The following is a 115,343-nucleotide window of genomic DNA, read 5'->3' as shown; positions in this document are numbered from 1 at the left end:
ACTCAGCCTGGCATAGGTAAAACGATTTCTATCGTGGATTTGATCAAGCGCATGAACCAAGCTATGCATGCAGACGTCTCGACCGAATTACGTATTCCAGAAGATCGCAATCTGGTATCACAGTTCCTATTACTGTATTCGATGTCGGGTGAGCCTGCCGATTTTGATCGCTATGTTGACTATAACTATCAGAATGCAAATATCACTGCATTCGTGAAACACGACAATAGTCGCGAAATTCAAAAAGTCATCACTAACACACGTGAATTTTTGAAGGCAAATAACGACCCGCGCATTACGATCCACTTTGGTGGTAGTGTGCCGCAATCGACTGCTTTGTCTGAATCGCTGGTAGAAGGAAAATTAAAAAATGTGATGCAGATCGGTGTTGTCATCTTCCTAGTTTCTGCCCTGCTATTCCGTTCGCTGATCGCTGCCTTCCTGATCGTAACGCCTCTAGCGATTACAGCATTGGTTAATTTCGGTGTGATGGGCTTGACGGGCATTCCTTTGAATACGCCAAATGCGATTACTGCACCGATGGCGATAGGGATCGGTGCTGACTATGCGATTTATCTGTTGTACAGGATTCGTGAAGACCTAAAAATTCATGCCAGTTATGACGTGGCGATTGATGCCGCGCTGGAATCCGCTGGGCGCGCCATCCTTTATGTAGGCACGGCGATTGCTGGTGGATACTCAGTTTTGATGTTGTCACGCGGATTCAATATTCACATTTGGTCTGGTATTTTGATCGTGTTGTCTATGTTGGTCAGCGTGTTTACGACTTTGTTATTGTTACCAGGAATGATTAAGTGGTTGAAACCTGGTTTTTTGCATGTACATACGAATCAAAATTCTTCTATCCGCGGGTCGGTCGCCTCTTGTGTTGGACTGATTGCAACGGGTGTGGTTGGTGCGATGTTGTTGCACACGGAGCCTGTACTTGCTGCGAGTAACGATGCTGAAAAAATTATGGAGCGTAATTTCATTGCAAATCGCTTCGACGACTCCAGTGCGAATGCCAGCTTTCAATTGATCAATAAAAATGGTGATCGTCGTATTCGTGAGACTTTCGGTACGACTAAATTGCAGGGCAAGGGTCTGGATACTAAACGCATGACACGTTTTATGTCTCCATCTGATATAAAAAATACCGTCACCTTATTGGTTGAGCACAGTGATGGTGATGACGACATGTGGATCTACTTACCCGCCTTAAAGAAGGTACGCAGGATTGCCTCTTCCAATAAAAGCGAAAGTTTTGTTGGTACCGATCTGTCGTATGGCGATGTGATAGGGCATAAGGTTCAAGACTGGCAGCATAAAATCATTACCACAGAAAATCAACAGGGTCGCCTGTGCACCGTGATTGAATCTACGCCGAATTCTAAGGTAATCGCCGATAGTTCAGGATATTCAAAGCGTATTTTGTGGGTAGACAATGAATCTGCACTGGCTTTAAAGACCGAATTTTTTAACACCAATCAACAATTATTGAAGACGTCGATTTTGAGTCAAATTGTGAATGTCGATAAAGAAAAAAGTCGTTGGCAACCTATGTTGATGGAAGTGCAGAATGTGCAGACTGGCCATAAAACCGTGATTGAATGGAAAAATTTCAAGGCGAATCAAGGCGTCAAGGATGACTATTTTACACAGCGCTATTTGGAACGTGAAGAGTAAGCTGGATCAAGCATGCAGAATTCAGAATTGTTGCGCAGGCTCGTGCTGCAGTCTTTACTCCCCATCGCTTGTGTGGTGGAACCACAGGCTTATGCGCAGGAAGTAGTTGGTGAGCCTAACTCACCAGTACAGGACAAGCAGGAATCTGTGGCTCCAGCGTGGTTGGATTGGCATGGCAATTTGAGTGTGGGGGCATGGTCTGGCGATAGATGGTTAAACGATCAATCGGGTTTTTCTGTTGCGCAATTGCAGATAGATATCGCGACTAAATTTGATCGCGCCTGGAGTTTTCATAGCAATGCTAATTTGAATTACCTTGGTCCAAAGTTAGATTCTGCTGATTTCGCTAAATCTGCAAGTGTTCCAACGCGTCACAGTTATGTACGTGACGCCTATTTGAAATGGGATATGGAACATGCAGAATGGCGGATCGGCACTCAGGTGTTTTCTTGGGGACGTGCCGATAGAATTAATCCCACTGACAATTTAAGTGCGCGTGATTTTGCTAGTCCGTTTGTCGCAGATGAGGAACAGAAATCAGGGAGTTTAGCCAGCAGTCTGAGTTTGGACGTAAATACCGATACACGCTTGCAGTTAGTTGTGCAACGAGTACCTGAAGGAAATAGGCAGGGACAGGTACCGAGTGCTCGAATCGAAGCGGGCCTGCCGATAGCCTTTACATCCCGAGCCTATGACTACGCATTTAGGCTGGATCATTCTGCGAGTTCTATTGATTGGTCGGTATCGTATTTTGACGGTGTAGAAAAAGTGCGTTCCATAGAGTTGTTACAGCAGCGCGAGCGTTTGTTGGGCGTACAACGGCGGTTTGCAGCTTTGCAAAGTGTCGGGGCTGATGCCGCGACGACTATTGGTAATTGGAGCTTGCGTGGCGAATTGGCCTATTTGCGCTTTAAGCCCGAGAACTCAGAAAACGCGGGGCGACTTTCGCATTGGTATGGCGTGTTTGGTGTAGAGAATAATCTAGCGGAGTTTTCTTCGGCCGTGTCGAACGCCACGTTTGGTGTGCAATATTTTTTTCGGCGTTTTGCGCAAGACCCGCGTTTTGCCAATCTACCAGTTGCCTGGCGCACACCGTTGGACAAATTGCAGATGGCGAATAATCAGCTACACCAATGGCAGGACGGTTTTACCCTGCGTTTCGCCCAACGTTTAATGAATGATCAGCTAGATTACGAAATCATTGGTATGAGTAATTTTCGTGATGGTGATTTTGTATTGCGGCCGCGATTAAATTATCGTTATTCCGATTCTACAAAATGGGTGTTTGGCTGTGATCTTTTCCGCGGAAAAGATCACAGTTTTTTTGGTAGTTTAAAAAAGAATTCGTTGGCATTTACTGAACTTGTTTTGATCTTCTGAGGAGCTAGTCATTATGCAAGTCCCACCTACAATTTTGTCTTTAAAAAAACGTGTTACTGCCGAAATTGACGCGAATTTTGCGGCGCATACACCAGCAGAAACATGCTTGCTACTGGATAGCACAGGACCTAGCTTTACCCGACAATACATCGTCTTAAATGCGATCGGATTGGAACGCCTGCAGGCGTTTAATGAGATTCATGCATTTTCAGGTTCGGTCTATGCATTGTTTGGTTTTATGGCGTTTTCGACTGGTAAAAACCGGGTCAGTATTGATTCGCTTTGTCATCCGCAAGCCGAGAAAGTATTCCGCGATCAACACCATACGGGCGCTTTTTCCGGCGTACGATCGATTGCTAAATTGTTGACTGGACAGTCCGCGTTTAGCTCGACTGAGCCTCTTATCGCGTCTTTAGAATATATGTTTGGTGACTTCGTCGATTTACCATTTTCGTATTTTGCGTCGAATATTCACATTTATTTGGCCAAGCATAAAGATCAGCAATTGTTAGTGTTGTCGAATAATGAAAATTGCTCCCCTGAGCTAGAGGGGCTGCGCTCGATGTCTATCAAATACATTATTGCGATGGCTGCGAATGTCCCTTTTGTGTATGGTGGTGTGAAACAGGGGACGCCGTATTTTGATCCAGTCTACACCAAGCACTATTTGGCGACCCTTAAACGTATTACCAGCACGGACAAGCAAACGCTCATCTCTACCCCATGGCGTTCAGGTAAAAAGGAAAATCGGCATTACCTGAATTGTTATCCCAGCGGTAATGCACGATGGCAGATGTTAAAAGACTTCAGTCGGCTTGTTAGTGGGCGTCGGAATATTGCCTGGAGTCGGGACATCTATACGGCGTTTAAGTTAGCGAACTAATTCGGCCAACTAAATTAACGAACTAATTGACCGAGCTAAGTAAGCTCAATAAGTATGTTCAATAAGCAAGTGCAGTTCGCTCATTGAAAACCTTAAGCAAATCATTCCAGTAAGTTGTGCAGTCAACTGGGGAAATAGAGAAGTGGATGTAGATAATCAAGCTATCTGCATCCGCTAAATTTTATCCAAAATTACTATTTGGCAGTATATAAGCGAGAGCCAAACACAGGACCAGCGGTACGCCCATTTTTTGGGTGAAATCCTATCCGTATTTTCTCCTTACCGTGGGTCAGGTTTTCTGGAATAGCATATTCTTGTTCAATAAACTCACCCACGCTATCGCCGTTTAAAACAACCTGTGCGATTTCTACACCGTCGACCGTAATACTGAAATCGCGATTCTTTTCTTCTGCCGAATACGTCGCTTGTAAAACCAGCGGTCCCGGTTTGACTTTCATAAAAAAGCTAAAAAAGCCGCCGGTACGCGCATCGCGTCCATTCTTGCCACGATACACTAACGGATAAGAAATTTCTGCTTCCAATTGATGATCGCGTTCGGCCTGCATTTCGCCCAGATGCATGATGTCAACGGAGCGCAGACTTAGTTCGAGTAAGCGCGCTTGTTCCTTCTTGAAATTGATTTCAGCAACCGCCCATTCTGCATCGTTGTAGATATTAAAGTAGACTGCCGAACGTCGCGTATATTGTGTGAAAAAGGGTTTGAATTGCAAATCTTTCGGACGACCTATGCCTATCGTTTGATAATGCGCGGCACTCTGTTGTATCGCCGAAAACGCAGGCAAAATTTGTGTTCCTACCAGCGCTGGAATGAATCCATCGAAAGCTTGTTCGTTGGGGCCGAGATCTGCTGCCAATACCATGGGGCCGCGCACGATAGCGGCGGTGGTGGGCGAGCCTTGAGCGTTTTCAACGCGCAATTTGAGAGGCAATTCCAGACGCACCACATCTCCTTTGCGCCAACTTCTATCCAACAACGCGTAACCGCGTTCGCGCTGAGCTTGAGTGACGCGACCGTTGATACTGATTTGATAGTGTTCAGCCCAAGCGGGAATCCGAAATGCGAGGCTTAGCTGTTTGTTGTGATCTATTTTCTTTATGTGAAATTGAATATCGCCTTGATAAGGATATGCCGTCAACATTTCGGCTTGCAGGCCTTGTTGTTTCCAATCCATACTCGAAGGAATATACAGATTGATGAACAGACAATCTTCATGCTGCCAATAAATTGAATCACCATGCTTGGCGTGACTTTCCATACCGGATAGCACACAGCACCAGAAGTCATTTTCCTCGCTGGAAAACTCACGTGCAACGCCTGACATCAGCGGCGTCATATAGGTGAACATGCCTGTCGCTGGATTTTGATGAGCAAGTATATGATTCAGGTGGGCGCGCTCGTAATAGTCAAAATAGCGGGCGTCTGGTGCCCAGCTATATAAGTGCCGCGTCAGCTTCAACATGTTGTAGCTACCACAGGCTTCACAGGTTTGTTCGGTCAAATGTTTGGCGATGCTGTCGGGTTCAAAAAAATATTCGCGGTCACCATGACCACCAATGACAAAACTGTGATGCTGGGTAACGCGTTGCCAGAAGAATTGTGCCGCTTTTGCGTGTTGCGATTTTCCATGAACCTCATATAAGCGTGCTAGACCGATCAGTTTGGGGATTTGGGTGTTCGCATGGGTATTCGCCAATTCATCGTGCTGTTGTTCTAGTGGCGACAATACTTTGTCATGATGTAAGCGTAGCGCCAGCGCAAGCCAGCGCGGGTCGCCGGTGCGTGCATATAATTCTGCGAAGCTTTCATTGATTCCGCCATGTTCGCAATTGAGAATTGTTTGTAACTGCGCTTGATTGATGCCTGCAAAAAATTTCTCTATATAGGCCCCGAGGTTTAGCGCAATATTCAAGGCCGTTGAATTGCCTGCAAGCTGGTGTGCGTCCAGTAAGCCTGCAAAAACTTTATGCCAGTTATAAAACGGCACCCAGCATCCATTCAAATCAAAGCCAGCAGAGCGTATTTCGCCCCTGAGCATTTCGGCGAATATCTCTTTGCCGTCGACGATCTTGCCGTCCGCGCGCTTGCGCATGAAGCCGCCGATATAGCCGTCACCATGGGCGTTTTGCACACGCAATAATTCCTCCACGATGTAAGCTATACGCTGCTTAAATTCCACTTCGCCAGTCTGTGCATACATTAGGGCGAGCGCCGATAAATAATGCCCTAGGCCTTCGCCAGCAATCGTATCGGATTCCCAGCCGCCATAGATCTCGGCTTTCACCGCCAATCCGGCGAATTGATGATAGTTGTGCAAAAAGCGATCAGGACTCAGGCGTAATAAATAAGCTTGATTCGCTTTTAGCGCGGTTAGATAAGGAGATGCTAATAGACGCACCTGTGCTAGCGGCAGCGCTTGCGCGCGCTTCGGCAATTTTTTGGAGCTGGCTTGTGCCGCAGGCAATAAGGGCGAGAGACTGAGTGCGCTCAATGCAGCCGCGCCTTGCAGCAGGCGTCGCCGTTGTTTTAGCGGGGAGTGTTGGTGCATGGCAAGTCCTCTTTCAATTCAGGCAGGAGTCAATATAGTGCAGTTTTGGGGCTAGGGTCTTGAGCTGAGATTGACTGCTACGTGACGAAATACGCATAGCTAAATATCTGGCTATTGATTCTGACTAGTTAATTAATTAATCTCGACATGCGAATTAGCGTGCTTTGCTGATTCAGGTTTTCAGTCATAATAGAGGACGGCTTTTCTCTACTAATCTTTTCTTTTGGGTTCTATTTCGGTTTTTTTCCGATTTCTCCGGTTATTCTTCATTAAGGGCGTTTGTATGTACACACTTTATATCGCTAACAAAGTCTATTCTTCCTGGTCGTTACGTCCGTGGATCATGATGCGCGAGATGGAATTGCTATTTGAAGAAAAGTTAGTGATCTTTGGCTCGGGCAGCAACTGGGAAAATTTCCGAAAGTTTTCTCCAGTGGGCAAAGTGCCGTGCCTGCATGACGGAGAATCTATCGTCTGGGATTCTTTAGCCATCATAGAATATTTGGCTGATCGTCATATTGGCGTGTGGCCACAAGATCCGAAGGCAAAAATCTGGGCGCGCTGTGCCGCTGCAGAAATGCATTCTGGTTTTAATCAGCTCCGCAGTACCTGCACGATGCATGTAGGCTTACGCATACGATTGAAAGAAATTACCGCAGAGCTGCAAGCCGAACTTGATCGTCTGAACGAGCTCTGGTGTGAAGGTTTGAATCGTTTCGGTGGCCCATTTTTGGCGGGTGAAAAATTCACCGCAGTGGATGCTTTCTATGCGCCAGTGATTTTCCGGATTCAGACCTATGGTTTGAAGATGAATGAGCAGGCTAGTGGCTATGTCAAACGTATGCTGGCGTTGCCGAGTATGCAGCAATGGCAGACTGAGGCTTTACGTGAAAAATGGCGCGAACCCGGGCATGAAAAAACTGCGTTAGCGGTCGGTGAAGTGTTAGAAGATAAACGCATGCAACCTTAAACATTGCAAATATTTGGCTGAAATCTCATAGAGATAATAAAAGGGTGTTCCGTCGCAAGGCGGAACACCCTTTTTCTTGAGGTTGAGTGTTAACAGTAAATAATTCCACGAACTGCAATACTCAAGAAGCTTTATCCGGTTTCGGATTCGCTGTTGATTTTTCATGAATAATTTTCATGGTTCCTTTTTCGCAGGTGCCTAGTACCCGACCCGCGAGTTTGGTGTCTTTACTCACCACGGTCATGGCATAGTTTTTGACACCTTTACCACTGACTTTTTTTTCTATTTTGGCCTTCAAATCCTCGCAAGACAAGACGCCAGCGGAAGCAGAAAAGGCTATTAACATCAGACTGCTTGCTAAGATATATTTTTTCATTCGGCACACTCCTGTTGTCAATACATTGGGTTCTTATAGGCTGATAGGGAGCCCGACCCATAAAACCTTATCACTAGGCAACAATTCCGAGAAGAAATATCCAAACATTCGCCGCTTTATTGAGATCGTTCTGTTGTAAATCGGTTTAAGCAATGTTGACGCGACCTAGAAACCGCTGGTCACGCCTAAAAATAGCTGACGAGGCGCTATCGGAAAGCTGTTATAAGTTCCATTCGCTGCACCTACGACCAGTGTTGAGACGCCGCTTCTTTGCGTGAGATTCAGAATTTGGAAATTCAGGCGGTTTTGCCCCTTATTCCAAGCCCAGGGCAAGCGATATTGCAGAGAAAAATTGATTAAAAAATGAGCCGGAATCGCTAAGTCATTTGTATAGGTCGCATAACGTCTGCCAACATAATCGGCCATTAATTGCCATTCCAGCGCGTTCCAATTGGCTTTGAGCATGGTTTTGTTTAACCAGTTCGGACTGGCGGGAACTTGTTTTCCGTTAGTATTGACTCGATTACTTCCACTCAAATAATCGTCTTGATAGGTAGAGTGGTTATACGATAAACCATTAAATAATGAATAATGCGTACCCCACAACAAGCTCAGGGCAAGATCAATCCCCTGTGTTTTTACACTACCGACGTTCGCTAGTATGGGATTGCCATTCACGATAGATGATATTACTGGTGTCGGGCTGATTTGTAGCAGGCGATCACGGAAATTCACGTTATACACACTGAACTGAGCTTCAACCCCCGTTAGTCCTGTGTTTCGCGTTAGTTCATTGGAAAATTGGCGACGACCACGTACGCCGCCTTCAACACTAATCGCTGTTTCAGGTTCGGCAGTGCGTTTAAACAGATCGAAGGCGGTTTGGTTACTTAAGCTCCACGGCGATGCACCGACCGCTCCATAGGTAATGAACTGGCGCAAATTCTTTTGTAGATTTACATAGAATTGGTCCTGCTCTGCAGTACGCCACAACAGGCTAAACTGCGGTAGCATCCATTTTTTTGTAATGATCTTTCCCTCTGGGAGCGCACCGGATCCGCCACCAATTGCACCGAGTTTAGGCTGCACCGGAAAGCGACCGTCGGCAAATTGCAAGCTAGACTTGAAGCCTCCTTGCAGGCTGAGATTCGGATAAATTTGCCATTCATCTTGCCAATGCAATTGGATAATATGATTCTCTATTTCGCTGCCATATTGCGTGATCAAAGGATACGCTGGACGTTGATATGGACTCAGTGGCTGAGTGGCATCGAGGGCGTACCAGCGTCGGTAGGCACTGGAGTGATTGCGTTCCAGCCAGAGCCCAGTTTGCCAATGATGGGCGCCGATACTCGCCTGCCATTGAGAAATGAAACCGCTACGATGAATCTGATATTCGGTCGTTCGGACTGCATAACCGGAGCCACCAAAAGTTTGTTTTAAATCCTGTTCGGGAAAATAAACCTTGAATAAATTGGGTAAACCTGCGACGCCAATTGGTCCGGCCACTGCACCTAATCCATCATCATAATGGACATAAATTTGGTTATTCCATGCTTTATTTGAATCAATCTGGTTTTCTAATTTTAGATAGGCTAAATGATCGCGTCGTTGTGCCACGCCAAAATAGTTACGATAGTTGGGGCCATCCTGACGCGGCGGTTCGCCATTCGCCGTGAGGTAGCGTTTGGCGTAGTCAAAGTCTGGGTAAGTCGTCGGTCTGGTATTCGGCGCAAAAGTGATAGCGGCACTATGAACGACACTGTCTTCATTGGGTTCCGCCTTATCTGAAAAATTGTAATAAGCGCTTAGTTTGGTATTGGCGAAATGCTTAATCCATTTTGCATTCAATTGCTCGCCACCCTGTTCACCTTCAAAATCCCAGGCATTTGCGCGATGCCGGACGAATGACAGGTAATAGGATTGCGTATCTGCTGGTGCTGCAGAATCAGTATATTCCGGCACAGAGTCTCCGCTATCGTAACGTATGAAACTACGGCTAGTCGCATTGCTACCGATAGTCTGGGCAAAAGATAGTCCGGATTGCGGGCGCGGGTCGGTAGAAAAACTTTCTATCGTGCCACCGAGATTGCTAGTTGATGCCGTCGCCAGATCACCTGCGCCAGAATTCAAAACGAGATTGCGCACATTTTCACTAATGATGGCGCGTTGGGGAGACAATCCGTTGTAGTTGCCATATTGCTGATCACCGAGCGGCACGCCGTCTAAGGTATACCCTAATTGTTGGGCGCTGAAACCATGGATAGTTAAGGAAAAATTTTGTTCATTATTACCCCAAGGATCGGCAGATTGAAAATTCACCCCACTTAACTGATGTAAGCCTTTGAGTGGATTCATGCCCGGCAATAATGTCTGCAAGCTGGTGCCTCGGACGGCAAGTACTGAGCGGCTTTTTTGCCCTTGTATGACGACCGCTGGTGAATTGTCTGGCGTTGTCGTTACTGTTGTCGGTGAAGTGGCGTTGTCGGGTTCCTGTAGAACCTTCACGGCGGCATTATTCTCGATGCCATTCTTCGTATCACTACTTTGTGCGAAGCCGTGGTTAGCATAGATCAATAGCAAACTCCCTGCAAAACATAGTGCAATTGGGATTTTTCGAAGTTTGGGTACTGACACAACATACTTCATGGTGAGTTCAATTCATTTTGGGTTTAAACCATAGACTCTCATCTTGCAGCGGGGTTTCTTTCGGTAGCAGGTGATTCTGTATTTGTATTAATCGACGTTTCTTAAAGTTGACTGACTCGATCGCTTTGCCATTATATTTCCAAAAAATCGCATCGAAAGAGCCATCTTTGATCATTTTTCGTAACCCAGTTTCGATTCTTTTTTGCAACTGAGGATCATTTTTCGATACGAAAAAGTAGTAAGGCCATGGATAGTAGATCAGCAGTTTTTCCTCGATCGCCAGGTCAGGATTAGTGGCATGATTTTTCTCAAATTCAGTGAATATTTCTCCTATCCCGCGCGGAAATAAATCGAATCGGTGATAGCTGAGCATGCGAAACAAACTACTATATTTTGCTTCTACAACCTCAATCCCGTTCGTTGAATATAGTTTAGAGTCATCCCAACCGACACCCTGACCAACCGTAAATTTTTTCAAATCTTCTAGGGTCTTCACATTATTTAAGGAGGCCTGCATCTCTTTGCGTATCAAAACAATCCTGTAGCCCAAAATTCCTTTGCGAAGAGGGATGCGAATGGGTAAATAATTGCGCTCTTTTTCTATCGTAGTCGAACTCCAGACCACATTCAAATCGCCGCCATTTGCCAGATTATTCAGATAACGTAAGCCGTTTGTGTGTTGCGTTGATGGGCGCATAGTAAATTGTCCAAATTCGGACACTGTTTTTTCCAGCGCCATTCTTAGGATTTCTTTAACATCATTGAAGCGCGTATCACCATTATCTTCGTCGGCAGGGTGTACTACTAGTGTCACACTTTTCGCCATGGCGTTGGACGACGCGACATACGCCAGTGAACACAGCAGCAAGAAAACGGTCGACAACAATCGGTATCGGATTAAGCGCATGTGAATGTGTATGTGAAAACCTGTGATAAAAATTCTTGATACTTTGGGCGCACCGACTTTTGGCGAGAGAACTGAACAGGATCAGAAATAGTTCTGAATAAGACCAATTCCTCAGAGGCAAAACTTAATGTAGCACATTCAGCCCAAAATCATAAAGATCAGCATTGATGTCCCGAGAGTATTTAACAATTTGACACAGATAATTTCAGGTAAAAAGTAGTTATTTTGAATAGCTTATTATTTTATATCTGAATTTCGCATATCAGTACTTTGCAGTGACCGCACAATTTTGGGCGACCTGCGAATTTGTATTTGATTGCTATCATTAAGTATCATAAATCAGTTGGGTGCTGATAGTCTGTGCTATATCAAGCCAAGGTTTGGCTTGCACGATTGAACAACGCTATACTTTCGTTTTTATGCTCAAAGTATGTCCAAAAAAGGAGACCAAATTGTTCAAAAGACTAGTCTTACCAGCTGCCATACTCGGACTCAGCACCGCGATCAGCACACAGGTGCAAGCTGACGAAGGTCAGTGGCAGCCATACCAGTTGCCACAACTGAAAGCCGAACTCAAAAAAGTCGGCATTACAATTCCCGCTGAAAAATTAGCTGATTTGTCTAAGCATCCTATGAGTGCAATCGTCTCAACGGGTGGCTGTTCGGCTTCTTTTGTGTCGCCAGAAGGCTTGATCGTTACCAATCATCATTGTGCCTACGATGCTATACAACGTAATTCCAGCGCTCAGAAAAATTATATTAACGATGGTTTCTTGGCTAAGACTCGTGCCGAAGAGTTGGCTGCTGGTGCAAGTGTGCGCGTGTATATCACCGACAAAGTTGAGAATGTTACCGCTGACGTAACGATGGGTTTGACCGAGAAAATGTCCGGTCGCGAACGTCGTGAATTGATACAAAGCCGGATCAAAAAAATCATCGCCGATTGCGAGCAAGACAAAGCATATCGTTGCTCAGTGCCTAGCTTTCATCGTGGCCTAGAATACTATCGCATTCGTCAAATGATGATACGCGATGTGCGCTTGGTGTATGCACCAGCCGATATGATCGGTAACTATGGTGGTGACATTGATAATTTCGAATGGCCACGTCACACCGGTGATTTTTCGTTCTTGCGCGCTTATGTGGGGAAAGATGGTCGCCCAGCCGATCCATCGCCAGACAATGTGCCCTACAAATCGAAAGACTTTTTGGTGGTTTCGGCGGAAGGTTTGAAAAACGGTGATCCGATTTTATTGGCTGGTTATCCAGGGCGTACCAGCCGCTACAAATTGCCATCCGAAATCCGCTTTGCACGCGATACCGATTATCCTTTGCGTGCCGCTGAAATGTTGGCTGACATCGCGACCATAGAAGCCGCGACCAAAGGCAATGCCGATAATGAAGTACGTTATGCAAGCGTCGTCAAAGGTATCAATAATCGTTTAAAGAAAACCCAAGGACTGATCGATGGCTTTGCGCGTAAAGACATCGCTGCGATTAAAGATGCGCAAGATGCGGAGTTTAGAAATTGGTTGATTAGCTCGACTAAAAATCCCGCTGAAGCGAAATCTTTATTGGCAAAACTGGATGCGGTCATTGCCGAAGATATGGCTTTATCACAAGACGAACTCGCCTATGCTGTTGCAACGAATAGCGATTTGTTCTCCAGCGCACGTAGCTTGTATCGTCTTGCCTTAGAAAAAGAGAAGCCAAATGCGCAGCGTGAAGTCGGTTATCAAGAGCGTGATTTAGCCTTCATCAAAGGTCGACTCACGCGTCTGGAGCAATCGTTTGTGACTAAGGTCGATCGTGCTCGTTTGACTGCAGGTTTGGCACGCTATGCCAAATTGGCCGTACACCCCATTGGTTTGGATGCCTTGTTACCATCAACCGAAGCTGCTGCTGCCCTGTACGACAAAACCCAATTAACCGATACTGCAAAACGTTTGGCTTGGTTGGATAAGGATAAGACGGTGTTTACGCAATCTGACGATGCCTTTATCCAGCTAGCGGTGAAATTGCATGATGTCGGCATGTCCTTAGAAAACCGTCGCAAAGAAGTCGACGGTAATCTTGACTTCATCATTCCGCAATACATGCAAGCGGTGATCAATTGGAAAAAGTCACAAGGTAAGCCAGTTTACCCTGATGCGAATTCAACTTTACGGGTCACCTTTGGTAGTGTCGGTGCCTATTCACCACGTGACGGTGTGACCAAAGGACCATTCACCACCGTCGAAGGTATCGTCGAGAAACATACAGGCAAAGATCCATTTATCGCGCCGGCAGCATTGCTACAAGCAATCAAAGAAAAACGCTACGGTGTTTTCAAAGATAAAGTCTTGGGCACGGTACCTGTCGATTTCTTATCTAGTGCGGACACCACAGGCGGCAATTCCGGCTCAGCAGTAATGAATAAGCGGGGTGAATTGGTCGGCTTGAATTTTGATTCGACGTATGAGTCGATCACCAAAGACTGGTATTTCGATACTGCGATTACTAAGGCAATTCACGTCGATATTCGTTACATGCTGTGGATCATGCAAGAAGTCGATCATGCGGAGAATGTGTTGAAAGAAATGACGATTAAGTATCCGAAGTAATCTACGTTAAAACCGTGTATTGCCCCAAAAAAGCATACACGGTTTTTTTTCGGACTATGTTTTAGTAAGTCAAAATTCAGATAGGTCCTAAGTCCGGTTGACTCAGAGGCGAGATTGCGATGGATCCATCCCTGAGTGCATTACCATGTGGAAAGTGGAATCGAGAAAAACATGCAAATAGTTTTTATTGACGGGGTGGGCGGTAAAACTTACATGCGAGGCGGCCTGGTTCGTTTTTTTACAAAATTGGGGTATGCCGTTGCGTGTTTTGATTACTCAGCATCGACGCAATCCTTGGCTGAAATAAAAGATCGCTTGCGACGATTCTTAGACGAAATAGCAGCACGTGGCGACTATCTGGCAATTGGCTATTCGTTTGGTGGTGTCTTGATACGGCAGATTTTGCAAGAATCAGACGAAGATTTTCGACAACCTGCACGACTTGTTTTACTCGCCTCACCAGTACGTGCAGTGCGCCTATCGCTACGTATGAGTTCATGGCAAATTTTCAAACGGCTCGCTGGGGAATGCGGTCAAGTAACCGCAGATCCACTGATGATGGATCGGATACCTATGCCGGCGATACCAACCGCTTGTATCTACGGGGTATGGCCATGGTTGGGACCACTAGGATTTTTTGCGGGATTTAAATTTTCGCATGATGGGATGTTAGCGGTTGAAGAAGTCTTAGCCCCGAGTGCTGAAATAAGCATTCCGATTCAAGCCAGTCATGCTTTGATTCCGGGCAATCTGGCAGCCTTGAAGGCAATGCAATCGTGGTTTAATTCACCCGCTATCACAAAAGCCACTTTGGCAAGATAGACGAGCGTAATCGCCTTCACTGACCTTCGTGTTTTGTCCGCTTACTATTGCGTACTTGTGGCCGATTACCTTGCATCGTCTTAATACTGCTGAGAGGCCTTGCTTGACTAATTGCTAACACTGCAGGATGCGTGATTTTGCGTTGCACTGAAATTGCATAGAACTGCTCTGTGATTGCATCGGTGGCGCCGACCAGCTCCAAATCGTATTGGCGCATCACCATATCAGTAATCGCACTCGGCATCGCAAAGAAACCAACACCCGCCTCACCAAACGCGCTCATCAGGGCGCTGTCATCAAACTCACCAGCGGTTCTGGGGCGTATGCTTAGCGTGTCAAACCAATGTGTTAAGCGAGAACGTAGCGCTGAATCTTCCCCTGGCAGCAATACGGGAGCGCCATGCAGACAAGTGGGAAATGGCTGAGGATATTGCGCACGCAAGGTTTTCGTTGCAAAAAAACTTAAGCCACATTCGCCTAAAACATGGCTAAAGCCACGTACTTTCATGGTTGGTGGCATTGGTGTATCGGTGATCACAATATCGAGTTTATGGCGCGCCAGTTCACTCAACAAGTCATCGAGTTTACCCTCGCGACAATTGATTTTGAGTGTTTGCGGTAAGCTAAGTGCGGGTTCTAATAATTTGTAGGCCACTGCTTTCGCCACCGCGTCGGAGACACCCACTCTGAGTTGCACCGTCCGTTCGGTAGGATGATGTTGCAAGACCTGTTCTAGTTCCTGCCCCAATAGAAAAATTTCTTCAGCATAGCCGAGAACCAAGCGCCCAGCTTCCGTCAGTTCAAGATTCCTTCCAGATTTCTTGAATAGGGCTTCTCCCTGTAATTCTTCAAACAAACTCAGTTGTCCGCTAATGGTTTGTGGTGTGACGTGTAATTGTTCGCTGGCACGGGCGATGCTGCCCGTTTTGGCAACCACCCAAAAATAATGCAAATGCTTGTAATTAATACTCGCCACGAATTTCTCCAATCTGCTTCAATCTAGCCATTCATCGGTTTTATCGATGAGTATGTCAATTATATTCGACTTTTCTTTATAACTTGCCCCGCCTACACTTGTCGTACCCACATTGGGAATCGTTTTACATCCGAATTTTCAGGAGAGCGCCATGAGCATCTTAGACCGTAGCACAGCACAGACCGTGGATTATGTCGACCATAGTGCCATCAGCGGACATAAAGTATTGCGCAACACCTATATGTTGTTGTCCATGACCTTATTATTTTCCGCGTTGACCGCGGGCGTCAGCGTTGCCTACTCTTTGCCGAGTATGGGCTTGCTGGTCACCTTGATCGGTTATTTTGGCTTGTTATTTTTGACGACTAAATTGCGCAATAGTGCTTGGGGTATCGCTTCCGTTTTTGCCTTAACTGGTTTCATGGGTTTGACCTTGGGTCCGATTATCAGTCGTTATCTGGGCATGCCAGGAGGCAGTAGCATCGTCATGAATGCGATGGGTTTGACCGCTGTGATCTTTATGGGTTTGTCCGCTTATGTCTTAGTAAGCAAGCGCGATTTTAGCTTTATGGGCGGCTTCTTGGCGATTGGTGTGCTGGTGGCTTTTGTCGCTGGCTTAGGTGCAATTTTCTTTGAAATTCCGGCCTTGTCGTTAGCGGTTTCAGCCGCTTTCGTATTGCTGATGTCTGGCATGATTTTGTTTGAAACAAGCAATATCTTGCGCGGCGGTGAAACGAATTACATCATGGCGACGGTCACTTTGTACGTCACGATTTTTAATTTATTTACGAGCTTATTGCAAATCCTTGGCTTTATCGAAAAAGAATAAAGCAGAGATTTTGGTGAGACGCTCCGGCGTCTCACTTTCTTAGACAGAATACACAGAAAGAAAGTCATGTTAGAAACAGTCGCACAACCTTGGATGTGGGCCGCGTTTATCGCCTTCGTCCTGAGCATGCTGGCGCTCGATATTTTTGCGCTAGGTGGTTCGAAGTCGCATAAAGTGGGCGTCAAAGAAGCTGCGATCTGGTCGCTGGTCTGGGTCTCGCTGGCCTTGCTGTTTAACTACGGCATGTATGTGTATCTTAAAGACATCATCGGCGAAGCTGCTGCGATGACTAAATCCATGGAGTTTCTCACAGGCTATGTGATAGAAAAATCGCTGTCTGTGGATAACGTTTTTGTGTTTCTTCTGATTTTTGGTCACTTTGCCGTACCAGAGCAATACCAACGCAAAGTCTTGCTCTACGGTGTGCTGGGTGCGATTGTGATGCGCATTATTATGATTCTGGCCGGTAGTTGGGTCGTGTCGCAGTTTGCCTGGGTTTTATATTTGTTCGGCATTTTCTTGGTGATTACTGGATTGCGTATGTTGGTCGCTGCAGAGAAAGAGCCTGATTTAGAAGCTAATCCGGTTTTGAAATTCGCAAAAAAATTACTACCGTTTACTAAGGATTTCCACGCTGAAAATTTTAGTATCGTGAAAAACGGCAAACGCGTTTTTACCCCATTGTTGTTAGTCCTGATCTTGATTGAAATTTCCGACGTGGTATTTGCGGTCGACTCTATTCCTGCGATTTTTGCGGTGACGACGGACCCTTTCATTGTTTTCACCTCGAATATTTTTGCGATCATGGGTTTGCGAGCGCTGTATTTCTTGCTGGCTGATATGGCAAATCGTTTCCATTTATTGAAATTTGGTCTGGCTTTTGTATTGATGTTTGTTGGTATCAAGATGTTGATTGTGAAGTGGGTGCATGTACCGACCAATATTTCTCTGATGGTGATCGGAACCATTTTGGTCAGTTCAGTTGCCGCTAGCTTGATCGCAACGCGGAAAAAAGAAGCTTAAAAAGCAATATTAAAAATTTAAGATTGCCGTTCTAAGTAACGGTTTATCTATCCAGTTCCCTCCTTCGGGCGCATTGCTGTTATGGCATGCGCCTTTTTTTTATATCTTTTTTCTATTAACAAATATGGAGCGTGTCGATTTGCTGACTCGATACAGGCCTGCAGAATCGGGTTTTCATAGTGCGATTTTAGAAGAACCGACAATTTTGCCTACGTGGAGTAAAAACTGCCCACTATTCCCGTGTTTAGGCAGTCGGACTGAAATCACGTATAATTTCAGCTTGTTTTCCTGCGCCGATTTGAGACTCAGATTGCGGGCGCGTAATAAGTGCAGCTAAAGGTAGTAATTTCTTACCAAATCGCACACTCATTACCCGATCCGCTATGTCAGCCTGATCGGGTTTTTGTTTTTAGCGATCAATAAATCCACCACTATGTCCACCGTTCTGAAATCTTCCGCCACCGAAGCGCGTTTGCGCGACTTACTCCAACAACGCATCCTGATCCTGGATGGCGCGATGGGAACGATGATACAGCGCTATAAACTGACAGAAGCAGATTATCGCGGTGAGCGTTTTAAGGATTTCACAGGTCCGGCAGGCGTGCGCGAACTCTTCGTCAAAGGTAATAACGAATTGCTGTCATTGACGCAGCCTCACGTGATTCAAGAGATTCACGAACAGTATTTAGCCGCAGGTGCGGATTTAATCGAAACCAATACTTTCGGTGCGACTACGGTAGCGCAAGATGATTATCACATGGCGCATCTGGCGTATGAGATGAACGTGGCTTCTGCCAAAATCGCCCGCGCCGCTTGCGATAAATATTCGACACCTGATAAGCCACGCTACGTGGCTGGCGCGCTTGGCCCGACACCTAAGACAGCCTCGATTTCACCGGATGTCAACGACCCCGCAGCACGTAACGTCACCTTCGATCAATTAGTCGCCGCTTATCTGGAACAAACCCGTGGCTTAGTCGAAGGCGGTGCAGATGTCTTATTAGTCGAAACCATTTTCGATACACTCAACTGCAAAGCCGCCTTGTTCGCGATTGATCAATATTTTGAAGAAACTGGCACGATTTTGCCCATCATGATTTCTGGCACCGTGACCGATGCCTCAGGTCGTATTTTGTCAGGCCAAACCGTGCCCGCGTTCTGGAATTCTGTGCGCCACGCCAAGCCCTTGACCATCGGTTTGAATTGCGCACTTGGTGCGGCTTTGATGCGTCCGTATGCTGAGGAACTGTCGAAAATCGCTGACACCTTCGTCTGCATCTACCCGAACGCCGGTTTGCCCAATCCTATGAGCGACACGGGTTTCGATGAATTGCCTGCCGATACTTCCGCACTGCTAAAAGAATTCGCCGAAGCTGGCTTTATCAACATCGCTGGCGGTTGCTGTGGCACCACGCCAGCCCACATCAAAGCAATTGCCGATATTCTCAATACCCAAGCGCCACGCGCAGTGCCAACGATAGAACCAGCGATGCGCTTGTCTGGCTTGGAGCCGTTCACCATCGATGCGCAATCGCTGTTCGTCAATGTTGGTGAGCGTACCAACGTCACCGGTTCAAAAGCGTTCGCCCGTCTGATTTTGAATGAGCAATACGACGAAGCCTTAGCCGTCGCGCGTCAGCAAGTCGAAAACGGCGCTCAAGTCATCGATATCAATATGGATGAAGCAATGCTCGATTCGCAGGCTGCGATGACGCGCTTCTTGAATCTGATCGCTTCAGAACCCGATATCGCGCGCGTGCCTATCATGATCGACTCTTCCAAATGGGAAGTGATTGAAGCGGGCTTAAAATGTGTGCAAGGCAAAGCCATCGTCAATTCAATTTCGATGAAAGAAGGCGAAGCACAATTCCTGCATCACGCCAAACTCTGTAAGCGCTACGGCGCAGCCGTCATCGTCATGGCCTTCGATGAAAAAGGTCAGGCTGATACCTACGAACGCAAAATAGAAATCTGCAAACGTGCTTATGATTTATTGATCAGCGCTTGTGATTTCGATCCTTACGATATTATTTTCGATCCGAATATTTTCGCGGTCGCAACCGGTATTGAAGAACACAATAGCTACGCGGTCGATTTCATCGAAGCGACACGTTGGATACATCAAAACCTACCAGGTGCCAAAATCAGCGGCGGTGTATCGAACGTCAGCTTTTCTTTCCGTGGCAATGACCCAGCACGCGAAGCGATCCATACCGTATTCCTGTATCACGCGATTCAGGCCGGCATGACCATGGGTATCGTCAATGCTGGTATGGTCGGCGTGTATAGCGAACTCGATGCTGAATTGCGCGAACGTGTGGAAGACGTTGTTCTCAATCGCAGAGAAGACGCGACCGAGCGCATGATCGAATTTGCAGCCACATTGAAAGCTGGTGGTAAGCGCGAAGAAGCGACGTTGGAATGGCGTAATGAGCCTGTAGAAAAACGCTTATCACACGCGATGGTGCATGGCATTACTAACTGGATCGTGGAAGACACCGAAGAAGCACGTCTGAATGTATTGAACAGCGGTGGTCGCCCTATCCACGTGATCGAAGGTCCTTTGATGGCAGGGATGAATATCGTCGGCGATTTGTTTGGACAAGGTAAAATGTTCTTACCGCAAGTCGTCAAATCGGCGCGCGTGATGAAGCAAGCGGTGGCGCATTTGGTACCTTTCATCGAGGAAGAAAAGAAACGCAGTGGCGACAATAAACCGAAAGGCAAAATCGTGATCGCTACTGTTAAAGGCGACGTTCACGATATCGGCAAAAACATCGTCACGGTCGTTTTGCAATGTAATAATTTTGAAGTCGTCAACATGGGCGTGATGGTGCCATGTTCAGAAATTTTGGCGAAAGCAAAAGCGGAAAACGCCGATATCATTGGACTCTCTGGACTGATCACACCTTCACTGGAAGAGATGGCTTACGTCGCCAAAGAAATGCAGCGTGATCCGCATTTCCGCATGATGAAGATTCCTTTGTTAATCGGTGGTGCGACCACTAGCCGTGCACATACTGCCGTCAAGATCGCGCCAAATTACGAGGGGCCAGTGGTGTATGTCGCCGATGCTTCCCGTTCCGTCTCGGTTGCGCAATCCTTATTGACGCTAGAAACACGCGACCAATACATCGCCGAACTCGGCACGGATTACGAACGCGTGCGCACCCAGCACGCCAACAAAAAAGCTTTACCAATGGTGACGTTGGCGCAAGCCCGCGCTAACAAGATGAAAGTGGATTTCACTGGCGACAAAGCACCGGTGCGTCCTAAATTCATAGGCCGTCGTGTGTTTAAAAACGTCGATTTAGCGACAATTGCGAATTACATCGATTGGGGTCCATTCTTCCAAACTTGGGATTTGGCAGGTCCATTCCCAGCGATTCTCAAAGATGAAGTCGTCGGCGAAGCCGCCAGCAAAGTCTTTGCCGAAGGCCAGGCGATGCTCAAGAAAATCATCGAAGGCCGCTGGCTCACCGCCAATGGCGTGATCTCTTTATTGCCGGCGAATACGGTGAATGATGACGACATCGAAATCTACACCGACGAATCGCGCAAAGAAGTCGCTTTCACCTACTACGGCACGCGCCAGCAAACCGAAAAAGCCATCATCGACGGCGTGCAGCGTCCTAACCAATGTTTAAGTGATTTCATCGCACCAAAAGACAGCGGCATCACCGACTACATAGGCATGTTCGCCGTCACTGCAGGCTTAGGCATAGAAAAGCACGAGAAGCGCTTCGAAGACGCGCATGATGATTACAGCAGTATTATGTTGAAATCACTCGCTGATCGTTTGGCAGAGGCGTTTGCTGAATACTTGCACGAACGTGTGCGTAAAGATTTGTGGGGTTATGCGTCTGACGAGACTTTGAGTAATGCTGATCTGATTCAAGAGAGTTATTCAGGCATACGTCCTGCACCTGGTTATCCGGCTTGCCCTGAGCATACGGTGAAAACGGCGATGTTTAAGCAAATGCAGTGTGAAGAAATTGAGATGTACATCACGGAATCATGGGCAATGATTCCTGGTGCTGCGGTGTCTGGTTTCTATTTTGCGCATCCTGAGTCTAAGTATTTTAGTGTTGGTAAGATTGCTGAGGATCAGGTTATTGATATGGCTGCTCGGCGTGGGGTTCCGAAAGAGGAAGTTGAGCGGTGGTTGGCGCCGAATTTGTGATGATTCTTAGTGAGCTTTAGAGATGAACTTTGTGATCGGTTTTTTAGTTGTATTGAGCCTGATATTGATAGGTCTCAATGCGTTCGCTATTCGATCTTTGTTTTCTAAAGACGCTTATATGAAAGAGCAAATCCCATTATTAATTGGAATAATTATTTTTGTGCCTTTTGTCGGAGCTAGTTTGGTTCTTTACTTGGCTAGGAATAAGCATGAAGGTTCCATTTCTAGGCATTCCAGTGTTGACGATGACGCTGAAAACGTGCATTTCGCCAATAACTATAATATCGATGGGGATTAAGCTCACTTAGACCGAAAGTCGTAAGTCCGTAAGTCGTAATATTTTCGTAGGGTGGGTTAGCGTTAGCGTAACCCACCGCTCACAGCATAGATCACGTATATCGCTTACTCGAGCTCTTGCGAACGAGTCGCTGAATTTTTGCTTTTGGCATTGGCTTCCACATAGACTCTACGTTCACAGGTCGGGGGTGGCCCGACAGCCAGTTACCTTTTTTGCTTCGCCAAAAAAGGTAACCCAAAAAAGGCGACCACGCTGCCACTGGCCTTCGGCTTCCCAATTGTGCAAGACAGAAAATGGGAAAGTGTCGAAACTCGCTACGCTCAGACAACGACACTTTCTTTATCCATTTTCTGTCTTACACAATTGGCAGTGTCAGAAGTGGTTTAAAGTCAAAAGCAAAAGCAAAAGCAAAAGCAAGGTCAAAGTCAAAGTCAAAGTCAAAGGCAACGACCTGCATCAGCTATTCGAGAAATGAATGGCAGTTGATATTGATTGTGTTGATGTTGCAGTTGTTTTTGACTTTGACCTACCCCCGTTTGAGACGATGTAATTTGTGCGTCACAGAAAATGGATAAGAAAGTGTTGCTGTTTGAGCCGCAGGCGAGTTTCAACACTTTCCCATTTTTTGTGACGCACAAATTATGCTGAAGCGTAGCGTAAGCACCCCGCAGGGGCGAGTCTACGTTCGCCTTTTTTGGATTACCTTTTTTGGCGAAGCAAAAAAGGTAATTGGCTGTCGGGCCACACCCGACCTGTACGCGATGAGCTTCCGTGAAAATTAATTCTGTAGCTTAAAAGTCTTGTTTAGTCGAAAAAATTTAAGCGATTTATGTGATTTGAACACTTGCTTCCGCAAACGCAAACGCAAACGCAAACCTCAAGCATACTCATCAAATTGCGTCCCCAAAATCGCACTCATCAAACCCCAACTCCGCTCCAATTCCAACTGCACCTGTCGTTGCTCTTCTGTCGTGAGCGTTGCGCCCGTTGTTGATGTAGTCGTGCCATTGTTCGCACTAGTGCCAGCATTGAGCTGTTCACGTTCGAGCAAGGCTAGTGCCTCGGATTTGTCCGGTGGCGGTTCGCCGTGTTGTTTGACTTGTTGGTAAGCCCGTAAGGCAGCAACGCTGCTCAAGGACGAAATGCTGGGAATGGACATCAATGCTCCACATAAGTTGAGCTTGATAGTCTAGGGGATGGGGCTTAGTCGGTAAGCGCAGAACAAGCGGGGAAAACACGGCAAGTTCTGGCTTTATAAATGTTATAAATGTTATAAGTGCTTGTTCGTCAGAATTCCATGATGATTAACTAGGCAAATAGTGATCATCATGCATGATTGGAATGTGTGGAATTATAGAATTTTTTCTAATTCTTCCATTTCGATATCTTTGACTAAACGGCATTCATCCGGAACTTCTGAAGGAAATGGCTTGATGCAGCCAGTGCGTTGATAGCCGCGGCGTTCGTAATAAGCGATCAATTCGTGGCGTGAGGTGATCACGGTCATCCACATTTTCTTGGCCTGCCAACGTTGTTTCACCAACTCTTCTGCGGCTAGCATAAATTGTTTGCCGATTCCGCCGCCTTGCAATTCTGGGTTGACGGCGAACATGCCTAAGTAAGCAGCATCCTCGGTTTTCAACAAATTGACAGAACCGATGATGATGCCATCGCGCTGGCATAGCAAGATGAGCGAATCTTCGGTTTCTATGAGTTCGCTCACGTCTTCAGGATTGACTCTAACGCCAGTTAGCAGATCGGCTTCAGTCGTCCAGCCAGCGCGGCTAGAGTCGCCGCGATAGGCGCTGTTGACTAAATCGGTGATGGCGGGCGCATCGTTTTTATCGGCAATGCGGAAAGTTAACTTACTGGCTGTCATAGTCATGCTATCGGGTGTGAAGGCGGTTGATTAGTAATTAAAACGTCCTCGCATCATATCAGAGGATGGCGCGACCATATCGACATCGCATCTTGGGACGAGCGTTAGTACGGACCAAGAAAAAAGTTAAAAAATAGTCAGCATCTTTTCTAAATCCCTACGATTCCGTTCATACAGCGAATTCAATTCAATCCGGCTTTTCTGCGTTTCATCCCCACTTTTTCGCAACTCACAACTTTGCACCTTGAAGCACAGAGGGTGGTCGGGAATACTCACTATCGCGAATCCTCCCATTACATTAGCAGGTACCCATTATGTTACGTAAAACTTTACTCTTTGTTGCGATCACTTCTGCCCTTGGCACAATGACAGCTTGCAATAATACGTCGCAAGACGCCAAAGCGGCCAGCGCGAGTGCCTCTGCTAGTGTAGCGAAAGCGGATGCAAAAAGCGGTCCAGAGAAATTAATCATTGCGAATGAAGATGTGTTGAATTTGCAAAGTAATGCCTTGGCTTCTGGTCCTGTGGTGACCGGCTCTATTCAGCCTGAGCGTAAAGCAGATTTGCGCGCCGAGGTATCAACCGTCGTGCTGCAAGTGCTGAAAGAAAATGGTGAAGCGGTCAAACGTGGCGACGTGATCGTACGTTTGGATGAAACCTCGATCCGTGACAATCTGAATTCAGCGAATGACGCTGCACGTAATGCTTCACTCGCCTTAGATCAAGCGGATCGTAATTTGCAGCGTTTAAAAACTTTACGTGCTTCTGGTATGACTTCAATGCAGGCTTTAGATGATGCGGAAGTGCGTCGCAATACAGCACAGAGTGAAGTTTCGGCTTCCAAAGCGCGTGCCGTTCAGGCACAACAACAATTGCAGCGCACGGTCGTACGTGCTCCCTTTGATGGTGTGGTCAGTGAACGCAAAGTGTCCGCTGGTGATACCGCTTTAGCCGGTAAAGAATTAGTGAAAGTGATCGACCCAAATAGCATGCGCTTTGTCGGTCGTGTTTCTGCTGACAAAATCGGTATGGTGAAGATTGGACAAAACGTTAGTTTCCGTATCAATGGTTACGCCAATCAAGAGTTCCGCGGCAAGGTGACGCGTCTTGATCCGGCGGCGAATGATGTAACACGTCAAGTGGAAGTGTTGGTGGCCTTTTCAGATAGCAAACAGCCACGCGTTTCTGGCCTATATGCAGAAGGAAATATCGAAGCCGAGACAGTTTCTGCATTGATGTTGCCTGAGGCAGCCATCGTCAAATCTGGAGATAAGTCTTTTGCCTGGAAAATTCAAGGCAAGAAGTTGAACAAAGTGGAATTGGCACTCGGCAGTCGTGATGTACGCACCGGCAATTATGAAGTGCGTCGTGGCGTGGTGGCGGGTGATGTGATTATGCGCAATCCTAGTTCCAGCTTTAAAGAAGGTCAGGTTGTAGAAATGGCAGCGACTGCCGCGAGCAAAACTGCACTGACTAAAACGACCTTGGCGATGGGGAACTGATCATGTTTTTATCTGATTTCAGTATTAAACGACCGATTGCGACCATCGTCTTAATTATCGCGATGATGGCGATGGGCTTACTCGCGATGAGTAAGTTGCGCGTCAATCAAAATCCCGATGTTGAGATTCCCGGACTCTTCGTTAGCATTCCCTATCCAGGCGCATCGCCTGATACGGTTGAGCGTGAAATTATTAATCGCTTAGAAAAGTCTTTGCAAAGCGTTTCTGGCGTGGATGAAGTGTATTCCTACGCAAACGAAGGTAGTGCGGGTTTTGAAATGCGCTTCTCATTTAAGAAGAACATGATCGAAGCGGCGGAAGAAGTGCGGAATGTGATTTCCACAGTACGCTATAAATTACCGACTGAAATGCGTGAACCTATCGTGCAGCGTTTTGATCCATCGACCCAACCAATTGTGAATCTGGCTTTGTCGTCTAGCAGTCAATCACACGCTGAAATTTCACGCTTGGCAGAAGACACTTTAGCGACACGCTTGCGTGGTATTCCGGGTGTCGCAACAGTCAACGTGAATGGTGCTTTGCGTCGTGAATTGTCAGTCTTATTGCGGGCTGAACGTTTGCGTGAATTCAATGTATCAGCCGGTGAAGTAGTTGCTGCTTTGCGCAGTCAAAACACCAATGCGCCAGTCGGTAAAGTACGTGGTGATTTAGAAGAAGAAAGCATACGCTTAGTTGGCCGTATTGAAAGCCCCGGCGAATTCCAAAATATCGTGGTGAAACGTCGCGGCGATCAAATCGTGCGCTTAGGACAAGTGGCAACGATAGAAGATGGCTTCGCCGATATTAATGGCATCAGTATCCGTAGTGGCAAACCGAACGTCGGTATTCAAGTAACCCGTTCACGCGAATCGAGTACCGTCAGTGTTGCGAAGAGTGTGGTGAAAGCGGTTGAAGAGATTAACAAGGATTTGGCGAAAGATCATCCTGGCACCAAGTTGGAAGTCACGCGTGACGGTGGTAAAGACGCCCAGAATAGTTTGAACAATGTGATCGAATCCTTGATTTTCGGTGCTGTGTTAACCATCTTCGTGGTGTATGCATTCTTGAATTCATGGCGTTCGACTTTGATCACCGCGTTGAGTTTGCCGACTTCAGTGATTGCAGCCTTCATCGCTGTGTGGTTATGTGGTTTCACGCTCAACTTCATGACTTTGCTCGGCTTGTCCTTAGCGATCGGTGTCTTGATTGATGATGCGATTGTGGTGCGGGAAAACATTGTTCGCCACATGCAAAATGGGTCGGATCGTCGTACCGCGGCTTTAGAAGGCACGGCAGAAATCGGTTTAGCAGTCGCTGCGACGACCTTCTCTATCATCGCAGTCTTTATTCCAGTGGCTTTCATGCCGGGCATTTCTGGCGAATGGTTCCGTCCGTTTGCGCTGACCGTGACTTGTTCTGTCTTAGTCAGTTTAGGAATTTCCTTCACGCTTGATCCTATGTTGTCGGCTTATTGGGGTGATCCGGCGGATCATCACACTGCACCGAAAAAAGGTTTGAGCAAAGTATTGGCACGTTTTAATGATTGGTTCGATAGTCAGGCGGATCGTTATGGTCGTGTAATTGCATGGGCCTTGCACCATCGTCGTTGGATGGGCGCGATTGCCTTGTCGACTTTTGTTGGCGCTCTCATCTTGCAGGTGACGTTGGGCGGCACAAGTTTCTTGCCGACCGCAGATTCTGGCAATTTGATGATAGAAGTACGTACCCCTGCGTCTTCCTCGGTTGAGTATGCACGTTTGAAAATGGAAAGAGCCGCAGCATTAGCGCGCACGATTGCTGAGGTCAAAGACACGAATAGCAATATCAATGCAGCGGGCGGTCGTATCTATGTTGACATCGGTAAGAAGAACACCCGCAAGCGTAGTGCTAAAGAAATTGCGGTGGAATTGCGTGAAAAAGTTAAACAGTTAGTCGGTGCTGAGTATGTGGTGCTGGATGATCTGAACAATGGTGCACGTAAGCCTATTCAGATCGAATTTACCGGCCCAGATTCACGCAAGCTCATAGAGATCACTTCTGCTTATATGGAGCAATTGCGCAAGATTCCTGGCGCGGTCGATGTTGGTTTGTCTGAGCAAGATCCTAAGAAAGAACTGAAGATAGAAATGAACCGTGGCTTAGCAAATTCCATGGGTATTTCTATCAATGATGCAGCACAGGCATTGCGGGTTGCTTTTGCAGGTATCGAAGTTGGTGACTGGGTAGATCCGACAGGCGAAACACGTGACGTCGCGGTGCGTTTGCACCCAGCAGATCGCGTCAGTAAAGAAAATATCGAACGCTTACCGATTGCTGTATCTGGAACAACAGAGATGGTACCGCTCGATCAAATAGCTACGGTGACGATGGGCAAAGGTCCTTCTGCGATCGAACATAGTAATGGTAAGCGTACGATTACGGTTTCGGCGAATGCGCAAGGACGTTCTAGCGGTGAAGTGACGAAAGAAGCGATGGAGTTAGCGAAATCATTTAATTACCCAGCGGGTTATGGTTTGTCGCTGGCAGGTGCAGGGCAGGATCAAAACGAATTGTTCACAGAAATGTTGATCGCTTTAGTGTCTGGTATCGGTTTGATGTATCTGATTTTGGTGATGCAGTTCGGCTCTTTCACTGCACCATTGGCAGTCATGTTGTCTTTACCTTTGTCTCTGATTGGTGTCGTGATTGCTTTGATGCTGACTGGCAGCACGATTAATTTGATGAGTTTTATCGGCATTATTATGCTGATGGGCTTGGTCGCAAAAAATGCGATTCTGTTGTTAGATGCAGCACGCAAGCAAGAGAAAGATGGCATGAATCGTGAAGACGCTTTGATGCACGCCGGCCGCGTTCGTTTGCGTCCGATTTTGATGACGACTTTTGCCTTAATCGCAGGCATGATCCCGGTTGCCTTGGGCTTGGGCGAAGGTGGTGAATTCTATCGCCCACTCGCCATTGCGATTATCGGTGGTACGATTACCTCGACGATCTTAACCTTGTTGGTGGTGCCAAGTTTCTACGACAGCATCGAAATCGCACGTGATCGTATGATGGCAAAAATGGGTCGTCGCGCGGATCGTTATAACCAGGTGTTGGCGGTGTTGGTAACTTTAGGTGAAGCGGTATTGACCCTGACCTTCCTACGCTTGCTTTATCGTTTGGCGGTGAAAGCTTTTTATGCCATTAGTGGCAAGAAAGCGAAGGTGGTCACGCCTTAAGTTTTGTTGGTAAAGCGTATCGACGTCAGCACCACTGTCTTTGATACACGCTTTTGTAGTAGTGAGTAGTACCGGTTTGAGCCTGCATGGTTTTCCATGCGGGCTCTTTTTTTTGCCATTAGTTTATGACGTGGCGATGACTTAGAGATTTTCGCCTAAAAGAAAAATTCAGAAAAGTTGGTCACAAACTGGTCATAGAGTATTGCTATAGTCCGCTTTTTTAGACCACGTAGGATGGATAACATGAAACCGAATCTTCTCTTGATCTCAGTTCTAGGCGCATTGAGCGTACTTGCTTCTGGTTGCAGTAGCAACACCAACAATACTAACAATTCCAGCACCGTACAACCCGTCGTCGAACCACCGAAGAATGTGATTTTCTTCTTAGGTGACGGCATGGGCATGACAACCATGACTGCAGCGCGTATTTATGCAGTGGGCGAAGATGGTGAATTGACGATCGACACGTTGCCAGAAACAGCCTTCGTTAAAACTTTCTCAAATGACGCACAAGTCACTGATAGCGCGCCATCCATGGCAGCGTATATGACAGGCGTTAAGATGAATAATGAAGTGCTCTCCATGTCTCCAGAAACGATCGCAAAATCTCCAGTTGCGGATGCGAACGGCAATAATTTGGCAAACAATTGCGGCACAGGTAACGGCACTCCAGTCACCACTTTGTTGGAAGCGGCAAAAGCGAAAGGTCTGTCTGCTGGTGTCGTGACAACCACACGCGTAACGCATGCAACTCCAGCAGCGACGTATTCCCATATCTGTCATCGTGATTTAGAAAACGATATCGCTGCAGCGGCTGTTCCAGGTGGTGTGGGTTTCAACACAGCATTGGGCACGACCGGATTAGATGTTTTGTTGGGTGGTGGTAAGCAATTTTTCGTACCTGCAAAAGATGGTGGTAAGCGCGCTGACGGCCGTGATTTGATCGCCGAAATGAAAGCGAAAAACTACGCGTTTGCTAGCAATAGCACAGAATTTGCAGCAATCGATGCAAGCAAAACAGATCGTCTGTTTGGTTTGTTCACGTCTAGCCACATGAGCTATGACTTAGATCGTGACCCAGCCAAAGAACCAAGCTTGGCAGAAATGACGACCAAAGCCATGGACGTTTTAGCGAAAAATAGCAAAGGCTATTTCTTGATGGTAGAAGGCGGTCGTATCGATCACGCTTTGCACGAAACAACAGCGAAGAAAGCTTTGCAAGATACAGTCGCGTTTGACAATGCGATCAAAGCTGCGATTGCTAAAGCGAAAGTAGCAGATCCAGAGTTGAAAAATACCTTGATCGTCGTGACAGCGGATCATGATCACACTTTAGTATTGAACGGTTACGCAAAACGCACAGGCAAAACATCGGCGACTAACCCAGGTGTCTTGGGCGTGGTGAAAAACTATGTTACTGGTGCAGCAGACAAAGATGCGGATGGCGTTCCTTACTCCATCATTGGTTTCGGTAACGGTGAAAATCGTACGCAAGGTGCACGTTCTATTTTGACGAACTTTGATGAAACGCTCACCAGCGGCAATACGTATCACCAAGAAGCGGTCATCCGCGTTGGTGCCGGTAGCGAAACTCACGGCGGTGCAGACGTGTTCTTAGGTGCCATCGGCAAAGGTGCAGATACTTTCTATGGCACGATCGATAACACGAAGGTCTTCAATTTGATCAAGGCAGCAGTTGGCCTGTAATTCATTTACACGCTTATCGACATCAAGAATCAAACAAAAATTGGAATTCATCATGAAAAACACTTCTATCGCTAACGCATTCGTAGCGCCGCTGGCTAAAACGCTGGCACTCACCTTAGCCATGGCATTCGCCAACACAGCAGCAGCCCAAAGCACAGCAAAAAACGTCATCTTCTTTTTGGGCGATGGCATGGGTCCAACCACAGTGACAGCTTCTCGTATTTACAAATACGGTGAAGACGGTAGCTTGACTATGGATAAGTTGGAACGCACAGCGCGTATCAAAACTTTCTCGGACGATGCACAAACAACCGATAGCGCGCCATCAATGGCGGCATATATGACAGGCGTGAAGATGAAAAACGAAGTCATCTCCATGACTGCGGACACAGTCGCCACGCCACCAGGTAAAGATGTCAACGGCAATCTCACGGTGAACAACTGTGCAGCAACTGGTAACGGCGCGTCGGTACAAACTATTTTGGAATTGGCTAAATCCAAAGGTAAAGCAGTTGGTTCTATCACGACAACTGAATTGACACATGCGACACCCGCAGCGACTTTTTCACACATCTGTAATCGCAACGCGCAATACCATATCGCAGCGCAAGTAGTACCTGGTGGTGCTGGTTACAATGCAGCCTTGGGTGATGGCGTTGACGTACTGATGGGTGGCGGTCGTAATCACTTCACACCATTCAACGCGACTAGCAACAAAACTGGTCGCGCTGACGGTCGCGATTTGTTAGCAGAAATGGCAGCAAAAGGCTATGTCGTCGCTGCCAATAAAGCGGAAATGGCTGCTGCACCAAACACCAAAAAATTCATCGGCTTGTATAGCAGCAAGAGCCATTTGGAATATGAATTAGACCGTACTGCAACGCCACCATTAGGCGAAGGCGCGAATCAACCTAGTTTGGCGGAAATGACGACAAAGGCGATGGATATTCTTTCGCAAAACACCAACGGTTATTTCTTAATGGTCGAAGGTGGTCGTATCGATCACGCCTTGCATGGCACGAATGCTAAACGCGCATTGACTGACACCATTGCATTTGACGATGCAATTAAAGCTGCTTTGGATAAAGCGAAATTGACTGACCCAACATTGGCAAATACCTTGATCATTGTGACGGCTGACCATGATCACACCATGGCATTCAATGGCTACGGCAAAAAAGGTAATCCGATTTTGGATATCAATCGTGACTACAAAACTGGCCAACCAAGCAAAGATGCAGACGGTAATACTTACACGACTTTGGTATTCGGTAACGGACCAAATCGTCCTGCAACACGTACGAACTTAGACAGCGTGACCGTATTGGGAGATAATTATTTGCAAGAGACAGGCGTACGTTTGAGCAGCGAAACACATGGTGGTGGCGATGTGAAATTGCTTGCCACTGGCAGCAACTCAAAACTGTTCAAAGGCACTATCGACAATACGAAAGTATTTAATTTGTTGAAAACGGCGTTTGGTTTCTAAGTCGCATTGAGTAGTCATCGCAATAAAAATGAGTGAGTCTTCGACTCACTCATTTTTTGTTATTGAAGTTTGTTATTGAAGTGTGTTTTTCCCATTTAGGTATTGTATGAAATTCGTTCCCAGCTCACTATTCGCCCTTGTACTTTTTGGTTCCAACCTTGCTCTAGCCAAAGATCTTCCCAAAGCACCTGAGCTTGATTTAACCATCAGCTATTACAGCAAAGTGTTGACGCCGGAAGGCGTTACCCGTGAAGCAAAATATCAGGACAATATGCAAAGACGAGATGGCCACATCTGGCTATATCGCGTTTTGCCTACGGCGAGCGGTGCTGCACATGACCATGAAGCGCCGGCAGTTAAGAAAAACAATACAAAGAAAAGTAGCGAAGATACCCATCAGCATTTTAATCACGTGCTCGTACCGCGCCACGTGACTTTCGAAAACAACAAAGTGCAGTTGGAGTACATCGACACCGTCAATAAAATACGCATCTCCATCCCACCTGCAGACTACGGTAATGTGAATTTCGATGGTTCGTGGGAAAACAGCTACTTCTTAGTCGATCCAAAATTAGTGAAGGCGATGCCGCTCTCGAAACAGGTCTCCACTGTGCCGAATGCTGTTTGGTACGAACGCGAAAAGAATGGTGCCTTTCAGCGTGTCTTGTGGGATGAGCAAAGACAGATTCCGCTGGTAATTGAAAATGGCGACAAAGCGAGTAACTCTTACCGCCGTATCGAGATACAAGTGAGTAACAAGTTGAGTAAAGAAACTCCTTGGAAGAATACCAAAGGTTATGCGCAGAAGGAGTATTCTGACTTTCTCGACTAATTTTCCGGTCTAGGCGCCTGAAAATGGTCGGTGCCTGCCGACCATTTTCTCTGACGCATAGCTGTTAAAATTAGCCACTAATTATCTCGACAAATCGTATTGCCAAACCAGCTGCAGCACTCAATGCGATTACCCACATCACATTCCATTTCAAACGAATCAAGGCAATCGCCGCCAATAACGCAATCCCCGCAGCCCAAACATCAACGCTTCCTGCAAACCCTTGCGGCCACAATACATGGTAGGCAAAAAATAGCGTGAGATTGACGATCACGCCCACCACCGCAGCGGTGATAGCGCTTAAGGGGGCGGTAAAACTGATTTGATTATGCGTGCTTTCTATTAAAGGCCCGCCCGCCAGAATAAAAATAAACGAAGGCAAAAAGGTGAACCACGTCACCAAAATCGCCGCCACGCTACCCGCTAAAAATAGCTGATCGGGTCCAAACAAGGCCTGTACATAAGCCGTCACAAAACCCACAAAAGCCAGCACCATAATCAAAGGCCCCGGCGTAGTTTCACCCAAGGCCAAACCGTCAATCATCTGCCCCGCAGTAAGCCAGCCATACTCTAGTACCGCCGCTTGCATCACATAAGGCAAGACCGCATAAGCACCGCCAAAAGTCATGAATGCCGCTTTGGTAAAGAACCACGCCATCTGCGTGAAGGTATGCTGCCATCCAAGTAGCCAGAGCAAGCTCAGCATAGGCAAACCCCACAGCACCACACCCACCAACAAAACCCGACTCAAACCAGCCCAACTGAATCGAGCATGGGTTGGCGTCGGTGTGTGATCATCGATTACCGCGACGCCATAGCTTAGCTTATTAGATTTCGTAGCGTGGCCGCCACCCGCACGAAAATGCTGCGGCACAAACCGTCCACCGAAATAGCCCAATGCAGCGGCACACAACACAATCAGAGGGAAGGGTAAATTCAAAGCAAAGATCGCGATAAAAGCCGCTAGCGCGATGCCCCATAGGCTCGCATTCTTTAAAGTACGTCCGCCGATTCGATGTGCTGCTTGTAAAACGATGGCGGTCACGGCGGGTTTAATGCCGTAAAACAGTCCTGCTACTAAACTAGTCTGACCATAGGCAATGTAGAGCCAGGACAAAGCAATCAACATAAATAGAGAAGGCAGTACAAATAGCACACCCGCCACCACGCCGCCTCGCACACCATGCAACAGCCAACCTATATAAGTCGCCAATTGCTGCGCCTCTGGCCCGGGCAACACCATGCAGTAATTGAGTGCATGCAAAAACCGTTGTTCTGAAATCCAACGACGTTTTTCCACTAATTCTTGATGCATAATCGCAATTTGCCCGGCCGGGCCACCGAAACTGATGAAGCCTAGCTTGAGCCAAAAACGCAGGGCGAGCCAGAAATCGGGGAATGAGGGGGCAACTTGTTCGGGATATTCAATAGTGGTCTGCGTCATAGCCTTAAATCGTGAATGGGCTTGCATCAAAAAACAAATCAGGTCAAATATTGTAATCACTAAACTGACACGACAAAGATCAAATCATCATAAGTAAATTCAGCATATCAATAAAAAGAAAGGGACGAATATGGGAAAAGGACGATTAGAAGCTTTCAGCGACGGTGTCATCGCCATCATTATCACTATCATGGTATTGGAATTAAAAGTGCCGCACGGCGAGAGTATGGAAGCTTTACTGCCATTGATACCGATGTTTTTTAGTTATGTATTGAGTTTTGTCTACATCGGGATCTACTGGAACAAGCTTCAATGTACAAATACACCTAAAGCTCAAACGGTCTAATCGCCACACGCGCAATAATGCGAGTTATTTTCAAAGTAGCCTAAATCCTCTCAAGACCCTCGCCAGCTCTACATTTACACTCAAAAAGACCCTCGTTTTTAGCACAATAGGGGGCTATTTTCATCAATTCCAATCATGAAATAGTCTTTTAAATCAATGACTTACGGTATTAAAACACCTGTTCACCATCGAGTTCATTTAGACTATAGCCTAAGATTACCAGTAAATAATGAACTATTTTGATTTAATGAACTAGTCTGTGTGGACTTTATTAAATGGACTATGTATAATGAACTCCTACACATTAGGAGGGTTCACCATGACTGCACCGACAACACACATTTACCTCAGGGCTTCGACGGATTCGCAAGATGCCCTCAGAGCTAAAGAGTCATTGGAAGTGTTTGCCGCTTCACTAGGGCTGCATGGCACGGTGATGTACGCTGAGAATGAGTCTGGTGCGAAGCTTTCCCGCCCTGAACTAACCCGCCTACTGGCAGAGTGCAAGCCTAATGACATTTTGTTAATTGAGTCTGTAGATCGTTTGACTCGCTTATCCGATGAAGACTGGCAGAAGTTGAAGGGTTTGATGGCTGAGAAGCAATTGCGCCTCGTTGTAATGGACTTACCTACTAGTCACCAGTTGGTTAGTGTTGATTCCTTAACCGATGGCATGATGCGTGCAGTTAATAATATGATGATCGAGATTATGAGTGTTATTGCCCGTAACGACTACTTGAAGCGTAGAGAACGTGCAGCGCAGGGCATTAAGGTCGCTAAAGAGAAGGGATTGTACAAAGGTCGCCCTGTTAATACTGTACAGAATGAGAAAGCGATCAAGCTATTCAAAGGTGGTGAGCACTCATGGTCTGAGATTATGGATTTAACAAAACTAAGCCGTGGACAGCTTGCAAAGCTAAAAAAGACAATGTGAAGTTTAAGAAGCTGTTCTCATAGCAGAATAGCCCTCTCCAATCATGGCATAGAAGCCTCTAAACGGGCTTCTACGAGGCTCTCAGCACAGCCTGACAATTCCCTACCATGCCTCATTTCAGAGGCTTATAGACGCTCTAGCAGCTTGAGATATTTTAATATTTGGCATTGTTATATTGATAGCACATACAGGGCGGGTTAGACCATGCCCTCGATTCTGTACCTCTGTGATATTCCAAAGCAGTGTCATTCTAATTTTTGTTCTTTCCAAGTCATCCCTAGAAATTTTTGGAAAAAAATGACAGCTCAAAGTTGATACTCAAAAATATTTGATTATTTTATAAAATAGTTACCCAAAGGGGTTGACAAAATACTATACATAGTGCTATACTCAAGGGGTCGGAACTATTTTTTAGTTTATAGTGTCCCCTCCCTAAAATATGAGATAAGGAATCATAGCAGATGAATTTCAAAACACCAAGTGAATTGTTGAAAATTCTAGAAGATAAAGTAGCCGCTGGTGCTACAGCCTCAGAGATTTTCATCTATTTGCATCAGAACGAAATAAATAGTTTCACCAATAAAAATTGGAGCATGCCGATGCTGAATCATTGTCTGCTTACATTGAAGAATCCCGATTACCGCGCCTCTAGCATCTTGGCACAGCTCATTAAGCAACGTGAAATAGCATGAAGCCATTAAGAAACGATCTACTTGAGCGCATCAAGCAGAAGTAGCAGAACAACCGTGGTTGTGTTTGTAGCAGTGGATTGTATTACCTCAAGGGCTTAACCCACTTTAAATATTAACCCTGTGCTAGCTCAGAAAGCTTTGTATGTAGCTCTTCCAGAGGAGCATCATAACTTTGATGCTCCTCCCTCCCTGCAACACACACCAAAACAATAAATATTATAAGGACAATATGACAATATATGTAAACACCTATACGGCAAGCGATGGTACAAAATTTGATTTGTACGAATTTGATATCTACAAAACCTATGACCCGCAAACGATACGGGAGGTCAAGGCAACACAGCAGGCGTATTATGCAGCCATCAAACGTGACAAAGATAATGCTATCAAGCTGGAGAAGGAATTACTTACTCCAAAGCAATTGTCAGACGATGACTATTTTCTTCTGAAGAAAAAAGAGAACGAATCAAGATTGCAAGCCATAGCAGATAGGGAAGCGGAACATGCAGCCCTTGCAAAGATACACTCAGATTACCTTGAATCATTCCCCGAAATTGCAGTCATTAGTTGTAGCGCCTTGCTCACATATTCAAATGAAATTGCTATCTGGCTTAAAAAAAATTATCAGATCATCCCTGAATCAATTGAGTGCATTCCACCATCACTCTATCGTGCTTCACTGAGTAAAACGAACTAGCAGCGCAAAGCAAGAAATAGAGAATTTCAGCAGCAATTCTCCTCACAATTCAGCAACACCACTAGAGCCTCACAGTGAATATCTGTGGGGCTCTTTGCGTTTAAGAAAGGTATTAAAAATGATCAATTTAAGGTTTAACAAGATGCTACAAACACAAGGCTTTCATTACAACGTATTCACAATGAATGGAGGCTCCACCCTGAAGATTATGTATGACGATTCAGACAATCCCATAAGTGCAGATCAACTACAGCAGCGGTATGAGTGCTTCAAACAAGCTCACGGCTGTACTTCAAACCCTGAGAAGTTCTCTCTCATACCAGCACAGACCAAATACCTTTGTTTAGCAACACCCTTAGCCATAACATGAAGTCTAGAGCCACAGGCACACTGAGCTACACCTTGGTATAAATTAAAAGGTGCATCTTCTCTAGATTGTTTGGTTGCTCTAGTATTCCGTCTAATTCTTAGTGCTTCCTGTGCAGCATAATAAGTGTGCTCAGTGATAACAGCGGGAAAATAATCAGCAATCTCTTTGGTTGTATTTTCAAACACTTCACCAGTTCGTTTAGCTTCTCTAATTTTCCATGCAGATGGAATGTATGTGCCATAGCAAGCCTTGTTCCTAAGAATAACAAATACACTAGCAGCACCCCAAAGAGGAGGCGGTGAAGCTTCCTTCCCTTCTTCTACCTCTAACTTCTTTCCCTCCCTCTTTGCCTTCTCTTCTTTCTTCTCAAACTTAAACGGTTTAACACCTCGCTTGTTAAGCTCTATCGCTATAGCAGCAGCACCAGTGCCACTAATGCACATTTCAAATATTAGCTTCACAATTTCAGCGCGATGGTTAAGCTTATACTTTCCATTGTCATAGTCTAACCAGCTTGCTAGAGGTATCTTAATCTTCTTACCCTCTGCTGCTTGGTCATTCCTAGTAACATAGCTAGCTGCCACCCTCTTACTCTTGCTAGCAGATTCAGCTCTACCTAAATCAGCAGCAAATACTATTCGTATAGCGTCTCCCGCATCTGTATCTTTTCCACCTTCAAATAGATGACCATCTACTGTGGTGACAATGTTTATTCCAGCTTTCCTGACGTTTCTAAATAGTTCTTGAGCCTTGTCAATTCCTGCCCTAGTAAGTCTATCAATTTGCTCTACATAGATTGTGCTGCCACTCTTAGCCACCTTTAGCAGCTCACACCATTGGCTACCTTCTTCAAGGTTAGCTCCTCTGAAGCTGCTAACACCTCGATCAATGAATATATTCTCTGTGGCAATATCAGGACAACGAAGCTTTATTAAATCCTCTTGCCGTGCCACACTGCTACCGCGCTCTTGTCTACCATCAGAATATCTAATATAGCCATAGTTCATGATACAAACCCCTGTAAATAAATCAGTAGGTTCAATTGTACACTGGTGGAATCATCATCACATGCTACATGCCACGCACCATATCAGTGCCGGTAATTTATGGGCGAATTTGCATCTGCTGTTCTGGTTGTCACTGGTGCCGTTCGCTACTGGCTGGATGGGTGAGAATCATTTTTCTGCGGGACCGACGGCTTTATATGGCGTCATCTTATTCATGTCAGCCTTGGCGTATTGGATGCTGCAATATTCCATCATCTGTGCTGCCAGCGATAATGCGGTCATCAAAAATGCCATAGGCCGTGATCTCAAAGGCAAACTCTCCATCGTCCTATATGCGTTCGGCATCGCGATAGCGTTTTACGTGCCTATCCTTGCACAAGTTATTTATGTTCTGGTTGCTTTAATGTGGCTGGTTCCGGATCGCAGGATAGAGCATGCGTTAGACCAGCATAACAATTCACACTGAGTACCAAGCCGTCATAAAAACTATTTTGCGAGATTAACCCTAGGAATAAGTATGAAAAAAGATATTCAGTACCTTAAGCATCGCTGGCGTTTTCGCTTTCACCCTAAGCGCATGTCAAAAAAGTGAAACTCCTGTAGCACCACAAACTGTCACTAAGGCTGTCAGCTATTTCGATCAAACCGGACGCGATGATGTCCTCTCTGGTGGTGTTAAGCAAATCAAGATCAACACGCCGAAGGGCGAATTTAAAGTCTGGACTAAGCGTACTGGTAACAATCCCAGCATCAAAGTTTTATTACTGCACGGCGGCCCCGGCATGACACACGAATATTTTGAAATTTTTGATAGCTATTTCCCCGGCGCAGGCGTTGAATATTATTACTATGATCAACTAGGCTCTCACTTCAGCGATCAGCCACAAGATCCGTCCCTGATCGATTTGCCTCGCTATGTAGAAGAAGTCGAACAAGTACGACAAGCATTAAAGCTCGATCAGAAAAATTTCTATCTCTTAGGTCATTCCTGGGGCGGTATTTTAGCGATGGAATATGCCTTGAAGTATCAGCAGAATTTAAAAGGTTTGATCATTTCAAATATGGTCGATAGCATTCCTGCCTATAACGAATACGCGAAAAAAGTTTTGATGCCAGCGATGGATCAAGCCGTGCTGAAAGAGGCGCAAGCGCTAGAAGCAGCGGGTAAATATGAAGATCCACGTTATATGGAACTATTGATTCCGCATCATTACGAAAAACATGTATTGCGGATGCCGCAGGCGAGTTGGCCAGATCCGGTGAATCGTTCATTTAAGCATGTTAATCCGGCGATTTATGTATCGATGCAGGGACCGAGTGAACTGGGCGCGAGCGGTAAATTAGTCAACTGGGATCGCAGTGCTGACTTAAGCAAAATTACCGTGCCGACACTGACCATAGGCGGTCAACACGACACCATGGATCCAGCCTATATGGCAGCGATGGCGACCAAGGTCAAACGTGGCCGTAGCTTGACTTGTCCGAATGGTAGTCACATGTCGATGTACGATGATAGCGAACATTATTTCACGGGTCTGCTACAGTTTATCCATGACGTTGACCAGGCTAAGTTCTGAGTTAAGAAAAAAAGACGGCAAAAGCCGTCTTTTTTTCTGCCTTAGCTAAGCCAGAATCGCCACTGGCTCTTGGGCTAGTTACTGCCCCTGGATACTCAACTTGGTCGCCACCGTGATTACATCTTGCGCTTCAATTTTCGCAGTCAACCCGCGATAGCTTGCATCTGCTATTTGCCAAGTGTAGTTACTGACCGTCGCGCCGTCGGTGTTGGTTTCAAACTTAAACTTGCAGGCTGAGAATGTGCCAGCAGGAACAGTGACCGATTCTATGCCTAGGAAGGTCAGCTTATCGGTGACGGTTTGATCTGGTAGTGTGAGTGGGAATGGGCTCCCTACAGCATTTTGTTGGATGGTGTAAGTTTGTGTGTAGCTTTCATTCGCTGACATTGTGAATGGCGTGCGTTTCGGCGGCGTCATCGTTGCAACCACCGTGTAATTGCCAGCACCTTGCACCGACATAGCCACACGAGAGCCATAGACCAGCGACTCGTCGTCGTAGACATTAAGATACGATTTGATTTGCGCGGTCGTGCCCGCACCCAGACCGGTCAAGATGACAGTGTCGGTCAAGAGCTCTTGCGCATTGATACCGTTGAAGCTGGCACTACCATTGGGCCTGTAAGTCACCGCATAATTTGTGGTTTGACCTAAGGTGGTGACGCTGGACGACATTTCTGTGTTGTAAGTCACGCCCAGCTTAATCAAATTCTTGTTGTAGCAATCTTTGGAGGAGCCTGTACCGCTGCCCGTTCCACTCGGTGTATAGCTGGCCCCTGAATTGAAAGTCAAGTCAAGAATGTTAATGGCCGTTTTTGCTGCAGCGATATTCGTCGCCGTAATTTTGCTCACAATTGCGACGGTTTTTTCTATGGAATCTTGTGGGGTGTTGTAATTCAATCCTTGTTCAATCGCGAAAAAAGTCCCAACGCTAACTTTATTGTCGAGTAATTGCGGCACCCAACCCCAAGTCGGATCGCCCGTAAATGTATGCGCTGAATTGAGCATGGTTGCGACCAGATTACCTTTGGTCGATGCGCCAGAGGTAAGTTGTGCTGCCCAGTAATTCACATCAGCATCGGGCGGTGCTGTGGTACCCGTACGGCCCAAGACATTTTTGTAGATAATCCGCACGAAGTCGGCATTTGACATACTGCTGGAGTAACCCGTGACGCTCGAATATTCAATCGCCGCAGCGTAAAAACTATTCGATAAAGCATCGACTGTCATACCGTTTTTGATTTGATCTATCCAATAAGCCATACCATCAGCATCAGGAACCCGATTGAAGAAGGCAATGTAGAGTTCAATCAGCGTTTTCAGGTTGGCGGCAGTGATCGTCTTTGCTTTTTCGCCTATAGCAAGGTTCACGGTGACATCACTAAATTTTAACAGCGCGGTTGCAGCAACATTCACTGTGCCACCTGCGCCGACATTGTCCTTTACCGAAAAGCCAGTTGCGGTGCGTGTAATGCTGTAATTATTTCTGGTACCAGTGAATGTGACAGTATCGGCGGGGGCACCAGGTGGGCCGCTAAATACCCCTAAGCCGATGGCTTTAGGTGGGGGTGTTTGTTGAGTTGGTTCGCCACCGCAGGCGGCTAATGCCGCAGCAATCAGACTGCAGATTATTGCGTTGCGGCGTAGTTGCAAGACTTTGTTCATGTTGAAACCTTTCTCAATATGTAAAAACATCACAAACGTCCATTTCGTACATTCCACTCTAACCGATTTACACCTGTTGGCCTGGAGCATTGATACGTTATTGCGTTAGCGCAAAACTGAGGCTTAAAATACTGAGGCTGAATAGATGGCTTAAATCAATACGCGAGATTGACGAAAAAAAGCGCAAGGATTCGACATTATTCTTAAGTGTCTCAATGCACAAGCCGGTATTGTCAACTTATGCAGGCAAGTCCAAGGCATGTCGTACCCGTCCGCAGAGCTCTTGCGGTGAGCGTGCAATGATGTCTCCAGGGATCAAAAACTTCTTACTGAGACGCTGAAAATCCTCAAATCCATACGACACGACAATAGGAATCATGCCGGCCGTCAAAGTCGCTGCGTAATCCTTATGCTCATCGCCACAAGCATAGGCGCGCGCCGGGTTAATTTCAAATTGTTTACGTGCTGATACGAAAAAATCGGCTTTGCTGGCGCGGATAGGTACGTGCGCGAAGTAGTCAAACGCGGCAAGATCAATATCGTGTCGTGCAAACAGTTTTTCCATGGTAATTTGCGGTTCTCGACTGACATTGCGGGTGACCAGACCAACGCGAATATTTTTCTGCGCCATCAATTGTTTGATTAAGTCAGCGAAACCTTCATAAAGCTGCGCTTCTTCGCGATAAATGTCGGTCAAGGTCGTGAGCACCTGTTGGCGACTTTTTTTGCCTAGTTGTTTTTTTATATTGATGGGAAACTCTTTGATCCCTCCAAGATACTTGAAGAATTTGTGGCGTTTTTGAAAATCTTCAAGGTCACCGATATCCATACCATGGCGAGCAAAGGTGTTTTCTATTGCACTAAAAGCGTCAATAATGGTGCCATCTGCATCGAAAATTATTAATTTTTCGTGATTCGGATACATCTGCCTTCCTCCGGCTAGGTTATTGAGTATTGCTAGCTTAGAGACGGAAATTGACAAGCCGATGACAAATTGCGATAGAGATAACGAAGTCCCTTGTGATTCGGCTAGACTAGTGATTTCTGACCTCGCTGATAGCGCGACTTAGCCGAGTAAATAACCTGCGATGACTACTGAGACTCCTTTCCCCCTGCGTCAGACCGAGCGTTTTTTGTTGCGACAAATTCAACAAGAAGACCGTGCTCAGATTTACGCAGCGCTGTCGAATCCAAGAGTGATCGCGCATTATGGAATTGCCTACGACAGCGAAGCGGCGACACAAGAGCAGTTAGACTGGTATCGAGACATGGAGCAAAGTCAGACAGGCTACTGGTGGGCAATTTGCTCAACCCAAGCACCGGCGGTGATCCTCGGTAGTTGTGGCATCTACGAGATCGATGCCTACAATCATAATGCGGATATTGGATATTGGTTGCTTCCCGACTACTGGGGTCTGGGCATCATGCATGAGTGCTTACTTAGCTTATTGCGCTTTGCCTTTGATGATTTGCAATTGCATCGCCTTGAGGCAGAGATAGAACCGGCAAATATCGCCAGCGCTAAGTTGGTGCAGAAACTGGGTTTTGAATGGGAAGGGCGCAGGCGGGAAGTTGCTCGCCGGGACGATGCTTACCTAGATCTTAATTACTACGCTCTATTAGCTCCTTAGCCCTGAAAACTGCCACAAGTTGGGCGATACGATGAAAGCCGGCACGATTTTTGTGTATGATAGCCGCTCGATTGTTGTCAAATTGGCTTAACTTATGTCGGTACTTTCTACCCCACACATCGATACAGCCCTCACTTGGTGGATGACCGGATTATCTGGAGCGGGCAAATCCACCTTGGCGCAAGCATGGGCGCAACACCTAAGACAATTACATTATCCCGTATGCATCCTCGACGGCGATGAACTACGCAATGGTTTGTCGAAAGACCTGGGCTTTTCTCCTGAAGACCGAGAAGAGCAAATGCGTCGTGTTGCTGAAATTGCAAAAATCCTCAATCAAAGCGGCATTTTTTGTATAGTTGCACTGATTTCTCCGACCTTACAGGGGCGCAATAATGCGCGGGCACTCATTGGCACTGACAACATGCGGGAAGTCTACTTGTCGACACCCTTAGAGGTTTGCCAGCAACGGGATGTCAAAGGACTCTATCAGCAAGCCAAACAACAACCCGGCCTGCAATTAACCGGTGTCCGCGCGCCTTATCAAGCCCCTCTTCATCCCGAGTTTACTATCGACACTAGCGTGCTAACACTAGAGCAGGCGCTGGCGCAGCTCATGACTTCGTTGCCATGATCATTTGATGTAGAACCCATCTTGGCTTGTAGTGCGCATAAAGTGGACTTAAAGTTGACCTGATCCCGCCCAATTTTTGCCGCATTGCGCAACAAATCTTCCTCGCTCGCCCGAGACAAATTGGTCTCATCACGAGCATTTCTAGTTTAGAATGCACCGTCGTTGAAAATCCCTGTATTTTTTGTAAATCATTGACACAGATACTTTCGTCTTGCAATGGGAACAGACTAAGGCCAAAAGAATCAGGGAATACAGCGGGACAATCAGTGCGTTTAATAAATCTAAAATACGTTGTATACAATATAAACAGGAGAAAATTGCATGAGCGGTGCTGCAATCACACCGGGTCAAGAGACCCCAATTCCAGAATTTAAGCAAATCATGGGGCATCCGGCTCCACTGTGGATGTTATTCATGTCCGAATTCTGGGAACGCTTTGCGTTCTATGGTATTCGTTGGGCGTTGGTTCTCTACGTCGTTGAACAGTTCTATAACGGCGCAGCAACCGGTCAGGCCGCTGCCAGTGCGACTTATGGTTCTTACCTGGCGTTAGTGTATGCCGGTGCTTTATTCGGTGGTTATGTTGCCGATCGTGTGATTGGTTATCAACGGTCAATCTTGCTTGGTGCGGTATTTATGTCCGCCGGGCTGTTTATGATTTCCGTCCCGAGTCTGGATGTCTTTAATCTAGGCTTAGCGACGATTATTGTCGGTAATGGGATGTTCAAACCGAACATCTCAACGATGGTAGGTAAATTGTATAGCGTAGCTGACCCACGTCGTGATTCCGGTTTCACCATTTTCTACATGGGTATCAATATCGGTGGATTCTTGGCACCAATTTTCACCCAATTATTAGCGCAGAAGGTTTTCAATACCAGTGACACGCCTGCTTACAAGGTCGTATTTATTGCTGCTGGTATCGGTATGATTATTAGTTTGATTTGGTTTGCTATTGGCCGCAAGACCTTGCAAGGTATCGGCGCTCCAGCACCTGAAGCACAATCACCGACGCGTGTGATCTATGTGGCAATCGGTGCTTTGGCTGCTATTCCTTTGGTGTATTTCTTATTGCGTTTAGGCGCCGATACGATCCAATGGATTTTAGGCGGTATGTTTCTTGCCCTCTCGGTCTTGTTACTGGTTGAAGGTTTTAAGAACGGTAAAGTGGCACGGGACAAAGTCATCGCGATGTTGATGATCTTTACTTTCAATATTTTATTCTGGTGTTTCTTCGAACAAGCCGGTAGCTCATTTACTTTCCTCGCCGATAAAATTGTTGACCGTCAATTGGGTAGTTTTGAATTCCCAAATGCTTGGTTTCAAAGCGTCAACTCTTTAGCAATTATTGCGTTCGCTCCAGTGGTTGCTGCGGTGTGGGTGATGCTCGGTCGTCGCAATATGAACCCCTCTATCCCACGCAAATTTGGTTTGGGCTTGATCGGCAATGGATTGGCTTTTGGTTTGTTGATGTACGCATTGACTTTCTTGGTCGATGACAAGAGCAAGATTCCATTCTGGACTTTGTTCATGGTGTACGTGATCCAATCGATCGGTGAATTATGCTTGTCGCCTATCGGTTTATCGATGGTGACCAAATTGGCACCAACCCGTTTAGTAGGATTTGGTATGGGCGGCTGGTTCTTGTCGACTGGTATTGGTAACAACTTGTCAGGCATTTTCGCTAGCCATGTTAGTGGCGATAGCGGGATGTCGGTTGCATCCGCTTTGAGTGGTTACACTTTCGGTTTCTACTCATTGTTAGGCGCCGGTATCGTGTTGTTCCTGATCGCACCTTTGATGCAAAAATTGATGCACGGCGTGAAGTAATTACGGCGAATATCAGAACAGTTAGCGTGCTAAAACGCAGCTGTTCTTGCAAAAAAAGCGAACTGTATTCAGTTCGCTTTTTTTATGGGCACTGTATTGAGAGAACTCAGGTTAGCGCATTTATTTCGTTGGCATAGTCGCTGGCGGTGGGACGCTAGTGGTTGCATCGCCTGTCGGTTTTGCGGGGAAGGCCTTGCCATTGACTAAGAACTGTCCGTTTTTCCAACTTAATTGAGATTGGTAAGATTTCCCTTCCCGCTGCAAAAATCCCTGTGTCTCCCAAGTTTCTATTTGCGAGTAAAACATACTGCGCATCATATTGCGTGCTTCGGGATCTGATTGACTTGCGTCGATAAAGTCGTCAACCAAACCATCACTTAAACTCACTTGTCCTGTGCTCTCAATTTTCGTCAACAGTTGCGTGGGGTTGTCGAAATCTTCTGCCTGCACGCCAACGAAACCAAGTTTGGCAGTGACTTTAAATTCCCCATTTTTCCCCGTCAGGCTTAAACGATCGAGTGCGATTTGTGGATCGTGCTTAAGAATTTCTATCGCGTATTGCTTCCATTTTTTCTGTATTTCTTCCAGTTGTACCGCGTCTTCTTTCGCCAGATCAGTACGAGAAAGTTCCAGGAACAACTGATTTGTACTCGGACCATGTAAATTACGTAGCGAGTAATCGTAATGGACGCTACCAACAGGATTGTCATTCATCGTGATACTGTTGATGCCAAATTTTAGTTCGGAATTAATTAAGTCGTGATCCGCGTGCGTGCTGCTCTCTATGACTACATCCTTTAATTGCATGCCCTTATTGCCCGCTTGTGTATTGACAAAACTGATCGCATTAATGCTGGCTTTGGATTCGCCGAGATAGATAAATCCATCTGGATAGGCGCGCTCGGCTTTGCCTTGTAACTTGATTTCACCCATTTTGAGGGTAGTGCTGCCATTGGCGGTGATGATTTCTACGCCTGGTGACGTAAAATCAAAACTCAAATTTTTGTAGCTGGCATCAAATCCTATGTCAAACCGCAGACCTTTCCAATCGAGCTTGTCTTGCGTTGGGCCGACCGTTGTTTTCACTGCAGGGCTGGAGATTCTGAAACTTCCGCCACCGGTATAATTCAAGACCGTACGGATCTCCAAGAATTTTTTATCACCAAAAACTTTCTTCAATTCGGCCAGACTGGCCGCATCAAGGACGATTTCGGTATCTATCTTTCCAGCGCCAATGCCGAAAATTCCTGGCACAGGGCCGTGTTGAATGTGATTAATAATCTGCACTTGTAGAGGCTTGGCGCTGCCAGGCATCGTGCCATCGGTTGGTAGCGCAGATTTAGCCGCCATTCCCATGGTATTGAGCTCTATCGTACTTTCTTGCGTCGATGTAAAAATACCGCGCGTATAGTGTTGTTTGACGACTTTGAAATTCGAAAATAAAAGATCTTGGCCATCTAGCTTACTCAATTTCGTTTCTAATCGTTTGCCGGTGATCCATGCAGCAGTGGGATAGCTAACGGCAAGGGCGGCAGCAACGGCGATCAGAATCGAACTTCTTTTCATATGAAAATCCTTGAAGGAAATAAAAGACAGTGTGAATAAACAATCACGTAACGATACTAGGTATGCGTATTGTATTCAAGATGTGAGCCCACGTGCACCGAGCAATTTGCACAAGCTAGTGAATTTGAACTGATTTGTGAGGAGCTTGAGCAAGCAAAGGAATCCTTCATAGCCGAATGGACGGAGGCGAAGATTGTGTCAGCTCAACTTATGTAATGCCGACTGTTCCAATGGTGTTTCTGCTTGTAAAAAGTTGGCTTCGAATTCATGTGGATTGAGTGCTTTAGCGATTAAATATCCTTGTATCTCATTGCAATTTAATTCGCACAGCAATTCTCTTTGCTCTTCTGTTTCCACTCCTTCAGCGATGACTTTGAGTTTTAAGGCATGCGCGAGGCTGATGATCGCAGTCACAATGGCGATATCGCTTTCATCCTTAGTCAGGTTCATGATGAAAGAACGGTCTATCTTCAATTTATTGATAGGAAAACGTTTCAAATAACTGAGGCTCGAATAGCCAGTACCAAAATCATCGATCGACATCCTGACACCGAGTTTCGCAATCGCGTGGAGTTTTTTAAGGGTTTCGTCAATGTCTCGGATCAAAATCGATTCCGTTAACTCAAGTTCTATGCATCCCGGATCGAGATGTGCATCGTCCAAGGCATTCGCCAGAGTGTCGACAAAATTGGCCTGCTGAAATTGCAGCGCTGACACATTGATAGAGATACGCAAGTGACGACCATCTTTGTTCCAACTTGCTGCCTGAGCGATGGCTGTGTGCATCACCCAGCTTCCTAAGGCGATAATCAAACCGGTTTCTTCAGCGATAGGAATAAATTTTGCTGGACTAACTTCCCCTAAATCTTTGTCATGCCAGCGTATAAGCGCCTCCGCGCCAAACACTTGATTGGTACGTAAGCAGACCAAAGGCTGATAATGCAAACGAAATTCTTGATGTTCTAGGGCTTGACGCATCGCATGGTCAATTTTCACGCGCGACAATAAACCAATATTCATCTGGCGCTGATAGAAGCGAAAATCCGAACGTCCGCGTTCTTTCACGTAATACATGGCGCTGTCGGCGTTTTTGATCAGATCTTCAATCCTATTGCCATCGGCTGGGTAAAGCGCAATACCAATACTGCAGGTCACACTAAATTGTATGCCATCAAGACAGAATGGCGCGCTCATATCAGCCAATACGCGACGGGCGCAAATTTCGGCGCCGCCCGCATTTGCTTGGTGCAGCAACAAAACAAACTCATCACCACCAAGGCGTGCTGCAGTATCGACTTGGCGCAGACAATTTTTCAGGCGTTCGGTGACTTCAATCAAAACGCGGTCACCAAACGGATGACCAAGTGAATCGTTGATTTGCTTAAAGTTATCCAGATCGAGGAACAATAAAGCGAATTCGCCATTGCCGCGATTGGCATGAGTGATCGATTGGTTGATGCGTTCTTCGAGCAATAAGCGATTCGGCAAACCGGTCAGCGCATCTGAAAACGCCAATTCTTCAATTTTTTGTTTGGCGTTATAACTTTCGGTTCTGTCTTTAAAAAAACCGATGGTATGCAAGGTCTGGCCGTGTTCATCCTGCACTCTCACTAGCGAAATCATACATAAATAGGCGTGCCCATCTTTGCGCCGATTCCAGATTTCACCTTCTCCAAAACCCTGGGTGTTGAGATCATGCAGTAAGTGCTGCAATGTCTCCTTATTATTTTGATCGATCAAAAAATCTTCAATGCTCAAGCCCAACATTTCTACTTCATTGTATTGCGTGAGCTTTTCAAAACTAGGATTGATGGTGATGATTTTTTGTTCTTTATCGGTGATAAAAATCGCATCCGTACTAGCTTCGAATACTTTGGAGGCAAGTTGTATACGAGCCTGATCCGCCAGTTTTTGTGAAATGTCCCTGAAAGAATATACCCGGCCTATGGGGCGTCCACGTGCATACTGTGGCAAGGTCACGCGCTCTAGAACTCTGCCCGAGTGCAGCACCAACACATCATTCGCTTCCATTAAAGGCGAACGGCGAATTGCCGCTAGTCGTTCATTGTAGTAACTCGCATCAACCATGCATTGATCCATCCAGGAATAGATCGCTATGTCTTCGCGCTGAGTCAATAATTCTTCCGGTAAATTCCAGAGTTTGGCGAATAGATGGTTGTAGCTGCGGATACCACCATCCAAATCAGTGACCAGAATCCCATCGGCGGTAGATTCTAAGGTCGCCCGTAATTCGGCAATGAGTTTTTCTAATTCGGTCTCGACGTGACGCTGATCAGTATGATCGCGGATTGCCACCACGTACAAAGTTGTTTCCAGATCCAGATGGACCAAACTGACCCGTCTAACCACATGAATAATCGAATCATCGGGGCGCTTCAACAGCGTTTCTGAATAAATATTATTCGATAGCCCAGCAGCGACGTCTTCCCAAAAAAACATATCTTCAGGCGAGGACGCCAAGTCCACCACCGGCGTCCCGAGTAGGCTATCTGGTGGCAAGCCCAAAAGTTTATGGGCAGAGCGATTTGCCGCGAGGATTTGTAATTGCAAAGGGTCAACGAGCAGAACGCCTTCTATCATCCCTTCAATTAAGGCTTCCCATTGGCGCTGTATCATGACAGCGGTCCTTGCAGATTGCTGGCGAGCGACAAAGGATCGCTCGCACGTTCAAAGAAATAGCAGAGACGTTTTCTGGGTGATAAATAGTCGTAGGCTGCTTTGGGTAACTGTATGGGTTTCAGACTGCGGCGTATGCCGATCTGGGTCTCATGTTCAAGGTTCACGACCAACGCATCTTCGCGGGGTATATGTGGATCATGAATAATCACTCTAGGTTTAATTGGGCGGCTGGAGTTGACCGACACGACTAAAGCATAGCGTTCATCACTGAGTTGTACCACTGAGCCAGGTGGATATATCCCCATCATTTTGATGAACGCGGTTAAGGTTGATGTATCTGATTGCGTCTTATTTTTAGTGAACAATTGCGACAGAGCTTCATGCGGAGTCACAGCATGCGCCACATTGATCGGGTTGCAGAGGTTATCGAAACGATTGACCAAAGAAATAATGCGGCTGAGTCCGGTCATTTTTTCGCCGTGAATATGTGCCGGATAACCACTGCCATCTGCGTATTCGTGATGTTGTGCAATGAGGACGGTAGCATTCGCTGACAATTGCAATTTACGGGCGATATTTACACCATGTGCCACATGGCTTTGGTAAAGCTGACGTTCTGCCGGACTGCTTTGTTCATCGAGCCAACGCAATCTGTCGGGCAATTCCATCTTGCCAACGTCATGCAATAGCGCACCAATGCCCAATTCCAGCATGTCGTCTTTTGGCAACTCTAGTGTTTTACCCAAGAGTAACGCAATAAGCGTCACATTGACGCTATGTAAGGCTGTTTTTTCGCCGGCTTTTTCGGAAAGCAGGCGAATTGCGGCTTCCTCTGTGTTCAGAATTCCTTCCAGCATCCCTTGTACTAGCCCGCTTGCTGTATCGCGCGCTAATAGTGGTTGCGCATGAATAATTTCGGTGAGATGTTTAAATTCTTGGGTCGCTTGTCCGAATTGCCGTTCACATTGCATTAAGCTCGCTTGCTGATGATGTAAAAGTGCCTTGCGTTGTTTAGCTGCAATTTCATCAGGAGTTTCTTTGGGTACCAAAATCTCAGGTATTGAGGGCGCGACGGGGGCAATTTCTAGATGACTTTTTTCTGGCGCATAACGAATTTTTTGTAGGCCTAATCCGCGTAATTTGTTGATTTGATCCTGGGTACGAACTTCGAAGCTATTCACCGGAAACGGATGATCCATCCAGCCGATATCGAGATAGATATACATTCCTATCTGTAGCTCTGCAGGGCTAATAAAATGCGAAGTTATTTCAGTCATTGAGCGCACAAGGTGGCAAGTGAGTTATGATGAAAGAAAAAAGTTTCCTTAAGTCAATTCTTTAAGTATAAGCCTAAAAGAATCAAAATACTCCAAATCGAAAATTTAGATGCAATTATTATGTGATATCGCATGATATTCTAGACTAGCGTTGTATTCGTAACCTGCCTTAAGATTTTTTAACTAAGACTTTGTTGGCAGTCACTAGCGCCTTCGCGACTGGCTCTAAAATGAACTCTGTTATCAAATATTTAGAAATAAGGTAGACCTTCATGTTACTTGCCGTATTGACGGATTTGCATGCTAATCGAGAAGCTTTGGAAGCTTGCCTTGCGCATGCGCACGAGCGTTCAGCAGAGCAATATGCATTTCTTGGCGACCTAGTGGGTTATGGTGCAGATCCAGCTTGGGTGATTGATACCGTGGCGGAATATACGCGGCGTGGCGCCTACGTTTTAATGGGGAATCATGATCTTGGCGTGTTGCAGGACGAGCGTAAAGATATGAATCCGAATGCCCGTTTCGTGGTCGAATGGACGCGCGAACATTTGAACCCGCAGCAAATTGAGTTTATTCGTGAATTGCCCATGCAATTCGAAATTGACCAATGCCTGTTCGTGCATGCAAATGCCTGGGCGCCAGAACGTTGGGAGTATGTTGACGGCAATATGGAAGCGGCGCGCAGTATGCGTGCGACCAATGCACAGATTACCTTTTGCGGCCATGTCCATACACCTAGTTTGTACAATATGAATCAGGCTGGAAAGGTTGGTACTTTCACCCCAGTGTCTGAACTCAGCGTCCCTTTGAGTAAATTGCGTCGTTGGTTGGTGCAGCCAGGCTCGGTCGGACAACCGCGCGATGGAAATCCTGCAGCCTGTTACGCTCTGTTTGATACACAACAACTGGAACTGACTTTTTTTCGCGTACCTTATGACAATGAAACTGCGTCGCAAAAAGTGCTGGCGGCGGGTTTGCCAGCCAGCCTGGCACGACGTTTAATTCAGGGAGGTTAAGGTGATGGCAGAACCAAATACCGGGGATAAGAAAGAGAAGTTGGATGCACCTACAGCAGCGATATCCGCTGCATCCGATTCTGATACATCCGCCAAAAAACTGAGTCGTCTGCAAGTCGGTATGGTCGTCGATGGCTACCAATTGGAAGAAAAATTGCACACCGGCGGCATGGCCGCCTTGTGGCGCGTCACCGATTTACAGCAACGCTTTGCACAGCCAGATGGCAGCTTACCCGCACTGATCATGAAAGTGCCTTTGATGTTCAGTATCGACGACCCCACAGCGATTGTGGCGTTTGAAGTCGAGCAAATGATCATGCCCAAGTTGAAGGGGCGGCATGTGCCCAAATACTATGGCGCGGGAGATTTTGATACGCAGCCGTTCATTGTGATGGAGCAGATCGGCGGAGTTTCCCTTCGCACTCGCTTTGACGCTGCACCTTTGCCGATTGAAGAAGTCGTCACCGTTGGCATTAAGGTCGCGACGGCATTGCAAGACTTGCATCGTCAGCATGTGATTCATCTGGATTTAAAACCATCGAATATTATGTTTCGGGCTGAAGGCGAAGCAGTGTTGATTGATTATGGTTTGTCACGGCACGACAAGTTGCCCGATTTACTCGGCGAAGAATTCCGTTTGCCGATGGGTACAGGACCTTATATCGCGCCAGAACAAGTATTAGGCATACGAAATGAACCACGCAGCGACCAGTTCTCACTCGGTGTTTTGTTATATCACCTAGCGACGGGCGAACGCCCTTATGGCCATCCGACTTCGGTTGCCGGTTTAAAAAAACGTCTGTATCGCGATCCTATTCCACCGCGCGTACACAACGTGGCAATTCCTGATTGGCTACAAGAAATCATCTTGCGCTGTCTGGAAGTTGATCCAGCAGCGCGTTTTGATACGGCTGCTCAGCTCGCATTGATGTTGCAAAATCCGGGGCAACTGCGTTTGACAGCACGCGCTGAAAAGCGCGGCCAAGATGGGCTGATGTCGGTTCTGAAACGGCGCTTTCAAGCGGCAGGTGCAGAACCGTTCGCACAGTACAGCGTATCAGAACATTTGTCGCAAGCACCGATCATTATGGTGGCCTTGCATCTGAGTGAAAGCAATACAGAACTCGCCGATGATATTCGCATGATTACGCGCCGTTTATTGCAAACCGAGCCGGGCGCGCGGCTCGCTTGCGTCACCATACGCAAAACCAGCCGTATAGGCTTGGATGATGGAATGGTGCAAAATGGACAAAACATGCACGTCAAGCAATTAGTCGAATTGAAACATTGGGCGCGGCCGTTGCAGGTGCGCAACGATAAAATTACCTTTCACGTATTAGAAGCGCACGATCCAGCTGCCGCGATTATTGACTACGCGCATAATAACAATGTCGACCAAATCATTATTGGTTCACGCGGTAGTTCAACTCTACGCCGTTACCTAGGCAGCGTTTCTGCCCAAGTGGTGGCTGAGGCTGAATGTACCGTCACAGTGGTAAAACAAAGACGCGAATAAGTTCCGTCCTTTTTTGGAAGTTCCGGCATGTCCTATTGCGTACGAGATTTTTATTCATGGAGATGCCTCGTACGCACGACCTTCCTGCCATTGATTGGGGCACTGTGCTTCTCCATTTCTGCGCACGCTATTGCCCCCAGCACAGTCAGCAATCCACTTGCCACAACGCCTGCACAGACCTGGAGTTCGATGGCTTCTATGGTGTTTCGTCACTTATCGACTTCTCAGGGTTTGCCACAATTTAGTGCGACCGTCGTAGGGCAAGATGGTGAAGGCTTCATTTGGGTCGGCACCCAAGGTGGACTGGCGCGTTGGGACGGTTATCGCTTCCGCAATTATTTGCCGATACCGAATGACCCAACTAGCCTGCCAGATAATTATGTGATGTCGATGTATAAAGACCCGCAGGATCGTCTTTGGGTGGGTACCAACGGCGGTGGTATGGCGCGTTATGACCATAGAACTGACAGTTTTGTGCGAGTGCCCGTTGGTCCGCTTGGCATTAGCCATGTCACTGTCAGCGCTATCACCGGCGACGGAAAAGACGGCTTGTGGCTGGCGACACGTAATGGTTTAGATCATTACCAACCCGACACTGGCGCGGTACAACATTATCGGTATGATCCCAATAATCCGGATAGTTTACCGAGTAATTTTGTTCGTACCGTAGCGCTTGATCCGCAAGGTATTTTGTGGATAGGCACGACGCAAGGTTTGGTGCGCTTTGATGTGGCTAACCAGCGCATGCGCCGCGTGCGTCTGCCGATGGATGACGCCAAAGTACAAAGAATCGTGAGTCTCGGCATGAGCGCCGATGGAAAATTATGGATAGGTACCTTTGACTCCGGCGCTTTTTATGTAGATACAAAAGCATCCGCAAATTCAGAAAATACAGCAGCCGTGTCACGCTTGCAAATACAAAAAACTGAGAGCAAGGTACAGCTCACCGGCAATGAATATATCCACGCCATTCAACAATCTGGCACCGATGAAATCTGGCTGGGAACCTATGGTAAAGGCGTCCTCATCGTCAATACCAAGACCTTAGAAACCAAGTCCATCACGCATGAGCCAAATCGGCAAAGCAGTCTGGCGGATAACGCCGTGTGGTCGATTTTACGTGACCGTTCGGGATTGATCTGGGTTGGAAGTCAACGCGGTATCAGCTTGCATGATCCTTCATCCAACGCTTTCTTAACGATTTACGGTGGCGAAAACCGACGACATGGTTTGGGTGGATTAGATTTCTTTTCAGTGCGTGGATTCCAAAACGGTGACGTGTGGGTGGGCTCACAAAACAATGGCATTAGCATATTGAAGGCGAATACTGCGCAATTTAGTTCACTGGACGCGGACGATAGACAAGTACAAACCAGCTTGCCACAAAGTGCGATTTATACGATTTTCCCAACGACCAACGGACAAGTATTTATCGGCACTGAAAAGGGCTTATATCAAAGCCAACGTAATGGCACGGGCGTAAAGCATCTCAAACTTAGTCCCCGAAATCCGGCCTTACGCGTCGCGACTTTATTGCAGCTCGGCGATCAATTACTGATTGGTGGTCCAGAAGGTATTTGGGTAAAAGACTTAACGCAAACCGATCAGGATAAATCGACTCCTGCTGCGTGGGCCGTGCCAATCGCGAACAAATTTGTCACCGACATGCAGATCGCCCCAGATGGCGCGATCTGGATCGCCACTTTACAAGATGGTGCCTATCGCTATGATCCGGCCAGTGGTGAGCTTCTCAACATCGTGCCAGACCCGGCTAATCCATTAGGTTTGCGACATAGGAACGTGTCGGGAATGTTGTTTGATTCGCGTGGTTGGTTGTGGGTGGCAATGCAAGGTGGCGGCATTGATTTATTGCGTAATCCGGGTGGACATCCGCCATTTACTTTCGAGCATTTTGGCAAAAAAGAAAAAATGCCAAATGAGCTGGTGAATAAAATTCTGGAAGACAAGCAGGGCAATATCTGGGCCAGTACCGACGAGGGTTTTGTCCGTATCGATACCAAAACGATGCAACTCGATCCCTTTGTTGAGTCAGACGGTGTTGCCATTACAGGCTATTGGAGTAATTCTGGCGGTCGCGTGGCACAAGGTGATTTAATGTTTGGCGGCGTCGGAGGTTTGACGATAGTGCGTTCTGAATTGGTCAAAACTTATCATTATCATCCCCCCATCGTCGTCACCAATATTCAACTAGGTGGCAAAACCATCGCTGCGAATCATGTTGGCTTGGTTGGACAAAGCGCCAAAAAAATCATCGTTCAACCCGATGCAAATAGCATCATCGTCGAATTTTCTGCGCTCGATTTTTCTGCCCCCGAACGCAATCGTTACGCGTACCGCCTCGAAGGCTACGACAAAAAATGGATAGAGACGGATTACACCCGACGCCTTGCCGCCTATACCAATTTGCCGCCGGGCGAGTATCGTTTGCTCTTACGCGGCTCCAATCGCAGTGGTGACTGGAGTGAAGATAATCTGGTTTTGAAGGTCCAAGTATTACCTGCCTGGTTTCAAACCTGGTGGGCGTATCTGCTGTATCTCACCTTGCTGATCTTGTTGATTCTCGCGGTGGTGCGTTGGCGTTTGTGGCGTCTAAATGAAGCCAATCAGACCTTAGAGTTGCTGGTCCAAAAACGTACGCGAGAACTTGAGCAATCACGCAAAATGTTAGAGGAACAAAGCCTGACCGACCACCTGACCGGTTTGCGTAATCGTCGCTTTTTAAATCTGTATATAGGCGAAGATATCGCCAGAGTAAATCGCGCGTATCAGGCGATCGAGGGACAAGAAATTGATCGTGCTGCGTTAAATATCGATATCATTTTTATGATGGTGGATATTGATCACTTTAAGTCAGTCAACGATGAATTTGGCCATGCTGCCGGCGATTTGGTGTTAACCCAGACCACCGCAATTTTGTTAGAAGCAGTGCGCGAGGCCGATACGATTATCCGTTGGGGCGGAGAAGAATTCTTGATCGTCGCACGTCATGCCAATTATCTGGAAGCCGAAGTATTGGCCGAGCGGATACGCACACGGATTGCAGAACATGTATTTACGTTACCCGACGGGCAAACGCTACAGCGCACCTGTTCTATTGGCTTAACCACCTATCCATTTATCCCTACATCAGTCGAAGCTTTCTCGTGGGAGCAAGTCGTGGATATCGCCGATCAATGCTTATATGCCGCTAAACATGGTGGCAGAAACGCTTGGGTGGGTTTGTTCTTGCTGGGGAATTACTATGCCAAAGAACAGATTACGAATGTTGCTTTAGAAGTAGAACAACAGATCGCACAAGGGCATATCTTAGTGAAAAGTTCCTTACCCGACGCAAGCAAGCTTGATTGGTCACATGGGCGGGGGCCTTGATTATCCTGTCCTTGCAAATTTTTATGGAACTTTGGCGCGTTACCGCACTCTGTCAGTCCTTACAATAAATAGTTAACATCCCTAGCCACAATAAGCAATAAGATAGCGAACTACAAAACTGGCAGACAATAGCGTGGATGCCAGTTTGTCCACCTAACTCTAAAAACATCCACAGGAGAAGTATGAAAAATAAATTAGTCTTGACCAGCCTCGCGCTGAGCGTCGCAATGGCATTTTCCGCCCACGCGGTCGATAAAAAACACGCAGCAAAAACCGCTACCGTCGAAGCGGCACCTTTGCGCGCTCATTTGGCATTAATCTCTTCGGATTTGTTTGAAGGTCGCGGAACAGGTCAACGCGGTGCAGATTTGACCGTGCAATATTTAGAGAGCCAGTCGCAAGTGATGGGTCTTAAACCAGGTAATGGCAATACCTATCGTCAATTAGTTAAAATCGCCGGCGTTAAAGCATTGCCACAGCAGAGTAGTTTGCAACTGGTCGCGGGCGGCGCGCCACTCGCCATTGAATTTGGCAAAGACTGGGTCTGGGCACCGGGCGATGCCGTCGCTACCCACCAATTCGATACTGATATTGTCTTCGTCGGTTACGGCATCACCGCCCCAGAAGAAAAATGGGATGATTACAAAGGGCAAGATGTTAAAGGCAAATTGCTAGTGATGATGGTCAACGATCCACAACCCACTGCCGAAGAAGCGAATCGTTTTGGCGGCAAGGCACTTACCTACTACGGTCGCTGGACATACAAATATGAAGAAGCCATGCGCCGTGGTGCAGCCGGTGTTCTGTTAATCCACACCGACGCCTCTGCTAGCTATGGCTGGTCAGTCGTACAAAATGGTGGCACCGCAGAAAAATTCCAACTACAGGGCGCAGCACTCGGTACGGGTTTGCAAGGCTGGATCAGTGAAGACACTGCACGCAAGCTGTTTGCAGGTGCAGGCAAAGATCTCGATCAATTACGCGCTGCCGCAGAACGTAAAGATTTTGCTCCCGTCAGCTTAACCGCCAAATTAGTCGGCGAAGAAAAAGCCGAGATCCGCACGGTCGATCAATACAATATCGCTGCGGTCGTACCGGGCACCGATCCAAAATTGAAGGATGAAGTTGTGATCTACAGCGCGCACTGGGATCATCTGGGCAAGCAGGGCACCACGGGCGATACGATCTATAACGGCGCGATTGACAATGGTTCCGGCACTGCAGCGTTGTTAGCGATGGCAAAGGCGGCAATCCAAGCACCGGCTAAACGTAGTCAAATGTTCTTGTGGGTAGCCGCTGAAGAGCAAGGCTTATTGGGCAGCGCCATGTATGCAGCGCAACCACTTTGGCCAGCCAACAAAACGGCGGCCAACTTAAATTTGGATAGTTTGAATTTCATGGGCGTCACACGCGACATCAGCACGCGCGGCAGTGAGCGCACCGAGTTAGGCGAGATCGCCGCCAAAGTCGCAAAAAATATGGGCTTAAATGTCGCACCGGCAGAACCCGATTTGGCAGGTGGCTATTTCCGCAGCGATCATTTCAGCTTTGCCAAAGCAGGCATTCCAGCCTTCTCTATCGGTGGCGGCAAAGACTATGTGAAAGATCCAGAAGGCACACGCGAAAAAGCCCGTGCCCATAGCAAGCGCACTTACCATCAAGTCAGCGATGAATTTGATCCGACTTGGGATTTCTCTGGCATGGTGCAACAAGCCCAATTCACGCTAAACCTCGGCCGCGCAGTCGCCGACGGCGCCAAGATGCCAGCCTGGAAAGCCGGTGATCCGCTAGGTCAGGTACGGTCGAAGTAAGCAACCACGAACAAAGCATGGGGCGTAACAATCATTAGTTCACGCCCCATGCTTGTTTTTTTATTCAATAGTTTTCAGCAACAAGCCGGAAGTACAGATGTCGCAACAACCCCCCCGCCCTAGCGAACGCGTACTCTTACAAAGAGTCAGAAATCACCTTATCGATTATCTAGAAATCGCCGCCTCATTCCAGGCCCAACAAGAATTCCAAACACAGTCACCACAATTACACGTCGCGACGGAAGTCTTAGAACAATGGGCAGACTGGGTCAGCCCCAACTGGCAACAAGAACTCAAAGCCCCAACGTTCTCAGAACAAGAAAGAAGCGCCATCACAGATTTTCAATTGATCTGGCAAGACACCCACAACAAACTCGTGCGCCCCTTACCAGCACTCGACTACATACAACTCGCCCCAGCTTGGCAGCAGTTGCGGGTGGCTGCGGAGGAGTGTTTACGGGTGTTTATGCTGCGTGGGAAGTTGTCGGAAGAGGTAGAGGAATAAGGGAAATGTTCGAATGGTCTGAAATTGAGTTATCGCTCAAATCTTTCGCTGATAGGGGAAAAATAAGATAGCGCTAAAATGGCTCCCCAAAGGGTTGCAGACGCCTCGATAAATGCGGACTCAATTCCCGAATAGAGTGATGTGCCGATTAAGGGATAAATGAGGAATCCCATCAGCGTCGTATAGGTAGAAAGTGCCCTTGCCCAATTCTTGAAAAAGAACAGTCCAATGAGACCAGCTAACCAAGCTAGCGCAAAAATTGTAGCGCCAATAACTGCGATCCAATAATGATTTATGAACCAAGTTTCAGGTTCTGCGTTATAAGCAGCTTCTAAATTTTCCGAATACATAGGAAATAAGCCAGACACTATTGTCGCAAGGATCAGCGCAATATAGATCCAAAGGAGTTTCTGATAGCGGGATTCTGTTATGGGTTGGAGGGTCATATTTGTCGATGTAGTTAGCGAGGTACAGGATTTCAATTGAATAGTCTAATCTACACTTCGTGTTTAACAATCAGCCTACGGTATTAAGTCATTAACGCTAAGTCATAATGCTTGCCAAGCCCGACCGAGCAAGCATTTCAGCGCTTACGTCGAAAAAAATAACGACTCACGAGTTCTTCTTTAGTCGTGGCTTGTTGAAAAAACAGACGTAAGCACAGCGCTGCAACAAAGGAACAAAACGCAGAAAACACCAACTGGGCAGGAGAAGCTTGATCGACAGTAAAACCAGCACGGTAGAGTAGTACTATGGCGGACACGATACAGCACACGCAGGCAGAATACCAAGCGATACGCATTTCTGTGCTGAGTGGTTTGAGAATTCTTCTGAACATTAATATAGGTAATATTTGATCAATAAAAAAATTATACTAACTTGATCGATGCAGAGATTCAATGTATTTCTAATGCGCGCCGTTCGTGCATATATGGCGACCCGTGAGATAGCAATCGGCTAAGCGAAATAAGCACGATGTGGCTTCCATTTTGTAGTACATCCATAAAACCCATGCGTGCGATTCCGTTTCACTAATCGCACTTACCGCGCTTTACTCGATTAGCAACCTGATTTTATAACGTGTCGGAAGAAGCGCACCCAGTGTGAACCGATTAATGGTTGGCTGTTGCAGCTCAAATGTCGGGATGTGATCGTTTGACTCCCTAATGCTATTGATTAATTGCTTGTACTTTGGACGAGCGTCTGACCTTGAAGAGTTACCATTTGAGGATGCCTAAGTATAAGACTGGAACTCCCAGCGCCAGCAAAGGGTACAGCAGCATTGGCGGAGTCTTCTGTGCGATTGCATATGCTATGTATGCCTCACTGATATTCCCTCCAATTACTGAACTGACAATTGGGAGTATTGCGAGGGGTGCGGAGAAAGCAGTACCAAATCCGAGAGCCAACGGCCGCCAGTCGTTCGAGGCGTAACTGCCCCATGAGGAGAGTGCTAGCGAAAACAGTATTCCCAATATAGATGCGGTGTTCGAAATCCATATTGCAGAACGATACTGAAGCAGCAAAGTTTCCGCGGACTTTCCATTTAGTCCCTTCGGCAGCGAACCAGACCAAAGGCGATACACGCCCATCGCGACTAGGCCACCAACAATCCCACTAAGGACAGGCCGGATATCCTCAAATTGCATCATTTCCCCTTCCATAACGAGAGACCAACAACGACGATCCAGGCCAAGAGAAGAAACGGAGCAGGGAAAAGTAGAAAAAAACCCACCAAGCCGGCTCCAATGGCATTGCCGCCGCCTGATATGACCAAGCTCGTAAACAAAAATGAAACTACGATGTCTGCCACTAAAAATAAGGCAAGCTTTGATGCAAGTCCAAACTTAAAGCTATGGCTGGGCTGGGCATCTTCAGAGTTCTTCCAATCCGCCCGTCTCGATTCGATTTCTTTCCCGCCCAATCCCACAGGCGAAGAGCAAAGTTGGCAGATATTTGATTTGGCAAGGTTCGATGTATGGCAGACAGGGCATCTCCAATCGGCTTGAGTAAGTTTTAGGCCCATTCTAGTATTTTCAAAGTGATTAACGAACATTATTAATGCATCTTTCAAGCTAGTTCCAAACGGGATTCTAGATTGAAGATCATTCAAAATTTCTTTTGGTGAGATGTGCTGATCCTGATACCTAACGTTGAGCTAAACGGAACTGCGCGCAACGCACGCAAACCGAAGAGCAATAGATTGAAAAACCGCTGCACGTCGGCGCGTCAATAAGCGCAGATTCCGAGTTGAGCGCCATGTTAATCGTCTTTTTCCGGAGGTGATAATGGTGCCATCACGCTTGTACCACAATTTGGACAGTACTCATTGTACTGTTGACCAACCCGCTTGAGGTATTCGTTTAAACTCGCCCGACAATGAGAGCATGGATGTTCGAAATTTGCTTCCTCGCTTATATCGACATTCTTTACTTTATGTTGATCCACAACGCCGAACCACGCTCCAATACGACCAGCAGGATCGCGTACAGAATTATCAAAATGTGCGAATCCTTGCACCTCAATCTCATTGGCCTCAAAAAAAATTAGTGGCATTCCTTCGACGAGGCGTAATTGTTGGCGTGCAAGACTTGAAATCGTGCCATAGCCTGTCAACCCTAATCTTGAGATCGAGCCATCCTCATTTACATACTCAAGACTGTTGAAGTCAGCATAGACTCGTGGAAGTGCCATAGGATTTGACGATTAACGTGATTTAATTTTACAAAATGCAAAGATAACCGAACATAAAAAAAGACAATTTGTTTCATTCCTTTTGAAACCCGCATGGCGCTTGATTGTTTTTGGTTATACCTGACAAATAGTAGGTATAAGCAAACCGAGAAAAAGTGCAATGCTAGTTAAATACAAAATTCAACAACATTCGCAATATTGCTCCAGCCAACTTGCTTTATTCAGCCGCAAAAAAGGTTCACCAAGCCCTTTCCTACACTAACGTCAACTGCAACTTCACTCTCACCCCACTCTCAGCCAAATTCTCCAAACTCACCTCGCCTCCGTGCAAGCTAATCACTTCACGCACAAACGGTAGTCCCAAGCCTGTGCTCTTCGCCGCATCAGTTCTCGGCAGCGAATAGAAACGCTCAAATATTTTGGCTATTGCGTAGTCGGGGATGCCGCTACCTTGGTCGTCGATGAATAGAGTGAAGTGTTCGTTGTCGACTTGTTGATGTAAGTGGATTTCAGCGCCGTGTGGGCTGAACGCAATTGCATTGTCGAGTAGATTGCCGATTGCCTGGCGTAGTAAGAGTGGGTCGCCTTGTAGGATGTGGGTTTGTACTTCAAATTTAATGCGTAAATTTTTGCGGGCGATGGCGTCGCTAAAGTCGATCAAGACTTGATCTAATACATCGACAATGTCGATCTCGCTGACTTGGCTTAGTTGCTGTTGCTTCTCTACTTTAATTAAGGCCAAGAGCTTATCGATCAATTGTTTTTGGCGTTGATTTTGCTCGATGATATTGTGGAGAAATTTGCTGCGTTCGGCTGCGGGTGGATCTTCGCTGAGTAATTCTGCCGAACCTTGAATCGCGGCGATCGGGCTTTTTAATTCATGCGCTAAGGTGTGCATTAAGGTCTCTACATATTGCTTGCCTTCTAGTTGATGACGCATGTGTTCTAGCGCTAAACCTAGTTCGCCGATTTCGTGTTGACCGAGTTTGGGTAAGTTGATTTTTTCATTGCGTTCTACCGCCACGACATAGTGTCGTAGCTTTTGTAAAGAGCGATTTAACCACCATGAGAATCCTATGCCTATCAGTAGCGTGGCGATCAGTAACCAAAAACTGCGTTGCAGAATTTTGTATTGACTGCGTTCGATAAAAGGGCGGATTGCCGCGCTTGCTTTGGCGACGGTGAGTACGCCGATGATGCGTCGTGGTGTGGTCTGAGCTTGCTGAGTATCGTTCGCATAAATTGGTGCGGCGACGTGCATTACCGTACTATTTTCGTCTTCTGCATCAGTGCGGGTACTGCGTGCGCCGTATTGACCGCGTAGCGTCAGGTACACATCGTTCCAGCGTGAATAGTCTTTGCCAAGGTCGCGTCCGCTAGAATCAAAAATCACAATACCGCGCGCATCGGTGATGTACACACGGTAATCGAGTGATTTTTTGTGTACGCCGCTGATCTCCACGTCCATTTGGCGCGCACTGATTTGCTGTAAACGTTGTAGCATCAGTGCTTGTGATAATTGCCCGCTCGCGCCAGCTTGATTGACATCATCGCTGACTAATTGTGCGAGTAATTGTGCGGTATCGACTAAAGAATCTTCCAAAGTAGCACGCACACCGGGTTTGACTTCAGCGACAAAGACGGTGAGTACAAACCACGCTGCTAGCGCGAGGATGAGGGCATAGCTGAGTAAGAGGCGCAGGCCGATTTTCATGATCTGGGTTGAATGATCTCGTAGTTGATTTGTCGATATTAGGCTTGGGCGATGCTATAACCCATGCCGCGATGGGTTTGTATGGGTTCATCTTGCGGGTTGATGAGTTTGAGCTTGGCACGCAACGATTTGATGTGGGTATCGACGGTTCTGTCCATGGTATTGCTGGCATTGGTCCATACCAGATCCATTAATTGGGCACGTGAGAATAAGAAATTCGGGCGTTCTATCAAGGTCTTTAAGAGCAAATATTCATAGCGGGTGAGGTTTAAACATTCGCCGTAATAAAATATTCGCGCTTCCTCGGCACGCAGTTCGAAACGTTCTGGCACTTCGCTTGGATGCATGCTGGTCGCGCCCGGCAGATGTTGCCGACGCAAAATCGCTCTGACTCGGGCGACTAATTCACGCGGTGAAAATGGCTTGGTGACATAATCATCTGCGCCGATTTCGAGACCGACGATGCGATCGATTTCATCGCCACGTGCGGTCAAAAAAATCACCGGTGTTTGACAAAATTGACGTAAGCGGCGGCAAACTTCAAAGCCATTGATGTCGGGTAAGCCGACGTCCAGAATGATTAAAGCGATTTTGGCTTGCTCGGTGGATTGCAAGAGATCGAGTGCGGCTTGCCCCAAGCTTAAATGCAGCGGCGTGAAGCCATCGGTAGCTAAGGCATAGTACAGGTTTTGTGCAATCGCGACTTCATCTTCGATGATTAAAATGGTTTGTGACATAGTTGGTGGGCGACACTGGTGATCATGGGCTAATGGTCATGAATAGTAGCAGAAGCAGAGACGTATTCCATCAAGACAAGAACCGGTAAAGTGAATATAAAGACATAAGGTATAAACAATTTTGTTTATAATTCCAGCTGATTTTTGATTGATGAGTTTTTACAAAGGCTAGCTATGTCACAACTAGTTCGTGTCGCCATCGGCGAAGATTTCCCTGAAATTCAATGGCCAGCTTGTTGTCCCGAATGTGGTACGACTAAGTCGCTTATTCGTAATACCAGTCGCTTGGGTCGCGTGAAGTCGCTACGACCAAATCTGGCTGGCGGGCTGACCATGAAGAGTGAGGTCATGTATTTGAATTATTGGATTTGTCCGGCGCATGCGGCAGAAACCCGTTGGGCTAATACGTTGTTAGACAAAAGCCCTCTCATGTACTTGATCCGTTTTCTCTTTTATACAGGGGCCGTATTTGCGCTGGGGTTGTTGTTGGGGCCACGCCGTTTGTCGACTTTTCCTGAGCTCGGCCCTATGCTGGCCTTGCCATTCATCGGCATCTTTGGTGTGGCCAGCTTGATCTGGGCACGCATGGCAACCAGCTTACGACCTATGCGATTTGATCCGGATCAGGACGTGATTGAAATCCAGTTCCGACAAGCGCCTTATGCGACCCGATTCCGTGTCATGAACCGCGAAGCGACTAGCTCTCAGAATACCGAAGAGACACCGTGGTTTCGCCGCAGTATTGTGTGGAAAGTGATCGTGATCGTGTTGTTCTTGATGTTCATGGCGCGGATGATGAAATGAATCTGGTGAGAAATCAGTGCCCCATCGCCGCATACGCGAGCTTTTTAAACTCAAACGAATACGGGTGCCAGAACGCCATCTGACGTTGCGTCATCAATAGCCCCGCCATGTTGTGGCGGGGTGAAATCCACCAATGGGTGCCAGCAATGCCACCCCATTCAAATTCACCTTCAGCATCAGCGGGATCATTCTCATCCGGGCGCAAAGTCACTGCACCACCCAGGCCAAAGCCCTTACCCGGCACATCACCAACACCGGGGAAGGCGATGCCCCAGCCCGCAGGTAAATGGTTCTGCATCATCTGCTGTATCGACTCTGGTTTCAAGACCGCATGACCACCCGGCAGAAAACTGCGCATCAGTGCCAGCATATCGTGCATGCTAGAGACTAAGCCGCCACCACCGGAGAAGCGTGGTATCGGTTTTAAAAAGGCTTCAGGATACGGCGATTTTTCCAGGCGTTTGAGATCGCGGTTCAAGACATTCATCGGGTCTGTGCCCGCATAGTAAGCGGTTAAGCGCTCATGCTTGTGTGGTGGCACCCAAAAGCTGGTGTCGTTCATCCCCAAGGGCGACAAAATATGCGCGTGTAGATACACGTCAAAATTGTCGCCACTGACGACTTCCACCAAACGCGATAGCACATCGGTCGCAATCGAATATTCCCAACGCTCGCCAGGATGAAAGCTGAGCGGCAATTCTTCTAGTACGTTGATGAGTTCGGATAATGGCTCAAATGCATTTAAAACTTTGCGTTCGACATAGGCTTTATAAATGGTGCTGCCATGATCGAGCAAGCCATAACTCAGACCCGAGGTGTGCGTCAGTAATTGGCGCACGGTGATGGCAGAACGCGCGGCTTCGGTTTGATGGATATCGGTCGCACCGGGAATTAAAACCTGACGCTTGCCGAGTTGCGGCAAATAGATTTCCACCGCATCATCCAAGCCCAATTTACCTTGTTCGATTAACTGCATGATCGCCATCGACGTCAGTAATTTGGTGTTGGAAAATACGCGGAACAAGTGATCGTGGCGCAGGGGGATTTGGTTCTCTATATCCGCCCAACCCGCCGCATGGAAATGGACTACATCTTGCCCGGACAAGATCGCGGACGATACGCCAGACAGAATTTTTCTATCGACATAACTTTGCATGGCGGGCGCAATGGCGCTGAAATCGTGATGGTTGGGTGTGATGATCATGGGCAAATTTGATAAAAAGCGTCAAAAGCTTCGTTGTAGGTGCAGAATGCTGGTATTTTAGTCGCTATTTTAGCCGCCCACGCTCACAGCTCCAAACCACGATGATAAACTGGAATCAGGCACAAGCCCAAACGTATGTCGAAACGCAGGCACCAGCATTTTTACGTGAATTATTTGCAGTCGCCGTTGCAGCCGTTGATCCGCATCATTGTCTGCCGCCACATTTGCCAGCCTTTCCAACTAGCGGGCGTTGCATTGTGGTCGGTGCGGGTAAAGCCGCTGCCTCTATGGCGCAGGCCTTGGAACAACATTGGCTGGCATCCGGCCTAGAAAATTCCTTAGGCGATCTAGCGCGTTTAAGCGGCATGGTGATCGTTCCGTATGGCCATAGTCTGCCGTGTGAAGTCATCCAAGTGCGCGAAGCCGCGCATCCTGTGCCCGATCAGGCGGGCTATCAAGCCGCCGTCGATTTACTCGCATCAGTGCAACACTTAAGTGCCGCCGACACCGTGATTTGCCTATTATCCGGCGGCGGTTCGTCATTGATGAGTTTACCCGCGCCCGGCATTAGTCTGGCAGAAAAACAAGAGATTAATCGCGCCTTGCTTCGTAGTGGCGCCAGGATTCATGAAATGAATTGCGTACGTAAGCATCTGTCAGCGATCAAAGGTGGACGACTAGCTTTGGCCTGCGTACCAGCTACCGTGCTGACTTATATCATCTCCGACGTAGCGGGTGACGACGCCAGTATTATCGCCAGTGGACCGACGTTGGCCGATGCCAGCACTTGTGCTGACGCACTCGAAATCTTGCAGCGCTATGCGATTCCGGTATCGCCTGCAGTTCTCGCTCACCTGCAACTAGCGTCCTCCGAAACGCCAAAACCTGATCACACAGCGTTTGTTTATCCACATCCGCATCCTCATGTCCAAATCATCGCGAACGCACAAGCCGCCTTGCAGGCAGCCGCCAATTTTGCCCAATCAAAAGGTGTGCGGGTAGAGATTTTGTCGGATCGTTTAGAAGGCGAAGCCCGCGAGCTGGGGCGCGCCCATGCGCAACTTGCAATTGCGCATAAGAGTGCACGCGAAAACCACCATCAAGCTTGTTTATTATTATCAGGCGGAGAAACCACCGTTACCGTCAAAGGCAGTGGGCGTGGTGGACGCAACACAGAATATCTGTTGAGCTTCTGCCAAAACCTTAACGGTCATCCCGGAATCTACGCACTCGCTGCCGACACCGACGGACGCGACGGCAGCGAACAAAACGCGGGAGCATGGTGCACGCCAGATAGTTTGCAACTAGCGGCAGACTTATCGATATCGGCTGGTGAGAGTTTGGCGAACAACGACGCATTTGCTTTCTTCGCCGCGCTCGATGCTTTATTGGTGACGGGGCCTACTTACAATAATGTGAATGATTTTCGGGCGATTTTGGTTTTGTGAAGTTTGACTTAGTCTAGCTAGTCAACGTCAGCCAGTAGATTGCGCAACATATTTTTGCACGCAACATCGTGTCTATATGGCATGTAAGTTTCCTGCAATTCGAGTAGATACAGCCAGTTTGCAAGAAACACCTTATTTGTTCTCAGCGTCATTTTCGATTCACTCCAAACTTCCGCTCTAGCCTCAAGTGCCTTAGTAATGCGAAGTGATTCACGCCAGCAAGGATCGCAAAGAATACGATGTTGATTCACATTTGCTTTACGGACTTCATACGCGTGCTTTTGATCCGGCGCTGTAAAGATAGCATCGGACTTGCAGTGCCAACACTGGTAATGCTCATCAACGTATTCCTGCGTGAAGGAGGCCGCAACCGATCCCTAGCTATTAACCGCCCATCAACTAGTCAAGTCAGCATGGGTACAAAAAGCGTGCCCGCGTAACTGAATACGCGCCTTCACGGACGCGTTGATTGCGCTTTGTTAATCGCATTGACATCGCTCATTCCGATTTTGTCGGCACGAATTCCTTGTCACGAAATAGTTTAATGCGAGCAAGATAAGGTTTTGATTTATGATTGAGCAGAGAAAATGATCCTCCGATATAGAGAAATTTTTTGGATGCGATGATTGAATTAATATCGCCATGACTAGTAAATCCTAGGCTCGCCGGCCCTCGGGTATTCCACGCGCGAATTGTTTGCTTACCTTCGTTTGAGTGATCTCGATCAATCAGATACATCACAGCTTCAGGATCTCTTAAAACAGTCTTAGTTTTCCACTCGTCACTTTCTTGTAACCAGCGTTTTCCGTTCCAACGCCAACTTCCATCTTCATCGCTAACGTGGATAATCTTATCCTCAATTTTTTTCAGCCAACAGTTATGATCTACCTTCATTGATTCTGGTGAAATTCTCTTCCAATTTTTTCCATCCCATCGATCGACGCCATGGTACTTTATGTCTCCGTAGTGATCCGTTATGTCGCCAGTCAATCCACAAGTATAAATATTCGCTTTTTCGTCGATTGTCATACTCCTAACTAGATAGTCAATTTGCGTCACTGGCTTCCATTTTCCGCCTTCCATTTTTAAAATTGAACTTCCAGAAGGGTGCTCGCCGACCGCGACATAAAGACGACCTTGGGTATCCAATGCCATACTGGTAATCGCCTGTTTTGTTGGACTTAGTAGGTTCCACCGATCAGAGTTCCAATGCGCAATTTGATTTTTCTTAACTAACAGTTGATCAACACGGGTAAAGCTTCCTCTGACATAGAGATTATCATCAAGATCAACGACAATTTGTTCAACATAGTCGTTGACGCCGGTGCTCACACCAAAACTTTCCCATTTTTGTCCATTCCATTTGGCAATATTTCTCGCGCCAGTGGTCGTTTCTGTGAACGAACCTCCGACCACTAAACTATCATCATTACCCAGGGCCAGTGCGCTGATGGAGCCACCGCCAGCACAACCTGGAGCGGTGCCACTATTCGAACCATTGAAATGAAATGCCGACCATTTTTTTCCATCCCAAAATTGTATTGGTTTTGTCGTCTGAATACTAAGTCCGCCTTCTACGTCACAAGTACTCTGCAATCCCAAATAGATTCGATCCTGTCGATCTATGATAAGTATTGACCCTAAGGCGTCTGTTTTCGTATTCACTACTTTCCATGATTTACCATTCCACTTTTCCAATCCAAGCGTACTGATTGCATACACATCTCCTTTCGAATCAGCCGCGATTGACCACGCTAAGCTTTCATTTTCCTCAGTGCGCTTGCCGCCAATACCACGTCCTAGTGACTTCCACTTCTTGCCATCCCATTTGGCGACGTTGTGTGCCTTCAAGCCCCCGATCTCGTCAAATGAACCTACCGCATATAGGCTTCCTTGATAATCGCTAACTAAAGCGTTGACTGCGATCGATAATCCTTGAAAATAGTCTTTGCTCAATTGTGTCCAACGGGTTCCGTCCCATTTTTTTACGAAACCGACTTGCTCTTCATTTTTAGCTATTGTTCCGGCCACATATAAGTTACCGGCTTTATCTACATGGATGGCTTTGAGGTCGCCATCAACATCAGATCCAACTTGAGTCCATTTGTGCCCATCCCATTTAGCGATGCCATTTATATTTAAATCATCCGCACATCGAAAATTAGTGGCATATAAACTCCGATCGATTGCAAGAGCTAATGCAGTCACCTCACCACAATTTGCGTATTTTGCGATTGAAGTCCAATGACTTCCGTCCCACACCGCGACTGTGACGGCTAATTCTTCAGCATCTTTAATCTTGGCTTGTGATGACTCAACCAACGTAAAATAGCCGGCAGCATAAACGCGAGTACCATCAACAACGATAGCATTCACTCGTCCATCAAGTCCCGGTATCGATCCCATGGAAATCCATTTTTTGTCAGCCAACTTATCGTGGTTCTCTGCTGCAAAGACTTTGATTGACAACGACAAGATAAAAAAACAAAAAATGAATCTACGCATTTTATTGCCTCAAATTAAGGGAAGGTTGTGTGTTAGCGTACATTGTTTATCCGCCTCAACGGAAACGCAAAAACGTGATCTGGCTTTAAAAATCTCTAGGCACTACATAAAAAATCAGTAACTTATTTTTCGCAAATTTAAGTTGAAAAGCTAAATCAGTGTAAATCATTGGTTTTTTCACGGACATATCGACAAATCAGTTTGGGCACAAAAAGGTGCCCACCCAATAAGACTTACAATAATGTGAATGATTTTCGGGCGATTTTGGTTCTGTGAAGTGTTCGCTCAGTGGTGGCATCAGACACTATAAGTGTGCATGCCTTAATGTTGAATTGATTCACTGATCTCTAGCGTAAAGTGGGCATCGCCAAAGTAGAGCAAACTTACAATGCCGAGTGCAAAAACTGCCACCACTACATACACAGCTGCTCCAGCAGGCAAACGTTGCCACATCGGTAGGCGGAGCGCCCACATAGCCAAAAACTCCAAGCTTAAATACGCTGCAAAGCACATTGGAATTCCGACTATCCAAGGTGCATACGATGACCAGAATCCAAAATTGTCGAGGGGAAAAACTACGGCAAATGCGGCAATTCCTAGCACATAGCTAATCAGTACTGCAAATGACAAACGAATGCGTTGTGCTGTTCCAAGAGCAAAAGACATTGTGACCTCTAAGGTAAAATATGATTAAAACAAATGCTAACTTGCAAATTAAAACAAAGCAATTTTTTCAATCGTTTGAGATTTGTATGAAGATTGATGAAAGTTCTTAGCGGCGGGCAAGACAAGTTGGAAGCCGAATGACGGATTAATGGACGACTATTAAATCCACCTGAAAGATTTTGTTACGTAGTTTACTTCAAAGAACTTCATAGAATTAATTAACCCCATTCCAGAACGGTTAGCATTTCTTGTGCGCTTTCTTTGCTTCCGAGATATGACGCCAAATCACTTTCAACTTGTTTTGTGGCCGTAGATAGAACTTCAAAGGTTTCACTGTCTACAAAAGCATCAATTATGTTGAGCCGTGCTTTAGTATTTGCAATTGTTGCCAACGCCCGTCAGCATCTTTATGATTACCCTGTGCTATGGACGGTGCCCGCTTAATCAAAGGCGCAGGCCAGCACAACCTTGACAAAGCAGGCTTTCACCCCTTTCCAGAAAGGCAATGCATAAATCGTCAGCGACCGCCTCTTCTATCCCCGTAAACCAACGACTACTTCCAAGACCGCAAAGTGAGCTACCCTCATCCTCGTTCATATTCTAAAATACTTAACTCAATGATGAGCAAAAGGACGGATACGCATTAATAAAATATAGGTTTACATCAAGGCTAATCCGATCAACGAATTAGCTAGTTACAATTTTATGTTGCCATTAAATATCACTTCGCACCCCACGGTGAAAGAGTTTGCCGGACTCGATAAACTCCTGCGTTTTCTGCCAACCATGCGCGTCCGTTCTTTTGGGTGCCTTGAAGTCCAGTCCCATGTAATGTGCCGGTTTGCCGCAATCGGGGCATTTATAACTCCGTCCACTTTCGAATTCTTCGAGTTCGTGTCGCTGACCATCAATTTGCTCCTGCGTCATGAATCGATTTGAGCTTGTTACGAATTGCTGTCGTTTGAAGGACTTGCGACACCCAAAGCAGGCATACTGGAGCGGTCGATTGGTGGTCCTCATTGATGGCCAACGCAGATTTAATTTAATAAAAATAAATATTAACTCGGGAATTAAATAGGGACAATTTGCTTCGAAGGTCGAATATCAAGTTGTTAAAATTCTCTAACATGCAGAGCAAGCACAAGAATTTCTCCTTCTAATGCATATGCAATTGAGTAATATAAATGTGGAAAGTTCTGCTGTGTGAACTAGTTTTGAATATAGTGTTTGCGTAGACAGCGTCAGCTTCTTGAACGCCGGGGTTTCAAACTCCGGCTTTCAAGAAGTTGATCATTTTTGAGTGTTTCACGTCGAATCAATTCACAGCAAAAAATCCACCTAAGTGTTATTTGAGCGCAAAAACAATCTGCTACCGACCTTACACGTTAATACGTTATAAAAACAATTGTTATCAATGAAAATTTTTTAGATTCCGGTCTCTTTCTGAAATTTCATGATTGATATTCCAACGGCAGAAGATGCGGCGGCGTAAGGGGTGCCAGCATTTAACATTGCATCCGCTTCGGCAAATTTTTTAGCATTGATTGCATTGGCGACCTTTCCAGCTTCGATGTGAAATAGGGCGTGCTTAGATACACAATCACTGTGAGTAGCGAAATGACCGAATTTATTTTTCCCCTCGCCATGCAACCATTTGCCGAGGTCACAGCAGTTGTCTTTTCCTATGGTTGCAGCATCCATTATTTCTTTTTTTGAAATGGCCACACGAAATTTCGTTTTCCATTCAGCATGCTTTGCGACAGCGCTATTTAAATCCATTTTATATCTCCTATTTTTTAAGTTATTGCAGCGTTAAAGAAATTCCATTTGCTGAAAAATGATATTTGAATTCGAATTAATTAATGAGTGAGAAAAGCTCATTGGTCTATATTACCGATAAATTCGGCATACAGGAAAATTAACTCAATACGAAAGGATAGAGATTTACAAAGTGGGATTCCCCGAACAGAAACAGAATCAAGCACCAACCCGCATCAGCACTTCCTCGACCAATTCATTAACCGGACGGTGCAAGCCCTCGCGATAGCCGGGAATAGTGTGTGGCGCATATTCCGGACGATGGAGTGCTCTGCAGATTCCTGTGCTATGGGTGCGCCAGTGTTGCTCAGGTAGATTGCGACCAATGCGCGCTTCGCGGCGTAAGAATGATTGCAGGCATTCCTGTTCATTCCCCGTCAGGAAAATAGTCGTGAATTCTGACTCTTGCGCGGCGCTGATGTGCTCAATGTTAGGACAAATCATGCTCATGAAGGACAGTATCGCTCCGGAATGAGAACTCGCCATAACTCGCAGCTCGGTCGCGAGATCGCTGAAGCTAGGGTTAGGTGAGAAGAGCTGTGAAAGACTTTTGGGTATCGGCGCGGAGGTGCCGGTTCTGGAAAACGGATCAGTTTCCACATGCAGCCATTGCGATTGACTCGATAGCGCGGCACTCAATGTCGACTTACCTGCACCTGACGGACCAAAAAGTAGAACGAGTGGGATAGGATGAGAGTTCATGGTGGATAAGCTAGTTGATAGGTGCGAGCGTCTCTGAGTTGATTATTCAGTTGGCGCGCATTTCAGCGCGTCCATCACGAACGTGGTGTGAAACATTGAGTCCAGCGCTTTTACGAGACGCAGGAGCCGTATTGCAATGCCTTGTTACGTTGTTTAGTTTCTTCTAACTAAATTGGAAGCGAGAAAAACACATAGAAATACCACAAGAAAATGTGGGGCAAGCAAAACGTTGTCAATGTTTGCGAAGGCCTGATTTGAAGACGTTGAGAACAGGTAAGAATACGAGAAAATTGTTTCAGTTGCTACGAAACCTATTGCTACGTAAAACCGTTTTAAGGAGGCTAGTTTTAAAAAACTATATGTTGATATCGCGGCCAGTAAACCAATACCCAATAATTGCACGACGAATAAGTCCCATACGAAAAGTACAGGACCATTGGCAGAATTTTCTTTAGCCCAACTGACAATTGAAGTTGGAATTGCAAGTGCCGCAGTAAAGCCAATCAAATGCACTGCAATTTGATAGACGATAGCACCCAAGGCAGCACCCGTGATGAAGCTTTTAAGTTTGAGGTTCACGATGAATTTTTTCTTTTCCAGTTTGACGTCAACTTACATTCTGATTAGCAGCCAATCAAGTTGTAATTTAACGAAATAAATATTTACTTGCTAGTCAAAAAAAGACAATTTGTCTCAATTTTCTTGAATCCTGCAAGAATATTCGTATTAGTTCGCAGGCTGGCACGGTGTAATTGTGTTCACGTGATTAAGTCGGTGAACGTAAAGTTAAATTGGTAACTGTTCACTTTCATCGCGATGTGAACAATTCAGCGTGAGCACTAGGTTTGAATTCACTAAATTCGTCGTGGCAAACTCAATACAAATTCCACTCCACTTTCTGCGGTTTCATTTTCTGACCCGATATTGCGCACGCTAATGGTACCGCCCATTTTCGCCATATAAGTTTGCGCTACAAATAATCCTTGTCCACGATTACCATTGGCGCCAGAATCGATTTGATCTGAAACACCATACTCGAATATTTTGTCCAACATGTCGGTGGCAATATGCGGACCCTGATTCGTAATATGAATCGTCGCACTGGTTTCATCCGCCTCTAATCGCAAAGTGATTGCCGAAGCTTCAGGTCGATAGCGATTGGCATTTTTTAAGACATGGGTCACTACGTCTTCTAATGAATATTCATCTGCTTTGACGAACACACTGGCAAATTCACCGGCAAAAACCACATTGGCAATGCCAGCATGGTGCGCATTGTCAGCCACATGTTGCAGAAACTGTGTGACATCCAGTTCTTCCAATTGCAAGACGGTCGATTGAAACGCTTCGCTCGGCGTAGCGCTACCGTACAGCACCTTAATCGCCTGTTGCATGCGGGTGATGTAGCGATGACTTTGATCTTCCGGTGCCGGATGCAACACCATCAAACTTTGGAGTGGCGACATAATTTCATGCCCCACGGCATGCCACATTTGCTTCTCTTGCTCGGTGCGTATTGTTTCGCGCTCCACGTCTTCTTTCACACGTCTGAGCAAATCGTGCAAGCCACTTGCCAATACGCCCAGTTCATCTGGACTGCGTAAATCGCTGACATCGAGCTGGTCTAATTCGCCCGCCCCTTTCATGGTTTTCGATAAGCTCGCTGCGCGTTTCGTCAATAAAGTAATGCGCCGGATAATGCTAATTTCTATCAACAGCCAGGCTAGTAACAAGGCCAATAACATCGCCCCCACAAACCACGAAACGCGGGTTGCTACCACGCTCAAAGTCTTACTGGCACTGCGTACATCCCCTTTCAACAGCACCTCATAGTTATCTAAAGGCGTGCTGATTAATTCCCGGCTCTCCAAAGGCGTGTCGTATTCATCAACAGGTAGACGGCGGATCAGGCGGGTCAACACATTCCAAGACTCTTCCTCTTGTTCGACTTTACCCAGCAGCTTGATGAAATCCTTTTTCTCTGAGGTTTTTTTGATGCTGAGACTTTCACCTGGCAATAACAGCGCACTCAAATCATTCAGAGAAAATGGCGTCGCTGTAGGCATCGCCTTACTGTCTAATAGCGGAATTTGACTCTCGGGTGCGAACACGGCTAGCTCAACATGGATCTGATCCAAATCTTGTGGCGGCCAGACTGGTCGTTTTTTTTCAAACAAAGCTTCCTGTAAAACTGCGATTGGTAAGCGCAAAGAGAAGAAAGTATTGCGATCACAATTGAGATCTTTTCCATCTTTTTCCGCGTCGTTGCAAACCGCTTTTTGCCAAGCCCAACCACGGAAATCCCGCACAGGTCGGGCATTCGATTTATTCACATCACTCTCGACAAAGCCCACCCATCGACCGCGGATACCTGCATTGGTTTTATTGCTGGGCTCTTCTTCAAACGGCGCTATCCATTGGTATTCTTGTCCTCGCAAAGTCACACTGACGCGTATGCGATGCGCTTCATCGCGTACCATTTTTCCCTGAGGATGAGAGACTAAAGCCGCGCTATTGAAACTCCCTGCGACATAAATAAAGCCACCCGCCCAAGGATTATTTCCTATGCCAACACAGAGTGATCCATCGTTCCCATACTGCACCAGGCAGCCCGACATCGCGATCGCTTGTTGGACCTTGCCTTGGTCATCGAAATCTAAAGCGGAGAATGGTAATAACAAAGGGTGCAGGCTCGCACCTTCTTGTTGTGCGGGCGGATTTAATAAAGCTAATTGACCTGCTGGGTGGCGCAGCGTCGCGGTGATTTGACTGATGGTTTTATTAAAGTTGACTTGATAATTGTTATAGCTAAGTTGCTTTTCTTGCTGAAGCAAAGACAGCGCCAAACCTAGCGTTGCAATTGCCAGAAGTAAGAACACACTACGAAAAATAATTCGCAGTCTATAGCTAGAAAGAAGAAATCGCTTCATGCAGCCTCAACCCAACGAAATCCGCGCATAGGCACGTTTTCTATGCATTCAAAATCGGGGTCAATTTCACGGAAAGCATCACGAATCGTACTGACATGTTTACGGATATTGTCGCGATTGCGTCCGCTTTTCACCACATCGTACAAATCGTCATACGAAACTATCTGTCCCCGCTTCTCAAACATCACCGCCAAAATTCTCTGTGCGGTGAGTGGTAAATTAATGCGCTGGCCACGCCACATCGGTGAACGTTGCCGCAAAGGATCCATACTTAATGCCTCATTGACCGACGCAGCTTCTTTCAGTACAACTTTTTTACTCTCTTGCGTTTGCTGTCTACGTTCCTTCACCGCGCGCAACATGTCGAGCAAAGTTTCAATGAATTCCGCTTCTTCAAAGGTCGCTTTTTGCAGATAATCCCAGGCATCTAAGGCCTTCATAATGCTACGGTAAATGGTCGCTGGCATGGCCGATACCACCAAAACCGGCGTAGCTTGTCCTTCTTTGCCGATATTTTTATTGATGGCATTGATGATCGCCACACCTGCATGGCGTTCACGCCCCAGTTCGATATCCAAGACGACCAAATCATAGTGTTCACGCGTGATCGCCGCTTCTGCATCATCACGGTTAAACCATTGGTCGATCTGTATGCCGGGTTTAGCCGCTTCTATCCATGTCTTGAATTGATTGCTGGTGGGTTCATCATCTTCGATGACGGCGACTTTAATGTGATGCGACACGATGTGTCTCCGGTGATAAAAATGGTGGCGTAATTTGCGTTACTGCTAGGTAAGGCTCTTCTTGAACATGTTTCGTAGTATCCACGTTTTCCTAAAAAAAGTCAGTTTTTGGCTGTGAGTTTTTCTTCACACTGACGTACGAATTTTCCGTTGCATGTCCAAATACCGCCGCGCTATGAGGATACTTCCCAGCGGGCGGCATTGTATCTTCCTCGTCTGGTAACGCAAGATTCGTCTCAGGGAAATGCCAACGCTAATGCAAATGCAAATGCTACGCAACCCACATCGACATTCACAACCGGAGGCTACTATGTCAAATCGTTTGAAATCTATCGTAAATGCAGTGCGCTCTACTTTTTCTTCCGTGTTCAATTCACGCAAGACTTCGCAATCAGACATCGGCTCCACATCAACACCAGAAATCGATGCGGAATATCAAAGTGAATATCCGGTCGAATATCAAGTAAAAAGACCGCTCATGACCACAGCTATGCTGCGTAACATACTTATCCTTGGCGCGATTTCGGCAATCGGCTATGGCATCTACCAGCATCCGCCAATTCAGACGATCAGCCGCGGTGAAGTCGGTATCCGGTCCAACTTGTTTACGGGCAGTGTTTCGCAATTTCGTGAAGGCAGTGTGATTACAATTCCTGGCTTCTACCAATTGCGTAAATACTCTTTGCAAGATCAGTTGTATCGCCCAAGCAAAACCAGCGCCGACAATGATGCGCCGTTCCAATCGATAGAGGGTCTGTCTTTGGGCGTCGATCTCACCGTGCGCTATGCAATCGATCCTGCCAAACTCACCACCAACGGTAGAGGTCTACCCGAAAATATCAATGCAGACATCGTCGAACCTTTGGTGCAAGGGGTGATGTACAAAGCATTTACCCGTTACACGGTGAAGGAAATTTTCTCGACTAAACGGGCTGAGATTCAGCAAACCATTGAAACCGAATTGAAACCAAAATTAGCCGCTGATGGCATCCTTTTACACGCGGTGATGATAGGCAAGATCGATCTGCCCGCTGACTACAAACGTGGTATGGAAAAACTCCTGGCAGAAGAATTAGAGAGCGAAAAAATGCGCTATACCTTGGAGCTCAAAGAGAAACAAGTCAAGCAAACGGCATTGGAATCGGATGCAGAAAAAATCCGTCGTGAGAAAGCTGCCGAGGCTTCTGGTAATGAGCAAATCATCGCTGCCAAAGCGCAGGAAGAAGCGATGAAACACGTATTACCGTTCAAGCAAAAACAGATTGAACAAAGACAATTGGAAGCGGAAGCAGACAAAATATCGCGTATAAAAACTTCAGAAGGCACGGCACAGGCGCGTGTGATTGAAGCGTCTGGCGAAGCGGACTCGCGTCGCAAATTGGCCGATGCGGAAGCTTATCGTCAAGAGCTGGTAGGGAAAGTATCGAGCGCACAACTGGAACGCGATGGCGCGCTTCTCACTAAGCACCCATTGCTCATCCAAAAAACCATGGCAGATAAATTGTCTGACAAAATTTCTGTGATCATCGCTCCTCCGCCTGCCGATGGTGGCTTTATCGGTTCTGCTTTATTGGGCGCGGGCAAAACACAAACAAGCACCGCTGTAAATAAGGACGTCAAACAAACTGAAAATACGGAAGCCAGCTCCGAAGGCAATTAATCCGAAAATAGATCGCCAAAAAAAATCAAGGAATCATCATGTTATCTACCATCGCCGCTGCTGCCGCCTCCAGTCTCATCGCCATCGTCACGCAAGATCAGGCAGCCTTGCGCGCAGCGCCACGTGACAGCGCTCAACAACAAGTCGTCTTGTGGCAAGGTGACAGCCTAGAAATTCGCGGTGAGCGTATGGATTATTTGCAAGTCTATGATCACAGACGTGAACGTGCAGGATTCATTAAAGCGAGTCAGGTACGTTTAGTCCGCATGGACCCTGATGATGCGCCAGATAGCTTCGCTGTGATACGTTTTCTACGCGATACGCCGGGCGCCGAAGCCTTGGGTATCAGTTATACAGCAGCCTATTTGAAAGCTGCCGCAGCCAATCAAATCAGCGCGGAAGCCTTCGATGCTTTGGGAACGATGGCGGAGCGACTAGCTCGCCGTTCCACTAATCTGCAAACGCAATCAGGCAGCACAGTGAAACCGAGCAAGCAAATGGAAACAACGGTCGCTGCCCATTTGGAAGTGGCCAGCTACTACGGCGTACAGTTTAAAAGCTTTGAACGCGAAGGCCGTATTCAGCTTTGTTACGACGGTGAAGCTTTTCGCCGCGTGCTGGCGATGAACGCGACGAGCGAACAAAAGAGCCGCGCAGCACTGGCCTTGACTCGTCCAGAATGTATAGACCCCGCTACCCGACCATTGGAAAAATTCGCGCTGGATAATTGGCGTGCCGACGTATTGGATAGGGTTGATAGCAGCCACTTAAATGAATATCTGAAGAACCGTATCAAGATGCGCAAGGCCAGTGTCTGGTCGGCCATCGCTTACCAAAGAAGTCGTAAAAATGAAGATTTCCACGTCGCTGGCAATCGCGCATTATTAGAATTAGCCGCGGTCAACAAAGAAGAACTCACCGATGAAGACAAACTAAGTTATGCCGACGCCGGTGTACGAGTAGGTACAGCGCGGTGGGCAGCCGAAGTGCCGCTTGCCAACAAGGCCAGTGTGCAAATCGTTACCAGCCCAGGTGAACCCGGTGAAACCTGCGTATATTTGACCGAAAATAAACACGACATTAAAAATCCCCTCGCCAGGCGCTGTACCTACAGTGTAGTGTGGCCAGCCTCAGCTCGCGTCAATACGCGCAGCACCGCGCTGGCATTGGCGGTGCAACCCATGGACAGTTGGCGTGAACTCTGGCTTTTTCATCAAACCAGTAATGGATGGATCATCGATGTTTTACCACCCGCCAATAGCGATCCCAACTTAGGCTACATTGAATTTGCGGGTTGGGTACCCGCCACCAACAAAATGTTGGTAGCGCGTGAGGCCAAAGTTGATGGTGTTTTCAAACGCCGCTTCGAAGTCGTCAATATGGATACGCTGCAAACTGAAAACGGTGCGGATCAACCTGGCTCGTTGACTATTTTTTACAAGTGGCAAGATCCTATGTGGAAACAACAGACGGTGAGTTTACGATAGGTTTTTACTCCTTGTAAGAGGCTGCTTATGAAGACATGTTCATTCATGAAATTCATATTTAATCGATAGAAAGAAAATGTTGATTTAGGATAGGGAATTACGCAAAAATGCGTTGGCTAGAGCTTCATCGGGTAGGGTGCGCACCCTACCCCTTTGAATTGATTTTCTGATTTGCAAGTAGAGTTGGGGATGCTGCGATAAATCACTCAAAGTTGTGAAGTAACGACACAAGACAAAATCGCTATTTGCATTACGCAATTTATGGGAATAGCGCAATCATTGCCGGAAAAGCGACGACCAAAGCCACAGCAAAAATAAATGAACGCCTTACTTTTGCGGAAAGTATAGCTGCCCTTGCTTGTAGGTCAGGATTACTGAGATCACTGAAATCACCCGTCAATAAACTGCGCCACTGTGCTCGCTCAAAAGCATTGTTGCCTCCATCATCAATCCCGCGCACATCGTTTAGTTCATCAACTCGACTTGTCGCAGCAGCCAAGTCGCGGCAATAAGAATTAAACTGAAAATGTATTGGTATTGAGTACCCTGCATAGACGATGAATAAAAGGAGCAGAAGCAATATTGCGGTGGAGCTCATGGTTTGCTTACCTATCGATGAAATGTGTGGCGCGCAAATTGACAAAATAAGTGCGTCTCTAACAAGAGTCTTATTAGCCTGCGGGCTTTGTCGTCACAATAATACCTTTAAGAAAATCTTCTAACATTTCACGCGTAGGTGGTGGTGACGCAGAGTTAGAAATTGAAATATGCAAGTCTATCCACGTACCTTCCAGCACGATTTCAGCTTTGACATGCTTACTCGATTCTGGGCCAGCATCGATGTCATAAAAGATGGCTTGCCAGTCATTCAATTGTACCGCTGCTACATTCAACGGGGCAGGTAATGAATTCTTCTTCCAGCTTGCCATTTCGCCTTGCCAGAATTTGTTAAGACCAGGAAAGCTACCGGCTTGTTCAAACCAACCAGAAACGGTAAGCCCGCGCGTTTCGTCCGCAAAATAGAAGTAGCGTCGATCATTGGCAGATTTTCGCATCTTGCTTGTGAGATCAATCAGCTTAGCATCAGGTATCGTTAATTGAATCCTGCTCACAGGTACGTTCAGTAAATAACCTGTCTCAATAGGTGTGACCTGGAGCGTATCGTTTGAAGTAGCGGCAAGAGTAGATAGATTGTATGAAAAGCAGAGTAGCAACACGATGATATTGCGGATCAAAATCATATAACTCCTTGTGGATAACATAGATTGAATTTAGAAAAATGCATACTAGCTTGGAAATTAAAATAAAACAATTTGTTCTCATCCTATCTAAACGCGGCTGGTTGCTTACCGAATACCTATGATAAATGGCGAGGTCATTTCAAACGTAGGATTCAAAACGATAAGAAGTGCAGCTCACGAAATGGCCGATAGATTGGTCTTGGATAAACAAAGTTCAGGCGGCGCGGGTTGCATCCGCCCTACTTATTCTGAGATCGGGGATGGATTTTAGTCGACTTATTTTGCGAAGCTAGATTGTGATGTTGCGTGTCCGCTGTGAACGAAACTTAAACGTGTATCTTTACATCGGGTCGCCATGCCCATTTTGTAGGACGAATGAAATGAAGAATATGACGACGCTCCAGAACAAGATAACGTAAAAAAACGCACCTGAGTCTGAAATTCCTAGAAGTCGTATGGTCATGCTAAAGAAATAGCCAACGGGCTCTATCATCATAAAAAGCCCCAGCAGCCCTCCAACGCATAAAATCGCACCCGTAATCACAGCAACAGCAATCGCGCGTGCGAGACGTTTAGAGAGTGGTAGTTTATTGTTGGAGGATGTCATCTGTGTTGAAAGTTGGATGCTGCGTTTGGCATTTTGCAAGCACCACCAAAAGTTCTATTTTTTTGCACTGCTTTCTTTTATTTCTTCTGCCATCTCTTTTTGAATTTCCTTTATTTTTGGCATGAGATTCTTCATAGCGTTTTGGGTGACACTCAGAGATGCTCGCATTAATTCTGGCATTTTTTCGAGCACTTTTTGACCAACAGGTGATTTGTAGAACTTAGTTATTTCTTTCACTTCTCTATCTGTATAAACACTTGCGTAAGTTTCAGCCATAGGATTCTTAAGTTTTTCCCAGGACATTTCTTCTCTTAACAATGCATTATATTTAGCAAAAAATTTATCCATAATTGGTTTTTGTGATTCATCAATATCCATTCCTTGAGTCATTTGTTTAAACATTCCATCTATTTGGCCGTAGATAGAGTCCATCATCTTTTGTGAATGCATCACTTCAAACATAGCATTCACTGTCTCCTTCTTCGCTGGCGCGGCAAAACCATTGACGGAGAAAATGAACAATAAAGCTGCGATTAATAATTTGGATTTCATTGCATAACTTTCTTTTTGGATGTTAAGGGCGTGTTGACGTGTCATTTGGGCATGCGAATGTGCGGAAATGGGCGCATTGCTCAAATGAAGCGTCAGTACACCTTCATATTCGAATTATTTGTCTAAAATAACAAGTATGAATACTAACTGCGAAATTAAAATAAGACAATTTTTTCAATTGCCCTAAAATCCGCAGAGACGCCAGATAGCTTGCGATGTCATTTCGTTCTAAGACTTCTAAGTGAGCACCCGTCCATCCACAAACACCTTCAACTCACCGGACTGCAAGGCAGTCCAATGTTCATTGGTCGTCAGTGGCTCGGTAACAATCACTGCCACCCGATCTTGTGGCGTTGTTACTTGGGCGAAATCGACCGACACGTCTTCATCGGATAAGGCAGCGGTGTTGAATGGATGTTGGCGTTCTATGTAATGTAATTTGGTTGAGCAATGTGCGAATAGGGCGCTGCCGTTGGAGAGCATCATATTGAAAGTGCCGTGTGTGGCGATCTCGCGGCAGATCTCGCTTAAGAATTCGCGCAAGTTTTCAAGTGTCGGCAATTGTGCACCAAAGCGGGAGCGCAGGCTTTGCATTAAGTAACAAAACGCGCGCTCACTGTCGGTCGTGCCGATCGGCAAAAAGCTGCCATCAAGTTGCGGGGCGAAATTTTTTAGATCGCCATTGTGCGCGAATACCCATTGATAACCCCAAGCCTCGCGTACAAAAGGATGACAATTTTCCAGCGCGATCACACCTTGCGTGGCTTTGCGAATGTGGGCAATGACATTGGTAGATTTGATCGGATAGCGCTTAATTAATTCGGCAATCGGCGAGTCAATCGCGGCCTGATGATCAACAAAATGGCGCACACCCTTGCCTTCAAAAAATGCGATGCCCCAGCCGTCTTTATGCTCATCGGTGCGCCCGCCACGCGTGGCAAAACCCGTGAAACTAAACACGATATCGGTCGGGGTATTGCAATTCATTCCTAAGAGTTGGCACATGAGGATAGTCGGTGAGCTGTGATGAGGTGAGCTACCTTAACATTGATGCGGCTGAGATTGAAATAATCAGTGGCGATTTGCTTATGCGTTTTTCGAACAAAGGATGTAAAAAAACCAGCATGCTGTTTATATCAACATGCTGGTCTGGCGTCGGATTGTGAAAAATGCTTATCGTTTATCGCTTATCGACTATCACATCTACCACAAATAATTTAACGACTAGCTGGCGCTGCAGGGCGTGTAGGCTCAACTGGCAGAGGTTTACGTGGCATTAATTCGTCACGATTTGCTGTGTGGGCAACAAAATTCGCCATGATCATGGCGGCTTGCATCATGTCGCCTTTTTGCAGTTTGTCATAGACGTCCATGTTGCTATGGTGAGTACGAGTAAAATAGTCCATCGGTTCTTGGATGAATTGGAAGCCAGGTACGCCGACGGTGTCAAAGGACACATGGTCGGTGCTACCAGTTTTACGTAAAGTAGAAGTCTTGGCACCTAAGTCATGGAATGGCGCTAACCAGGTATCAAAGATGACTTTCGCAGCGGAATTGTTTTCTGCATAAATGCCGCGGATTTTGCCGCCGCCATTGTCGAGGTTGTAGTAAGCAGAAATCTTACCGTGCAAAGGTTTGTAGCTCAGCGGTCCTGATGGACGACGCATAAAGCTAGGCAGATCTTTTTCTTTGGGATCGGTTGACTCTGGACGTGATGCGACATTTTTGTTGATGAAGTCACGGGAACCTAACAAGCCTTGTTCTTCACCACCCCACAACGCGATGCGGATAGTACGGCGTGGTTTGAAACCGATGGCTTTCAATAAGCGCACTGCTTCCATTGCGACTGCGACACCGGCTGCATTGTCGGTTGCGCCTGTGCCTGCATGCCATGAATCTAAATGGCCACCGAGCATGACGATTTCGTCTTTCTTGTCGCTGCCAGGGATTTCTGCAAACACGTTAATCGAGTTAGCTGGATCTTCATCACCAAAATTCACGGCGACTTCGACCTCTGCTTCAAGATCTTTTTTCTTTTCGATCAGACGGAAGATGCGATTGTATTGTTCAGTCGACATCACCAATGCTGCCGGGCCTGTTGGCTCATCTTTTTTGTATGAACCGCCGCCTTGTACAAAGATCGTTCCGTCATCACCACGTGAGACATTCACGGTTGCAATCACGCCTTCTTCAGTCAGGTAAGGATTGATTTTTTTGCCGAAGGCGATACGTTTCGCGATGTCCGCCATATCCATCGGTGGGCGGCCAGTTGCTCCACCCAAATCCATGTTTTCTAATTCTTGTAATTCTTGCTCGGTGTAGCGCTTTGTATCGCCAGCCGTGTGCAATTTGGTTGGTGTCATGGCGTCACGCAACAGAATTACGCCCTTCAACTTACCTTTCCACTTCGCCAAATCTTCTTCGGTTTCGAGTTTAGCGTAGACCACTTTGCCGCGCTTTACACCGTCTGTACCTGGCGTCCATGCTTTAGGAATCGCATCTAATACCAAATTTGATGGTGCGACTAAACGCATGGAAGATTTTTCTAATACCCAGCTACGACCGAAAGGCGCGATGCTGACGACTTGGGCGTTTTGCAGACCCCAGTCGGTTAGTTGTGATTTGGTCCAGTCACCTGCTTTGCGCAAGCCTGGTGAACCTGTCAAACGCGGACCGATTTCATCGGTCAGCACGCTCAGAGTTTCCATGATTTTGGAACGATTTGTGCCTTCGTCACGAATCTTATTTACGAGATTTAAATCGACTTTTTCATCGGCGGCTAGTGCAGGGAGTGTGGAGCTGACGAACAGCGAACACACCAGAAGACTGATCAAACGCATCTTATTGTTCCTTGTAGTTTTAGTGATTAATGATGAGTGCTTATTATTTATTGCTTAGTGATTTAGTACTGTAGATAAGTACCGTAAATTCGGGCAAACGGGTATGTCGGTATTTGCTGTCGAAGCGGTTTGGATAAGCTTTGACCCGAAATGGTTCCCATCTTCTGACACAAAGTCGGGATTAATGATGCTGCAATGCAATATTGACGATACTTAGTGATCAGAGCGTGTGGCGTAAGAGGTAAAAAAAAGCCCCGTACCAATGGTCGGGGCTGTGAAGTGAAGCTTATGTCGAGACTAATACTTGAAATTAATTCCCAATTTGACGGCGCGTGGTGAGCCTGGGGTGATGTTGTTATTGCTGTTTGCTGAAGCGTAATATTTTTTATCCGCCAGGTTTTCTACATTCAACTGGACTTGAATATTCTTGTCCCACGCATAGTAGAGTGCCGCGTCAACGCGGGTGAAACCAGGTAATTCCACCGTATTGTCAGTTGATGGATAAATCGCCCCGCGATACACAATACCCGCGGCAAAACCCCATTGGCTGTTGACGTCGTAGCGGTTCCACAGTGATGCGCTATGGGTTGGTACTTGAGCCAAGGTCGCGCCGGCTAAGGCCGTGCTTGACAGCGTACGGGTAATTTTTGCATCTTGGTACGCGTAGCCACCCATGACGCTCCAACCCTCAGCGAGTTTGCCATTGACGGCTAATTCCAGACCTTGGGTACGTTGCCCGTCGATCAGAATTGATTTAGTCGAATCAGTAGGATCGGCAATCGCTACATTGCTGCGATCTAATTGATATACAGCCGCGCTCAGGCTGAGGTCTCGTGACACGTCCCATTTCGCACCCAATTCAAAATTCTTGAATTTTTCTGGATCAAAAGCCTTGTTGCTAGCGGTGAGCGATGCCAATTGATCACCCGCGCGTGGTGCAAACGCCAAGCTATAACTGGCGTACAAAGACATTTCGGTGAATGGTTTGTAGATCAAACCAGCGCGTGGTGAGACTGGTGTATCGGTAATTTCTATCTTATCGCCGGTGCGATTGTTCGTAAAATCAACTCCGAAGCTGTCGCGACGTAAGCCGACGATCGCCTGCCAATTCGGAGAAAATTCGATCTGATCTTGTACATACACGCCAACTGTGGTCGCGACGCCGTGATTATTCGCATCGGTGGCTGATGGGCGGAATACGACGGAACTGGTGATAGGATTACTGATTGGAACCGTAATGCTCGTCGCATTCGCAGAAACCGTTGGGAAGTAACCGGTGTTGCGTAAGTTGTCGGTGGTTTGTTGACCGAGTTCCAAGCCCGTCAAAATTTTGTGCTTGATGCCGCCGCTTTGAATATCAAAAGTCAGATCAGTTTGATTGAACAAATTCTTGCGCTGGGTCGCATTGTTGTATGCACTTAAGGCAACGCTGGTGGCCGTGCTATTCACTGCACCTGAGAAAATGTTTTGATAAAACTTATCGTAATCGGCATAACGCGTACGGTTACGCAGGCTAAAACCATTGCCCAAATCATGATCGATTAAAGCGGTGAACGCATCAACACGCGAAGAAGTCGGACTTAAAGCGGCATTCCCGAAGAACACGCTACTATTGACGTTTAAAGCCTTGCCTTGGTAAGACGGAATACCGCGATCAGCAGTGCGATCATCTTTGAAATGTTCGTAGCCGAGCACGATGCTAGTGTCTTGACCAGCACGAATCGCGAAGGTCGGATTGACACCACTGCGCTTGATATTCACACCATTGCGATAGCTATCTGAATTTTCCACCATTCCTGTGACTCGAAAAGCCATGTTTTGATCAATTGCTTGACCGATATCTGCTGTAGCGCGACGATTGCTCCAGGAACCGATAGTGATGGATGCTTCGCGCACTGGCGACCATTGTGCTTGCTTCGTCACGCGATTGATAATGCCGCCTGAACCGCCACGACCAAAGATCATTGCATTAGAACCCTTTAAGGCTTCGACGCTCTCAATATTGTAGAAATCACGGTAGTACTGTACGTCGTCACGAATCCCATCAACGAAGAAGTCGCCAGTCGAGCTATTGCCACGGAAGACTGCGGTATCGCGGTTGCCTTCGCCTTGCGCCGTCACCACGCCCGGCACATAACGAATCGCATCCGCCATACTTTGCATTGCTTGATCTTTGATCAATTCTTTGGTCACTACCGTAATTGACTGCGGCGTATCGCGCAGCAAAGTATCCGTTTTAGTCGCGGTGCCGCTGATCTTGGTCGCATACTTTTGCTCACTCGCACCAAGGACCTGGACTTCTGGCAGCTTGGTTTCTTGCGTGCTGTTGGTCGTCGCATTGGTGGCTGTGTTCGTAGTTGCAGTGTTCGTAGTTGCAGTGTTAGTGGTTGCAGTGTTAGTGGTGCTGTTGTTTTGTGCCAGTGCTGGGAAACTAATTAAAGCCAACAAAGCTGGCAACGTTGCTAAAGCAAATCGTGGTGTAGTGCGTTGCATAGAATTCTCACAAAGATGAAATAAGTAGCTGAATAATTGCGGAGGCCGGGCGGAGTAGAAGTCTGCTAGAAGGCCTTCAATAGGCGCAATTATAAATGCGAATTATTATCATTTGCAATTAAAAATTGAGTCAGGTCTTTGTTTCAAGTCAAATTTTGAGTGACTGTGGAGATGGGCAGTGATGCCTTCATTGCTGATTTGACACAAGTTTTTGGGCGCAAAAATAAAGGCGAGCATACGCTCGCCTGTCATAAGCATGATTAAATTGTAATTATCTGGTAATCAAACTCATTAACTGCATACCGGACCATACCTGACCTGGGGCTATTACCACAGGCCGCATGATGCTAGCGGCTTCGACACATAGCATGTGACGATATCCATCCGCCTCTAAGTCCGAAAGTTGTGCGCCTTTTTCTGCACCGGGGTTCCACACCACTGCATCGGTGAAGCCTGATTGGCGCAGTTGCAGCACTTGGTGCGGCTGCTCGAGCGTGATATCTGATACGACATCGGCATAAATACTGTCGACCTCACCGACGATCTGCAGCACCTCGTCAGATTGATGGCAGTTCTCTTCGCCTGTTACCGTATCGCGATAGTTGAGACCACCTAAGCCATGAACGCGGGTTTGCTGGATATCGTGCACGCGGAAATAGCTATGCAAGGCCGCTTGAAAGCTTAACTCGCTGTCACCATGATTCACCACCGAAAAATCCAGTTGTAAACTTTGTTCGGCAACCGTCACAACCATCTCTGCTCGAAAAGCATGTGGCCAGATCGCTAAGCTGGCGGCGCTTTCTTGTAGCTCAAACACCGCTTGTGCTGCCCCTTGTTCGAGTTGTCCTGAGCTTACCAAACGCCAAATTGCGGTGCGGGCAAAGCCATGCTTGGGTAAATTACCTAAATTGGAAAATTGTGGAAAGACGATAGGCACACCGCCCCGGATCGCCACGCCATCCTTAAACTCAGAGCTCTGGCTCATGAACAATTGCTCGCTCCCTTGCGCTGGTATCCATGAGCAGACATGTGCACCGTGGGTGACGATTTCGGCGCGCGCACCATCTCTTGCTTGAAGTATGACCTTATCCATGTAATTGACGCTTTCTGCTGAAACAGCCATGAGGTGAATAGAAAGCCTGCATTTTATCGCCTCTTCGTCTCAAACTTCGCTCAAATCTATTTTCAATTTAGTTTCAACCTCGCCTCAACTTAGCTGCAATTTAGCCCTAATTCGACCATTGAGGCAGTGATTTTTGCGTTCTGTCGTTAACCACGAGCGCATAGGATCAGCCTGACGTAAACTGTGAACATAGAAATTCCAGTAAATTTTCAACTTTACTTCAGTCTTACTTAGTTTCAATTTTCAGTTCAAATTTTCAGGGGGCGGACATGTTTACAAAAATAGCCATCGCGGCAGCAGTCGCATCAACTATGGTACTGGGCCTGAGTGGCTGTGAAATTAGTATCAACGATGACAGCATTAAAGGCAGCGGTCATATCATTACCGAAAAACGTGATGCGACGAGTTTCGACAGTATCGATAACCAATCACCGTTTGATATCGAATTGGTAGTGGATGGTAAAAACAATGTCGTGGTCGAAGGCGATGATAATTTTGTCAAAGAAGTCGAAACCGTCGTGGAAGGCCATACGCTGGTCGTACGCAACAAACGCAAAGGCAGTTTCCACTTCTCTTGGAAAACTGCACCAACGACCGTCAAGATCAGCACAGCCGCTTTGGTGAAAGCAATGAATTCAGGCAGCGGCGATATGCATTTGCGTGATTTGAAAAATAAAAAACTAGAAATCGTGAATGAAGGTTCTGGCGACATCAATGCCGCTGGTACTGCGACAGAATTGAATTTCCGCACTAGCGGCAGTGGCGACGTGAGCCTGCGTCAGTTGAACACCAAGAAATTGACAGTCGAAATGCATGGTTCTGGCGACACTGAATTTGGTGAAGTGATGCAAAGCCTGAACGCCAAATTGACTGGTAGCGGTGATTTGCACGTGGCGAAATTACAGAGCGAACAAACTACCTTGTCGGTAGAAGGCTCGGGCGGCATCAGTTTGCGCGGGATAAGCAAAAATCTGGATATCGATATGTCAGGTTCTGGTGATGTTTCGGTTGATGAAATTCAGGCAGAGAAGGCCGATATCCAAATGTCCGGTCCCGGTGAACTCAGTATTTCTGGCGAAACTAAGTCTTTGAAATTACGTGTCAGTGGTTCGGGTAGCGTTGACGCTTCGCGCTTAAAAGTTGGTGATGCGGATATTCATAATTCAGGTCCTGCTGATTTGCAATTTAAAACCTTGACCGGCAATGTCATTCTCGATACTTCTGGTTCTGGTGATATCGAAGCCGATTTGTCTTCCGCTACGACGATACAGATCAGCTCAGACGGCCCAGGCAGTATCACTTTGCATGGCACAGCGAAAAAATTGACCGCGAATTTGAACGGTTCTGGGGATTTGCATGCTACTGAATTATTACTCGAACTCGCTTCAGTGAAAGTCAATGGCCCAGGCGAAGCCAGCGTGAATGTAAAAGCAGCAGGCGAAGCAAACGCACATGAAAGCCGGATCAAAAACGGCTCACGAGTGGTGACTATTGATCGTAACGGTGTGGTTCAATAATTGCGCTGTCCGGTATTGGACCAACACTTGCAGCAAAAACTGCAGGAAAAATCGCAGTAATAACCGCAGTAAAAACCAGCGCCCGCCTTCCAAGCGGGCGTTTTTTTGCATGAAATACTTCAGGAATTGGATGGCGGTTGTGGATTACATTGCTGAATCTGCCCCTGCGCATCCACCAATAAATACGCCAAGCCGCTCTCAGCTAACCACGCTGCACCTTCTGCTTGTTTCAACATCGCAATGGTGGAATAGCTACCCGCTGCAATACTTAAAGGCGCCAATACACTGACCGATTGCCAGTAGTGGACTGGATAGCCTGATGTGGGATCGAGAATATGACAATAGCGCTGTCCATCGATCTCAAAAAACCGTTCGTAATCACCGCTGGTTGCCAAGGCGCCGCTGTGTATGGGGATTGTGGCGATTAGCTGTTCGGCATCACGCGGGTTTTGTATGCCAATTTGCCAAGCATCGCCACTGATCTGTGGCCCCAATATGCGCAGATCGCCACCCAAGTCGATCAATCCGTGTTGTACGCCGGCGTTCAGCAATAAGGCCGCGACACGATCCGCCGCATATTCTTTGCCAAATCCCCCGAAGTCGATTTCCATTTCTGGTATCGGTAAATAGATATGTTGGTGATCGCGTTCAATTTTGCTCCAACCTACTTTGGTGAGCAGTGATTCCATCAGCCATGGCTCTGGCAGAACCGGATTGCTAAAATTCCAGGCGCGTCGCAGAATACCTGAGCTGATATCGAACAGACCGCCGCTGCTACGAAACAAGACGTCTGCATAGTCGAGTAATTCGTTGGTTTCTTGATCAATGTTCACCGCTTTCAGTCCGGCTTGCTGATTGATCTGGCTTAGGACACTGTGGCTACGATAGCGTGAATATTTGTTTTCTATCCGGCCTACTTCGTTCATTACCATCTGCGCAAAAATAAAGGCTTGCGACTCCGTTGTCGCCGCCAAACGGCACTCGCAATGGCTACCCATCGCCTGAAAAGAGAATGAAAATAATTGCACGATATTGCTCAGGGTTCAGGTTGATATCGAGACCGAAATCGAAGTGACTATCTAGCTTAGCTTAGCTTACTTTGTTTAGCTTAGTACCGGTAGCGCAGACCAACCTGCAACACGCTGGCATTCAGTGATGCTAATGCTGGTCGGCGATTCTCAAAAAAAGTCCAGTCACTGCGTTGGCGATAGCGCTCCAGGCTGGCATCGACTTGCCAATGCGGGTCAATTTGTTTACTTAATTTGAGACCAAAGCTGCGCCCACCAAATGCCGACATACGCTGATCTTCGCTGACAAATTGTGTGCCACCGATTTTGTAACCGACTGGGATGTACAAAAACGTGTAAACCGGATCAAAATAAAAATCCGCAGCACTTTGTGAATATAAGCGCAGCATCGGTGTGACTGTCCACCCAGCGCCTAAGCTTTGCGCATATTCCAGATTGACGGTGTGTGAACGTATGCCAAAGCTATCGTGGTAGTGACGATAATTTAGCCGTAGAGTGCCATCAACCTGGGTAAAATAATGGTGATACTTCAGCAGCATGGCGGTTTGTTGACGTTCTCGCGGGCGGATATCAAGCGATTTATACGCATCCGAAAAATAGCCATGCGCATTGGTGTGTGTAAAGGTGAGCTGCGCAATATCGACTGGCGATAAAACCTGACTAACGCCAATGAGAAAATCATTCCCATTTTTTTCTTCTTTCAAGACACGACCAGTGGCCGTGATCTTATCGCTGGCATTGCCGACACCGAGATTCCAGGTGGTATTGTTGTCTTCAGAGGCGATACTGGCATTGAGTGATAGTGCAGTCGAATCGTAATCATGCTCGGTAGAGTAGGCGATCCCTGCGGATAATTTGACGCGCTCAAAATAGCGATGCAGTTTTAGATCGGCGGCGCGGCGCGAGTCGCTCATTTTTGAAGCGCTTGACACCGCGGTATGATAGCGCGGCGACGCGCCCGATACTTGATCAGCGGCCAAGCCTGCATCGAGACTCCATACTCCCGCTAGCGGCAGACTGAGTGATAGTGACGGAGAATTGACAGTCAGGCGATCCAGCCCGGGTTGTTGATCTCGGTAACGCAGATATTTGGCGCTGATTTCCGCTTTGTCGGGCGCATCTTCGGCCTGTGCGGTGCTTGTCACGGCGGGTAAGATGCCGCTCAGACTTAAGGCTGCTAACAAAATAGTTGGGCTTGCTTTGATGTTGTCGCTCATGAATTCAGATTACCAAAAAGTCGCTGCTTATCAAGCAAGGGCGAAGTAATTGCAAAGTAAAACGGAAGTGATTGCAAAATAACTACGGCAGAAGTGAGCCGCTAGCAGTGTGATTAATTGCATCCACAACCGCCACCACCGACGCTGCCACTACCAGATGCTGCTTCTTTGCTAGTATAGATATGATCAGCATTTTTCATACCAAGTTTGTCTTGGTCAAAACGCATTTCTGCGTTTGCCAGATAGCCTTTTTCCCACGCGGCGACCGAACTTAAATGGCTACAGCCGCTGCTCGCAAGGATGACAGCTAATACACTAGCGATCGTCACAGAACGCCATATAGTGCTTGTTCTTTTCATGTTGACCTCTTCAGTCCTTTAATTTTTCAATCCTAATTCAGTTCTTATTTTGGCTTCCAGTACTGCCTGGTCAGCGAGCTTAAATCCTTTGTGCGTAAAGATGATTTTGCCGCTACGATCGATCAGATAACTGCTAGGCATGCCTTTCACGCCATACTGCAGTGGCGTTTTTCCCTCGGGATCAAATAGCACCAAAAATTGCGCAGAATTTTTATTGAGAAAAATCTGCGCATCTCCCATTTTTTTATCCAGATTAATCGCAATAATCTGTAAGCCTGCCGCTTGATATTTCTGCTGCATGCTGTTCATAAATGGAAAGGATTGCAGACAGGGCGCACACCATGAGGCCCAAAAGTCGACGTACACCAATTTACCAAAATATTGCTTGAGTTGGTGCTTGCTACTATTTTCCGCATTTAATTCAAATGCGGGTGCTGGCGTTTCTTGAGCGTGGCAGATCAGCGGAAAAACCATGATCAGGCTCAGTCCAAATTGCCGCCATAATTGCCTGGAAGATCGACTGCGAAGATAGGGATTCGCATGCATCACTTTGCCCCACCTAAATACCATGCACTAATCGTCGCGATTTCGTCCGCGCTTAACACGCCATCTTGTGGCATTGCACGGGTTACAACCGTCACGATATACAGCGGCCCAGCATTGCGCCGGATCAAATCCGCGGTGTGCAAGGCGATGCCGCCTTCGGTTCTTTGGGTGGAATGACAAGAGATACAACGTTCGTTAATGATTCCCTGTACTTTGTCAAAATCTGAATTGCTGACCACCGCCGTTAAATCAAATAACACGTCGGTCATACCAATTTTTGTCTTTGCCAAAGTGATGTCGGTTGAAGTGACCGCTTTGGCAATCTCCATTCCCTTGCTGATCGACTCTTCTGACGTGTTGTAGTTCAAGCCCTGTTGAATCGCAAAAAAAGTACCCACCGTGACTTTGTTATCGAGTAATTGTGGCACCCAACCCCATTCCGGGTCATTGGCAAAGGTATGTGCTGAGTTCAGCATGGTCGCCACCAGAAAACCCTTGGATTTGCCATTCGCCAATTCACCAGCCCAATATGCGACATCGGCATCGGGTGGAGCTGTGGCTCCACTACGGCCTAAAACATTTTGATAAATAATGCGAACGAATTGCTCATTACTCATGGTCGCCGAATAACCAGTCAATGCCGTAAATTGCACCGCGGCATCGTAGAAGCTGGCCGACAATTGATCGACGCTGACCCCCGCTTTAATTTGATCAATCCAATAACTCATACCATCGGCGTCGGGCACGCGATTGAAAAAGGCAATGTAGAGTTCGATCAGGGTTTTTAGGCTGGCGGCAGGAATTGTTTTGGATTTGTTGCCGACTAAGAGATTGACCGTAACGTCTGCGAATTTTGCGCTGGTTTGCGTGCTGAGGTTAGTGGTAGTGCCAGCACCGTTGACTTCTTTTACGCTGAATCCCGTGCTGGTCTTACTGATTTTGTACGCATTTCTGATTCCCGCAAAATTTGCGGTGGTAGCTGGTGCCGCAGCGGGCGGTGCGGACATGGTGCTCGGCTTGAGATTGCTAGCGAGATCGGCGTTGCCACCACAGGCGGTGATGGACAAACTTAGCAAACATAATACAAAGCGAGGTAACTGTAGCAGTACAGGGAATCGCATGATGCACCTCATGGGTTAGTTTCAAAGCAGCTGTCAAAATTTAGAACTTTTGAATCCGAAATGCATGTTGTGTGACTAAGCGGCTACTCGCAATCAAGGGATTTAATCCCATAATGATGGCGATCAAATCATGCTGTGGTAAGTGCCAGATTTGCCCACGTGGCGCATCTACCTGAGTACATGCCGTAATGAGTGGTGCTACCCATTGCGCATCAGAAGTCACGTCTAACAGGATATCGCCATCTCCATTAGTATGAAAGTAGATTTCACCACCTAGTAACAAATTGAAACAAATTCCCTGGCCTTGTGTGGCGCGATTGCCGATCAGTTTTTGTAATTCTTGATTGTTTAATTCCATCCACGCTTCTAATTCGGCGGGTGATTCGAAGGCTATCCACGGGTGGGCTACTTCTAAATTGGTGTTGTCTTGATCCGTCATTAATGTATTTGTCGCACTTGTAAGCCTTGTTGCTGGAAAAGTTTGATTAGATTGTTGTCGCCTGCCAGATGACCGGCACCAACCACGATAAACAATTTTTTTCCGCTTGACATCAATTCGATAATTTTCTTCGCAGTGTCGGGATTTCTGTCATCGATCAATTTCTGCGTGATTTTTTTTGAGCCGCTATCTTTATTGGCCGCAGCAACAAAGATCTGTGCGAGTTTGTCTGCGTCTGCCGCACGCCAAGCTTCGGTCATGCGTTGAAATTCCTGACGAATTTCTCCATTTTTGAATGATTGCAAGGTATTGGCGAGTATTGCATCGCCTTCTTCGTTGCTCAAATTGTTTAAAACTTCCGCTTGGACGGCAACGCCATCCAATTCGATCAGTTTCTTTTTATCTTTTTGCGCAGCTTTGATGAAATGTAAGTCCAAACCTTGTTCCGGTTCAAAGCCCAGTTGCATGCCAGCACTCACGGTTAAGCCCATGGCGACCAATACAGGTTTATAGAATTGGAATTGTTCTAAGGACTGTCCCGTCATGTCGCGCAAAGTATTCCAGGTTTCTGCGCTGAGGTGATGCTCTAAGCGATCGGGTGCGATATAGCTGAGCTTGCCAATAATCGAACGATTCGCGTTTTCATCGGTGATATCGGTTTCAACCACTAAGGTATCTGCTTTTGCATACGATTGTTTCACCACTTTGGCGAGCGGATAGAAATCTTTTTTAGCGATGTGGATGCTGCCGTATAAATAAGCGATGGTTTTATCTCTTTTGTGATCGTTGACGGATGCTATTCCCGGGGTCGGTGGCAAACTAAGCTCATACAATAGACCTGATACTTTGCTTGCTGGCTTAGAAGCTTTAACCGCTTTCTCTGCAGGGCTAGCAGCTTGACTCAGACCCGTTGCCAGACTTAATCCAAGTAATGCACTGAACAAGGTCCTTATGCAGGAAGTGATACAAGAAGTGAAACTGCAACGGTAAATGGCGGTGGAAAGTTGAAGCAGATTATTTCGCATGGTGCGTCCAATGAGAAGAAATTGATGCGAGAAAAAAGTGATCCTATGGCGGATGGCGCAATCGGCTGAATATACACTAAATTTCTTGCCGGCAAACTAGCAAGCGTCGAGGAGCCGACCAAAGGGCAGATTATCGGCACCTATGGTGGATCAAATCACCGAATATCGACACATCGTTTAATGTTCTATCGGCAATATTCAAACATCAGCCCTGAACCGACTTTCGTTGTGTTTCCTTGTGGAAAATATAATGTTTGTCGGGAACTAAATGTGCGCGTTTCAATCGAAACCTCGCCGCAAACAGAACGCCTCTCATATTTATTGCCCTGTTACCACAATAAGTCAGATTGTTGCTATGCAGTGCAGAAATTTTGTCGGAAACGTGCGTATTCCGCATTTTTTCGCGCATTTGCTCTTTACTGTTTAGCTATAAATCGCTTATGTTACGCAGGTTTGACAAAACAGATCCTTTTCGCCTGTCAGCAGCTATTGTGATTACGATAGTTGAGGCGGTTTGAGAGGGAATAAGAAATTAAATTATCGTATTTGCCTTAAGGAAACACTATGTTTTTTGATCGTGTGAAATCGCTGGACCAGATTCTGGAATCCGCGGAAAAGAAAGGTCTCAAACGCCAATTAGGCTGGTTTGACCTGATGATGCTTGGCGTTGGTGCCATCATCGGTACTGGTATTTTCGTTTTGACTTCAGTGGCTGCGAACAAAGCAGGTCCAGGCATGATGTATAGCTTCATCATCGCTGGTTTCGTGTGCGCATTGACCGCGTTGATTTACGCTGAAATCGCTTCGATGGTTCCGGTTGCTGGTTCCGCTTACACTTATTCTTATGCTGTATTGGGTGAATTGATTGCTTGGACAGTCGGTTGGGCTTTGATTCTGGAATACGCGATCGCCGCAGGTGCTGTTGCAGTGGGCTGGTCTGGCTATGCGAACGGTTTCTTGCATTCTATCGGCGCTGGTTTGCCACTGGCATTGACTGCCGGTCCAGCAGATACGATCACTTTACCTGATGGTACGACTGCACATGGTGCATTCAATCTGATCGCATTCATTATCTCCTTATTGGTGACCTGGTTGCTGGTAGTTGGAACTTCTAAGAGTGCAAAAGTCACTTCGGTTTTGGTGATCATTAAAATTGTCGCTTTGACCACGTTTGTGATCTTGGCCTTCCCAGCAGTTAAAGGCATGAACTTTGAACCGATGTTGCCAAATGGTTGGGGTACGCCATTATCTGGTGTTGGTGTCTTGGGTGCTTCTGCTTCCATCTTCTTTGCTTACGTTGGTTTCGATGCGGTTTCTACTGCAGCGGAAGAAACAAAAAATCCTAACGTCAACTTGCCGATCGGTCTGATCGGTTCACTCGGTATTTGTACTGTGTTCTACCTGTTGGTAGCTTATGCTGCAGTTGGTGCCGTTGGTGCGCAACCAGGTGGTGCTTTGTCTCAATCCAAAGAACCTTTAGCTTTCATTTTGCGTGAACTTGGTTACCCACGTGTTGGTGATTTGGTTGGTATCGCTGCGATTTTGGCTTTGCCATCCGTTATCTTGATGATGATCTACGGCCAAACACGTATTTTGTTCACCATGGCGCGTGACGGTTTGATGCCAAAAGCATTCACTGCTGTGCATGAGCGTTTCCATACTCCACACGTCGTCACAATGGTGACTGGTGTATTTGTCGCGATTTTCTCTGCAGTGTTCCCAGTGAGCGTGTTGGCAGATATCTCTAACTCTGGTACTTTGTTCGCGTTCTTCGTCGTGGCTTTAGGTGTGATGATCTTGCGTGTTACTCAGCCGAATCGTCCACGTCCATTCCGCACACCATTGATCTGGGTAGTGGGTCCGTTGGCATTGGGTGGTTGTGCATTGTTGTTCGTCAGCTTAGGCTGGGATCCAACCATTAAATACTTCTGTATCTGGGCAGTATTGGGCTTAGTAACTTATTTTGCTTTTGCCCGTCGTCATAGTGTTTTGGGTTTGTCTGAAAAGAAATAAGTAGGAAGTTATTTCCCACAATGAAAAACGCCGCAATTTGCGGCGTTTTTTTATTGATTCTAGGAGAACTTCAGCGAAGGCTTATATTGATTGTCACTTGCTGAATGAAGTTATAACCAACCCTCATCACGTGCTAGACGAAACGCTTCCACCCTATTCTTCGCATTCAATTTGCTTATCGCTTCTGACAAATAATTGCGTACCGTGCCCTCAGAGAGATGCATTATTTTGGCGATCTCAGCGCTGGTCGAACCGGTGCCCGCCAGACGCAATACCTGGCGTTCACGTTCACTGAGCGGATCTTGTTGACCACTCCAACTCTCCATCGCCAGTTCAGGTGCAATAGCCCTTCCACCCGCTTGCACATTACGTATCGCTTTTGCCAGATCTTCTGCTGGAGAGTCCTTCAACATATAACCGCGTACACCGCTACTCATCGCCCGGCGCAGATAGCCTGCGCGGGCAAAAGTGGTGAGTACGATGACTTTGATGGCTAGCTTTTGCTCAGCGATTTCTGCCGCCAATTCTAGACCCGTCATGATGGGCATTTCTATGTCGGTAATCAGTACATCCGGCTGCAGGGTTTGACAAAATGTCAGAGCTTCTTTGCCATTTTTTGCCAGTGCCAATACTTCAATATCGCCTTCCAGCTTCAAGAGCGCAGCCAGTGCGCCGGATACCAGTGCCTGATCTTCTGCCAAAACAATTTTTATCATTATCAGACTTTCTCAATGTTTCTTGATGATTCTTGATGAATCTTACTGCGCACTGTGTAGGGGAATTTGAATATCAATCGCGACACCGTGCTTGATCGAAATCAGCATTTTTCCACCCATTGCGCGAACCCGTTCGCTCATGCCTGTTAATCCATTCCCTTTTTCGATCTCAGGCGTTTTCTGTGCATCCCTAAAACCATTGTCTGAAATATGAAAATGAATGTCTTGCTCTATCAATTTGAGCGATAAATGACACGCGCTAGCATTTGAATGGCGAATAATGTTGGTGACTGCTTCGCGTAAAGCTAGCGCGATAATGTTCTCAATTGCAGCCGGCAATTGCACAACATCGACTTCGCTTTCTAACTGAACTTGGGCAGAATCCAAGGTATTTTTTGCGCCGCGCAATTCATGCGCTAAGCCGGTATCGCGATAACCTAAGACGGCTGAACGCACTTCTGCTAAAGCCTGGCGCGCGGTTCGTTCGATGTCGATGATTTCTTTCTTACAAGCCGCACTATCTTTGTCGAACAACTTTTTCGCCAACTCGGCTTTGAGCGTAATCACGGATAAAGTATGTCCTAGTAAATCATGCAAGTCGCGGGCGATGCGCTCGCGCTCAGCGAGTGCTGCAAGATGCTCTATTTCTTCTTGCTTCCTGAATAGTTTTTCATTCGCACGACCTAGCCGTTCGCCGATGATCGCGCCCATCGCACTGGGAATACTAAAAATGACCGCGGGTATCCAAAAATAAGTCGGAAATTTCATTACATAGCTGACCAGCGCGGCCGTTGCCAAAACCAGAAATAGTCCCAAGTAAGCGTCGCGTTTTTGCTGAAAACGTGAGCACATGGTGGCAGCAAAAATCACGAAACTAGAGCCACCAAAATTGTAGTTCGCCCAGCCCAGTCCAAGGCTTAAGATCACGACTATGCAGAACACCGCACGCCAACCACTTATCCAAAAACTATAAAGGTAAATCGGTAGAAATAGGCAGATGCTCAACACGATCATCGCCAGTTCGAAAGTACCCGGTGTTTCGTACAGATATTTCCACCCAAAGATGACAAACGACAACATCCAAAAAAATGGCGCCTTGCCATAGCGACTTGGTATCCAAGGCTTGGCCCATAGGCTACGTAGTTTTTCTGAAAAATTCAGCGTGCTGGCTTGGTCTGCTTGGTTGATCTGTGACATCGGGTTTTCCTTACTCACTGGCGCCATGAACATGATGAATGCAATGCATTACTCTTTGAGCAAACGTACGTCGGCAATTTGTAATTGATAAGTGCCTGCATCCGGTCCTGCATTGAAGCTGAGCATGGTGACTATGCTGGCATCTAAGCCTTTAAACTGCTTAAACGGCAAGCTGATTTCCTGCCATTCTGCCCCAGCAATAAATCGCTGATTGAGAGGAATATAACTACCCTGCATGGTGAAGCCTACATTATAGGACTTGCCATCGCCTTTGACCTTAAATTTTAACGTGTTGGCATTGCTTAAATCAGCGGGCTGCATGGGCTGCGTTGCCGGAAAGAAGACCACGCCCGCCCAGGGGAAAGCAAAGCCTGGATTGATGGTTGCTTTGATCATCAAAGAGGTTTGGCCAGCATTGTCTGCCTCACTCGCACTCAATTCCACCACAGATTTTCCGCCCATCGGTGCATCGGTAGATGCCATCCACCCGTAGCCAAAAGGACTGGCAAATTTACTTGCGCTAAACTGGCTGATGCGGCCGTCTGCCGGTAAATCAACAGCGGATTTTTTGCGTGAATTTTCTTCCGCAACTTGTTGCATTTTTTGCGTGCGTAGTGGTGATACGATTTCTCCATTCTTCCAAATTTCAACGATGCGACGACTGGCACTGATTTCGACGCTGGGATCACCCTCTACCAAAAGTAAGTCGGCTTTATAACCATTTTGAATACGTCCGCGATCGCCTAATTGAAAAGCACGCGCTGGCGCCGAGGTTGCTGCTTGCAAGGCGGCACTCGGTGACAGGCCAGCTTGCACTAACGCAGCCATTTCATGATGCAAGCTGATGCCATATTGCGTGCCACGGTTACCTGCATCGGTTCCTGCCAGGACAGCGACTTTGGCTTGGTGCAATGCTGCTGTGAGTTGTTTTGGTGCGTTTAATAGTTCTTGTTTCACTTCCGTACCGTAAGTCGAATTCAGTGGCATGAGCTGATTTTTGCCGATTAACTGCACCATACTGCCATCGTCCAACACGTCTTTGGCCTTGATGCCGGCCATACTTTCCAGCACAGAAAAAGTAGGGATAACAAAGGCGCGATGGACTTTGGCGAGGTGTACCAATTCTTGTATCTGCGCTGGGCTGATGACTGTGCCGGTAAACAAATGAACCAAGCCATCTGCACCGGCTTCTAATGCGGCTTTGGCATCGGCGTAGGTGCTGATGTGGACAACAGCTAACTTATTGCGTGCATGACTAGCCTTGATCAAAGCCTGTACCGTCGCGAGGTCTAGACTATTGAAATGAAAGCCGATGCCGCCATGTTCCATCACGATTTTGATGAAGTGTGAACCTTCAACAATCCGGCGATCGACCCAAGCTTGTGCTTGTTCTGGTTTTGTCAGCGTTTCGATTTCCATGCCATATTCTGTGCCATGTCCTTTTGGTGCGGTAGCGAGTACGCCCGCCGAAAATACATCGGGAGCCGTCGTATTATTAGCATTTTGGCGGCGCTGGTGCATATCCTGCATTGCGGCAACAGGGCTGAACATATCGATCTGGGTGGTGATACCAAATAGCAAAGGCAAATCTTGATCTTGGTAAGCATGCACATGTGCATCGATCAAGCCGGGCAGTAAGCTGCGACCCTTGCCATCCACTAGTTGCATATTGCTTGTGATCTTGCCTTTAAAATTGGCATTGATGATTTTCCCCTGATCGATTAGGACGTGGCGTGCTGGCAGCATTTTTTCGCCATCATAAACGCGCACGTTCTGAATGAGGGTGGATGCTTGTGCCTGACTTAGCAGGAAGATGCCTGCAGTGAAAAGCGCAGCGCGCATTGCGTTTGATGCCAGATTGATTGGTGTATTGATATGCATGGTCGTCTCCATTGATCGATGTTGATGGAGAGAGTATGGCGCGATCGCGTTTGAATTCGTAGAGCAGATTGCCACCAATTTCGCATGACAAATGTCATCCGCTGTGGGCCGAATTAAGTGAAATCGGATGGAACTGTGCGAAATTGCGCGGATTCATTTTTTTGCACGTGGATGGGTTGCATCATAGACCTGTGCCAAATGTTGGAAGTCTAGCGCGGTGTAGACCTGCGTGGCAGTGATAGAGCGATGTCCTAGCATTTCTTGTACAGCGCGTAAATCACCGGACGATTGCAAGACATGCGAAGCAAAAGAATGACGTAGTACATGCGGGTGCACATCGGTGGGGATACCCATTACTTGGGCATGTGCTTTGAGTCGTAATTGCACCGAACGTACCGACATGCGATTGCCGCGTTCGTTTAAAAATAACGCTCGGGCTTCGGCTTTCACCAGTGTCGGGCGTATCGCCAACCAGTCTTGCAATGCTGCCAGCGCTGGTTTGCCTACGGGGACGATTCTTTGTTTATTTCCCTTACCCGTGACACGCACTTCGGCTTGCGCGAAATCAACCCAACCCAAACTGTGATAACTGGCGTCGCTAAAATCACGCACATCCAGGCCGACTAATTCAGATACCCGTAAGCCGCTGGAATACAAGAGTTCAAACATTGCCCGATTGGCTAAAGGTGAAGCGTCGTCACTGCCATGGTGTGCGACCAATTGTACTGCGTCATCCGCACCCAAGGCTTTCGGCAGCGACTTCGCTTTCTTCGGCGCCTTGATGCCTTCCACTGGATTAGCTGGCATCGCTACTTGTTCCGCCAGCCAGCGATAAAAGCCGCGCCAGCTAGATAATTTGCGAGCGATGCTGCGCGGATTAAGTTCTTGGGCGTGCAGTTGTGAAGTCAGGCGGCGGATATCAAAATACGTCAAATTCGCCAATTCTTTTTGCTGGGCGTATGTCTGTAGCTCTGCCAGATCGAGTGCGTAGGCGCTGACTGTGTGTTCGGATAACTGGCGCTGCTGCCGCAAAACATTCAGATACTGTTGTATCCAATCGTTCTGCGTAGCGGTAGTCATAGGAGAGGCGGTGGCAAATTAGAGATTGATCATACACATCAAGGCGGCGCTTGAGGTATCGGCGATTTTTGTTAGGAAATCTGTTGCCATCTCTTTGGTAAAACGTGCTGGATCGGGTGAACCTAACACTAAAAGTCCAAAGCAGGTTTCATCAGCACTTAAGCGTAAGGGCAACATGGCGATGGAAGTGATCGCCTGCTCCGACTCTATCCAACCAGCGGCTTCGAAATCATTATTGGCACCGCAAAATGGGTTGCGCAATCCTTTTGCGAACAATTGCACGTCCTCGGTGGTTTCCGCGGCAAACCAGGTGTGTTTGACGTCTTCGGCGACATGCCAAAGACGTAAAGTCGCATGCGGCAGGTTAAATATTTCTTGTAAGCTACGCGTCAAAATATACGGCAAATCGACATCATTGCGCGCTAATAAAAGTTCACGTGTCCATTGTTGGAAGCGATCCGTGATGACATCATTTTCCTGCGCGACACGCATTAAATCTGACAGGCGCAATTCCATCACCTTTAATTTTTCACGGACCACTTCCATTTGCCGTTCTTGCAAAGAAATGGTGCGTCCCATGACAGGGCTAGTCAGTTTTATTTTCGCCAATAGTTCCGCATGCTCTTCAAAAAAATGCGGGTGTTGACTCAAAAATTCTGCGATGTCATTGCTATTCATAGTAATTTAACTCGGTGATATAACTTGGAAAATAACTTGGAAATCGAATGTGGCAAACCAAACGATGGATGATGTTAAGCGATGGTCGACCTTATTCGGCGATCTCGATTTCACCCTCGAATACCGCAACCGCGGGGCCACTTAAAAATACGGGTTGTCCTGCGCCAGCCCAGGCAATTTGCAAATCACCGCCGCGCATCCGCACTTCAACCGGGCTTTGTAACACGCCGCGCTGGATGCCAGAAACAACCGCTGCGCAAGCACCTGTGCCACAAGCCAGAGTTTCACCAGCACCGCGCTCATATACGCGCAATTGGATATGCTGAGCGTCATCGACCTGCATAAAGCCCGCATTCACACGTTTTGCGAATAAAGGATGATGTTCTATGACAGGCCCCTCACTGGCGACAGCATGGTGTTTGAGGTCCTTTACTATCTGTACCGCATGTGGATTGCCCATAGAGACACAGCAAACTTCGACGACATGATCGGACAAGGGCAATAGATACAAAGTCGCATCCGCTTGCTCTTCTGTCGCGAGTCCTTCAGCATCAAAATGTGAGTCTGCCGGAACAAAGCTGGGTACGCCCATGTTGACGGTAATCCGACCATCACTGGCAATACTTGGTTCGATCACACCTGACATAGTCAATACGCGTATCGTGGATTTGTTAGTCAAACCTTTGTCGACCACAAAACGGACGAAGGCACGCGAACCATTGCCGCATTGCTCAACTTCGCCGCCGTCAGCATTAAATATGCGATAGCGGAAATCCAGATCTGGCGTCGGCGCGGGCTCGACCACCAAAATCTGGTCAGCACCTATGCCAAAACGGCGATCCGCCAAGGCACGCCATTGTTCCGCGGAAAAATGAATGGATTGGTTGATAGCGTCAATCACAATAAAGTCATTGCCCGCACCGTGCATTTTGGTAAATTTAAGTTTCATACTGGGATTATAGCCTGTAATTGTAGCCTGTAATTGTAGCCAATGAGTAAGGCCTGGGAAGAGCAGTTCGATCCCGAAGACGTGTGAATTGACCAGTACACTTTGGCTAATTGTCAGTCATACTGTACTGGTCTTTTTGGTGGTGACTGTGCATGGGGAGTCAAAGGGTCGCATGTTACTGTGCGAGCCTCGTAATTTAGACCCATTTTGGTTCAACATTAAGCTTTGAGCGTATGATGCAGCCACAAGCTAGCAACATCCGTTTTATAGCACCGATGGCATGGGCAGACTCAAGCCACACTAGAAAAATTCCGGAGGCAGCATGAATTCACCGAATAAGACCGAGCAATCCGCAGTTGCAGATGTATCAGTCAACACACCAATTAATAACAGTATTTCCCTAGACGACAAGTACACTTTAGAGCGTGGCCGTGCTTTTATGACCGGCACCCAGGCCCTGATTCGTCTGACGATGCTGCAACGTCAAGCCGATGAAAAAGCGGGCTTGAATACCGCCGGTTTCTTAACTGGCTATCGCGGTTCGCCACTTGGCGCAGTTGATATGACAGCTGCCAAAGCCAAGAAACATTTGGACAAATACCACGTTAAATTTCACCCAGGCGTGAATGAAGACTTAGCGGCGACTTCAGTCTGGGGTACGCAGCAAGTGAATTTATTCCCTGGCGCGAAATACGATGGCGTGTTTGGTATCTGGTACGGTAAAGGCCCGGGCGTAGATCGTTGCGGTGACGTGTTTAAACATGCGAACTTAGCCGGTACGTCGCCACACGGTGGCGTATTAGTGATTGCTGGTGATGATCATGCAGCGAAATCGTCGACAGCTGCACATCAGAGCGAACATATTCTGAAAGCTTGCGGTATTCCCGTTTTGTATCCATCGTCAGTCCAAGAATATTTAGATTACGGTCTGCATGGCATCGCCATGTCACGCTACACCGGTTTGTGGGTAGCGATGAAATGCGTGACCGATATCGTTGAATCTGGCTGCGTGGTCGATATCGACCCTGATCGCGTTCAACCCGTGATTCCTACCGATTTCGTGATGCCAGCGGACGGCGTGCATATCCGCACACCAGACCCAATTCTCGCGCAAGAAACGCGCATGAATAACTACAAATGGTATGCGGCTTTAGCGTATGCCCGTGCAAACAAGCTCAATCAAATTATCTGGGATAGTCCAAACGCAAAGATCGGTATTATCACAGCGGGTAAATCTTACCTCGACACGCGTCAGGCATTGGCTGATTTGGGGATTGATGAACAAGTCGCTAAAGACATCGGTATTCGTTTATACAAGATCGGTCTGACATGGCCATTAGAATCCGACGGTGTACGCGAATTTGCGACTGGTTTGGAAGAAATTCTGGTGGTCGAAGAGAAGCGTCAAATTCTTGAATACGCCTTGAAAGAAGAGTTGTACCACTGGGAAGAAGCGGCACGTCCGCGCGTGGTTGGTAAGTTTGATGACACGGGCGAGTGGACGAATATTCAGGGTAGCGGTCATGGCGAATGGTTATTGCCAGCGACGTATGAACTAAGCCCAGCACAGATTGCCCATGCGATCGCTTCACGTATCAGTCGTTACTTCGCTGGTCATCCAGTTGAACAACAAGTCAAAGAGCGCGTCGCTTATTTAGAAGCGAAAGAAGCAGCTTTGAATTCGGTGTCCAAACCCGATGCAAACAAAGACCGTATTCCGCATTTCTGCTCCGGTTGTCCACACAATACATCGACGAAAGTGCCAGAAGGTAGCCGTGCTTTAGCCGGTATCGGTTGCCACTACATGGTCACTTGGATGGACCGTGAATCCACGACTTTCACCCACATGGGCGGTGAAGGTGTGACTTGGGTTGGTGCAGCTCCGTTCACCACCGAGAAGCATGTGTTTTCGAACTTGGGTGATGGTACTTATTACCACTCAGGCTTGCTGGCGATTCGCGCCGCCGTGTCCGGTAACGTGAACATCACTTACAAGATCTTGTTTAACGATGCGGTCGCGATGACTGGTGGTCAAGAATTTGACGGCCCACTCGATCCGGGCATGATTTCCCGTCAAATCGCGGCAGAAGGTGTGTCACCGATTATCGTCGTGACCGATGAGCCAGAAAAATATCCAGCGAATTATCCATGGGCAGCTGGTGTGACGATCCGTCATCGCAGCGAACTTGATGCAGTACAACGTGAATTGCGCGAATGCAAAGGCGTGTCCGCGATGATTTACGACCAAACCTGTGCTTCCGAAAAACGTCGCCGCCGGAAAAAAATCGGTAAAGACGGCAAGCCAGGTTTCCCTGATCCAGCCAAACGTGCCGTGATCAATGAAGCCGTCTGCGAAGGCTGTGGTGATTGCGGTGTGCAATCGAATTGTTTATCCGTTGAACCATTAGAAACTGAATTCGGACGTAAGCGTCAGATCAATCAATCCTCATGCAATAAGGATTACTCCTGCGTGAATGGTTTCTGCCCAAGTTTTGTGACGGTCGAAGGCGGTAAATTGAAGAAGCCAGCCAAGACGAAAGTCGAAGCCGGTGGCGCATTTGATGTCAGCAGTTTGCCAGCACCAGTCTTGCCAAGCACAGCGACGCCATATGGCGTGATCGTGACTGGCGTCGGCGGTACTGGCGTGATCACAATTGGTCAGATCATGGCGATGGCCGCTCACTTGCAAGGTAAATCTTGCTCCGTGCTGGACATGACAGGCTTGGCACAAAAAGGCGGCGCGGTGATGTCGCACGTACGTTTAGCTGACAAAGCCGAAGACATCCAGTCAACGCGTGTTGGTACTGGCATGGCCAATTTGGTCATCGGTTGCGATTTGATCGTGACCGCAGGCAAAGATGCGGTTTCCCGTATGGGCGAAGGCCGTACCCAAGGTGCGATCAACGCTAGCAGCAGTCCAACCGCGACTTTCATTAAGAATCCTAACTGGCAATTCCCAGCGGGTTCAGCCGAAGCAGAAATCCGCAAAGCTTGCGGTCAAGATCGTGTCGATATGGTCGATGCGACTACGATCGCCACCGCTTTGATGGGCGATAGTATTGCGGCGAATATGTTTATGCTCGGCTACTCTTGGCAAAAAGCTTGGGTGCCATTGACCGAAGCAGCTTTGATGCGCGCGATTGAATTGAATGGCGTACAAATCGACTTCAATAAACAAGCCTTTAATTGGGGACGTATCGCTGCAAATGATTTGGCCGCAGTACAGCGTTTAACGACGCCAGCGCAAGTGATTGAATTGAAACGCGCGCCGACATTGGACGACACGATTGCTAAACGCGTGGCTTTCCTAACCGATTACCAAAACACTGCTTATGCACAAATTTACACCGACTTCGTCAATCAGGTAAAAGCAGCAGAAGGCAAGCTCGTTGATGGTAAAGGCTTACGATTGACTGAAGCGGTGGCGAAATATTTGTTTAAATTGATGGCCTACAAAGACGAGTACGAAGTCGCACGTTTGTACACCGATGGCAAATTTAAGCAAAAAATTGCCGACATGTTTGAAGGTGACTACGCCATCAATTTCCACCTTGCGCCACCTTTATTGGCAAAGCGTAATGACAAAGGTGAGTTGATCAAACAACAATTCGGTCCGTGGATGATGAAAGCCTTTGGTGTGTTGGCTGGATTAAAATCTCTGCGTGGTACAGCCTTGGATGTGTTCGGTTATACCGAAGAGCGTCGTATGGAACGTGCTTTGCCAGTCCAGTATAAGCAATTGATTAGTAAATTATTGCCACAATTGAATGCTGAAAATTTATCGAAAGCGGTGGCGATTGCGAGTATTCCTGAAGACATTCGTGGTTATGGACATGTGAAAGAGCGTCATTTCAAGTTAGCTAAAGAGAAAGAAGCTAAATTATTAGCAGAATTTGGTATGGCTGCAACAGTCACAACAACAGCAAAGTCTGCAGCTTGATTCTGGACGTGCTAAAATGTTTGTGTGTGTAGTGTAGGTGTGTAAGGAAGATGACCGGCTAGTCCGGTCATTTTTTTCGCCTGAAACTTTCTTCGTCTCGTTTTTGCCGGTTACGTCGCCCTCCATTCCATCGATTTTTAGGAGTTTTTATGCAACAAGATCAGCAAGCTTGCCAGCAAGAACGCCGTTTGGTCGCGCTGGCGGCACTGAATTTATTCATAGCGATTGCTGCTGGCGCCTTCGGCGCCCATGGTTTAAAAAATATACTAAGCAGTGACATGCTGGCGATTTGGCAAACTGCAGTGCAATATCAAATGCTGCATGGTTTGGCCCTATTTGCTTTAGCAAGTTTATCGCCGCGCTGGCCAACTCGCATCATTCGTCGTAGTGCGATTGCCATGTTGCTAGGCATACTGCTATTTAGTGGCAGCTTATATGCGCTAGCATTGAGTGGCATACGCATGCTCGGCGCGATCACGCCCATTGGCGGTCTGGCTTTTTTGTTCGCATGGGCTACGCTACTTTGGGCAGCAGTATCGAAGAAAAGACCTTAATGGCGTCTAATTTGCGGTGTAAACTTGCAATCTAGCGTGTGCGAATAGTGTGTGAATAGGGTGACCGAAAGCAAGTTGAACGAACATGCCACCGGCGTTCGCTTGATATAAGAAGGAATTGCAATGAAATTTGAACATCTGGTCGAGATCAATGATTTGACCAATCCCGCCGTATTGGTGATTACGCGTGAACAGGTATGGCGGGGATTGATTTTGCGCGCCGAGTCACCGAAACTATTTGTTGATTACATTGACGAATGCAGCATTACCGACCGTAGCGAAGTGACGATGACGCGTAGCTTGCGATACGGCGAGTTGCGCATCGCCGATCAAGTTAGTTTTGTTCATCAGCAGCATGTGCATTATGATGTGCCTGCACAAAAAGATATTCCGCAATCGTCGCTGCGCATGAGCATAGAGGAACCGGCGCCCGATGCATTATTTGTGCGTTTTGTGTATGACAGCGGACATACTGCAGAACAAGATGCAGAGAATGAGATGTATAACGCCTACCGTCGTTCTGCTTATGAAGAAGCTGATGTTGATACCATACGCATGATTCGAGAACTGGCAGAAGCCGGACGTTTAGATTCCTTGCCAACCTGATTTTCACAGCAACCAAGAGCCCACTATGACAATGACCACAGCACCAGCGCCTTTTCTGGCGAAAAAACTTAAACGCAAACAATTCGCCAGTACTGGTGATGCCCATATTCAAGGTGATTTGCAGATTACGAACCAAGTCATCATTGGTGGTGATTTGTTAGTCGATGGCAATCTGGAAGCTGAAGAAGTATTTTGTCTCGGCAAATTGACTGTCACTGGCGATATCAAAGTGCAGTCTTTGTATGTTGGTCAGGCACTCGATTGCGCGGGCGATATCGAAGTGGAATTTATGCTCAAAACGGGTTGCAATGCCGAATGGATGGCACGCATGTTAGAACTTGATCAAGCGAAGCCAGCCAAAGATGGCAGCGCCTATATGGACAAATTAGTTCATCCAGCAATCTTGAAGCGCGATGCGCATCATGAAACTTTTGGCGGTTATGGCGATATCCAAGTGCTCGGTTATTTGTCTTGCGACGTTCTTGATTGCCATGGCAACTTGCAGTTGGATGATGTTTTGGATGTCGCTGAAGTGCAATACGTAGGCGGTCATTTAAGCGCGATTGCGATTGCCGTCGATGGCGATGTGAATGTTAAAGGCGAAATTTTTAGTGAAACAGATATCGCCGTCAATGGTGGTTTGTTCGCGGGTGAAGTGATTTGCCAAGGCAACTTAAACGTCGGCTCGATTCACAGTCACGGCGACATTAGCGCCTGGGGCACGATACGCGCGGTTGGTCAAATTACCAGCCTGAATGGTGAAATCCATAGCGGTCGCTGGATCGCTACCAAAGGCACTGTTTACGCCGCCAAATACATTAAAGCTGGTGAAGCTTTGGTCGCAGAAAAAGGTATTACTTGCGGCGCTGACTATGGCATTCTGGCCGCAACCACCGTCAAGCGTTCACTGTGGGAAGTGCGTGGCTTTGTGTCAGCACCGACCAAGCCCAAACTGGTTTTGTCCGGCAAATTTGTCGAAGAGAAAAAACTCAAACACATTGATGCTTTAGAGAAAAAGCGTGATTGGGAATTGGATTGGGAAGTGCCACGTCGTCTGCAACGAGACATGATAGGCTAAATTAGCGCTAGTTAAGGGTAGACAAGACCGAGGGCGATTTCATCACTGGTGAAATCGCCCTTTCGTTTGGTCTTAGCTTAACTAAGTTTGATCTCAGTTTTATGGAGGGGCGATTATTCGGATCCTGAGGGATTTACTTCTACGGTCGAAGTCGCAGGATTGTCAGTTTGTGGCGGAACTAGGGGCGGGAGTTTTTTGTTAATTAATGGCAGATTACTCAGTTCCGTTCCATCCGGCTGTACCGCTTGTTGCGCCGATAACCAGTCGCCAGTATCTCTTGTTTGCATGGTAATTACCTCTGCTTCATTCGTTGATAGATGCTGGGACTGAGTGAAAATTTCCCGATACCAGCAGCGTCCAATCATAAATGGCGCAAGGAAAACCAGCAGAAGAGTTTGGCCTGTTCTTGTGCTAGCGCAAATTGTGCGAATCAGTCTATCTTCTTGCCGATTGAGTATTTCACTTCCAGTTTTACAAAAAATAATTTAAGGAATACTATTGCTACCTACGTAAATCGCCGTAGTTTTTGATGAAAGCTAATCTCGTGAACATAATTCGTCTGATGTCTGTATGTGCTTTGGTGTTGGCATCCATCAGCACCGCCGCGCAAGCGCAAGTCAAAAAGTGTACTGATAGCCGCGGAAAAGTAAGCTACACGCAAGCGGTTTGCCCACAAGCGACGGTGAAAGACAAAACCATCATGGCGTACACGCCGGTCAGCAACGCGCAGCCATCCACTGGGAGCGATTGGAAAGAAGAGAACAAGGCATTCAATCAGCGCCAAGCACAACGCAATCATCTGGAAGCCGTAGAAAACCGCAACCGCGCCGCGATTGCGGCCTTTGATAAAGCCACCAGCAAACCTTTGGCACCTGGCGAATCACGCCGGACTACCCTGTATTTGACTAAGCCTTAGAATCGATTGATGGTAATTGAAAAAAAGCGACACGTTTAACACTGTGTCGCTTTTTTAATTTTCAAAACTGAGCATTAAAAGAACTGCAGATCCTCCCCATTAACACCGACCAATTGAAGTGCCGCTTGTGTACTAGTCGCTGTCACTGCGCCGGCGATTTCGACACTACGTTCGTACGCGTTGTTCACAAAATTGATACCCCAATCAATCGCAACGGTCTTTCCAACCATATATTTGTTGTCTAGCAGATCAGCAACGTAGCCAAACTCTGCGTTCCCTTTGAAGGTATGGGCAGAAGTTAAGATATCTTGCGCTAGCGTACTGCGCGTCGAAGTCCCGTTTGTAAGCTTGTTTTTCCAGTAACTCAGACCAGCTTCATCTGCACCATTGTCGCGGCCGAGGACATTGCGATAAAAGGTATGGATAAAATCGTCGTTGCTCATAGACGTTGTAAAGCCAGTTATCGCAGTAAATTGGTCGGACGCACCGATGGAGTAGAACGATTCGGAAATTTTTGCCATAGACTGACCGCTCTTCAATTGATCAATCCAATAAGACATGCCATCGGCATCGGGGGTGCGGTTGAAGAAGGCAATGTACAACTCTATGAGTGTCTTAATATCGGAAGCAGCTACGTTGCTGGCTTTTCCTTTCACTTCCAAATTCAGGTGCACGTCCGAAAATTCTAGGTATTCAACTCCACTGAGATTATCTAGCCCTTCTAAACCAACATAGTATTTCCCACTTACACTAAATCCACTCTCTGTCTTGGTGAATTTATATTCAGAAAGATTTGTATTGAAGATCGCCATATCAAATCCAGATCCACCAATTAAAGTGTCATTTCCATTGCCTCCAATGAGAGTGTCGTTACCCGCTCCACCATCGAGAATATCGTTACCCTCACTGCCGTCCAAAGTGTCATTCCCATCAAGCCCAGATAGGGTGTCTGTCGACCAGCCACCCTTGAGTTGATTGGATGAATTATCACCAACCAGTTTTAGACCTTCAATGCTACCTTTTGGGTCATATAAATCGACAAAGTGGTTTTGGTTGAGTTGACTGGCATCCGTATTTTTTAGAGTGAGTAATATGCTTCCCTCGTTGGGGCCTTTACCATCTTTGTCGAGGATCAAAACAGTGTCGGTTCCTTTTTGTTGCAAACTGAGGTGGCCGTTAGTAAAAGGGTTTTTGATCGCAGAAGAGCTGTAATTGAAATAGTTCATGACAAATTTCAGCGAAATCTTGTCACCGTCTAATCCTGTCTCAAAATCAAGGATATTGACAGTGCCATTTTCAATATACGCACCTGGTTCAAAGATATCAGTACCACTTCCACCGCTGATATTGATTTGTGCGTTTTTGTTAGCAAAAATCGAGATACTGAATCGATCTTGACCAGTGCCGCCATTGAGTGACACGTTGCCAAACAATGCACCAGTATATTGGTTTGAAACGACGAGTTCGTCATTCCCTTCGCCGCCATCAAATGTACCGTTGCCGCTATAAATATTAATAGTATCGTTGCCAGCACCTCCATCGGCTTTGTTGGTACCTGATCCGCTGATGATTAGCGTATCGTTTCCTTCGTTACCCGCAAAAACATTGTTTCCAGAGCTATCTTCTAGTGTGTCATTCCCGACCCCACCAAATAATTGATCATCGCCTAGACCACCGTCAATTTTATCGTCGCCTGCATTGCCGCGAATTATGTCGTTGAATTTGGTACCAAATAGAGTATCTTTTTGCTCGTCGCCTTCGCGTTCGATACCTTGTTGAACACCATCAGGTGCATAGTAATTTACAAAATTGGCAGAGGTCAGATCACTTGATTTTACATTTTTTAGAATGAAAGCATCTTGAAACTGTTTGTATCCTTCTGGTCCATCAAGATCAACTTGTACGACGGTATCATCACCACGTTGGAGCAAACGCGCATAGCCTATTTGACCGAAAGGATTTTTTTCTCGCACGGAATAGTCAAATAAATTTGTTATATCAAGGTAATCGCCTTTAGCACCGGGTATAAAATCGTTGATGATGTACTGAATCTTATTATCGATACTATTCATGGAGAAGGTATCGATGCCATTGCCACCGCTAATGTGGACTTGTGCCGGATAACTTGATCCGTAGCTATTTTGCAGGAAAATCTTGTCTTGTCCGTTGCCGCCGTTGACCCGCACAACATGATTGCTCAATGGGTTGATGCTTGAGTAGTAACCAAACTGAATAGTAATAGTATCGTTACCATCGTCGCCATTCAGTACGTCATTGCCGCTCCCTGCATTGATATTGTCATCTCCATTGCCACCATTGAGGATATTCGTACCCGTGCCTGACGTGGTGAGTGTGTCGTTGCCGTCACCGCCAAACAAAGTATTGTCGCCATTTGATTCCGAATCGTTGAGATAATCATTGCCGGCCTCGCCATATAAGGAATCGTTGCCGAGACCACCATATAGTTGGTCATCGCCATTACCTGCATGCAATTCATCGTTGCCACGCTCGCCGAATAACATATCGTTACCTGCACCACCAAATAAAACGTCATTCAGGATTTTTCCGTAAAGGGTGTCGTTTTTGCTGGTACCGTATATTGTCATACCGGTTTCCGAGCCATTGGGATTGATGCCGCCGCTAAAGTTAGCAACACTGAGCGTGTTTGCCTGTAGATTTTTGAGGGTGATAATAGGGCGGAAGCCATACATCATACGATCCGAACCATCGTAGTCATATTCGATCACTGTATCGAGGTCTTTTTGTGTAATCCTCAACACGCCGGAGGATCCAAATGGGTTACCCCCTTGGTAGATGTTGGCGCTCAATAAGTTAGCGAAATCGATTACGTCACCTTGACTCCCCGCTCGGAAGTCGTTAATGATGAGATGGCTGTTCATGGCACCAGAGCCTATTTCATAGGTATCGTTGCCATTGCCGCCATTGACTATGGCAATGGAGTCTTGCGGCTGCTGGGAGAACATGAACGTGTCGTCACCATCCCCCAAATTGATAGTCCCAGTGCCGCTGTTGGATTGACCTCCCCAGGAACTGCCATAGTCTACTCGGTCATTTCCTGATCCCGCATCAATGGTGACACGACCTCCTGAGGTGCGGATCATGTCATCGCCATCTCCGCCCTCAGCGACACTTCCTTCGCTATTTATTGTGATTTGATCCTTGCCAGG

89 protein-coding genes and 2 pseudogenes (2 of these 91 running past the window's edge) are annotated in these 115,343 nt (G+C 46.9%); 40 read left to right on the top strand and 51 right to left on the bottom strand.

Annotation, left to right across the window (positions count from 1 at the left end; translation table 11 throughout):
- The 3 genes in view from ACO0KW_RS10915 to ACO0KW_RS10905 are tightly spaced (at most 13 nt apart) and all read left to right on the top strand, a layout consistent with a single transcriptional unit that may run on beyond the window.
- Positions 1-1,686, top strand: the 3' portion of a protein-coding gene (locus ACO0KW_RS10915) for an outer membrane lipoprotein-sorting protein (protein ID WP_423053104.1). Its footprint begins 1,473 nt before the window's first position; only the last 1,686 of its 3,159 coding nucleotides appear in the window; its start codon lies beyond the left edge, outside the window; its stop codon occupies positions 1,684-1,686.
- Positions 1,687-1,698: 12 nt separating this feature from the next.
- Positions 1,699-3,066 carry a hypothetical protein gene (locus tag ACO0KW_RS10910; protein ID WP_423053103.1) on the top strand — a complete coding sequence of 456 codons (1,368 nt, stop codon included), beginning with the start codon at positions 1,699-1,701 and terminating at the stop codon, positions 3,064-3,066.
- A 13-nt stretch (positions 3,067-3,079) separates the two neighbouring features.
- Positions 3,080-3,949 carry a hypothetical protein gene (locus tag ACO0KW_RS10905; protein WP_423053102.1) on the top strand — a complete coding sequence of 290 codons (870 nt, stop codon included), beginning with the start codon at positions 3,080-3,082 and terminating at the stop codon, positions 3,947-3,949.
- Between the two features lie 194 nt (positions 3,950-4,143).
- On the opposite strand, the gene ACO0KW_RS10900 is transcribed toward ACO0KW_RS10905, so the two are convergent.
- Entirely contained in the window at positions 4,144-6,516 is a 2,373-nt protein-coding gene (locus ACO0KW_RS10900; protein WP_423053101.1) for a beta-L-arabinofuranosidase domain-containing protein, read from the bottom strand.
- Between the two features lie 283 nt (positions 6,517-6,799).
- Between ACO0KW_RS10900 and ACO0KW_RS10895 the strand changes: the two genes are divergently transcribed.
- Positions 6,800-7,486: a glutathione S-transferase family protein gene (locus ACO0KW_RS10895; RefSeq protein ID WP_423053100.1), complete on the top strand. Its 687-nt coding sequence runs from the start codon at positions 6,800-6,802 to the stop codon at positions 7,484-7,486.
- Between the two features lie 121 nt (positions 7,487-7,607).
- Here the strand turns inward: ACO0KW_RS10895 and ACO0KW_RS10890 are convergent, their stop codons facing one another.
- The 3 genes from ACO0KW_RS10890 to ACO0KW_RS10880 all read right to left on the bottom strand — a co-directional run bounded on the left by ACO0KW_RS10890 (position 7,608) and on the right by ACO0KW_RS10880 (position 11,418).
- Entirely contained in the window at positions 7,608-7,862 is a 255-nt protein-coding gene (locus ACO0KW_RS10890; RefSeq protein ID WP_423053099.1) for a DUF1161 domain-containing protein, read from the bottom strand.
- A 165-nt stretch (positions 7,863-8,027) separates the two neighbouring features.
- Complete coding sequence (locus ACO0KW_RS10885; protein WP_423053098.1) at positions 8,028-10,439, bottom strand: TonB-dependent receptor; 2,412 nt, start codon at positions 10,437-10,439, stop codon at positions 8,028-8,030.
- Between the two features lie 79 nt (positions 10,440-10,518).
- Positions 10,519-11,418 carry a substrate-binding periplasmic protein gene (locus tag ACO0KW_RS10880; protein WP_423053097.1) on the bottom strand — a complete coding sequence of 300 codons (900 nt, stop codon included), beginning with the start codon at positions 11,416-11,418 and terminating at the stop codon, positions 10,519-10,521.
- Between the two features lie 452 nt (positions 11,419-11,870).
- On the opposite strand from ACO0KW_RS10880, the gene ACO0KW_RS10875 reads away from it, so the two are divergent.
- The gene (locus ACO0KW_RS10875; RefSeq protein ID WP_423053096.1) at positions 11,871-14,021 is read left to right on the top strand and encodes a S46 family peptidase; all 2,151 of its coding nucleotides are present in this window, start codon (positions 11,871-11,873) and stop codon (positions 14,019-14,021) included.
- Between the two features lie 171 nt (positions 14,022-14,192).
- Positions 14,193-14,843: an esterase/lipase family protein gene (locus ACO0KW_RS10870; protein WP_423053095.1), complete on the top strand. Its 651-nt coding sequence runs from the start codon at positions 14,193-14,195 to the stop codon at positions 14,841-14,843.
- Between the two features lie 16 nt (positions 14,844-14,859).
- Here ACO0KW_RS10870 and nhaR read toward each other — a convergent pair whose 3' ends face one another.
- Positions 14,860-15,819, bottom strand: coding sequence for a transcriptional activator NhaR (nhaR, locus tag ACO0KW_RS10865; protein WP_423053094.1), 960 nt, complete (start codon positions 15,817-15,819; stop codon positions 14,860-14,862).
- Between the two features lie 151 nt (positions 15,820-15,970).
- Here nhaR and ACO0KW_RS10860 point away from each other — a divergent pair, with 151 nt between their 5' ends.
- The 4 genes from ACO0KW_RS10860 (at position 15,971) to ACO0KW_RS10845 (ending at position 22,152) form a co-directional block, all read left to right on the top strand.
- Complete coding sequence (locus ACO0KW_RS10860) at positions 15,971-16,648, top strand: Bax inhibitor-1/YccA family protein (RefSeq protein WP_423053093.1); 678 nt, start codon at positions 15,971-15,973, stop codon at positions 16,646-16,648.
- A 66-nt stretch (positions 16,649-16,714) separates the two neighbouring features.
- Entirely contained in the window at positions 16,715-17,671 is a 957-nt protein-coding gene (locus ACO0KW_RS10855; RefSeq protein ID WP_423053092.1) for a TerC family protein, read from the top strand.
- Between the two features lie 433 nt (positions 17,672-18,104).
- Positions 18,105-21,854: a methionine synthase gene (gene metH / locus ACO0KW_RS10850; protein WP_423053091.1), complete on the top strand. Its 3,750-nt coding sequence runs from the start codon at positions 18,105-18,107 to the stop codon at positions 21,852-21,854.
- A gap of 22 nt (positions 21,855-21,876) precedes the next feature.
- Positions 21,877-22,152 carry a hypothetical protein gene (locus tag ACO0KW_RS10845; protein ID WP_423053090.1) on the top strand — a complete coding sequence of 92 codons (276 nt, stop codon included), beginning with the start codon at positions 21,877-21,879 and terminating at the stop codon, positions 22,150-22,152.
- A gap of 877 nt (positions 22,153-23,029) precedes the next feature.
- On the opposite strand, the gene ACO0KW_RS10840 is transcribed toward ACO0KW_RS10845, so the two are convergent.
- Both ACO0KW_RS10840 and ACO0KW_RS10835 read right to left on the bottom strand, forming a co-directional pair.
- On the bottom strand, positions 23,030-23,311 hold the full coding sequence (locus tag ACO0KW_RS10840) for a hypothetical protein (protein ID WP_423053089.1): 282 nt from the start codon (positions 23,309-23,311) through the stop codon (positions 23,030-23,032).
- A 192-nt stretch (positions 23,312-23,503) separates the two neighbouring features.
- Positions 23,504-24,037: a GNAT family N-acetyltransferase gene (locus ACO0KW_RS10835; protein ID WP_423053088.1), complete on the bottom strand. Its 534-nt coding sequence runs from the start codon at positions 24,035-24,037 to the stop codon at positions 23,504-23,506.
- Between the two features lie 308 nt (positions 24,038-24,345).
- Between ACO0KW_RS10835 and ACO0KW_RS10830 the strand changes: the two genes are divergently transcribed.
- The 5 genes from ACO0KW_RS10830 (at position 24,346) to ACO0KW_RS10810 (ending at position 32,779) form a co-directional block, all read left to right on the top strand.
- Complete coding sequence (locus ACO0KW_RS10830; RefSeq protein WP_423053087.1) at positions 24,346-25,533, top strand: efflux RND transporter periplasmic adaptor subunit; 1,188 nt, start codon at positions 24,346-24,348, stop codon at positions 25,531-25,533.
- A 2-nt stretch (positions 25,534-25,535) separates the two neighbouring features.
- Entirely contained in the window at positions 25,536-28,751 is a 3,216-nt protein-coding gene (locus ACO0KW_RS10825; protein WP_423053086.1) for an efflux RND transporter permease subunit, read from the top strand.
- A 243-nt stretch (positions 28,752-28,994) separates the two neighbouring features.
- Positions 28,995-30,458: an alkaline phosphatase gene (locus ACO0KW_RS10820; protein ID WP_423053085.1), complete on the top strand. Its 1,464-nt coding sequence runs from the start codon at positions 28,995-28,997 to the stop codon at positions 30,456-30,458.
- Between the two features lie 121 nt (positions 30,459-30,579).
- Entirely contained in the window at positions 30,580-31,947 is a 1,368-nt protein-coding gene (locus ACO0KW_RS10815) for an alkaline phosphatase (protein WP_423053466.1), read from the top strand.
- 106 nt (positions 31,948-32,053) lie between these two features.
- Entirely contained in the window at positions 32,054-32,779 is a 726-nt protein-coding gene (locus ACO0KW_RS10810; protein WP_423053084.1) for a hypothetical protein, read from the top strand.
- A 70-nt stretch (positions 32,780-32,849) separates the two neighbouring features.
- Here the strand turns inward: ACO0KW_RS10810 and chrA are convergent, their stop codons facing one another.
- Complete coding sequence (gene chrA, locus ACO0KW_RS10805) at positions 32,850-34,223, bottom strand: chromate efflux transporter (RefSeq protein ID WP_423053083.1); 1,374 nt, start codon at positions 34,221-34,223, stop codon at positions 32,850-32,852.
- 130 nt (positions 34,224-34,353) lie between these two features.
- On the opposite strand from chrA, the pseudogene ACO0KW_RS10800 reads away from it, so the two are divergent.
- The 4 genes and pseudogenes from ACO0KW_RS10800 to ACO0KW_RS10785 form a co-directional block, all read left to right on the top strand.
- Positions 34,354-34,527 (top strand): annotated as a pseudogene (locus tag ACO0KW_RS10800) (TMEM175 family protein); the annotation flags it as partial.
- Positions 34,528-34,888: 361 nt separating this feature from the next.
- Positions 34,889-35,503: a recombinase family protein gene (locus tag ACO0KW_RS10795; RefSeq protein ID WP_423053082.1), complete on the top strand. Its 615-nt coding sequence runs from the start codon at positions 34,889-34,891 to the stop codon at positions 35,501-35,503.
- Between the two features lie 461 nt (positions 35,504-35,964).
- Entirely contained in the window at positions 35,965-36,195 is a 231-nt protein-coding gene (locus tag ACO0KW_RS10790) for a hypothetical protein (protein WP_423053081.1), read from the top strand.
- Between the two features lie 229 nt (positions 36,196-36,424).
- Positions 36,425-36,895, top strand: a complete 471-nt coding sequence (locus ACO0KW_RS10785) for a hypothetical protein (RefSeq protein ID WP_423053080.1) — start codon at positions 36,425-36,427, stop codon at positions 36,893-36,895.
- Positions 36,896-37,174: 279 nt separating this feature from the next.
- Here ACO0KW_RS10785 and ACO0KW_RS10780 read toward each other — a convergent pair whose 3' ends face one another.
- A complete protein-coding gene (locus ACO0KW_RS10780; protein ID WP_423053079.1) occupies positions 37,175-38,272 on the bottom strand; it encodes a recombinase family protein in 1,098 nt (365 codons plus the stop codon).
- On the opposite strand from ACO0KW_RS10780, the gene ACO0KW_RS10775 reads away from it, so the two are divergent.
- Both ACO0KW_RS10775 and ACO0KW_RS10770 read left to right on the top strand, forming a co-directional pair.
- The gene (locus ACO0KW_RS10775; protein ID WP_423053078.1) at positions 38,271-38,738 is read left to right on the top strand and encodes a TMEM175 family protein; all 468 of its coding nucleotides are present in this window, start codon (positions 38,271-38,273) and stop codon (positions 38,736-38,738) included. The genes ACO0KW_RS10780 and ACO0KW_RS10775 overlap by 2 nt on opposite strands.
- A 61-nt stretch (positions 38,739-38,799) precedes the next feature.
- Positions 38,800-39,849, top strand: coding sequence for a proline iminopeptidase-family hydrolase (locus ACO0KW_RS10770; RefSeq protein WP_423053465.1), 1,050 nt, complete (start codon positions 38,800-38,802; stop codon positions 39,847-39,849).
- A gap of 78 nt (positions 39,850-39,927) precedes the next feature.
- Here ACO0KW_RS10770 and ACO0KW_RS10765 read toward each other — a convergent pair whose 3' ends face one another.
- Both ACO0KW_RS10765 and ACO0KW_RS10760 read right to left on the bottom strand, forming a co-directional pair.
- Complete coding sequence (locus ACO0KW_RS10765; protein WP_423053077.1) at positions 39,928-41,541, bottom strand: DUF4214 domain-containing protein; 1,614 nt, start codon at positions 41,539-41,541, stop codon at positions 39,928-39,930.
- Between the two features lie 208 nt (positions 41,542-41,749).
- Positions 41,750-42,436, bottom strand: coding sequence for an HAD family hydrolase (locus ACO0KW_RS10760; RefSeq protein ID WP_423053076.1), 687 nt, complete (start codon positions 42,434-42,436; stop codon positions 41,750-41,752).
- A gap of 163 nt (positions 42,437-42,599) precedes the next feature.
- Between ACO0KW_RS10760 and ACO0KW_RS10755 the strand changes: the two genes are divergently transcribed.
- The 3 genes from ACO0KW_RS10755 to ACO0KW_RS10745 all read left to right on the top strand — a co-directional run bounded on the left by ACO0KW_RS10755 (position 42,600) and on the right by ACO0KW_RS10745 (position 45,606).
- Positions 42,600-43,142: a GNAT family N-acetyltransferase gene (locus ACO0KW_RS10755; RefSeq protein ID WP_423053075.1), complete on the top strand. Its 543-nt coding sequence runs from the start codon at positions 42,600-42,602 to the stop codon at positions 43,140-43,142.
- Positions 43,143-43,236: 94 nt separating this feature from the next.
- Complete coding sequence (cysC, locus tag ACO0KW_RS10750; RefSeq protein WP_423053074.1) at positions 43,237-43,776, top strand: adenylyl-sulfate kinase; 540 nt, start codon at positions 43,237-43,239, stop codon at positions 43,774-43,776.
- Positions 43,777-44,097: 321 nt separating this feature from the next.
- Entirely contained in the window at positions 44,098-45,606 is a 1,509-nt protein-coding gene (locus tag ACO0KW_RS10745; protein WP_423053073.1) for a peptide MFS transporter, read from the top strand.
- A gap of 120 nt (positions 45,607-45,726) precedes the next feature.
- On the opposite strand, the gene ACO0KW_RS10740 is transcribed toward ACO0KW_RS10745, so the two are convergent.
- The 3 genes from ACO0KW_RS10740 to ACO0KW_RS10730 form a co-directional block, all read right to left on the bottom strand.
- Positions 45,727-47,172 (bottom strand): YdgA family protein, encoded by a 1,446-nt coding sequence (locus ACO0KW_RS10740; RefSeq protein WP_423053072.1) that lies wholly within the window; start codon positions 47,170-47,172, stop codon positions 45,727-45,729.
- A 198-nt stretch (positions 47,173-47,370) separates the two neighbouring features.
- Entirely contained in the window at positions 47,371-49,809 is a 2,439-nt protein-coding gene (locus tag ACO0KW_RS10735) for a sensor domain-containing protein (protein ID WP_423053071.1), read from the bottom strand.
- The gene (locus ACO0KW_RS10730; RefSeq protein ID WP_423053070.1) at positions 49,806-51,089 is read right to left on the bottom strand and encodes an HD-GYP domain-containing protein; all 1,284 of its coding nucleotides are present in this window, start codon (positions 51,087-51,089) and stop codon (positions 49,806-49,808) included. The genes ACO0KW_RS10735 and ACO0KW_RS10730 overlap by 4 nt, the downstream gene beginning before the upstream one ends.
- Before the next feature lie 272 nt (positions 51,090-51,361).
- Between ACO0KW_RS10730 and ACO0KW_RS10725 the strand changes: the two genes are divergently transcribed.
- From ACO0KW_RS10725 to ACO0KW_RS10705, 5 genes are all read left to right on the top strand, one after another.
- Positions 51,362-52,105, top strand: coding sequence for a metallophosphoesterase family protein (locus tag ACO0KW_RS10725; protein ID WP_423053069.1), 744 nt, complete (start codon positions 51,362-51,364; stop codon positions 52,103-52,105).
- Between the two features lie 4 nt (positions 52,106-52,109).
- Positions 52,110-53,621 (top strand): protein kinase domain-containing protein, encoded by a 1,512-nt coding sequence (locus ACO0KW_RS10720; RefSeq protein ID WP_423053068.1) that lies wholly within the window; start codon positions 52,110-52,112, stop codon positions 53,619-53,621.
- Positions 53,622-53,648: 27 nt separating this feature from the next.
- Entirely contained in the window at positions 53,649-57,011 is a 3,363-nt protein-coding gene (locus ACO0KW_RS10715; RefSeq protein ID WP_423053067.1) for a two-component regulator propeller domain-containing protein, read from the top strand.
- Between the two features lie 182 nt (positions 57,012-57,193).
- Entirely contained in the window at positions 57,194-58,822 is a 1,629-nt protein-coding gene (locus tag ACO0KW_RS10710; protein ID WP_423053066.1) for a M28 family peptidase, read from the top strand.
- Positions 58,823-58,919: 97 nt separating this feature from the next.
- Positions 58,920-59,327: a hypothetical protein gene (locus tag ACO0KW_RS10705; protein WP_423053065.1), complete on the top strand. Its 408-nt coding sequence runs from the start codon at positions 58,920-58,922 to the stop codon at positions 59,325-59,327.
- A 29-nt stretch (positions 59,328-59,356) separates the two neighbouring features.
- Here ACO0KW_RS10705 and ACO0KW_RS10700 read toward each other — a convergent pair whose 3' ends face one another.
- From ACO0KW_RS10700 to creB, 6 genes are all read right to left on the bottom strand, one after another.
- Positions 59,357-59,773 (bottom strand): hypothetical protein, encoded by a 417-nt coding sequence (locus ACO0KW_RS10700; protein ID WP_423053064.1) that lies wholly within the window; start codon positions 59,771-59,773, stop codon positions 59,357-59,359.
- Between the two features lie 137 nt (positions 59,774-59,910).
- Entirely contained in the window at positions 59,911-60,165 is a 255-nt protein-coding gene (locus ACO0KW_RS10695) for a hypothetical protein (RefSeq protein ID WP_423053063.1), read from the bottom strand.
- An 810-nt stretch (positions 60,166-60,975) separates the two neighbouring features.
- Positions 60,976-61,401 (bottom strand): zinc finger Ran-binding domain-containing protein, encoded by a 426-nt coding sequence (locus ACO0KW_RS10690; protein WP_423053062.1) that lies wholly within the window; start codon positions 61,399-61,401, stop codon positions 60,976-60,978.
- 188 nt (positions 61,402-61,589) lie between these two features.
- Positions 61,590-62,021: a hypothetical protein gene (locus tag ACO0KW_RS10685; RefSeq protein ID WP_423053061.1), complete on the bottom strand. Its 432-nt coding sequence runs from the start codon at positions 62,019-62,021 to the stop codon at positions 61,590-61,592.
- Between the two features lie 253 nt (positions 62,022-62,274).
- On the bottom strand, positions 62,275-63,735 hold the full coding sequence (creC, locus tag ACO0KW_RS10680; protein WP_423053060.1) for a two-component system sensor histidine kinase CreC: 1,461 nt from the start codon (positions 63,733-63,735) through the stop codon (positions 62,275-62,277).
- A 38-nt stretch (positions 63,736-63,773) separates the two neighbouring features.
- Positions 63,774-64,472: a two-component system response regulator CreB gene (creB, locus tag ACO0KW_RS10675; RefSeq protein ID WP_423053059.1), complete on the bottom strand. Its 699-nt coding sequence runs from the start codon at positions 64,470-64,472 to the stop codon at positions 63,774-63,776.
- 174 nt (positions 64,473-64,646) lie between these two features.
- Here creB and ACO0KW_RS10670 point away from each other — a divergent pair, with 174 nt between their 5' ends.
- Positions 64,647-65,276 (top strand): hypothetical protein, encoded by a 630-nt coding sequence (locus ACO0KW_RS10670; RefSeq protein ID WP_423053058.1) that lies wholly within the window; start codon positions 64,647-64,649, stop codon positions 65,274-65,276.
- A gap of 13 nt (positions 65,277-65,289) precedes the next feature.
- Here the strand turns inward: ACO0KW_RS10670 and ACO0KW_RS10665 are convergent, their stop codons facing one another.
- Positions 65,290-66,480 (bottom strand): serine hydrolase domain-containing protein, encoded by a 1,191-nt coding sequence (locus tag ACO0KW_RS10665; protein ID WP_423053057.1) that lies wholly within the window; start codon positions 66,478-66,480, stop codon positions 65,290-65,292.
- A 101-nt stretch (positions 66,481-66,581) separates the two neighbouring features.
- On the opposite strand from ACO0KW_RS10665, the gene ACO0KW_RS10660 reads away from it, so the two are divergent.
- A complete protein-coding gene (locus ACO0KW_RS10660; protein WP_423053056.1) occupies positions 66,582-67,928 on the top strand; it encodes a glycerate kinase type-2 family protein in 1,347 nt (448 codons plus the stop codon).
- A 17-nt stretch (positions 67,929-67,945) separates the two neighbouring features.
- Here ACO0KW_RS10660 and ACO0KW_RS10655 read toward each other — a convergent pair.
- From ACO0KW_RS10655 to ACO0KW_RS10620, 8 genes and pseudogenes are all read right to left on the bottom strand, one after another.
- A pseudogene (locus ACO0KW_RS10655) lies at positions 67,946-68,257 on the bottom strand (zinc-ribbon domain containing protein); the annotation flags it as partial.
- 169 nt (positions 68,258-68,426) lie between these two features.
- Positions 68,427-70,358 (bottom strand): hypothetical protein, encoded by a 1,932-nt coding sequence (locus ACO0KW_RS10650; protein WP_423053055.1) that lies wholly within the window; start codon positions 70,356-70,358, stop codon positions 68,427-68,429.
- Positions 70,359-70,754: 396 nt separating this feature from the next.
- Positions 70,755-71,099: a hypothetical protein gene (locus ACO0KW_RS10645; RefSeq protein WP_423053054.1), complete on the bottom strand. Its 345-nt coding sequence runs from the start codon at positions 71,097-71,099 to the stop codon at positions 70,755-70,757.
- Positions 71,100-72,524: 1,425 nt separating this feature from the next.
- Positions 72,525-72,878, bottom strand: a complete 354-nt coding sequence (locus ACO0KW_RS10640; protein ID WP_423053053.1) for a CZB domain-containing protein — start codon at positions 72,876-72,878, stop codon at positions 72,525-72,527.
- Between the two features lie 198 nt (positions 72,879-73,076).
- Positions 73,077-73,619: a hypothetical protein gene (locus ACO0KW_RS10635; protein ID WP_423053052.1), complete on the bottom strand. Its 543-nt coding sequence runs from the start codon at positions 73,617-73,619 to the stop codon at positions 73,077-73,079.
- Positions 73,620-73,772: 153 nt separating this feature from the next.
- Positions 73,773-74,198 (bottom strand): hypothetical protein, encoded by a 426-nt coding sequence (locus tag ACO0KW_RS10630; RefSeq protein WP_423053051.1) that lies wholly within the window; start codon positions 74,196-74,198, stop codon positions 73,773-73,775.
- 275 nt (positions 74,199-74,473) lie between these two features.
- Positions 74,474-76,549 (bottom strand): sensor histidine kinase, encoded by a 2,076-nt coding sequence (locus ACO0KW_RS10625; RefSeq protein ID WP_423053050.1) that lies wholly within the window; start codon positions 76,547-76,549, stop codon positions 74,474-74,476.
- Positions 76,546-77,292 carry a response regulator transcription factor gene (locus ACO0KW_RS10620; RefSeq protein WP_423053049.1) on the bottom strand — a complete coding sequence of 249 codons (747 nt, stop codon included), beginning with the start codon at positions 77,290-77,292 and terminating at the stop codon, positions 76,546-76,548. Before ACO0KW_RS10620 ends, ACO0KW_RS10625 begins: the two co-directional genes overlap by 4 nt.
- A gap of 310 nt (positions 77,293-77,602) precedes the next feature.
- On the opposite strand from ACO0KW_RS10620, the gene ACO0KW_RS10615 reads away from it, so the two are divergent.
- A complete protein-coding gene (locus ACO0KW_RS10615; protein WP_423053048.1) occupies positions 77,603-78,952 on the top strand; it encodes an SPFH domain-containing protein in 1,350 nt (449 codons plus the stop codon).
- 38 nt (positions 78,953-78,990) lie between these two features.
- Positions 78,991-80,439: a hypothetical protein gene (locus ACO0KW_RS10610; RefSeq protein ID WP_423053047.1), complete on the top strand. Its 1,449-nt coding sequence runs from the start codon at positions 78,991-78,993 to the stop codon at positions 80,437-80,439.
- A gap of 259 nt (positions 80,440-80,698) precedes the next feature.
- Here ACO0KW_RS10610 and ACO0KW_RS10605 read toward each other — a convergent pair whose 3' ends face one another.
- The 7 genes from ACO0KW_RS10605 to ACO0KW_RS10575 all read right to left on the bottom strand — a co-directional run bounded on the left by ACO0KW_RS10605 (position 80,699) and on the right by ACO0KW_RS10575 (position 89,265).
- On the bottom strand, positions 80,699-81,037 hold the full coding sequence (locus tag ACO0KW_RS10605; RefSeq protein ID WP_423053046.1) for a hypothetical protein: 339 nt from the start codon (positions 81,035-81,037) through the stop codon (positions 80,699-80,701).
- A 73-nt stretch (positions 81,038-81,110) separates the two neighbouring features.
- Complete coding sequence (locus ACO0KW_RS10600; RefSeq protein ID WP_423053045.1) at positions 81,111-81,680, bottom strand: hypothetical protein; 570 nt, start codon at positions 81,678-81,680, stop codon at positions 81,111-81,113.
- Between the two features lie 661 nt (positions 81,681-82,341).
- Positions 82,342-82,884 carry a DUF2059 domain-containing protein gene (locus ACO0KW_RS10595; protein ID WP_423053044.1) on the bottom strand — a complete coding sequence of 181 codons (543 nt, stop codon included), beginning with the start codon at positions 82,882-82,884 and terminating at the stop codon, positions 82,342-82,344.
- A gap of 192 nt (positions 82,885-83,076) precedes the next feature.
- Positions 83,077-83,844 (bottom strand): class II glutamine amidotransferase, encoded by a 768-nt coding sequence (locus tag ACO0KW_RS10590; RefSeq protein ID WP_423053043.1) that lies wholly within the window; start codon positions 83,842-83,844, stop codon positions 83,077-83,079.
- A 212-nt stretch (positions 83,845-84,056) separates the two neighbouring features.
- Entirely contained in the window at positions 84,057-85,679 is a 1,623-nt protein-coding gene (locus tag ACO0KW_RS10585) for a M20/M25/M40 family metallo-hydrolase (RefSeq protein ID WP_423053042.1), read from the bottom strand.
- A 297-nt stretch (positions 85,680-85,976) separates the two neighbouring features.
- On the bottom strand, positions 85,977-88,172 hold the full coding sequence (locus ACO0KW_RS10580; protein ID WP_423053041.1) for a TonB-dependent receptor: 2,196 nt from the start codon (positions 88,170-88,172) through the stop codon (positions 85,977-85,979).
- Between the two features lie 271 nt (positions 88,173-88,443).
- Positions 88,444-89,265: a D-hexose-6-phosphate mutarotase gene (locus ACO0KW_RS10575; RefSeq protein ID WP_423053040.1), complete on the bottom strand. Its 822-nt coding sequence runs from the start codon at positions 89,263-89,265 to the stop codon at positions 88,444-88,446.
- Between the two features lie 299 nt (positions 89,266-89,564).
- Here ACO0KW_RS10575 and ACO0KW_RS10570 point away from each other — a divergent pair, with 299 nt between their 5' ends.
- The gene (locus tag ACO0KW_RS10570; protein WP_423053039.1) at positions 89,565-90,812 is read left to right on the top strand and encodes a GIN domain-containing protein; all 1,248 of its coding nucleotides are present in this window, start codon (positions 89,565-89,567) and stop codon (positions 90,810-90,812) included.
- A 119-nt stretch (positions 90,813-90,931) separates the two neighbouring features.
- Here ACO0KW_RS10570 and ACO0KW_RS10565 read toward each other — a convergent pair whose 3' ends face one another.
- The 7 genes from ACO0KW_RS10565 to ACO0KW_RS10535 all read right to left on the bottom strand — a co-directional run bounded on the left by ACO0KW_RS10565 (position 90,932) and on the right by ACO0KW_RS10535 (position 96,466).
- Positions 90,932-91,840, bottom strand: a complete 909-nt coding sequence (locus ACO0KW_RS10565; RefSeq protein WP_423053038.1) for an FAD:protein FMN transferase — start codon at positions 91,838-91,840, stop codon at positions 90,932-90,934.
- 80 nt (positions 91,841-91,920) lie between these two features.
- The gene (locus ACO0KW_RS10560) at positions 91,921-93,057 is read right to left on the bottom strand and encodes a DUF3570 domain-containing protein (protein ID WP_423053037.1); all 1,137 of its coding nucleotides are present in this window, start codon (positions 93,055-93,057) and stop codon (positions 91,921-91,923) included.
- 113 nt (positions 93,058-93,170) lie between these two features.
- Entirely contained in the window at positions 93,171-93,416 is a 246-nt protein-coding gene (locus ACO0KW_RS10555) for a DUF4266 domain-containing protein (protein ID WP_423053036.1), read from the bottom strand.
- An 18-nt stretch (positions 93,417-93,434) separates the two neighbouring features.
- A complete protein-coding gene (locus ACO0KW_RS10550) occupies positions 93,435-93,962 on the bottom strand; it encodes a TlpA family protein disulfide reductase (RefSeq protein ID WP_423053035.1) in 528 nt (175 codons plus the stop codon).
- Positions 93,962-95,083 carry a DUF4214 domain-containing protein gene (locus ACO0KW_RS10545; protein ID WP_423053034.1) on the bottom strand — a complete coding sequence of 374 codons (1,122 nt, stop codon included), beginning with the start codon at positions 95,081-95,083 and terminating at the stop codon, positions 93,962-93,964. Before ACO0KW_RS10545 ends, ACO0KW_RS10550 begins: the two co-directional genes overlap by 1 nt.
- Before the next feature lie 40 nt (positions 95,084-95,123).
- A complete protein-coding gene (locus ACO0KW_RS10540; protein WP_423053033.1) occupies positions 95,124-95,522 on the bottom strand; it encodes a hypothetical protein in 399 nt (132 codons plus the stop codon).
- Positions 95,522-96,466: a TraB/GumN family protein gene (locus ACO0KW_RS10535; protein WP_423053032.1), complete on the bottom strand. Its 945-nt coding sequence runs from the start codon at positions 96,464-96,466 to the stop codon at positions 95,522-95,524. Before ACO0KW_RS10535 ends, ACO0KW_RS10540 begins: the two co-directional genes overlap by 1 nt.
- A gap of 645 nt (positions 96,467-97,111) precedes the next feature.
- Here ACO0KW_RS10535 and ACO0KW_RS10530 point away from each other — a divergent pair.
- On the top strand, positions 97,112-98,560 hold the full coding sequence (locus ACO0KW_RS10530; protein ID WP_423053031.1) for an amino acid permease: 1,449 nt from the start codon (positions 97,112-97,114) through the stop codon (positions 98,558-98,560).
- Positions 98,561-98,670: 110 nt separating this feature from the next.
- Here ACO0KW_RS10530 and ACO0KW_RS10525 read toward each other — a convergent pair whose 3' ends face one another.
- The 6 genes from ACO0KW_RS10525 to dapF all read right to left on the bottom strand — a co-directional run bounded on the left by ACO0KW_RS10525 (position 98,671) and on the right by dapF (position 105,061).
- Complete coding sequence (locus ACO0KW_RS10525) at positions 98,671-99,276, bottom strand: response regulator transcription factor (RefSeq protein WP_423053030.1); 606 nt, start codon at positions 99,274-99,276, stop codon at positions 98,671-98,673.
- Between the two features lie 42 nt (positions 99,277-99,318).
- Complete coding sequence (locus ACO0KW_RS10520) at positions 99,319-100,473, bottom strand: sensor histidine kinase (RefSeq protein WP_423053029.1); 1,155 nt, start codon at positions 100,471-100,473, stop codon at positions 99,319-99,321.
- Between the two features lie 48 nt (positions 100,474-100,521).
- Entirely contained in the window at positions 100,522-102,354 is a 1,833-nt protein-coding gene (locus tag ACO0KW_RS10515; RefSeq protein ID WP_423053028.1) for a CIA30 family protein, read from the bottom strand.
- A gap of 153 nt (positions 102,355-102,507) precedes the next feature.
- A complete protein-coding gene (xerC, locus tag ACO0KW_RS10510; protein ID WP_423053027.1) occupies positions 102,508-103,434 on the bottom strand; it encodes a tyrosine recombinase XerC in 927 nt (308 codons plus the stop codon).
- An 18-nt stretch (positions 103,435-103,452) separates the two neighbouring features.
- On the bottom strand, positions 103,453-104,112 hold the full coding sequence (locus tag ACO0KW_RS10505) for a DUF484 family protein (protein ID WP_423053026.1): 660 nt from the start codon (positions 104,110-104,112) through the stop codon (positions 103,453-103,455).
- 91 nt (positions 104,113-104,203) lie between these two features.
- Positions 104,204-105,061, bottom strand: a complete 858-nt coding sequence (gene dapF / locus ACO0KW_RS10500; RefSeq protein WP_423053025.1) for a diaminopimelate epimerase — start codon at positions 105,059-105,061, stop codon at positions 104,204-104,206.
- Positions 105,062-105,383: 322 nt separating this feature from the next.
- Between dapF and ACO0KW_RS10495 the strand changes: the two genes are divergently transcribed.
- From ACO0KW_RS10495 to ACO0KW_RS10480, 4 genes are all read left to right on the top strand, one after another.
- The gene (locus ACO0KW_RS10495) at positions 105,384-109,001 is read left to right on the top strand and encodes an indolepyruvate ferredoxin oxidoreductase family protein (RefSeq protein ID WP_423053024.1); all 3,618 of its coding nucleotides are present in this window, start codon (positions 105,384-105,386) and stop codon (positions 108,999-109,001) included.
- A 149-nt stretch (positions 109,002-109,150) separates the two neighbouring features.
- The gene (locus ACO0KW_RS10490; RefSeq protein ID WP_423053023.1) at positions 109,151-109,555 is read left to right on the top strand and encodes a DUF423 domain-containing protein; all 405 of its coding nucleotides are present in this window, start codon (positions 109,151-109,153) and stop codon (positions 109,553-109,555) included.
- Positions 109,556-109,678: 123 nt separating this feature from the next.
- Positions 109,679-110,161 (top strand): SRPBCC family protein, encoded by a 483-nt coding sequence (locus ACO0KW_RS10485; protein WP_423053022.1) that lies wholly within the window; start codon positions 109,679-109,681, stop codon positions 110,159-110,161.
- 25 nt (positions 110,162-110,186) lie between these two features.
- On the top strand, positions 110,187-111,239 hold the full coding sequence (locus ACO0KW_RS10480; RefSeq protein WP_423053021.1) for a hypothetical protein: 1,053 nt from the start codon (positions 110,187-110,189) through the stop codon (positions 111,237-111,239).
- Positions 111,240-111,352: 113 nt separating this feature from the next.
- Here ACO0KW_RS10480 and ACO0KW_RS10475 read toward each other — a convergent pair whose 3' ends face one another.
- Positions 111,353-111,526, bottom strand: a complete 174-nt coding sequence (locus ACO0KW_RS10475; protein WP_423053020.1) for a hypothetical protein — start codon at positions 111,524-111,526, stop codon at positions 111,353-111,355.
- A gap of 257 nt (positions 111,527-111,783) precedes the next feature.
- Between ACO0KW_RS10475 and ACO0KW_RS10470 the strand changes: the two genes are divergently transcribed.
- Positions 111,784-112,155: a DUF4124 domain-containing protein gene (locus ACO0KW_RS10470; protein WP_423053019.1), complete on the top strand. Its 372-nt coding sequence runs from the start codon at positions 111,784-111,786 to the stop codon at positions 112,153-112,155.
- 74 nt (positions 112,156-112,229) lie between these two features.
- Here ACO0KW_RS10470 and ACO0KW_RS10465 read toward each other — a convergent pair whose 3' ends face one another.
- A protein-coding gene (locus ACO0KW_RS10465) for a type I secretion C-terminal target domain-containing protein (RefSeq protein ID WP_423053018.1) crosses the window boundary here: on the bottom strand, positions 112,230-115,343 show its 3' portion. The gene runs 2,379 nt beyond the window's last position; only the last 3,114 of its 5,493 coding nucleotides appear in the window; its start codon lies off the right edge, out of view; its stop codon occupies positions 112,230-112,232.

This window comes from Undibacterium sp. Ji22W, from assembly GCF_049340305.1.
Classification (GTDB): Bacteria; Pseudomonadota; Gammaproteobacteria; order Burkholderiales; family Burkholderiaceae_D; genus Undibacterium.
Note: the sequence above shows the minus strand (reverse complement) of the source record. Positions and strands in the feature narration are given on the sequence as shown.

Coding starts and splice junctions, on each gene's coding strand:
- ACO0KW_RS10910 (WP_423053103.1), top strand. CDS start 1,699: ATGCAGAATTCAGAATTGTTGCGCAGGCTCGTGCTGCAGTCTTTACTC.
- ACO0KW_RS10905 (WP_423053102.1), top strand. CDS start 3,080: ATGCAAGTCCCACCTACAATTTTGTCTTTAAAAAAACGTGTTACTGCC.
- ACO0KW_RS10900 (WP_423053101.1), bottom strand. CDS start 6,516: ATGCACCAACACTCCCCGCTAAAACAACGGCGACGCCTGCTGCAAGGC.
- ACO0KW_RS10895 (WP_423053100.1), top strand. CDS start 6,800: ATGTACACACTTTATATCGCTAACAAAGTCTATTCTTCCTGGTCGTTA.
- ACO0KW_RS10890 (WP_423053099.1), bottom strand. CDS start 7,862: ATGAAAAAATATATCTTAGCAAGCAGTCTGATGTTAATAGCCTTTTCT.
- ACO0KW_RS10880 (WP_423053097.1), bottom strand. CDS start 11,418: ATGCGCTTAATCCGATACCGATTGTTGTCGACCGTTTTCTTGCTGCTG.
- ACO0KW_RS10870 (WP_423053095.1), top strand. CDS start 14,193: ATGCAAATAGTTTTTATTGACGGGGTGGGCGGTAAAACTTACATGCGA.
- ACO0KW_RS10860 (WP_423053093.1), top strand. CDS start 15,971: ATGAGCATCTTAGACCGTAGCACAGCACAGACCGTGGATTATGTCGAC.
- ACO0KW_RS10855 (WP_423053092.1), top strand. CDS start 16,715: ATGTTAGAAACAGTCGCACAACCTTGGATGTGGGCCGCGTTTATCGCC.
- metH (WP_423053091.1), top strand. CDS start 18,105: ATGTCCACCGTTCTGAAATCTTCCGCCACCGAAGCGCGTTTGCGCGAC.
- ACO0KW_RS10845 (WP_423053090.1), top strand. CDS start 21,877: ATGAACTTTGTGATCGGTTTTTTAGTTGTATTGAGCCTGATATTGATA.
- ACO0KW_RS10840 (WP_423053089.1), bottom strand. CDS start 23,311: ATGTCCATTCCCAGCATTTCGTCCTTGAGCAGCGTTGCTGCCTTACGG.
- ACO0KW_RS10835 (WP_423053088.1), bottom strand. CDS start 24,037: ATGACTATGACAGCCAGTAAGTTAACTTTCCGCATTGCCGATAAAAAC.
- ACO0KW_RS10830 (WP_423053087.1), top strand. CDS start 24,346: ATGTTACGTAAAACTTTACTCTTTGTTGCGATCACTTCTGCCCTTGGC.
- ACO0KW_RS10825 (WP_423053086.1), top strand. CDS start 25,536: ATGTTTTTATCTGATTTCAGTATTAAACGACCGATTGCGACCATCGTC.
- ACO0KW_RS10820 (WP_423053085.1), top strand. CDS start 28,995: ATGAAACCGAATCTTCTCTTGATCTCAGTTCTAGGCGCATTGAGCGTA.
- ACO0KW_RS10815 (WP_423053466.1), top strand. CDS start 30,580: ATGGCATTCGCCAACACAGCAGCAGCCCAAAGCACAGCAAAAAACGTC.
- ACO0KW_RS10810 (WP_423053084.1), top strand. CDS start 32,054: ATGAAATTCGTTCCCAGCTCACTATTCGCCCTTGTACTTTTTGGTTCC.
- chrA (WP_423053083.1), bottom strand. CDS start 34,223: ATGACGCAGACCACTATTGAATATCCCGAACAAGTTGCCCCCTCATTC.
- ACO0KW_RS10795 (WP_423053082.1), top strand. CDS start 34,889: ATGACTGCACCGACAACACACATTTACCTCAGGGCTTCGACGGATTCG.
- ACO0KW_RS10790 (WP_423053081.1), top strand. CDS start 35,965: ATGAATTTCAAAACACCAAGTGAATTGTTGAAAATTCTAGAAGATAAA.
- ACO0KW_RS10785 (WP_423053080.1), top strand. CDS start 36,425: ATGACAATATATGTAAACACCTATACGGCAAGCGATGGTACAAAATTT.
- ACO0KW_RS10775 (WP_423053078.1), top strand. CDS start 38,271: ATGATACAAACCCCTGTAAATAAATCAGTAGGTTCAATTGTACACTGG.
- ACO0KW_RS10780 (WP_423053079.1), bottom strand. CDS start 38,272: ATGAACTATGGCTATATTAGATATTCTGATGGTAGACAAGAGCGCGGT.
- ACO0KW_RS10765 (WP_423053077.1), bottom strand. CDS start 41,541: ATGTTTTTACATATTGAGAAAGGTTTCAACATGAACAAAGTCTTGCAA.
- ACO0KW_RS10760 (WP_423053076.1), bottom strand. CDS start 42,436: ATGTATCCGAATCACGAAAAATTAATAATTTTCGATGCAGATGGCACC.
- ACO0KW_RS10755 (WP_423053075.1), top strand. CDS start 42,600: ATGACTACTGAGACTCCTTTCCCCCTGCGTCAGACCGAGCGTTTTTTG.
- cysC (WP_423053074.1), top strand. CDS start 43,237: ATGTCGGTACTTTCTACCCCACACATCGATACAGCCCTCACTTGGTGG.
- ACO0KW_RS10745 (WP_423053073.1), top strand. CDS start 44,098: ATGAGCGGTGCTGCAATCACACCGGGTCAAGAGACCCCAATTCCAGAA.
- ACO0KW_RS10740 (WP_423053072.1), bottom strand. CDS start 47,172: ATGAAAAGAAGTTCGATTCTGATCGCCGTTGCTGCCGCCCTTGCCGTT.
- ACO0KW_RS10735 (WP_423053071.1), bottom strand. CDS start 49,809: ATGATACAGCGCCAATGGGAAGCCTTAATTGAAGGGATGATAGAAGGC.
- ACO0KW_RS10730 (WP_423053070.1), bottom strand. CDS start 51,089: ATGACTGAAATAACTTCGCATTTTATTAGCCCTGCAGAGCTACAGATA.
- ACO0KW_RS10725 (WP_423053069.1), top strand. CDS start 51,362: ATGTTACTTGCCGTATTGACGGATTTGCATGCTAATCGAGAAGCTTTG.
- ACO0KW_RS10720 (WP_423053068.1), top strand. CDS start 52,110: ATGGCAGAACCAAATACCGGGGATAAGAAAGAGAAGTTGGATGCACCT.
- ACO0KW_RS10715 (WP_423053067.1), top strand. CDS start 53,649: ATGTCCTATTGCGTACGAGATTTTTATTCATGGAGATGCCTCGTACGC.
- ACO0KW_RS10710 (WP_423053066.1), top strand. CDS start 57,194: ATGAAAAATAAATTAGTCTTGACCAGCCTCGCGCTGAGCGTCGCAATG.
- ACO0KW_RS10705 (WP_423053065.1), top strand. CDS start 58,920: ATGTCGCAACAACCCCCCCGCCCTAGCGAACGCGTACTCTTACAAAGA.
- ACO0KW_RS10700 (WP_423053064.1), bottom strand. CDS start 59,773: ATGACCCTCCAACCCATAACAGAATCCCGCTATCAGAAACTCCTTTGG.
- ACO0KW_RS10695 (WP_423053063.1), bottom strand. CDS start 60,165: ATGTTCAGAAGAATTCTCAAACCACTCAGCACAGAAATGCGTATCGCT.
- ACO0KW_RS10685 (WP_423053061.1), bottom strand. CDS start 62,021: ATGGCACTTCCACGAGTCTATGCTGACTTCAACAGTCTTGAGTATGTA.
- creC (WP_423053060.1), bottom strand. CDS start 63,735: ATGAAAATCGGCCTGCGCCTCTTACTCAGCTATGCCCTCATCCTCGCG.
- creB (WP_423053059.1), bottom strand. CDS start 64,472: ATGTCACAAACCATTTTAATCATCGAAGATGAAGTCGCGATTGCACAA.
- ACO0KW_RS10670 (WP_423053058.1), top strand. CDS start 64,647: ATGTCACAACTAGTTCGTGTCGCCATCGGCGAAGATTTCCCTGAAATT.
- ACO0KW_RS10665 (WP_423053057.1), bottom strand. CDS start 66,480: ATGATCATCACACCCAACCATCACGATTTCAGCGCCATTGCGCCCGCC.
- ACO0KW_RS10660 (WP_423053056.1), top strand. CDS start 66,582: ATGATAAACTGGAATCAGGCACAAGCCCAAACGTATGTCGAAACGCAG.
- ACO0KW_RS10645 (WP_423053054.1), bottom strand. CDS start 71,099: ATGTCTTTTGCTCTTGGAACAGCACAACGCATTCGTTTGTCATTTGCA.
- ACO0KW_RS10640 (WP_423053053.1), bottom strand. CDS start 72,878: ATGGATTTAAATAGCGCTGTCGCAAAGCATGCTGAATGGAAAACGAAA.
- ACO0KW_RS10635 (WP_423053052.1), bottom strand. CDS start 73,619: ATGAACTCTCATCCTATCCCACTCGTTCTACTTTTTGGTCCGTCAGGT.
- ACO0KW_RS10625 (WP_423053050.1), bottom strand. CDS start 76,549: ATGAAGCGATTTCTTCTTTCTAGCTATAGACTGCGAATTATTTTTCGT.
- ACO0KW_RS10615 (WP_423053048.1), top strand. CDS start 77,603: ATGTCAAATCGTTTGAAATCTATCGTAAATGCAGTGCGCTCTACTTTT.
- ACO0KW_RS10610 (WP_423053047.1), top strand. CDS start 78,991: ATGTTATCTACCATCGCCGCTGCTGCCGCCTCCAGTCTCATCGCCATC.
- ACO0KW_RS10605 (WP_423053046.1), bottom strand. CDS start 81,037: ATGAGCTCCACCGCAATATTGCTTCTGCTCCTTTTATTCATCGTCTAT.
- ACO0KW_RS10600 (WP_423053045.1), bottom strand. CDS start 81,680: ATGATTTTGATCCGCAATATCATCGTGTTGCTACTCTGCTTTTCATAC.
- ACO0KW_RS10595 (WP_423053044.1), bottom strand. CDS start 82,884: ATGACACGTCAACACGCCCTTAACATCCAAAAAGAAAGTTATGCAATG.
- ACO0KW_RS10590 (WP_423053043.1), bottom strand. CDS start 83,844: ATGTGCCAACTCTTAGGAATGAATTGCAATACCCCGACCGATATCGTG.
- ACO0KW_RS10585 (WP_423053042.1), bottom strand. CDS start 85,679: ATGCGTTTGATCAGTCTTCTGGTGTGTTCGCTGTTCGTCAGCTCCACA.
- ACO0KW_RS10580 (WP_423053041.1), bottom strand. CDS start 88,172: ATGCAACGCACTACACCACGATTTGCTTTAGCAACGTTGCCAGCTTTG.
- ACO0KW_RS10575 (WP_423053040.1), bottom strand. CDS start 89,265: ATGGATAAGGTCATACTTCAAGCAAGAGATGGTGCGCGCGCCGAAATC.
- ACO0KW_RS10570 (WP_423053039.1), top strand. CDS start 89,565: ATGTTTACAAAAATAGCCATCGCGGCAGCAGTCGCATCAACTATGGTA.
- ACO0KW_RS10560 (WP_423053037.1), bottom strand. CDS start 93,057: ATGAGCGACAACATCAAAGCAAGCCCAACTATTTTGTTAGCAGCCTTA.
- ACO0KW_RS10555 (WP_423053036.1), bottom strand. CDS start 93,416: ATGAAAAGAACAAGCACTATATGGCGTTCTGTGACGATCGCTAGTGTA.
- ACO0KW_RS10550 (WP_423053035.1), bottom strand. CDS start 93,962: ATGCATGCGAATCCCTATCTTCGCAGTCGATCTTCCAGGCAATTATGG.
- ACO0KW_RS10545 (WP_423053034.1), bottom strand. CDS start 95,083: ATGCGATTCCCTGTACTGCTACAGTTACCTCGCTTTGTATTATGTTTG.
- ACO0KW_RS10540 (WP_423053033.1), bottom strand. CDS start 95,522: ATGACGGATCAAGACAACACCAATTTAGAAGTAGCCCACCCGTGGATA.
- ACO0KW_RS10530 (WP_423053031.1), top strand. CDS start 97,112: ATGTTTTTTGATCGTGTGAAATCGCTGGACCAGATTCTGGAATCCGCG.
- ACO0KW_RS10525 (WP_423053030.1), bottom strand. CDS start 99,276: ATGATAAAAATTGTTTTGGCAGAAGATCAGGCACTGGTATCCGGCGCA.
- ACO0KW_RS10520 (WP_423053029.1), bottom strand. CDS start 100,473: ATGTCACAGATCAACCAAGCAGACCAAGCCAGCACGCTGAATTTTTCA.
- ACO0KW_RS10515 (WP_423053028.1), bottom strand. CDS start 102,354: ATGCATATCAATACACCAATCAATCTGGCATCAAACGCAATGCGCGCT.
- xerC (WP_423053027.1), bottom strand. CDS start 103,434: ATGACTACCGCTACGCAGAACGATTGGATACAACAGTATCTGAATGTT.
- ACO0KW_RS10505 (WP_423053026.1), bottom strand. CDS start 104,112: ATGAATAGCAATGACATCGCAGAATTTTTGAGTCAACACCCGCATTTT.
- dapF (WP_423053025.1), bottom strand. CDS start 105,061: ATGAAACTTAAATTTACCAAAATGCACGGTGCGGGCAATGACTTTATT.
- ACO0KW_RS10495 (WP_423053024.1), top strand. CDS start 105,384: ATGAATTCACCGAATAAGACCGAGCAATCCGCAGTTGCAGATGTATCA.
- ACO0KW_RS10490 (WP_423053023.1), top strand. CDS start 109,151: ATGCAACAAGATCAGCAAGCTTGCCAGCAAGAACGCCGTTTGGTCGCG.
- ACO0KW_RS10485 (WP_423053022.1), top strand. CDS start 109,679: ATGAAATTTGAACATCTGGTCGAGATCAATGATTTGACCAATCCCGCC.
- ACO0KW_RS10480 (WP_423053021.1), top strand. CDS start 110,187: ATGACAATGACCACAGCACCAGCGCCTTTTCTGGCGAAAAAACTTAAA.
- ACO0KW_RS10475 (WP_423053020.1), bottom strand. CDS start 111,526: ATGCAAACAAGAGATACTGGCGACTGGTTATCGGCGCAACAAGCGGTA.